Here is a 113,361-nt window from a genome sequence, read left to right as displayed (position 1 = left end):
ATGAAGGTCTCGGCCAAGCTGCGCCGTGACCCGGGACGTGAGCTGGGCGCCACCCTGCTGACCGCGGTGGCCGCCGAGGATCTGGCCGGTTCGGACGCGCAGCGGGTCGAGGTCACGGTCTTCCCGGGCGAGAGCACGGCCGAGGTGTCGGCCCGCATCCGCGCGGCCGGCGGCGTGGTGTTGTCGACCGCTGGGCGTACGGTCGTGGCCGAAGCCGGCCCGGCCGCGATCGCCGAGGTGGCCGGCACGCAGGGTGTGCAGGCCGTGCTGCCGTTCGCCTTCGCCGAACTGCACAACGACCGCGCGCTCACCGTCATGGGCGTGCCCACCGGGCACACGTTCGCCGGCCGTACGGTGACCGGCCGCGGCCAGCTCGTCGGGATCGCCGACTCCGGGCTGGACACCGGCGACCCCCAGCACATCCACCCCGACCTGCGGGGCCGGGTCCGCCGCATCACGAGCCTGCCGGCCGGCTCCCGGCTGGCGCCGTTCATCACCGACCCGCCGAACAGCGACGACGGCCCGGCCGACGAGGGATCGGGGCACGGCACCCACGTCACCGGTTCGGTGCTCGGCGACGGGGCCGCCGCCAAGGCGATCGGCTCGGCGTTCGTGCCGGCCGGGGCCGCGCCCGAGGCCGAGGTGTGGTTCCAGGCCATCGGCCAGCGCGTGAACTGGAAGACCGCCGCCCAGCTGGCCGCCGAGGGCGTCCACGTGAACCCGGCGGACTGGCCGACGGCCGCCGACGGCCTGTACGGCCTGCCGGAGGACCTGACCGATCTGTTCGGCCCGGCCCACGCGGACGGCGTGCGCATCCACACCAACTCGTGGGGCGCCGCGAACTCCGGGGTCTACAACGCCGCGGCCCGCACCGTCGACAAGTTCGTGTGGAACAACCCGGACATGCTGATCCTGTTCTCGGCCGGCAACGACGGCAAGGACGTCAACGGCAACGGCGTGGTCGACCCGGACTCGATCGGCACGCCCGCCACGGCCAAGAACTGCCTGACCGTAGGGGCCAGCGAGAACAACCACCCGCGCGGCTCGGTCCCGCCGCCCGGCCGGGACATCGACTGGAGTCAGACGGTCAAGTTCCCGCGGCTGACCGCGGCCGGCCACGTCTCCGACGACGTCGACGGCATGGCCGCGTTCTCGTCGCGTGGCCCGACCGACGACGGCCGGATCAAGCCGGACGTGGTCGCCCCCGGCACCAACGTGCTGTCGCTGCGGTCGTCGGCGCTCGCACCCGGCGGCGATCCGCTGTGGGGCGGCCTGCCGGCCGGGCACGAACTGCGCGACCTCTACTGCTGGAGCGGCGGGACGAGCATGTCGACCCCGCTCGTGGCGGGCGCGGCCGCGCTGGTCCGCGAACGCCTGATCGCCGACGGCGCTGTGCCCTCGGCCGCGCTGATCAAGGCGGTGCTGATCAACGGCGCGGCCACGATGCGCGGCCAGTTCGCCGGCGAGATCACCGCCGGGCCGAACAACGTCTGCGGCTTCGGCCGGGTCGACGTCACCGCCGCGCTCGCACCCGCGCCGGACGAACAGCTGCGCTACGAGGACGACCCGGGCTCGGCCGTCGGCACCGGCGAAATGCGGCGCTGGACCGTGCCCGCGGCCGGCCCGGAAACCCCGCTGAAGGTCACCCTGGTCTGGACCGATCCGCCGTCGCTGGAGGGGGTCGGCTCCCTGGTCAACCAGCTCTACCTGCAGCTGCAGGCGCCGGACGGCACCGTGCTGAACGGCGACACGACGCCGTTCCCGACCACCACCAACAACGTCCAGCAGGTCACGGTGCCGGCCCCGGCGGCCGGCGCCTGGACCGTGCGGGTGCGCGGCGTCTCGGTCACCGCCGGTCGCCGGCAGCCCTTCGCCCTCGTGATCTCCGGCGGGACCGGCCTCACGCCGCGGTAGAGCCCTCCGCGACCGCCGCGAGCTGCGTGGTGACGGCGCCCCAGCCGTCGAGGAAGCCCATCTTCTCGTGGCGGTCGCGGGCCGACGGATCGCCGTGGCGCACGAGGACGCGGTAGTCGGTGCCGTCCGGATGGTCGGCGAACGTGATCTCCGCGGTCAGCGCCACCGGATCGGGGTTCGTGGGCCGCCAGGCGCTGTCGACCGCGTTGGTGAAGACGATCCGCTCCTCGTCGTCGACCACGAGGAAGAGCGCGTCCATGTGTGGCGCGTAGGTGACGCCGTCGTCGCTCATGCGGGTGACGAGACCGCCGCCGGGGCGGGCCTCCAAGCGGTCGACGCGGCACTTCGTGGGGGCGGGGAGCCACCACTGGGCCAGGCGGGCCGGGTCGGTCCAGGCGCGCCAGACGGCAGCGCGCGGGGCCCGGATGACGCGGTTCAGGGCCAGATCGAGATCGGGATTCACGACGGGTTCTCCTCGGTGACGAAGTGTTCGAGACGGTCGGTGCGCTGCTGCCACAGGTCGCGCTGCTCGGCCAGCCAGTCCTCCACGACGGTGAGGCGCTCGCGGTTGAGCACACAGGTGCGTACCCGGCCGGCCTTCGTGGTGCGGATCAGCCCGGCCGATTCGAGGGTGCGCACGTGCTTCATGAAGGAGGGCAGGGTCATCGGGAAGGCGCCGGCCAGCTCGCCCACGCTGGCCGGACCCTGACCGAGCCGCCGCACGACACCGCGCCGGGTCGGGTCGGCCAGGGCCACGAACACGTCGTCGAGCTGCGCCGAATACTGTGCCACGCGGCTAAGTATTGACCGCCCCGATACTTAACGCAAGGGCTAAGTGTCGGGGGCGGATACTGGACGGGTGACTTCGATCAATCTGGGTGGAAAGACTGTCGAGCGGCTGGGCTACGGCGCGATGCGCATCACCGGCCCGGGCATCTGGGGGCCGCCCCGCGACCACGACGAGGCGATCCGGGTGCTGCGCCGGTCGGTCGAGCTCGGCGTGACGTTCATCGACACCGCCGACTCGTACGGCCCCGAGGTGTCGGAAGACCTGATCCGCGAGGCCCTGCACGACGGCCGGGGCTACGGCGACGTCGTCATCGCCACCAAGGGTGGCTTCACGCGCAGCGGGCCCAACCAGTGGGCGGCGGTGGGGCGTCCCGAATATCTGCGTCAGTGCATCCGCATGTCCCTGCGCCGCCTCGGCGTCGAGCGGATCGACCTGTGGCAGCTGCACCGCATCGACCCGCTGACTCCGCGCGCGGACCAGTTCGGCGTGCTGCGGGAGTTCCTGGACGAAGGCCTCGCCGCTCAGATCGGGCTGTCCGAGGTGACGGTGGCCGACGTGAAGGAGGCGCAGGCGGCCGGCGTGCCCGTGGCGTCCGTCCAGAACCGCTACAACCTGGGTGACCGCCGCGCCGAGGAGCTCGTCGACTACTGCGCCGAGGAGGGCATCGCGTTCATCCCGTGGGCGCCGGTCGACGCCGGGACGCTGGCTCGGCCGGGCGGCCCGCTGGACGCGGTGGCCCGCTCGCACCCGGGCACGACGACCGGTCAGCTCGCGCTGGCCTGGCTGCTGCGCCGCTCCCCGGTCATGGTGCCCATCCCGGGCACGTCGTCGGTGGCGCACCTCGAGGAGAACTGCGCGGCGGCCGGCGTCGAACTGGCCGACGAGGAGTACGAGGCCTTGACGAAGGCTGCCTGACGCGTGGCTGTCGTCTTCGGGTACGGATCGCTGGTCGCGCCGGCCACCATTGCGGCGCTGGGCGGCCGCGACCCGGCCCGGGCCCGGCTCATCGGGTGGTCACGCACCTGGAACGTGTGCACCGACAACACCGCGAACGGGCCGGTCGTCTACGAGGACGTGAACGACGGGAGCCGGCCGCCGATCCAGGTGCTGTTCCTGACGATCGAGCCGGGCGCCGCGGTCGAGGGCGTGCTCTTTCACCTGCCCGACGACGGGTTGCCCGCCCTGGACGCCCGGGAGGGCAACTACACCCGGATCGCCGTCGAGCTGGACGGCTCCGGGCCGGCGTGGACGTACGTCGCCCGGCCCGGCAGCGCCGAGCGGGCGCGCCGCGGCATCGCAGCCGGCACGGCCCGCATCCGCCGGGACTATCTGGAGACCGTCGTCGCGGCGTTCGCCGCCCACGAGGGCATTCCGCCCCTGGAACCGCTTCCAGCCCCCGTCGTTCCGCTTCGCCGTCTTCGTCGCTGACGGCGGGAGTTGTTCACACCGTGGAAGCATCATTGTAATGGGAGCGCTCCCATGCAACCATGACGGTCAATGTCTGATCGGCCTGAGGGACACGCTATGCGCTCACTGGGGACGGCCGCGCTTGTCGGAGCGCTCGGCCTTTCTGTCATCGCTGTGCCGCCCGCGCGGGCCGCTGCCGTCCTGCCCTATCAGGACCCGTCGCTACCGGTCGCCACGCGCGTAGCCGATCTGCTCGGGCGGATGAGCCTCGACGACAAGGCCGGGCAGATGACCCAGTCGGAGCGGGGGACGACCACTGCCGCCGACGTCACCGCGTACCGGGTGGGCTCGGTGCTCTCGGGCGGCGGATCGGCGCCCGCGAACAACACCCCGGCCGGCTGGGCCGACATGTACGACGGCTACCAGCGGGCCGCCCTGGCGACGCCGCTCCAGATCCCGATCCTGTACGGGATCGACGCGGTGCACGGCAACAACAACGTGCCCGGTTCGACGATCTTCCCGCACAACATCGGGCTCGGCGCGACCCGGGACGCCGCACTGGTGGAACGGATCGGAAAGGCCACCGCCGAGGAGGTCACGGGAGCGGGCCAGGACTGGACGTTCGCGCCCTGCCTGTGCGTCGCGCGCAACGACCGGTGGGGGCGCACCTACGAGTCGTACGGCGAGAAGCCGGAGCTCGCGACGGCCATGACCACCATCGTGGACGGCCTGCAGGACAACGGGGTGCTCGCCACGGCCAAGCACTACATCGGCGACGGCGGCACCACGGGCGGCGTCGACCAGGGCAACACCGAGATCAGCGAGGCCGAGCTGCGGAGCGTGCACCTGCCGCCGTTCACCGCGGCCGTCGAGCGCGGCGTCGGCTCGGTGATGCTCTCGTTCAGCAGCTTCAACGGGGCCAAGCTGCACGGCCACAAATACCTGATCACCGACCTGCTCAAGGGCGAGCTCGGGTTCACCGGCTTCGTCGTCTCGGACTGGGCGGCCATCGACCAGCTCGACGGGCAGCGCGGCTTCACCCAGGCCGAGGTGGTCACCGCCGTCAACGCCGGGCTCGACATGGCGATGGTGCCGGCCGACTGGAAGGTCTTCGTCGGCTACCTGAAGGCCGCGGTGCAGGCCGGCCAGATCCCGATGACCCGGATCGACGACGCCAACCGCCGCATCCTGACCAAGAAGTTCGAGCTGGGGCTCTTCGAGAAGCCGTACGCCGACCGCAGTCTCACCACGACGATCGGCAGCACCGAGCACCGCGCGCTGGCCCGGCAGGCCGTACGCCAGTCGCAGGTGCTGCTGAAGAGGGGGATCCTGCCGCTGGCCAAGACCGGCGGGAAGATCTTCGTGGCCGGCAAGAGCGCCGACGACCTGGGCAACCAGAGCGGCGGCTGGACGCTGAGCTGGCAGGGCGCGAGCGGCAACACGGTGACCGGCACGTCGATCCTGTCCGGCATCCGGGCCGCCGTCGGCGCCGGCACGACGGTGACCTACAACCGCGACGGCACGGGCATCGACAGCTCGTACCGGGCGGCGGTCGCGGTGGTGGGGGAGACGCCGTACGCCGAGGGTGAGGGCGACCGGCCCGGCTCGATGAGCCTGGACGCGACCGACCTGGCCACCCTGTCCCGGCTGCGGGCGGCCGGGGTGCCGGTGATCGTGGTGCTGGTCTCGGGCCGGCCGCTGGACATCGCCGCGGAGGTCGGCAACTGGAACGCACTGCTCGCGGCCTGGCTCCCGGGCACGGAGGGAGCCGGCGTGGCCGACGTGCTCTTCGGCGACTACGCCCCGACCGGCAAGCTGCCCGTGACGTGGATGCAGTCGGCCGCCCAGCAGCCCATCAACGACGGCGACGGCAAGACACCCCTCTACCCGTACGGCTTCGGGCTGACCTACTCGGACCCGCCGGCCGACACGACAGCGCCGAGCGTGCCGGCCGCCCCCACAGCCACCGGAGTGACGGGGACGGGCCTGACCCTCACCTGGCCGGCGTCGACCGACACCGGCGGCAGCGGACTGGCCGGCTACGACGTCTATCGGGACGGTGTGCTGATCGGCTCGCCCGCGGTCGCGACCTACACCGTCAGCGGTTTGAGCGCGGCTACCGGTTACGAGTTCACCGTGGCGGCGCGGGATGCGGCCGGCAACCGCTCGGCCCGCTCGGCGGCGCTCGCGGTGACCACGGCGTCCGGCACGCCGGGTGGTTCGTGCCGGGTGCGTTACACCACGAACGACTGGAGCACGGGCTTCACCGGGACGGTCGCGGTGACCAACACCGGGACCACCGCGGTCTCGCCGTGGACGCTGACCTGGACGTTCAGTGGCGGGCAGAGCATCACGCAGGCTTGGTCGGCCCGGGTGACCCAGACCGGGTCGGTGGTCACCGCGACCGGGGAGGCCTGGAGCGCCGCCCTCGCTCCCGGCGCGACCGTCAGTTTCGGCTTCAACGGCTCACACGGCGGGAGCAATCCGCGGCCCGCTTCGTACAGCTTGAACGGCGCCACCTGCGAGGCCTCGTGACCTTCCCCGCATCGTCCCTCGTCGTCCCTCTTGTCGTCCCCCTCGTCGTCGCCTCGTCGTCCCCCTCGTCGTCGTCCCCCTCGTCGTCGTCCCCCTTGTCGTCCCCCTCGTCGTCGTCCTAGGAGGAGTCCCCACGTGAAGAACAAGATTCGAGCCTTGATGATGGTGATCGGCATGGTGATCGGCGGGGTCGTCGCCCTGGCGGCTCCCGCCGCAGCTGCTCCGGCGCCATCCGATGTGGCCACCGGTTACGGGCACACCTGCACGATCCGCACCGACGGCAGTCTGTGGTGCTGGGGTGGCAACTACAGCGGCCAGCTGGGGGACGGCACGACCACGAGCCGGACCACGCCCGTACGGGTCGGGAGCGCGACGTCGTGGGCCGGCATCGACGGCGGCACCAGCTACAACTGCGCCGTCCGGACCGACGGGACGCTGTGGTGCTGGGGCAGCAACAACCGGGGCCAGCTGGGCGACGGCACCACCACCCGCCGGACCGCTCCCGTGCAGGTGGGCGCCGCGACCACCTGGGCCGGTGTGAGCGCCGGTGACAGCCACACGTGCGCCGTACGTACCGAAGGAACCTTGTGGTGCTGGGGTTTCAACCGCTTCGGGCAGCTCGGTGACGGCGCGGCGGTCTACACCGCGACCCGCCCGCTGCAGGTCGGCACCGCGACCAACTGGGCGAGCGTGACGGCCGGCTTCGCTCACACCTGCGCGACGCGCACCGACGGCAGCCTGTGGTGCTGGGGCGACAGCTCGACCGGGCAGCTCGGCACCGGCGCCCTCGGCTACAAGACCACTCCGACCCAGGTGGGCACCGGAACGTCCTGGTCCGAGGTGACCGCCGGCTACCTGTTCACCTGCGCGACGCGCACCGACGGCAGCCTGTGGTGCTGGGGCGAGAACGGCTACGGCCAGCTCGGCGTCACCGGCAACTACCAGACCGCCCCGATCCAGGTCGGCACGACCACCACCTGGAACGGCGTCAACGCCGGCTTCGACACGGCCTGCGCCACCCGCACCGACGGCAGCCTCTGGTGCTGGGGCAACAACGCCTACGGCCAGCTCGCCGACGGCACCACGACTCACCGCTACGCCCCGACCCGTATCGGCACCGCCACCACCTGGACCGCCGACGCGGCGGGGGGCTATCACAACTGCGCCTTCCGTACGGACGTCAGCCTGTGGTGCTGGGGCAACAACGACAACGCGCAGCTGGGCGACGGCACCACCACCCAGCGGCCGGCCCCGCAGCAGGTTTCTCTGCCGAGCTGAGGTTCTTGCGGGCACGCGCTTGCCGCTTCCGGAAGCGCGTGCCCGCTCCTTCGGCGGCGCGTGTCCCTCCTTCGGCCGGCGACTGACCGCTTGTTCGGCTGCGCGTATCTGCTCGTTTGGTGGCGCCTGCCCGGTCCTCCAGCGGGCGCGTGTTCGATCGTTTGGCTGCGCGTGTTCGCTTGGTCGGCTGCGCGTGCGCGCTCGTTTAGCTGGGCGTGCGCGCTCGTTTGGCTGCGCGTGCCCGTCGGCGGCGCCAACTATCATGAGTTCATGGCGATTCGCGTCGCTCGATTCGCGGCTGGTCGCAGATCCGCCTTGCGGTCGCTGATGTCCGCGGTGCTGGCCGTGATGACCACGGTGGCTCTTCCGGGCGCTGCGAGTGGCCCGGTGGCCTCGGCGATGGACGCGCTCGCCGGCCGCGCCGCAGCCGCCGACCTGCACGTGATGTCGCTCAACCTGCGCTACGCCGGCCCCGGCCTGCCGAACTCGTGGCCCCAGCGCCGCCCGGTGATGCGCAACCTGCTGACGACCGAGCAGCCCGACCTGATCGGCACCCAGGAGGGGCTCAACGACCAGCTGCGCGACCTCGAGGACGACCTGGGCGACCGCTACGACTACGTCGGCACGGGCCGGCTCGGCGGCCATCGCGGCGAGTTCATGGCCGTCTTCTACAACAAGGAGCGGCTGACCCGGCAGGCGTACGGTCATTTCTGGCTCTCCGACACCCCCCAGGCGCCCGGCTCGGAAACCTGGGGCGGCTGGTCGGTCCGCATGGTCACCTGGGCCCAGTTCCAGGACCGCAAGACCGGCAAGCGTTTCTACGCCGTCAACACCCACCTCGACAACGCCAGCGAACGCGCCCGCCGCATGTCCGCCGACCTGATCCGCGCCCGCCTGCAAGCGATGGACCCGCCGCTGCCCACCATCCTGACCGGCGACTTCAACACTCCGGCCCAGCCGGGCGGCTACGTTTACGACGTGCTGGTCACCCAGGCCGGCCTCCGCGACACCTGGCCCATGGCCGCCAGGCGCGGCCGCCTCTACGGCACGTTCCACGGCTACAGCCCCCTGGCACCCGACGGCCCGCGCATCGACTGGGTGCTCACCACGCCCGGCATCACGGCCTCGGCCGCACTGATCAACGCCTACCACCGGGACAGCCAGTACCCCAGCGACCACCTGCCCGTACAGGTTCGCCTTCGTCTGCCCTGAACGGCCGCCGTCCGGTCAGGACGTGGCTGGCCGGCTCATATAGGCGCGGCGTCGCGGTGATGCGCGCGGGACGGTACTGACGGCCGGCATCTGTCCCCGAGCCGAGCCGACCGGTCACGACGTGGCTGGCCGGCTCATATAGGCGTGACTTCGCGGTGATGCGCGCGGGAGGGCACTGACGGCCGGCATCTGTTCCCGAGCCGAACTGACCGGTCACGACGTGGCTGGCCGGCTCATATAGGCGTGACTTCGCGGTGATGCGCGCCGGAGGGCACTGACGGCCGGCATCTGTCCCCGAGCCGACCGGCGTGGTCTACGGCCGTTCGTCGGCGAAGGCGAGGCCGTGCTCGGCCAGCGCGGAGGCCAGGATGGCGACCGCCTTGGGCCCGACCCCGTGCAGCGCCAGCAGGTCGCGGCGGCGGTAGCCCGCGACCTGGACGAGCGTCGTGACGCCTGCCACGAGCAAGGCGCTGTTGGCCGGTCTCCCGATGGGCGGCAGGTCACCGATCTGCGCCGGCACATCGCGAGTGCTCACGAGTCCACGATAGTGCGGACCCCGCATCCGGACTCCCTCCCGACGCGGACCCAGCCATGGCCGGGAGCAGCCTGATCGGTGCATCCGCTTCCGGGCCGAGCGCGAAGGCCGCCTTCGAGGTCGCCCGTGAGCTCGGCGTCTCCGTCACCACGCACGCCGGCGTGGGGCAGCGAGCCGACTTACCGTGCGGCGTGGGTTCGGACTGGACGCGTCACCACCCAGTCGGCCTCCCAGGCGCCGCCGCAGCGGTCGGCCGACACCGACCGCCGGCGGCTTGACGATTTAGCCACCACCCACAGCCGCAGCGGCCGGGTAGCAGCGACGCCACCGCACCTGCTGGTCAGTAGCGTCGGCGGCCCTGGAGCTTGGTGAACAGCCCGCGCAGCCGGCGCTGGTTCTCGGGCTTGGCCAACTGCCGGCGACCCTGGTCGACCAGCTGCTGCCCCTTCGGGCTCTGCAGGAAGGCGCGGACACGTTGGGCAAAGCTTGCCATGCGGGTTCCTCCTCGGGTTACGTCCCCCTGACATACCCATTCACGCGGTGCCGCAAGCGCGCGCAGGCCAGCGGGGACTCGAATCCCCTGAAAGGGCGGTCTCGTCGTCGTTCCGGCGCCGTCGTGGCCTTGACCGCGAGCCGGCTGACGGAGCGCGCCGCCGGCGCCACGCCGCAGACCGGCCAGCCGGTTGCGCCGAGAGGATGCTGCTCGGGGTTCCGCACGTCCTTCGGTGCTCGAAACCGGGTTGTCCCGGCGAAGTCGCCCCGCGAGACTGGCCTGGCTCTTCGGTGGGCGCCCCGCTCGGGGAGCGCGGCGCCTGGCAGAAGCTCAGACCCCCGGCGTCGTGAGGAGCCTCCGCGTGGCAGGAAAGTCGGTGGTGGCGCACTTCGACGGCGTCGCCGATTCGTACGATCAGGTCCTGCCGTTCTTCGGCCGTTTCGCCGAGGATGCGGTGCGCCGTATCGTTCCGGCGCCCGGCATCCGAGCTCTGGATCTGGCCGCAGGCCGGGGAGCGTTCACGCGCCAGCTTCTGGATCGTGGCTGCGAGGTCGTTGCGGTCGACGGTTCGCCCCGCATGATCGAGCTTCTCGAGCGCGACTTCCCGGCCGTCGACGCCCGCGTTCTGGACGCCACGCGTCTCGATGTCGAGAGTGGCACGTTCGACCTGATCGTCTGCGGATTCGCCGTCCACATCGTCGACGACCCTGGCACCGCCCTGGCCGAGGCCGTCCGAGTGGCGAAGCCCGGCGCGCACCTGGCTTTCACCGTTCCCGGCCGGGCCGGCGGCGCGCCCGATCCGTGGCCGGACCCGCTCGTCGACCTCTATGCGGACTACCGCCGATTTCAGGCCGACGGATCCGGGCGGCACGGGAATGACGTCGGGGAGAGCGAACTCTTCGAGCAGTCCAGCCTGATCGATGTCACGGCGGTGACCCTAGAGGTGGCGCTGCCCGTTCCGGACGGCGAAACCTACTGGCGCTGGAGCCGATCACACGGTTCCGGCCGTTTCATCGACGGACTTCCCGCGGACAAGCGGGTCGAAATGCACGCTCGTCTGCTGGAGCGTGTGGCCACGATGCCGGACTTCGTCCTCCGCCGCTCGGCCACCCTCTGGACTGCCCGCAAGCCCGACAACAGCGTCTGATCACACGTCCGGCACGCACTGCGAGAGGATGGCGGGCCGAATTGACGCGCACGACCAGGCACCGACCGCTGCGGAGCACAGCAGGCGCGCTCCACCAACCAGCTCGCCCGGCTGGCCCGACACCGTCTGGCTCGAGAAGCCCTGCCCCTGCCGGAGAGGCGCGCCGAGTTCGCGCGCGACACGTGATTGACCGCAGCGGATTTCCGGCTGTTTCTAGGAGGCCCACAACGACTCGGCGGGCCAACCCATCTCCCGGTCGGACTCGGTCAACGGAAGGTAGTACGCGACAGATCGCGGTTCGCCCGCCCCGTCGAAGCCTCTGAACTCGGCGACATCGTCAGGCGACCGGACGAGGCCGGGCACCGTCACCAGCCCGCCGGGCGGTACGGGCACAGTGATTTCCTGACCCCCGTACCGAATCTCGACCGTGCTGACCGCCCGGCTGGCCACGACGGTCAGTTCGACCAGCCAGTTGCCGCCCACGTCGGCCATTTGTGCGCCCAGATTCATCAGGTCGCTCCCGTGTGAATCCGGTAGAGGGCTGTCATGACGACGGAGCACCCACTCGGGCAGGCCGGAACCCGAGCAACTGTCCGGCGCCGGTCACTGGCCGTCGAGGGACCGTTCGACCAGATAGACGTCGGACAAAAGCGCATCGCTGTCCTGCCCGTCACGGCGCAGGGCGACGACCGAGCCGTACCGTCCCCAGACGCCGGCCGCCGCAATCACCACCCCACGCGACGGCACAACCAGCGGCAGATCCGGAGCGCCGCGGTCCAGAGCACCGAACAGCTGGTCATCCTCCAGAAAAACTGGGTTCATACACGCTCTCACGCTAAGCCCCTGCTCAGGACTATCGCCCGTAACTCCGGCGGCCCTTCCGAGGGCTGGCCTGCTCGGGAGCCGCCAGTTACGGACGACACCTTCGGCTACATGCTTAGTTCCGGCGGCGGCGTCAGCGTGCAGACCGCCTTGGCCTTGCGCTGATCCCGACGGCGACGGGCCCCCGACTCCATGGAGCGAGATGGCCGCCGCCGTGCTTCCCGGTTACCGAGCGTCTTGTTCGGGGGCGATGCGGCTGAACTGGGGAAAGGCCCGGTCCGCGAAGCGTTCGCCCATCACGCGGTGGGTGGCGGCGTCCGGGTGGAGCTGGTCGGGCAGCGGGCGTACGGCGAAGTCGGCCTCGCCGTACAGCTCGCGTCCGTCCAGATAGGACAGGTTCGGGTCGGTCTTGGCGCGTTCGGTGACGATGCGGGCCAGTTCGTCGCGGATGACGGTCAGGGTCAGCTTGCCCGCGGCGCGTTCGGCCGGGTTGCCCGTGGCGATGAAGCCGAGCCGGCCCTCGGCCAGCGCCGCCTGATCGAAGGCTCCGGGGCCGGGTGTCTCCTCGTGGATCGGGCACAGGATCGGCGACACGACCAGCAACGGTGTGGACGGGTGCCCCTCGCGCAGCGTGTCCAGGAAGCCGTGCACGGCGGGGCCGAAGGCACGCAGGCGCATCAGATCGGCGTTGACGATGTTGATCCCGATCTTGACGCTGATCAGGTCGGCCGGCAGGTCGCGCATCGTACGGGCGGTGAACGGGTCGAGCAGGGCGCTGCCGCTCAGGCCCAGGTTGGTCAGATCGAAGCCGGCCCGGGCAGCCGCGACGGCGGGCCAGGTGGTGCTCGGGCTGTCGGCGTTCGAGCCGTGGCTGATGGAACTGCCGTGGTGCAGCCACTGCGGTCGGTCGGAGGCGGGTGCGGGCTCGATCGGCTCGTCCGTGCGGAGCTCGATCAGCTCGGTCTTCTCGTTGTGGGGCAACCAGATCTCGACCGTCTTGAGCGTGGGGGACAGGCCCTCGAACCGGGCGCGGCCCGGCTCACCGCGCTGGGCTTCCGCCGCCCCGGTGGCGAGGTCGATGGTGATGGTGGTGCCGCCGTTCACGCTCTGCCGGCCGGCGGAAACACCGTCGGCGTACAGGTCGTAGACGCCTTCGGGCCGGGGTGGAGCGCCGCGGTAGACGAGCTTCGTCGGTGCGGTGACGAGTTCGACGACTGCCGCTCTGGTGCGGAACACCAGCCGTACGCCGGAAGGTTGCACCTCGGCCGTAGCCAGTTGCGGGTCGTTGCCCTGGGCCCGCGCCCAGGCGGGCAGCCGGTGCGGCAACAGCCCGTGGGCGGTCCGCTCGAGCTCGACGGCGCCGCGGATCAGGTCGGCCGTAACAGGGGTGGTGATCATTGTCGTCCTTCGTGGGGCCAGTGGCGCAGCAGGGCGTCGAGCGCGTCGAGGATGCGCTCCCACGACTGCTGGGGGCCGGGTTTGCTGTGGTCGAAGCTGCCACCCAACTCCTGGGTGATGTAGCCGTGGAAGGCGCTGCCGATGAGCCGGACGGCGTGGGTCTGGTCGGGCTCCGCCAGCTCATAGCCACGCAGGATCGCCCGCGTCATGGCCGAGTGCCGGGGCCCGGCACTGGCCAGGGCGGTCTCGTGGTCGAGCCGCAACTGAGCCGCGGCGTACCGGCCGGGATGTTCACGCGCGTAGTTGCGGTAGGTGGTGCCGAGCGCAACCAGCGCGTCCTTCCCGGCGCGCCCGGCCAGCGCCTCAGCCCCCCGGTCGGCCATCTCTTCCAGCGCCAGCAGAGCAATGCGAACGCGCAGGTCTTCGGCGTTGCGAACGTGCGAGTACAGGCTCGCCACCCGCACCCCGAAGTGCCGTGCGACCACCGAGGGTGTCACCTGCTCGAAGCCCAACTCATCAGCCAGTTCGGCGCCGGCCCGGGTAACCCGCTCCGCCGTCAGTCCCGCTCGTGCCATGTGCGCTCCTTCCTAACACTATTATGTTCACGCCTAAAGCTCTTAGGCAACTCGATAGGTCGGACGACGAGCGGCTCGAGGCGGTTGAGGTCATCGGGGCTGCCGTGACCAGCGGCCACGGGTCGCGGCGGAGTTCAGAGCACGCTCGTACGCCGCCGAGATATGAGCCCACGGTCGTCAAACGGTGCTGTTGCTCCTGCTGCGGGTGATGGTTGACGATCCCTTGTTGCAGGACACGCGCCGGCTGTTCCGAGAGTCAGGAGCCTTCTCGGCGTCGTCCGGATTCACCGGCACATCCACCAATGGCTGTCGGCGCCGCCGCTACTTCTCGGCCCCCTGGCCAAGACCTTCGGCGCCACCGGCGTCACCATCGCGCAAATCCGGTTACGGCGGCGCATGTCGTTCCGCGGCGCCCTGTCACTTGTCTTCAGCGCCCGGGCTCGCCGCCGCCGCGCCCTTGATCACTCGCATCGCGTCGTAACAGGCCTTCGAGTACGACGTCGAGATAGCGGCGGGTGAGCGCCGGGCGCTCGGACGGCGCGGCGTGCACCGTGGCTGCGAACACCACGCCGCACATCAGCCGGATCACGTCGGCCCGCTGCACCTCTGGGCGAATCCGGCCCGCGGCGTGCACCCAGGCGAGCAGTTCGCCGGTCAGCGCGTTGAGGCGGGCCACCAGTTCGGCGGTTTCGGGCAGCTCGTGTGTGGCGGCGGCGACAACCGGCTGGACAGCGGGGTCAGCCAATTGCGCGTTGATGCCGGCGGTCAGGAAGCCGGCGAACGCGGCCCATTCGTCGTCGTCGCCGCGCAAGGAGGCCTCGGCATCGGCGACCAGCTTTTCCAGGCTGGGGCGGGCGAGCGTTTCGAGCAGCGCCTCGGCCGTGGGGAAGTGGCGGTAGACCGTGGCCACGCCGATCGACGCCTCGCGGGCGACCTCGTTGAGCCGCAGCGGACGGTCCTCGTCGAGGAATGCGCGGCCGGTGTCGACGATGTTCTGCCAATTGCGGGCGGCGTCTCTGCGGGTCACGGTGACCAGGATAACCGGATAGCCCATCCGGATGCTGCTACGCTGAAACGGATAGGTTATCCGCGAACGGCGAGGGGCTTGCCATGCAGATCGACGCGGCGGGGCGCACCCGCAGTTACACCCTGATCGAGCCGGACGGCGGACACGACCGCCTGCTGCTGGTCTTCCACGGCTCGACGCAGAACGCCGCCAAGTTCCGCTCCTTCACCGGTGGGGCGTTCGACGCCATCCCCGGAACGGCTGTGGCCTACCTCGACGGCTTCCGCGGCAACTGGAATGACGCGCGGGTCGCCAGCCGTTTTCCGGCCCGCCTGGCCGGCGTCGACGACGTGGCGTTCGCCGAGGCCGTCGTCAAACACCACGCCGACGGGCGCGAGGTCTACGCGGCCGGCTACTCCAACGGCGGCGGGTTGGTGGTACGGCTGCTGCACGAGCGCCCCGACCTGATCGCCGGCGCGACGATCATCGCGGCCCAGCAGCCCGCGCCCTCGAACTTTCTCGTTCCCGGCCTGCCGGTCGTACCGAAACCGGTCTTGCTCGTGCATGGCACGGCCGACCGGATCGTGCCCTACGAGGGCGGCGAAATGGCGGCCTGGGCCCGCGTCGCCTTCAAGGTCGGCGGCGAGATGCTGTCCACGCCCGAGACCGCCGCCTATTTCGCCGCCCGCAACGGCATCACGGCCCCGCCGACGACGGTGGACATCTCCGCCTCACTGACCCGCACCGACCACCACCAGGCCGGACACGCACCCGTCCGCCTCTTCACCGCCCGCGGCGCCGGCCACACGGTTCCGGGCCCCCACCCGGCGCCCAGGCTGGTCGGCCGCACCAACCACGACCTCCACACCACCACGGCAATGGCCGAGTTCCTCTGGTCGTGACACCCGATCCCTCCGCGATGAGAACCCCGAAGCCGGGCCCGATAGACCGTCACGGCGGCCGGTCCGGCCGCGTCGACCGGATCCGGCTGTCTCGAACCGGGACGGAGCAAACAGCTGACGGCCCGCACACCTCAAGGTGCTTCGGTCGCGCCGCGGCCACTGTGTCGGCTCGCGCGGCAACGCTTGGGCCGGTTCAGCTCGCGTTGCTCGCGGGGGCGGCTTGGTCCGGGATCGCGCGTGTTGGCGGCGACGGCAACGACATCGCGTCGGTTGCCGGTGCCTCCGAGGGTCATCTGTCGCGATTGCGCGCCGGAGGCGACCCCCGCGCGCCGGTTCGGTCCGGTGTTGCACGCGGGGTGGTCGGCTCGGCGTTGCATCTGCTGAGCGGTTGGGGTGGCGAGGCGAGAGAACGGCTGCCGGAAACTGGCGCCCTTCCCGGCGTGTTCAGCGGCTTGTGGAGCCGAGGCCGGCCGGGATGTCGACGCCTGCGGCGCCGAGCACGGCCTCCTCTTCGGCCTCCAGTGTGGAGATTGCCGCTGGTCGGCGGTGCGGCAGCCCCAGAGCGATGAGGGTTGCCGCTGCGGCGGCGAGTACCGCGCCTGTTACGAAGACGCCGACCAGCTGGCTCTCGTGGGGGAGGGAAGTGCCGGGCACCAGGTTGCGGGTCACCATCGTGACCACGAAGGCCGTGCCCAGGGACATGCCGACCGTGCGGGCGATCGAGTTCACGCTGTTGGCGATGCCGGTCTCGGCGGGTGGCACGTTTTCGATCAGCAGGGCCGGCAGTGCCGCGTAGCCGAACGTCACGCCCGTGTTGACCAGTAGCGCGCCGACGATCACTTCCCAAGTGGCGTCGTGCAGGGCGGCCAGCATCGCGAAGCCTGCTCCGGCTACGGCGGCGGCCGCGACCAGGGTGGCTTTCGCGCCGAAGCGGGACACCAGGCGGCCGCCCAGCGGGGCCGTGACGATGCCGCTGGCGTTGCCGGGCAGGAGGTAGACCAGGCTGGCGGCCAGGACCGTCGAGCCGAAGCCGTATCCGGCTGCTGACGGTGGGGTCTGGACCAGGCTCGAGACGGCCAGGAAGACCGCGAACATCGAGAAGCCGAGGAACATCCCGGCCAGGTTGGCCACCACGATCGGGCGGTGGGTCAGCATGCGGGTGCTGACCAGCGGCTGGCTGATGCGGCGTTCGATCAGCACGAACGCGGTCAGCACGACGACCGCCGCCACCAGCAGGCCGATCACCTGCGGTGAGCCCCAGCCCCAGCCGTTGCCCTCTTGGAGAGCGAGCAGGAGCAGTACGAGGCCGAGGCCGAGCAGTCCGGCGCCGATCAGGTCGAGGCGGCCGGTGGCGGCAGCGGCGCGGCGGGGGAGGGCGGCCACGCCGGCCAGGCCGATGACGCTGAGGGCCGTGGCCAGCCAGAACAGCTGGTGGTAGTCGCCGCCGTCCTGCATGAGCAGGCCGGTGATGGTGAGGCCGGCGCCCGCGCCGACCGCCAGCATGCCGCTGACCAGGGCCATCGCGCCGGTCAGGCGGGCCGGCGGCAGTTCCTCGCGCAGCACGCCGATGGAGAGCGGGAACAAGCCGAAGCTGGCGGCCTGGGCGACCCGGCCCAGCAGAAGCAGCGGCAGGCTGCTGGTGGTGGCCGCGAGCAGCGAGCCGGCCAGCACCACGACCAGGATGCCGATCATGACGGGGCGCCGGCCGTGCAGGTCGCCGAGCCGGCCGAGCACGGGTGTGAGCACCGCCGCGGCGAGCAGGTTGGCGGTCACCACCCAGCTGGCCGCGGTCGCCGAGACGCCGAGGTCGGCCCGGATGTTGGCGATGACCGGCACGACGAGGGTCTGGAGAGCCGAGACCAGCAGGACGGCGTAGCACGCGACCGGCAGCACGAGCCGGGACGGTGAATGGGACGGCATGGGCCGAACGCTAGACGCGTCGGCGACGATTCTCAACACAGTGTCGAAAAAGTGAGATGTGACGTCGATTTCCATCGACGACGGGGTTGTAGGATCGGGCCGTGCCTGCCATCGGAAGCCGCCGCGGACCCACCAAGGGCGACCAGCGTGAGCGCGCCCTGCTTGCCGCCGCCCGCCTTGTGTTCCGTGAGAAGCCGATCAGCCAGGTGACCATCGACGAGCTGGCCGGAGCGGCCGGCATCGCTCGTTCGGGCTTCTACTTCTACTTCGAGTCCAAGCAGGCTCTGCTGGCCGCGCTGGTCGACCAGGTGATCGGCGAGAATGATCTCGAGATGGCGGAATGGCTGGCCTCCGACGGCCTCGACCGCAAGGCCCTGCGGCTGGGCCTGAGCCGGGCACTGGTCCGCTGGAAGATCGACGGCCGCTGGCTCCGCGAGGCCTTCATCAACCCCGACCCCGGCCCCGACGTCATGCAGATCCGCGACCGCCTGGTGGCCGAGGGCTGCACGGCGTTCAGCCGCCGCATCGAACGCGACGCCCGCGCCGGTCTCACCGTCATGGGGCGCCCCGCGCTGCTGGCGACCATGGCTGTCAACCTGCGGAGCGTCACCTTCGCCGAGGCCTACGCCCATCCGGCCGCCTACCCGGACGACGAACTGCTCGACACCTTGACCGACGCGATCCTGCGCCTCGTCTACGGCGTGACGCCGGACCGGTCGTGACGCCGGACCCGGTCGTGACGCCGGACCGGTCGTGACGCCGGACCCGGTCGTGACGCCGGACCGGTCGTGACGCCGGACCCGTTCGTAACGCCCGCGCGGTCGAGAGGCCCCCGCAGCTCGTCACGCCGGACCCGGCGTAACACTGACGAAACGATCCACGGCGTCACGCCGGACCGTTCGTAACATTGACGAAACCCTCTGCGGTCGATAGCGTTCTGAAACCCAGAGAGCGCTCTCTCCCCGCTTAGCGCCCTCCGGAATCCCCCATCCCACGGAGGCCCATCCCCCATGGAATCCAGACGCCTCACCAGCTTGATCACCGCTGCTCTCGTCGCGATAGGAGCCGGCAGCGTCGCCGTCGTCGCCGGCGTGAGCAGCGCATCGGCGGCCCCGGTCGGCGCCGGCAGTTACACCGAGACCCTTCCGGCCGGCCGCAGCCTTCCCACGGGTTGCGGCTCCATCTCGACCAACCCCCGGCAGTACGTCACCAGCAACGCACCCGGCGGCGCCGTGCCCACCAACGACTGGTGGTCCTCGCTGCTCTACAAGCGGATCGACTGCCAGTTCTCGACCCCGCTGTTCGCCGGCCCCGCCGCCTACAAGCCCGGCGCCGGCGGGATGGGCTTGTCCTACCAGACCGATGCCGCGATCAGCGGTTCCGCGACCGGAACGGGCGAATACCACTACCCGTACGCGGAACACGTGCGCGTCGGGGTCGACGGCCTCAACGCCACCCAGGCCCTGGTCGACGGCTGGAGCGACTGGACTGTCAGCACGAGCCTCAGCGGCGGCGGGCGCACCCTGCGGGCCACCGTCGGCCGCGGCCTGCCGCTGTCGTACTACCAGGTGAGCGGCGGCGACGCGGTCATCACGACGACCGGCCCGGCCACTGCGTGGTCGAACAGCGGCAGCCGGATCGGCTTCTCGATCGGCGGTCACGACTACGTGGCGTGGGCTCCCACGGGCGCCACCTGGGCCCTGAACGGCACGACGATCCGGTCCAACCTGGCCGGGCGCGGCTATCTGTCGGTGGCGGTGCTGCCGACCACGGCGTCCACCAGCACGGCCGACAAGATCGCGCTGGCCGACCGGTACACGCCGTTCGCGCACAACCACGTGACCGGCAGCCGCCTGTCCTACAGCTACAACCAGGGCGCGGGCACGGTCAACACCACGTACGCGCTGACCACCACGGCCCGCGAGGGCAGCGGCACCGGCACGGTCATCGCGCTCTATCCGCACCAGTGGCGCTACCTGACCGGCTCGACGCCGCTCGCGCAGAGCTACGTCTCGCCCCGCGGCGCCATGCGGATCCTCACCGGCACCCAGTTCAGCACGTCGATGAAGTACACCGGCGTGCTGCCCGAGATCCCCGCGGTGGGCGACTCGTCGGGCGCCGACCTCGCCACGATCACGAACTATCTGAACGCGGAGCTGAACAACCCGGCCGACTTCCGCGGCGATGACACGTACTGGACCGGCAAGGGCCTGGGCCGTGCGGCCCGCGTCGCGGAGATCGCCGATCAACTGAACCTGACGGCCGTACGGGATTCCGCGCTCACCGTCATCCGGACCCGCCTGACCGACTGGTTCACGGCGTCGGCCGGCAAGACCTCGCGCGTCTTCTACTACGACCGCAACTGGGGCACGCTGATCGGCTACCCGGCGTCGTACGGCTCCGATCAGGAGCTGAACGACCACCACTTCCACTACGGCTACTTCATCGCGGCCGCGGCCACCCTGGCCAAGTTCGACCCCGACTGGGCCACCGCCGGACGGTACGGCGGCATGGTCGATCTGCTGATCCGCGACGCCAACAACTACGACCGCACCGACACGCGGTTCCCGTACCTGCGTGACTTCGACATCTACGAGGGCCACGACTGGGCCTCCGGGCACGGGTCGTTCGGCGCCGGCAACAACCAGGAGTCCTCTTCGGAGGGTCAGAACTTCGCCAACGCGCTGATCCAGTGGGGCCAGGCGACCGGCAACAACGCGGTGCGCGACGCCGGCATCTGGATCTACACGACCCAGTCGGCCGCCATCAACGAGTACTGGTTCGACGTACGCAACGAGAACTTCCCCGCCAGTTGGGGCCACAACTACTCGGCCATCGTGTGGGGCTCCGGCGGCGCGTACGCGACCTGGTTCTCGGGCGAGCACGAGATGATCGTCGGCATCAACATGCTCCCGATCACCGGCGGCCAGTTCTACCTGGGCGACTATCCGGCGGCAGTGCGCAACACGTACGCCGAGATGGTGCGCAACAAGGGCAGCGAACCCACGCTCTGGCGCGACATGCTGTGGCAGTACCTTGCGCTGGGTGACCCGGACGGGGCGATGTCCCGGCTGCGGGCGGCCGGCAACTACACCCCGGAGGAGGGCGAGAGCCGGGCCCACACGTTCCACTGGATCCGCAACCTGCAGGCGCTGGGCCAGGTCGACACCACCGTCACGGCCAACAACCCGCTGGCCAAGGTGTTCAGCAAGAACGGCGCCAAGACGTACGTCGCCTCGAACATCACCAACGCCGCGCAGACCGTGACGTTCTCCGACGGCCGCACCCTCGCGCTGCCGGCCGGCAAGACGGTGGCCAGTGGCGCGACGAACTGGACGGGCGGCAACGCCACCGGCGGTGGCACCACGCCGACCGACCCGCCGCCGACCGACCCGCCGCCCACCGGCTGCGGCGAAGGCGCCCTGGCCTCGCAGGGCCGCCCGGTCACCGTGTCGTCGACCGAGGCCGCCGGCTTCGAGGGCGGCCTGGCCGTCGACGGCAACACGGGCACCCGCTGGTCGTCGGCCTTCGCCGACCCGCAGTGGATCCAGGTCGACCTGGGCTCGTCGCGCACGCTGACCCGGGCCGAGCTGAACTGGGAGGCCGCGTACGGCCGCTCGTACCGGATCGAGACGTCGGCCAACGGCACCACCTGGACGCCGGCCGCCACGGTCACCGGCACCGGCGCCGCCGGCCAGGTGAGCCACACGCTCAGTGGCGACGCGCGCTATGTGCGCATGTACGGCACTGAGCGTGGGACCCCGTACGGCTACTCGCTCTGGGAGTTCCGGGTCTACGCCTGTGGTTGAGAGAAGGCGGCTGCACTCTCACCAGAGGGTGTAGCCGCCGTCGATCACCAGGATCTCGCCGGTCACGAACGTCGACGCGGCGCTGGCCAGGTAGAGCGCGGACGGCGCGATCTCGGCCGACTGGGCGTAGCGCTGCATGGGCACCTCGTCGATCCAGTAGTGCTTCCACTTCGGATCGTCGATGTCGGAGATCTCGGTCTTCGTGTAGCCCGGGGCGATCGCGTTGACCCGTACGCCGTGCGGGGCCCACTCGGCCGCCAGCGACCGGGTCAGGTGGTGCACGCCGGCCTTGGAGACGGCGTACGGCGCGTGCCACTGCGGCCGGTTGACGATCATGCCGGACATCGAGCCGACGTTGACGATCGCGCCCGAGCGGCGGGCCACCATCTGCTCGCCGATCACCTGACTCGCCTTCCACACGGCGTCCAGGTTGGTGGCCATCACCCGGTCCCAGCCCTCGTCGTCGACCTTCAGCGACTCGCCGTGGATGCCGACGCCGGCGTTGTTGATCAGCACGTCGATCGGGCCCAGCCGCTCGGTCACCGTGTCCCGCAGGTGCACCAGGTCGGTCCGGCTGGTCACGTCGGTGGTGACGGCGTGCGCGGCCGGACCGGCCTTCGAGATCTCGGCGACGGCCTGGTCGTTGCGCTCCGCGTCGCGGGCGGCCACCACCACGGTCGCGCCCGCCTCGGCCAGGGCGGTTGCGATGGCCTTGCCGATGCCGCGGTTGCCGCCGGTGACGACGGCGACCTTGCCGTCCATCCGGAACAGATCAAGGACGGTCATGCCAGCTCCTTCTCGGTGACGATCTGCACGATGCGGTCGGCCAGGGGCCGGGTCGAGGCGATCAGTTCGGCGTTGCGCTGATCGGAGCCGTGCGAGCGGGCGTACGCCTCCTGTTGGCTCCGCCCGAACCGGACGTGCCGGGCGATCAGCCGGTCCATCCGCACCTCCTCGCCCGGGTCGACGTACCAGACCTCGTCGATGAGGTCGGCCGTGGCACGCCACCGGTCGTCGTCGACCAGCAGGTAGTTCCCCTCGGTGACGACAAGCGGCGTCTCCCGGCGCACCGGGACGGCGCACGCGATCGACTCCTCGAGGCTGCGGTCGAACTCCGCGGCGTACACGATCTCGTCGGTCTGCGGGCGCAACCGGCGCAGCAGGCTCTGATACCCGGCGGCGTCGAACGTGTCCGCGGCGCCCTTGCGGGCGTGCCGGCCCAGGCGGTTCAGCTCGGCGTTGGACAGGTGGAAGCTGTCCAGCCCGACCAGGACGGCCCGGTCGCCCAGGGCCTCGGTCAACTGCTGGGCGAGGGTCGACTTGCCGGCTCCGGGCGCCCCGGTGATGCCGAGGATGCGGCGTTCGCCGCCGTCGGCCAGCTGCCGGGCCAGATCGACCAGTCCGGCCAGGGTGTAGCTGGTCACGCGAGGGCCTCCGGTTGCTTGGCTCCGGTCATCACCGCGACCGCCTCCTCCATGGTTGTGCTGCCCGGCTCGACCACGGCGATGCGCCGCCCGAGCCGGTGGATGTGGATCCGGTCGGCGACCTGCCACACGTTGGGCATGTTGTGGCTGATCAGCACGACCGGCAGGCCGTTCTCGCGGACCCGTTCGATCAGCTGCAGCACCTGGTTGGTCTCGCGTACGCCGAGGGCCGCGGTCGGCTCGTCCATGATGACGACGCTGGTGGCCCAGGCCGCGACCCGGGCCACGGCGACCGCCTGCCGCTGGCCGCCGGAGAGCGTGTCGACCTTCTGCCGGATCGACTGCACCCGGATGCCCAGGTCGGCCATCTGCCGGGCCGAGCCCTGCCGCATCGCCGGCTTGTCGAGCTTGCGGAACACCGTACCCAGAAGGCCTTTGCGGCGTTGTTCCCGGCCAAGATAGAGGTTCTGCGTGATGTCCAGCGCGGTCGCGACGCCGAGCTCCTGATAGACGGTCTCGATGCCGGCCCGGCGGGCGTCCAGCGGGCTGCGGAAATGCACCGGCTCGCCCTTGACCAGGATCTCGCCCGAATCCGGGATGACCGCGCCGGTCAGCGCCTTGATCAGGGTGGACTTGCCGGCGCCGTTGTCGCCGATCACGGCCAGGATCTCGCCCGCCCGCAGATCGAAGTCGCAGTTGTCCATGGCCACGACGTGGCCGTAGTGCTTGGTGAGCCCTCGGGCCTGAAGAATGAGGTCGGTCATCGGGTCTGCCTCGTTCGCACGAAATGGTCGACGGCGACGGCGATCACGACCAGGATGCCGGTCCCCACCTGCTGGTACAGCGAGTCGATGCCGGCCTGGGTGAGCCCGTTGGCCAGCACGGTGACGATGAGCGCGCCGATCAGGGTGCCCACCACGCCGCCGCGGCCGCCGAACAGGCTGGTGCCGCCGATCACGACGGCCGTGATGCTGTCCAGGTTGGCCGTCGAGTAGCCGCTCGGGTCGGCCGTGGGCGTACGGCCGAGGGCCTGCCAGGCGGCGAACGCGTACACCACCGCCGCCGTCAGATAGACGCTCAGCAGCACCCGCTTGACCTTGATGCCGGTCAGGGCGGCCGCGCGCGGATTGTCGCCTACCGCGTAAACCCGTACGCCCCAGGCGGTCTGCGTCAGCGCGTAGCCCAGGATCGCCGTCAGTCCGATCCACAACATCACTCCGTACGTGATGGTGACCCCGCCGAAGGCCGGGCCCCCGTTCAGCGCGGTGAGGAACTCCGAGGTGATGGGGTACGACTGCGAGTCGGTGTAGAGCCGGGCCGCCGCGGTCAGCACCGACAGCACGCCGAGCGTCACGATGAACGGCGGCAGCGAGAACTGCGCGACGAGTACGCCGTTCAGCAGTCCCAGCACGAGGCAGACCGCCAGCCCGGCCAGCAGCGCGCCGAGCACGTTGCCGTCGGTGGCCAGGTTCCCGATCACCACCGAGGCCAGCACCATGATCGCGCCGTTCGACAGATCGATGCCGGCGGTCAGGATGACCAGCGTCTGGCCCAGCGCGAGCGTGCCGACCACCACCGACTGCTGAGCGATCAGCGAGAGGTTGCCGGGGTTGAGGAACGAGTCGGTCGTCGCCGAGAAGATGACCACCGCCAGCACCAGGGCGGCCAGCGGACCGGCGATCTGGCTCGACAGGGCCGCCCGCAGGGGACCGGCGCGGTCCTCCTTGTCCAGGAGGACCGCATCGTCGAGCTTGGTCACTTCTCGCCCCAGCAGTTCTGCAGACCCCATTCCGACGTCTGTGACTCGAGGCCGTCCACCGGCTTGTCGGTGATCAGCACCGTGCCGGAGTCGTTGAGGCCGGACTGGGGCTTGGTGCCGTCGGCCAGGTACTTGCCGATGGCGTCGACGGCGAGCTCGCCCATCTTGCTCGGGAACTGCATGGCGGTCGCGCCGATGATGCCGTCCTTGACGTCCTGCACGCCGCTGCAGGCGCCGTCGACCGAGACCACGGTGGCCTTGTCGGCCAGGCCCTTGTTCTTGAGCGCCGTGTTGGCGCCGCGCGCCACCGGCTCGTTGATCGTGTAGACGACGTTGATGTCGGGGTGGGCCGAGAGGAGGTTCTCCATCGCGGACTGCCCGGTTTCGACGGTGCCCTTCGTGAGGGCGGAGCCGGCGATGCTCGGGTCGCCGTCCTTGATGCCGTAGCCCTCGAGGAAGCCGTTGTGACGGCCGCCGGCCGGACCGTCCGAGAGGTCGAAGTCGAGCATCGCGATGCGCGGGTTGGCCGGCGCGGAGGCCTTGGCCCACTGCCCGATCAGCTTGCCGGCAGCCGTGTTGTCGGTGGCGAAGGTGGCGTCCGCGCCCTCGATCGGGGTCAGCGTGGCGTTCACCGTGATGACCAGGATGCCTTGGTCGCGGGCCTTCTTGACCACGGGGTTGAGTGCGGTGGGGTTGGCCGGGTCGAGCACGATCGCCTTCACCTTGTTCGCGATCATGTTCTCGATCGCGGTCACCTGGGTCGCCGAGTCGCCGGGCACCTTGGCCTCGGCCTTCATCGTCTTCCAGCCCTTGGCCGTGGCCGCGGCCTCGGTCGCCTTCTGCAGTGTGCCGAAGAACGGGTTGGACAGGTTCAGCTCGACGATGCCGATGGTCACGTCGCTGGTGCCTTCGCCGCCGCTGCTGCCGCTGTCATCGGAGCCGCATGCGGTGGCAGTCAGGAATATGCCGGCCGCCAGCCCGGCGGCGGCGACTCGGTTGACCTTCATGAGTCCTCCTGTATGTGTTTGCTGCCGAATTAAGTCGGCGGTGTTACGGCTCATCGTGTTAGTGGTTACGTCGACTGTCAACCATAGAAATCGAACTTATGTCTTGTGATCGACAAAAGTGCTGTGGTTGACTGTGGCCCTGAAACCACGGGGAGATTCATGACCACCGTTCTCACGGCCGATGACGGCCCCGGCTGGATCCTCGGCCTGATCACCGCCGGAACGGCCCGCACCCGCACCGCGATCGCCCAGGTCACCGGTCTGGCTCGGTCGACCGTGGGGCAGCGGCTGGACACGTTGTTCGACGCCCAGCTCATCCGCGAGAGCACGGAGAGCCTGCCCTCGCGGGGCCGCCCGTCCCGGGTGCTCGAGCTCAACCCGCGGGCCGGCGTGATCATCTCGGTCGACGTCGGTGAGGACCGCACGCGCATGGCGATCCTCGACCTGAACATGGCGATCATCGGCGACCGGGTCGAGCGGCTCACCCTCGGCGACGGCCCCGAGGTGCTGCTCGACCGGATCACCGCGCTGGTCCGCGAGCTGATCGTGCAGCAGGGCCTGGAACAGACGCCGGTGGCCGGGTTCGGGCTGGGTCTGCCGGCGCCGGTCGACTACGAGGCGGGCCGGGTGATGGGCTGGTCGGTGATGTCCGGTTGGGAGAACTACGACATCCGCCGCCACCTGCGGCGCAGCTGGCCGGTCCCGGTGCTCATCGACAACGACGTCAACCTGCTGACCCTGGCCGAGCACCGCCGCTTCTGGCCCTCGTCGCGGCACCTGTTCTTCGTGAAGGCCGGCACCGGCGTCGGCAGCGGCATGGTGATCGACGGCGCCGTCAACCGCGGCGCCCAGGGCGCCGCCGGCGACATCGGGCACGCCCACGTGGCCGGCTTCGGCGACCCGCAGTGCCGCTGCGGCAACGTCGGCTGCCTCGAGTCCCTGGTCGGCGGCTGGGCCCTGGCCCGCGACCTCGGCGAGGGCCACGACGCCCGCGACATAGCCGAGCGTCTGCGCCGGGGCGACTCAGCTGCGGTGGCCGCGCTGCGCAACGCCGGCCGCATCATGGGCGAATCCGTGGCGTACGCGACCAGCCTGCTCAACCCCGACGTGATCGTCCTCGGCGGCCTGCTCGGCAGCACCGGCGACGACCTGATGGCCGGCATCCGCCAGGTCGTCTATCAACGCTCGCTGCCGCTGGCCACCCGCCGCCTGCAGATCGTCCCGACCCGCTTCAAGTCGAGGGCCGGCATCGCGGGCGCCGGCCACCTGGTCCGCGACCACGTGCTCGCTCCTGCCACCCTCGACGCCCGCCTGACCGTCGGCAAATCCCCCTTCGGGGAGTAGGGGCCGGCCTTGTTGCCGTCTTGCTGCCGCCTCGCTGCCGCCCGAACGGACTCAGATTTCTAACCTTCCGAGCTGTAGCTGAGACTCGTCATGTTTTCCCAGAATTGCGCCCGAAGCTTGTGCCGCACAGTTTCACTCAAATCGATTCCACCGCGGCGTTCAGACAGATCCGTCAGCAGTGCCTTGTCAATCTCGCGCGGGATCGACGGCTTTCCAGCCGTGAGTTCGGCCAGCGCCTCCAGGGAAGCTGACCGGCGGAGAGTGTCCAAGACGTTGTTGACCACCGAGTCGATCTGTTCGGCGAGCTCAGCGGGATCCTCATACGTCGTTGTGCCCTGGGGCTCGCGTTCGATGGTCGCGCCGAGCGCCGGCATCGATGCCGCGCGAAGCGTGCCTGTGTCTCCCTGCGTGGCCGGGCCGAGGGACGTAACCCACGCTCCCGGCCGGTCACCTCGCGGCGCCGACGCCGTTGGTGGCGTGATGGAGGGGACTTCGACCTTCGTCACCGTCTGGTCGATGGTTTCCGGAAATATGACTTTGAGTCCGTCGGCGGCGCGAATCAGGTGCCGACTGATGCCGTGCGGCTTGTCCTGCGAGTTCGGAACGGCGAGCAAAATGACCTGGACACCGTGAACTTGGGCCTCCTCCACCGCCTCGGTCAGATCATCGTCCCCCGAAACGAGAATGAAGACGTCCGCGGCTCCGTTTCGTGCGTGCGTCACCAGATCAAGTCCGATGCGCAGGTCGACGCCCTTCTGCTGGCCGTCGACGCCGAACCGGCCGAGCCGCAACTTGACGTTGGGCAGTTCGCCGATGAATTGCTGTTGATTGTCGGGCACGCCGTCTCGCGCCGAGTCGTACCAGTGCACCCGAAGCACCGGCAACTCCGACAGCGCCTCGGCCTGCTGGACGAGCGCGTCAATCAGCGCCTCATAGTCGACCCGAACCCCGTTGCGCAGCGACGTCCCCGTCACCCGCACAGCTGTGGCGCTGAGCAGGTAACCGACGTCCACGTAGAGGGAGCACCTTGGCTTCACGCTCCACAGGATGTCACCAGCTCCGCACCGGGCCGGGCGGTGGCCTCCAGGATGCGGAAGACGGCCATGGGCGCCCCTTCTACAAGGTGGCGCCGCTCCCTGGGCTCACACCATCAGACGGCGTAGCGTGCCGCTAGGAGGGCGGGCATGAAGGTCGGAAGGCTCGTCGCCGTCGTGCCCGACCGCGACCTCGTCGTGGTCGTCACCAACAATCCTGAGGGCCAGCCCGACCCGGGCAGCCTGCTCACCGGCACCATCCTCCCGGGAGTCACGTGACCAACCCCGCCATCATCGACTGCGACCCCGGGCACGACGACGCGCTGGCGCTGCTGCTGGCCGTGGCCGACCCCCGGCTCGACCTGCTCGGGGTCACCACCGTCGCCGGCAACCAGACGCTCGACAAGACCACCGCCAACGCCCAGAAGATCCTCGCTCTGGCCGGCGCGTCCGACATCCCGGTCGCTGCCGGGTGCGAGCGGCCGCTGGTCGGCGACCTGACCGTCGCCGACGACATCCACGGCGAGTCCGGGCTCGACGGTCCGGACCTCGACGGGCCGGTCGCCGGGACGGTGGGCGTGCACGCCGTCGAGCTGATGCGGAGGCTGGTGGCGGGGTCGCCCGAGCCGGTCACGCTGATCGCCACCGGGCCGCTGACCAACGTCGCGCTGTTCCTGCGACTGCACACCGAGGCAGCCCGGAACGTGCGCCGCGTCGTCTTCATGGGTGGCTCGACCGAGCGGGGCAACACCACGCCGTACGGGGAGTTCAACATCGTCACCGACCCCGAGGCGGCCGACATCGTGCTGCGGTCGGGCCTTCCGCTCACCATGATCGGGCTCAACGTCACGCACCGGGCACTGGCCACCACGCGGGTCATCAACGAGTTCCGCGGCCTGGACACCCGGGTCGGCACCGTCTGCGCCGAGCTCATGACGTTCTTCGCGGACGCCTACCGGCGCAACTTCGGCTTCGAGCACCCGCCCGTGCACGACCCGGTCGCCGTGGCCTGCGTGCTCGACCCGTCCGTCGTACGCACGGTGGCGGCCCCGGTCGTGGTCGAGCTCGGTGGCACGTACACCCGGGGCGCGACCGTCGCCGACCTGCACCACCGCAGCGGAAGGCCGGACAACTGCGAGGTCGCGGTGGCGCTCGACGTCGATGCCTTCTGGCGCCTGCTGATCGGCGCGGTCCACGATCTAGGCATACCTAGACCGCTCGTGACCAGCGAAGATAGGTAAACGCGCCCGATGTGACAGGCCTTCTGCCGGCCCAGGATTGAGCCATCGACCGGCACCGAGGAGGCCCGCCATGTTGATCCACCCGGAACTGATGCTGACCCTGGTCAACGACCGTCACCGCGAGCTGATCGCCGAGGCCGAGAAGAGCCACTTGCTGAAGCGCGCCCGCGAGTTCCGTGTCACGCGCCGGGCCCGGACGGCCCGCCCGCCCACCGGTAGGGTTGCCCCGTGCGAACCCTCCGCGGCGGTGCCGGCCCGGTGATGATCGGCCGGGAGGGCGAGCTGCGCCGGTTGGCGGGGCTCGCCTCCTCCGGCGAGCCGGCTGTCGCGATCATCGCGGGCGAACCCGGCATCGGTAAGACCCGGCTGGTGCACGAGCTGCTGGCCACGCTGCCCGCCTCGACCGTCGTTCTGGTCGGTCAGGCCGAGCCGGGGTCGCTCTCCCGGCCGTACGAGGTGTTGCTCGACGCCATCGACGGCCGGGCCGAGGTCAGCGACGAGCAGCTGGCCGCCCTGGCCGACGCCCGGCGCAGCCCGGTCGAGCGGCTGCACACCGGCGTCGCCATCCTGGCCGGCCTGATCGGCGACCGGCCGGCCGTCGTCGTCTTCGAAGACCTGCACTGGGCCGACTCCGAGAGCGCGGCCCTGTTCGAGCGGATCGCCGACCAGCGCGGGCCGCGCCTGCTCATCGGCACCTACCGGCCCGACGAGGTGACCCGCCGCCAGCCGGTGGCCGGTCTGCTGGGCCGCCTGGAGCGGCGGCACGCCGTCACCCACGTGCGGCTCGATCGCCTGACCCCGGCCCAGACGGCGGCCCTGCTCGCCGCGGCCACCGGCGCTCCGGCCCCGCTGCGGGCCGCGACCGCGCTGCACCACCGCACCGGTGGCAACCCGTTCTTCCTCGAAGAGTTGCTGCGCGCGCTGCCCGGCCACGACGTCGAGGCGCTGGTCGAGCAGCCGCTGCCGTGGAGCCTGGCCGACGTCCTGCGCCGCCAGGTCGACGACCTCGAGCCGGTCAGCGTGCGCATCGTCGAGGCGGCCTCCGTGCTCGGCCAGCGCATCCCGTTCGACCTGCTGGCCGGCGTCTCCGGCACCGGCGAGGACGACCTGATCGCCGTCCTGCGTGACCTGGTGACCCGGGGTGTGCTGATCGAGTCGGGTGAGGACGAGTTCGCGTTCCGCCACGCCCTGGTGCGCGAGGCGATCGCCGGCCAGATGCTCGGCCGCCAGCGCCGCCGGTTGCACGAGGCGGCCCTCGAGGTCCTGCTGGCCGGCGGCTCCTCCGATCCGGCCATGGTGGCGCACCACGCCCGCGGCGCCGGCCGCTACGACGACATGGTCGCGGCTGCCCGCGGTGGCGCCGCCCTCTACCTCTCGATCGGCTCGGCCTACCAGGCCCTGCAACTGGCCGAGATGGGCCTCGACGAGCTGCCCGACGACACCGGCCTGCTGGGCGCCGCCGCCCGGGCGGCCTGGCTGGCCGGCCTGCTCGACGACGCGCTGCGCTACGGCCGGCGCTGGCGCGACCTCGCCGGGGCCGCGGCCGATCGGGCCGAGGCGCTCTACCTGCTCGTCCGCATCGCCTGGGAGTCCCGCGAGTACGACGAGATGGGCGTCCTGACCCACGACATCGAGACCCTGATCGCCCAGCTCTCGCCGGGCGCCGGGCAGGCCCGGGCGATGACCGCGGTCGCCCAGTCGTGCTACCTGCGTGACGACCTCGAGGGGGCGCTGGTCTGGGCCGACCGCGCGCTGGAACTGGCCGCCGAGTTCGACCTGCCCGTGATCCGCCTGACCGCGCTGCTCGAGAAGGGTTCGGCCCTCAGCGAGCGCCCGCAGTCGGCCGCCGAGGGCCGCGAGATCCTGTCCGGCCTGGTCGACGAGGCCGAGAAGGCGGGGGAGTGGGTGCTGGCCGCCCGCGCCCTCAACACCCTCGTGCAGGAGGTCCCCCCGGCCTCGCCCGACGAGCACGCCGAGGCCCTGGAACGGATGCGGGTCGACGCCGAGCGGGCCGGCTTCGAGTCGCTGGCGGTGGCCACCTACTTCCACGGCCGGGCCCGCCTGGCTCAGCGCACCGGCGACCTGCGGGTCGCGATAGCCGCGCTGGAGGAGGGCCGCGAGCACGACAGCGGCTACCGGCGCCGCGGCCGCTGGGCCGACTACCACGGTGTTTTCCTGGCTGGACTGCTGCTCGAAGCGGGCGACAACGACCGGGTCGAGCAGATCGTGGCCGACCTGGCCGCGCTGACCGACAACCCACCGGTCACCGTTCCCGGCCTGACCTTCCACCTGGCCTGCCGCCGCGGCGACCTGCCGCGCGCCGAGGCCGCCCTGGGCGACCTGCTGGCCGGCCTGAAGCGGCAGGAATGGCGCAGCGGGGAGCAGGCCCACGACCTGATCTCGGCCGCGCTCGACCTGGGCCTGCCCGCGCCCCACCTCGGCCGCCTGGTCGACGAGCTGCTCGACGCCGACGTGGCGCCGGCCTACCTGACGCTCGTCGACGCGCAGCTGACGGAGGCCCGCGGCCGGCCCGCCGAGGCGCTGCCCGGCTATCTCTCGATCACCGAGGTGCCGTTCTTCAACCCGGCGATCCGAGGCACCGTACGGGTGGGGGCCGCCCGCTGCCTGCTCGCCGCCGACCAGCGGGCCGAGGCGGCCGCCCACGCCGAGGCAGCCGCGACGTTGCTGGCCGGGTGGGCCGGTTGGCGCGTGGCCCAGCTCGACCAGGTGCGCGCCCAACTGGGCCTCGCCCCGGCCGACGCGCCGCCCGCGGTGTCCGGGCCGGCCTCGCTGACCCCGCGCGAACGCGAGGTGGCCGTCCTGATCAGCGACGGCCTCACCAATACCGAACTGGCCCGCCGCCTCTACATCTCACCGAAGACCGCCGCCGTCCACGTCTCCAACATCCTGCGCAAGCTGGGCGTCAGCTCCCGCACCGAGGTGGGCGCGCTGGTCGGCCGTCGCTGACGGCGTCACCCCTGACCTCGGCGATGAGGCCCCTCGGCATCCAGCACGTGCTGCACGGCGCCGCCGAAGAGGTGCGCACCGGCCGCCTCCGCGAAGGCGAGGTTCCCGGCATCGTGACCCGCACCGTGCTGTCGATCCTCACCGGCGGCTGACGAACGCCGTCATCTCGTGGCGAGGTAGTCCCGGGCGGTGGAGCGCAGGCGGGCGTGGATGCCCTCGTACGCGGGAGGGTTGTTCAGGAAGGTCTTGGCCACCTTGGCCAGCATCGTGTAGTTAGGGTCGCAGACGTTGCCGACCGGGGCCTCGCCGGCCTGGCTGATCAGCTGGTAGGCGTCGAGCACGTCGAGGCCGGTCAGGCCGGCTGTCCAGGTCACCAGGTCGTGCTGGCTCATCCGGTACGCGTCCTCGAGCGGCCGGGCCGAGCCGGCCGACATGAGCGCGGTGTCCGTCTCGAACCGCGGCGTCGGCGTGTCCACGCCCTTGATCAGGTCGAGGATCACCACCGTGTTCATGGCCGATTCGACGCCGGTGCCGCAGACCTCGCCGTCGCCCTGGCGGCAGTGGCCGTCGCCGAGGGCGAACAGCGCGCCCGGCACGTTGACGCCGAAGTAGGCGGTCACGCCGGCCCGCAGTTCCGGGGTGTCCAGGTTGCCGCCGTGCGCGTCGGGGACGATCGTCATGCGGCTCTCGAACGCGGCCGGGGCGACTCCCGCCGTACCGTGCATGGGGTCCAGCGGCAGTTCGACGCTGAAGTCGCTGCGCCGGGCGTGGTAGCGGACGACCCCGGCCGCCACGTCGACGTCGTAGCGCCACACCAGTTCGTCCAGCGGCGCGTGCAGCATCGCCGTGGTGTGCGTGGTGGTGAGCGCCCCGAAGTGCGGGAAGGTCGACGACACGGCCCACTCGCGGGCCGGCACGATCTCGGCGAAGTGCACGGCCAGGGTGTCGCCGGGCTCGGCGCCCTCGACGTGGATCGGGCCGGTGACCGGGTTGAGGTACGGGAACTCGCAGACCACGGAGGGCAGATCACCGACGTCGCGCACCCGGCCGCCGAAGCAGTCCTCGGTGTAGAGCTCGACGATCGTGCCCGGCTCGACCCGGCGTACCGGCTCACGCCCGCCGAAGGTGTACGACAACTCCTCCGGGGCCGGCCGGTAGCTCACGACGTCGGTCATCGGCTGTCCTCCTGCGCTGAGAGGCCGGCCCGCGCGGGGCGGCGGCCGGTCACGGAGAACACGATAGGCACGATCGCCCCGACGCCGAGCCAGGCGAAGCCGAGTGTCCGCGCGGCGATGTCCGCGATGATGACGAATTTGCACCGTCGCACCGACCGCAGTTCGGCACAGGTGGCCGATCATCCAATAGCCAGCGGCGGGAAAAGTCCTAGCCTGACGGCATGGAGCGACCGGACTGGAAAGGGCCGCTCGGCGCGGCCTTCGACCATGCGACGACATATCTCGGCGGGCTGCCGGATCGCCCGGTGCGGCCGTCGGCCTCGCTGGAGGAGTTGCGGGCGGCCCTCGGCGGGCCACTGCCGGACGGCCCGCTGCCGCCGGAGCGGGTGGTGGCCGAGCTCATCGCTGCCGCCGAGCCCGGCATCATGGCCTCGTCCAGCGGCCGCTTCTTCGGCTTCGTGGTCGGCGGGGCCACGCCGGCCGCGCTCGCCGCCGACTGGCTGACGTCGGCCTGGGACCAGAATGCGGGCCTGTACGTGCTCGGCCCGGCCGCGAGCGTGGTCGAGGAGACGGCCGCGACCTGGCTCCTGGACGTGCTCGGACTGCCCGCGCGGGCCTCGGTCGGCTACGTCACGGGCGGGCAGATGGCCAACTTCACGGCGCTGGCCATCGCCGTCCGTGAGGTGCTGCGCCCCCACGGCTGGGATGTCGACGCCGATGGGCTGTGGGGCGCGCCGCGGGTGCGGGTGATCGTGGGGCAGGGGCGGCACGGCACGATCGACCGGGCCCTGCGCCACCTCGGGACGGGCACGAACTGCGTGGTCCCGGTGGCGATGGACGCGCAGGGCCGGATGGTCCCGGAGGCGCTGGCCGAGGCCCTCGACGGGGAGCGGGCGATCGTCTGCGCCCAGGCCGGCAACGTCAACACCGGGGCGATCGACCCGCTGGACCAGATCGCTGACCTGTGCACGGCGGCCGGGGCCTGGCTGCACGTCGACGGAGCGTTCGGGCTGTGGGCGGCGGCCAGTCCGCGTCTGCGGCCGCTGCTGGCCGGCGTCGAGCGGGCCGACTCGTGGTCCACCGACGCCCACAAGTGGCTCAACGTCCCGTACGACTCGGGTCTCGTCATCTGCGCGCACCCGGCCGCTCACCGCGCCGCCATGGGGGTGCGGGCGAGCTATCTGCAGCACGCCGAGGGCGGCGAGCGCGATCAGATCGACTACAACCCCGAGCACTCCCGGCGGGCCCGCGGGTTCGCGGTCTACGCGGCGATGCGTCAGCTCGGCCGCGACGGCATCGCCGCTCTGGTCGACCGCTCGTGCGAGCTGGCCCACCGGTTCGCGCAACGCCTGAGCGCGGGCGGCGCCGAGATCCTCAACGAGGTGGTGCTCAACCAGGTTCTCGTACGGCTGGGAAGCGACGACGAGACGCAGCGGGCCCTGCGCGCCCTGCAGCGCGAGGGAACCACCTGGATGAGCGGAACCACCTGGAACGGCTCCGCGGCCATCCGCATCTCGGTGTCGAACTTCTCGACCGACGAGGACGACGTGGACCGAACAGTCGCGGCGATCGAAGCATGTCGATCAATGGGCGTGGGCAACGACGGCGGATGACGTCGTCGCCGCGGCGGGCCATCGTGCGCAGGTCGGCGGGCCCGCGGCCGGTGAGGAAGGCCTCGGCGTCGGGCGCGTTGCGGAACCCGCCGCCGTCGCGTGCGAGCAGACCGGCGTCGGCCAGCAGATCGGCCGTCGCCCGCGCGCTGCGTTCCGGGATGCCGCAGCGTTCGGCCAGCTCGGCCGGGGTGGCGGGCTCGGGCCCGGCCGCTTCGAACAGGCCGAGCTCGACGGCCGCGAACACCGTCTTCGAGATCATGAAGCCGCGGTACAGCTCGATGAAACGCGCCGGGCCGGGTGGCCCGTCCGGCGACTCGAACACTCGGGCCGTCTGACACCCCCGCGTCGGCTGTCCGTCCATTGTGCCGCGTCGCGCGCTTCAATCAACCGCCGTGCCGAGACCAAGAAGGCGGCCCTCAACCAAGGCTGAGGGCCGCCGGTGACCGAGCCGTCGAAAGTCCCGAGCGTACGAACGGCCGGTGCGGTCAGCCGACCGTGACCGTGTCGCTCAGGTTGCGGTCGGTGCACGAGAACTCGCCGTTCTCGTCGTCGCCGCACCACCCGAACTGGCTGGTGACGCTGACCGTCCCGGCCCGGAACGACGGCTCGCTCACCGTTCCGGTGAAGACCACCTCGGTCGTCTCCCACTGGCCGGTGCACTGGTATTCGAAGCCGCCGTGGCCGTACGCGACGCGGCCGTCGACCGCCTGCGCCACCGTGATCCCGGTGCTCGTGGCCGGGCTGGAGTCGCAATTCCAGACCGCGTTCAGGGTCATCTTGTCGGCGGCCGGGTCGACCGAGGCGCCGTAGAAGAACATCGTCGGCACACCCGGCGCGCTGATCACGTTGCGCGGGGCCCGGTCCCGCAAGGTGACGGCTCCCGCTTGCTTCTGCTGCTGGTTGTTGCCACCGGCGAGCAGGAACGCCGCGGTCAGCTCGTGGGTCGCCGGGCCGGGCTGCGCCGCGAGGCGGAACGAGTACCACGCGCGCAGGGACACGTCCTGCGGGCGGCCGGTGCAGTCGAGATAGAGCGTGCCGGACGCGCCGGTCGACTCGTCGCCGACCTCTTGTGAGACGTACTGGTTGAGCCCGAAGCGGCCTTGACCGCCGCAGTTGACGGTGTAGCGGAAGTCGACCCCGGCTCCGCCGGCCACCACGGTGGCCGAGACCAGCCGCACGGTCGGCGCCGCCGCCGCGGCCGCGCTCGCCGGCGCCGCGAAGGCCAGGCCGGACAGCACCAGCGTGATCGACAGGAATATCCGTCGCATGTGGAATCCTCCCCGCGGACCGGGAACCGCGCCCCGTGTCGCGAATGGCATCCCCGTGCCGCGGCAGCATCCTGCCAAAGATCGTCGACGCCGTGGGGGCGCGGGGTCAGGCGCGGCGGACGGCGACGGTGGCGCGCTGGGCGGTGGCGTAGATGGTGCCGGCCCAGCCCTCGGCGTCGCGGAAGGAGAGGCTCGTGGCGCCGGCCTCGGCCCGGTCGGCGACGATCGTGAACGAGGACCGCTGCAACTCGCTGCGGTAGAACGAGAGGACCGCCTCGGGACCGGGCGCGGTGAGCGTGAACGACGCGCCGGCCTCGCTGTCGGCCAGCGCGGTCACCCGACTGCCGGGCGGCAGGCGGAAGGTCGCGGGCACGTTCAGGACGCCGGTGGTCGCGGCCGCGGCGGCCTGAACCTCACGTGCGGGAGCGCGCACCTCGGCCACGGGTGCCGGGGCGATGGCGGCCTGCTCGTGGCGGCGCTGGTCGGCGGGGGCCGCGTTTCCGCATGCCCCGGCGCCGGCCACAGCCAGCAGGGTGGCGACCAGGGTGCCGATCCGCCTCGCGATCATGCGAACCATTCTCCGTCATCGGGTCAAGGTGGTGACCGGCGGTGTGACGCCGGCCACCACCATTGTCCCTAACTCAGCCAATCACCGTGACTGTTCCGGTCGGCCGCCGCCGCCGTCCGGGCCGCCGAGGCCGCCGCGGCGCGCGGCGGGATCGACGACGTGTCCTTGGCGAACGTGGCCACCGCGGTGGCGACCGCGTCGGCGTTCGTGTCGAGCGCGAACGTGTTGACGTTGCCGAACAGCTTGTTCTTGTAGGCCCGCCGGAGCTGGGCGTACAACGCCTTGTCGGCGCCGTCCCGCTCGGGCGTCAGGCTGTCGCAGGCCTGGTGGTAGCAGGGGTCGTAGGCCGCCCCGGCGACGCCGCCCCACTTGGTCACGTCGTCCGCGGTCTTCTCGACCTCGGCCCCGGTGAACAGGCCGCCGGCCGGGATGCCGGTGCCGATGAAGGGCCCGTAGTCGGAGCGGCCGGTGAAGTCCGAGGCCGCCGTGAACTGCCGGCGGTCGGCGAAGAACTTCTGGAAGACGGCTTCGATCTGGGCCGAGCCGGCCGGCCCGGGCCCGGCGCCGGTGTTGTCGGAGTTGTCACCGTCGTACACGCCGAACGTGTAGTTGGGCGACCCGATCATGTCGAAGTTGAGGTAGAGCGCGATCTTGGCGTGCTCCTCCTCGCTCAGGCTGTTCACATAGAACGTCGAGCCGACCAGGTTGGCCTCCTCGGCGCCCCACCAGGCGAACCGCAGCTTGTTCTTGGTCTTCTGGTTGCGCATCTGGAGCGCCGTCTCGAGGATGCCGGCGCTGCCGGTGCCGTTGTCGTTGATGCCCGGCCCCGCGGGCACCGAGTCGAGGTGGGCGCCGGACATGACGACCTCGTCCGGGTTGCCGTGGCGCGACTCCGCGATCACGTTCTCGGTCTGCCGCACGTCGGCCACGGTGTCGGTCGTGATCGACAGGGTGAGTCCGGCGGCGCCGGCGAACGCGACACCCTGCGGGTACGACACCCCGATGGCCGGAATGCCGACCGGGGCGCCCAGGGTGCCGAAGAAGAGGTCCTGGCGGTCCGCCCCGGTGGTGTCACCCTGGTTCATGATGATGACCCCGATCGCGCCCGCCGCCTCGGCGTTGGCCGCCTTCTGGCCGAACGGGCATCCGCCCCGCTGCACGAGCGCGATCCGCCCGGTCACGCCCACGAAGTCGGCCGCCTCGCAGCCCGAGGTGCTGGTGTTGGGTGCCGTCAGCTGCAGGTCGACGGGGACGATCGGGCCGGTCGCCGTGCCGGCGCCGGAACAGTCCATGACGTCGTAGTCGACCTGGTCGGTGTAGGTGGCCGGCGCCGGCGCGGTCTGCGCGAACGACGACCCGTTCTCCGAACAGAAATTGAACTCGAACGGCTGCCGGGTGACCCGGTAGCCGGCCGCCCGCATCAGCGTCGAGACATAGTCGGCGCTGCGCTTGTATCCGGGCGTTCCGGACGCCCGCGTGTCCCCGCTGATCTTGGCGATCGCCTGGAACGCCACGAGGTGCCGCAGCACCCCGGCCAACGTGACCGCCTTGGTCACATCCTTGACTGAGCTCCCGGACGAAGCCTGCGCGGGCCCGGCGGCGACAAAACCGCCCAGCAGCACGGCTGCGGCGGCCACGCCGCCTACCCGTCTCCATGTCGATCGAGACACCACGATGTGTTCTCCCCTGGTCGAACGGTGGACCTGAATATCCAGCAACCTAAATCCGTCACCGTCCGCACGGAACCCGTCACTCAGCCATCCGTTGCCACCTTCCGGCCACCGTCCGGATCGAGCATCCATTGACGTCGATGGTGAAGCATGCGAAGAATCGGGGGAAGCCGTACGGGGGTCCGGCTGGGGAAGACCGGCCGTGGGCCCCGTGCATCCATCGCTCACGGGGGACCCTGGTGAAACGACGATCCGTCCTGAGAAACACACTCGCGCTCGGCCTCGCGGCCGCGACCGGAAGCACCGCGGCCGTGCTGGCGAGTTCCGGCCCGGCCGGGGCGATTCCCGCCGGTACCGACCACGTGATCCTGTGGAACGAAGCTCTGCGATACGCCTTCAGCCGCACCGATTTCGCTCCGGGCCCGCTCACCCGTTGGGCGGCCGTGCTGAACGCGGCGATCTACGACACGGTCGTCTCGCTGCAGGGCAACGCCACCCCCTACCTGGGGCGGGTGTCACGGGAACCGAACTACAACTACGACGTCGTGTCCAACATCGATGCCGCCGCGCGGACCGTACTGCCGCGCATCTTTCCGACCGTCGACTTCACCGCCTTCTACACCGAGGCGGCCAAGTACAGGCCGGTCGGCAACCCGGGTCCGGAGGGCTGGAGCACGTCCGTCGGGGTCACCGCGGCCCAGCGCATCCTGGCCGCCCGGGCGAACGACAACTCGAACGACGACACCCCCTACGCCGATGGCACCGAGCCCGGCCAGTGGCGTCAGACCGGTTCCGGCCCGGCGGCGACGCCCAACTGGGGCGGGGTCACGCCGTTCACCCTGGGCTCGGGAACCCAGTTCCGGCCGCCGCCGCCCGGCGGATTCAGCTCATTGCCCGCGTTGCTGGCCAGTCTGGAATACGCCGCACAGCTGAACGAGGTGAAGTCGCTCGGCGCGGTCAACTCCACCACGCGCACCGCCGAGCAGACGAAGATCGCCTTCTTCTGGGCCAACGACGTCGCTGGCACCTACAAGCCGCCGGGCCAGTTGCTGCGCCACACGTCGATCCTGGCCCTGGAACGGAACCTCGACTCCTTCCAGGCCGCCCGGCTCTACACCCTGGTCACCCTGGCGATGGCCGACGCCGCCATCGTGTCGTGGGACGCCAAGTTCCGTACCCCCATCGACCTGTGGCGTCCGGAGTCGGCGATCCGCCTGGCCGACACCGACGGCAACCCGGCCACAGTGGCCGACCCGGACTGGCAGCCGCTCTCGGTCAACCGCAGCGGCGTACGGTTCTCGCCGCCCTTCCCGGCCTACACCTCCGGGCACGCCACGCTGGCCGGCGCGTGGGCCGGGGTCATGAAGCGGTACTTCGGCACCGACAACGTCACCTTCCGGGTCGACAGCGTCGACCCGAACGAGCAGCAGTACCGGACGTACACGTCGTTCTCGTCCGCCGCCGCCGAGAACGCCCGGAGCCGCGTCTACCTGGGCGTGCATTACCAGTGGGACGCCGACTTAGGGATGTCCTCGGGTGACGCGGTCGCGGGGCAGGCGTTCGCCCGCCTCAGCTGACCGATCCGTCCGGCCGGCCGCCCGCTACCAGTCCGGGCGGCCGGCGCGGAACCTCACGACGTCGTTGCGAGGGGTTGTTCCGGGCCGTACGCCCGGAGGAACTGCCAGTCGAGATACCTCGCCGACGAGGCGATTGGGCAGGATGACACCTTGTCGACGGATCGGCGTTCATCGCAGGCCGTAGCGGCCGGCGCAGAATGACCGTAGCCGTTCGGCGATCGACTTGAGGGTGGCGGCGCCGTGGTGGTGCGGTTCCCAGGCGGCGTAGAGGCTGATCCGTACGCCCTGGATCGCCACCGGCCGCAGGTCGAAGCGGGGATCGTCGGAGACGACCGCCACCCCGCGGCCCGAGGCGGCGACGGCCTGGGCCACCTCGGCCGCGGCGAACTCGTGGAATTTGCCGTACGCCAGTCCGGCCGCCGCCAGCGCCTGGTCGAGGGCGCGCCGCGGGTGGAAGTCGCGGGTCTGCAGCAGCAGCGTGCGGGTCACCAGCTCGTCGACCGCGACGGTCTCGCGGCCGGCCCACCGGTCGGCCGGGGGCACGTACGCCCAGACCGGCAGCTCGGCCAGCGGCATGCCTTCGAGGTCGGACGGCCAGGGGGTCGTCCCGATGGCCAGGTCGGCTCCGCGGCCCAGCGTCGCGTACACCGATGCCGGCACCTCCTCCCATACCGCGGGCATAGGGTCGTCGGCGGTCAGCGTGGCCAGGAACGGCGCCACCACGTCGGTCAGCGTGGTGCCGGGGGCCGAGATGGTCAGCCGTCGCAGGCGGCCGGCGGCTATCGCGCGAGCCGTCTCCCACGCCGCCTCGGCCTGGGCCAGCAGCCGGCGGGCGACGGGCAGGAACTCGCTGCCGGCCGCGCTCAGCCGGAACGGGCCACGGTCGCGGACGAACAGCTCGATTCCCAGCTGCCTTTCCAGCTGGTGCACCTGCCGGGACATCGAGGGCTGGGTGAGGTGGAGCGCCGCCGCGGCCGCGGTGACCGATCCGGCGTCGGCGATCGCCACGAAGTAGCGCACCGGTCGAAGCTCCACGCCCATGCCTCCCGAGCATCGTTCCGCGGCCTTTCAAGTATTGGACAGCATGGCATCCGGCTGCCGAGGCTGAAAGCATGACGCACACGGGACTCTTCATCGGCGGCGCCTGGCGCGATTCGGGCGACGGCGCGACCGTCGACGTCGAGAACCCGGCCACCGGAGAGGTGCTGGCTTCGGTGGCCGACGCGACACCGGCCGACGGGCTGGCCGCGCTGACCGCCGCGCACCAGGCGCAGCGGCAGTGGGCAGCCACCCCGGCGCGGACCCGCGGCGAGATCCTGCGCGCCGCGTTCGAGCTGCTCACCGAGCGGCGCGAGCAGTTCGCGGCGTTGATGACGGCCGAGATGGGCAAGCCGCCGGCCGAGGCGCGCGGCGAGGTCGCGTACGGCGCCGAGTTCTTCCGCTGGTTCGCCGGGGAGGCGGTGCGGGCCCGTGGCGCCTGGTCGACCGCCCCGGACGGCGCCACCCGGCTGCTGACCGTGCGGCAGCCGGTCGGCCCGGCCCTGCTGATCACGCCGTGGAACTTTCCGCTGGCCATGGGCACCCGCAAGATCGGCGCCGCGGTGGCGGCCGGCTGCGCCATGGTGGTCAAGCCGGCCACCCAGACCCCGCTGACCATGCTGGCCCTGGCCGACCTGCTGCGCGAGGCGGGGTTGCCGGCCGGCGTTCTCAATGTCGTGCCCACCACGCGTACGGCCGAGGTCGTGGAACCGCTCGTGCGGGACCCCCGCACCCGCAAGCTCAGCTTCACCGGCTCCACCCCGGTCGGGCGCCTGCTGATGGAGCAGTCGGCCGAGCAGTTGCTGCGCCTCTCGCTGGAACTCGGCGGCAACGCGCCGTTCCTGGTCTTCGCCGACGCCGACCTCGACGCCGCGGTGGACGGCGCGCTGGCGGCGAAGATGCGCAATATGGGTCAGGCCTGCACGGCGGCCAACCGTTTTCTGGTGCACGAGTCGGTGGCGGCCGAGTTCACCGCGCGGTTCGCCGACCGCATGGCCGCCCTGCGGGTGGGGGAGGAGGTCGGCCCGCTCATCGACGCCGGCGCCCGGTCCAAGGTGGCCGCGCTGGTCGACGACGCGGTCCGGCTCGGCGCGAAGGTGCTGTGCGGCGGCTCACCGACCGGCGGCGCGGGCTACTACTACCCGCCGACCGTGCTCACCGGCGTGCCGGCGGAGGCGGAGCTGAACCGGCAGGAGATCTTCGGCCCGGTCGCGCCGATCGCCACGTTCACCGACGAGGACGAGGCGGTGGCGCGGGCCAACGACACCGAGTACGGCCTGGTGGCGTACGTCTTCACGCGCGACCTGTCGAGGGCCGTGCGGGTCAGCGAGGCCCTCGAGGCCGGCATGGTCGGCGTCAACCAGGGCATCGTGTCGCACCCGGCGGCGCCGTTCGGCGGCGTCAAGGCCTCCGGCTTCGGCCGCGAGGGCGGCGCCGAGGGCATCGACGAGTACCTGGAGACCAAGTATGTCGGTCTGGCCATCTGACGGCTTCTACGCGGGGACCGCGTCCTCGACCCGCTGGGCGGTGGCCTGGGCCCGGCGCCCGGTCGTGACCACACCCAGGGTCAGCACGGCGAGGCCGCAGCCGACGATGATCCACCAGCCGGCGTGACTGGCCGCGGCGAATCCCGTGGCCATCGAGCCGTCGAAGCCGGACACGACCGCGGCGCCGATGACCGCCACGCCGAGCGATCCGCCGACCTGCCGCGACGTCGACGCGACGGCGGCCGCCACCCCGGCCTGGGCCCGCGGCATGCCGGCGACCGCGGTGTTCGTGATGGGGGCGTTGACCAGCCCGAACCCGATGCCGAAGAGCAGATAGCAGCCGATCAGCACGGCGTCCGGGGTCGTGGTGGTGAGGCGGGTCAGCGGCAGGATGGCCAGGGTCATCGCGGTCCCGGCCAGGATCAGCGGCAGCCGGGCGCCGCGGGCGGCGACCAGCCGGCCCGACAGCGGCGCGAACACCGCGGTCATGGCGGCCATGGGCAGCGTGTAGAGCCCGGCGTGCAGGGCCGACAGCCCGCGGGCATCCTGCAGGTAGAGGGTGTTGAGGAACAGGAAACCGGCCAGCGCGGCGAAGGCCGAGACGGCGATGAGGGTGGCCCCGCTGAACGGGACGCTGCGGAAGAAGCGCAGGTCGAGCAGCGGATCGGCGCGCCTGGGCTCGTACAGCAGCAGGCCGGCCAGCGCGGCCGCGCCCAGCACGAAACAGCCGACGATCTCGGCCGAGCCCCAGCCCGTGCCGGGCCCCTCGATGATTCCGTACGTGATGGAGGCCAGCAGGATCAGCACCAGAGCCTGCCCCACCAGATCGATGCGGCGGGGCCGCGGCGCCCGCGACTCGGGCACGAACAACGCGGTCAGCACGACGGCGGCGATCCCGACCGGCACGTTGATCCAGAAGATCGAGCGCCATCCCAGCGTCTCGACCAGAACGCCCCCCAGCACCGGCCCGAGCGCCATGCTGAGCCCGACCACACCGCCCCACACCCCGATGGCCCGGGCCCGCTCGCGCGGTTCGGTGAACGTGTTGGTGATGATCGACATGGCCACCGGATTGAGCATCGACCCGCCGACCGCCTGCATCATCCGGAAGACGATCAGCCACCCCAGCCCCGGCGCCACACTGCACAGCAGAGAGCCGACGGTGAACAGGGCCAGACCCGTCTGAAAGGTACGCCGCCGTCCCACCCGGTCGGCCGTGCTGCCGGCCAGAATGAGGAGGCTGGCCAGCACCAGCGTGTAGGCGTCGAGCACCCACTGCAGCCCGGACACCGACGTGTCCAGGTCAGTCCGCAGAGCCGGCAGCGCGATGTTGACGATGGTGTTGTCCAGCCCCACGATGAACAGGCTGAGACAACAGATGGCCAGCACGAGCGCACGCCGGCGGGGACTGAGATCAGGCACTCACGCTTTCTACCCCCGGAACGGGCAGGACGCCCATCGCGGCTACACCAATGTGACGACCTCGTGCAGCGAGGTCACCGCGACGTCGGCTTGGGCGCGAAGCCGGGCGTGTGGGCGGTTGTCTGCTTCGCCGTTCGGGCGAGCTATCGGCGGCGAGGACTCACCTGGCCGCCGGCGCGGGCGCCGCATGACCACCCGGCGCGTGGTCATGCGGCTCGAGCTCGGCTGACCGTCCGGGCCACGCGCAACGTCTCCTCGGGGTCGGTGGCGGGGTCGTCACGGACGACGGCCACGTCCAGGCCCGCGTCGGCCAGGCGGTTCAGGGCACGGGCGGCGCCCGGTACGTCGCCGGCCACGACCACCTCGTCGAGCAGGTCGTCGGTGACCAGGTCGGTGCGCGGGGCGCCGGTCAGCCAGCCGGACCGCAGCTCGGCCGCCAGCGCCGGATCGACCCCGGCCTCGCGGGTGATCAGGTGATCGCCGTGCACGCCGAGGTACCGGGCGGCCATCGGGCGCAGGCGGTCCCGGGCTTTCGCCGGGTCGTCGTCGACGGCGATCCCCACGTACGCGGAAAGCTCTTTGCCCGCGCCGACCCGCTCCCGCACCCACCGGACGTAGCCGGGCCCGGCCAGGATCGACAGCAGCAGACCGTCGGCCAGCGCGCCGCCGCGGGTGATCGCGCGGGGGCCCTTCACACCGAGCACGATCGGCGGGTCGGGGCGCACCGGCGGGAAGGACAGACCGGTGTCGACCGTGAAGAACTCGCCGGCGGCGGTCACGTGGGCGCCGGTCAGCAGGCGCCGGATCAGGGCGGTGGCCTCCAGCGTGCGGGCCAGCGGGCGGTCGAACGGGATGCCCATGCGGTCGGTCATCCAGTGCGCGTTGCTGGCGCCCAGGCCCAGCACCGCGCGGCCGCCGCTGAGCTCGTCGAGGGTGGCGAACTCCATGGCCGTCAGCGCCGGGTGCCGGGTCCACGGGTTCACCACGCCGATGCCGATCCGGACCTTCGCCGTACGCGCGGCAACCGCCCCGGCCAGGGCGAAGGCCCCGCGTTCGAAGTAGTCCTCGGTGAGCCACACGTCGTCGAAGCCGGCCGCCTCGGCCGCCACCGCGGCCCGCACCGCCCCGGCCGAGTCGCGGCGCCCGGAGATCGAGAACGCCAGCCTCATCGCAGCACCTTGTCGAGGGCCACGATCGTCGGCTCGATCACCGGCACCTCGCTCAGCCGGGCCGCTGTCGCCCCGACGTCCTTGAGGCCGGTGGACGTGCCGATGATGACCGCGGTGGCGTCCGGCCCGATCAGCCCGCTGGCCGCCGCCTTGCGCAGCGCGACGGCCGCGGTGACGCTGGAGGCCTCCAGATAGACCCCGGACGTGGCCGCGAGCGACAACTGCTCGGCCATGATCTCGTCGTTGTCGGGGGTCGCGACGGCCGCGCCGCCGCTGCCGCGCAACGCCGCCAGGCTCTGCCGCGTGCCGAACGGCGACGCGGTCGAGAACGCCACCGACGGCTGCACCGGCACCGGCCCGGCCGTGTCCGAGCCGGTGGCCAGGGCCTCGGCCAGCGGCCCGAACGGCTCGGCGGCGATCAGCCGGGGCACCCGGGAGATCACGCCGAGCGCGGCCAGGTCGGCGAACCCGCGGGCGATGCCGGACAGCCCGTCGCCGTACGCCACCGGCACCACCACCACGTCGGGCGCGGCCGGGAGCTGCTCGATGAGCTCGTACGCGATGGTCTTGTACCCGTCGACGCCGTACGGGTGCGAGCCGGCCGGCGGATCGGCGAACCCGGACATCGCCATCCAGCCGCGCGCAGCCACCAGCTCCCGCATCAGGCGCCAGCGGTCGGCCGGCTTCGGCAGGGCGACCACCTCGGCCCCGTACGCCTGCATCAACGTCTTCATCGTCGTCGGCACCGACGCGAGTGTCAGCACCACACAGCGCAGACCGGCCCGGGCCGCGTACGCCGCCACGGCCGCCCCGTGATTGCCGGTGCTGGCCACCACAACCGTTTCCGCGCCGACCTCGACCGCCGTGGTCGTCGCCACGGCGGCCAGGCGGTCCTTGTACGACCAGGTCGGGTTGCGGCTCTCGTCCTTGACCCAGACCTGCCGCAGCCCGGTGCTCCGGGCGAGCCGCGGCAGCTCGACCACCGGCGTGCCACCCTCACCGAGGCTGACCGGGGCCACACCGGGCGAGAGTGGCAGCAGCGCCCGATACCGGAAGATCCCCGGCTGATCGGAGGTTACCGGCACGGCGCTGAGACCCGTCAGGTCATAGACCGGCAGCACATTGGCGGCCGTGCAGGCCGGACAGCCCGCGCCGACCAGCTCGAGCGCCGCCCCCGCATATTCGGCGCCGCACCGGACACAGGCCAACTTCCCGGCGTACGCGGTCCCGCCGCCGACCGTCACGCCGGCACCACCAGCAGGTCGCGCTCGCCCGAGCAGAGCATCTCGTAACCGTCCTCGGTGATCACCACGGTGTCCTCGATCATCATGCCGCCCCAGCCCAGCTCGTAGTACGGCGTCTCGAAGCAGAACGTCATCCCGGCCCGCAGCGGGGTCTCGCCGCCCGGCGCGATGATGGGCGGCTCGTAGATGGACAGCCCGATTCCGTGCCCGCAGTGCTGCCGCCGATAGGCCGGAACGCCGGCGCCGGTGCCCTGCAGGCCGAGACGGAACAACTCCTCGGCGGTGATGCCGGGCCGGGCAGCTTCGAGCTGCGCCTGCTCGCCCGCGTACACGGCGGCGTAGACGCGGCGCTGTCGGTCATCCGGCTCGCCGAGCACGGCGGTGCGGCCGATGTCCGACCAGTAGCCGTCGACCACGCAGCCCACGTCGAACCGCGCCGTCTCGCCCGGCTGCCAGGGCCGATCGGTGGGCACCACGTCGGCCAGCGCGCTGTGTTCGCCGGTGGTGGCCACCACGAATCGCGGGTCGGCTCCGCCCGCGGCCATGGTGGCGGCGATGACCGAGGCCAGCTCGCGTTCGGTCGTGCCCGGGCCGGCCTGCGCGAGGGCTGCGGCGACCGCCGCCTCCGACAAGCGCGCCGCGTACCGCAGAAGGGCGACCTCGGCCGCCAGCTTGACCGAGCGGGCCGCGACGGCGAGATCCGTCTCGGCCTCCCGAGCCACCCGGGTGCCGGGCGGCAGTGCGCTCAGCGCGGTCTGGAGGGCCGATTCCAGGTCCGGATGGCGGTCCGCCATCCGCGTCAGCGCCGGGGGTGGGGCGTCCGCTCCACGCCATGGCCTTGCGGCGTCACCGGCCGCGGCGGCGTCACCGGCCGCGGCGGCGTCACCGGCCACGGCGGCGTCACCGGCCGCGGCTGCGGCGGCGGCCGCGGCTGCGGCGGCGGCTTCCACGTAGAAGCGGCCGAACGGCACGAGCCGGTCCACCGGGATGCCGGACGCGGCGGCGGCCGGGGCGTCGGCGGCCGTGCAGACCAGCCACAGGTCGTCGCCGGTGACGACCGCGGCCATGCGGTGGGTGCGGAACACCTGTCCCGGCATGCTGCGGTAGCCGGTCGCGTAGAGGACGCTTTCGGGCTCGGTGAGCACGATCGCGTCGTAGGGCGCGGCGGCCAGCTCTTTCCGTACCCGGGCGAGCCGTTCGGCGCCGAGTGCGTCCATGTCGATGACGGGCCGCTTCATCGGGCGATCACCTCCGCGCCGAACTGCGCCATCATGTCGATCGTCTCGTCCACCGAGTCGGCCGCGAACAGCAGCGCGGCCATCGTGTTCACGCCCGATTCCTCGTACTGGGCAACCTGTCCGGCGATGTCCTGCGGGGTGCCGATCAGGTTGCGCGAGATGAGGTCGTCCACGCCCTGGTCCTTGAGCGTCGTCCTGGAGAGCGACACCAGATGGTGGAACAGCTGCGACGACTCGAACCGGCGCCACGCCTGCTCGCGCGTCGGCGCCACGCTCACGCACACCTGCAGGGCCACCTCGAACGCGCCGGGTAGCTCCCGCCCGTGCTGCTGGGCCTCGTCCTTGATGTTCCGCAGGCCCGACGCGGCCTCGGCCGGCGAGAGACAGGCCGGCAGCCAGCCGTCGGCCAGCCGGGCCGCGCGCGAACGGCTGCCCGGCGAGTTGCCGCCGGAAAGAATCGGCAGCGGTTCCTGTACGGGCTTCGGATGACTCTCGACGTCGTCGAAGTTCACCCACTTCCCCTCGTACGACGCCCGCCGCTCGGTGAACAGCCGCCGCAAGCCCTCGATCGCCTCCTCGGCGTGCTCGCCGCGGTGCAGCGGCGTCCCGGGCGACATCGCCTGGAACTCCTCCCGGTACGCGCCGATCCCCACGCCCAGCACGGCCCGCCCGTGCGACAGGTGGTCGAGCGTCGCCACCTGCTTGGCCGCCACCACCGGGTTCCGGAACGGCAGCACCATGATGGCGGTGGCCAGCCGCACCCGCTCGGTCACCGCAGCGACGTAGCTGAAGTAGGCGAACGGGTCGTAGTAGCGCGGCGGGACGTCGAAGCTGTCCCGCACGTAGCGCTGCGTGGTGACGTGATCGTTGCCCCACACCGACTCGAAGCCGGACTGCTCGGCCTTGACCGCCAGCTCGACGGCCTGGTCGATGTCGGCGTACGGGACGGCGTACATCAGTCCCTCGGTGCCGGTCGGCACGCCGAGTCCGTACCTCATGCTTTCACCTTCTTGAGGGCCAGACCCGCGATCGTGTAGAGGACGAACCCGGCGACCAGCCCCTCGATCGCGTTCACCAGCAGGAAGTCGCCGTAGTAGGCGAGCAGCGCGGCGGCGATCCAGCAGACCACCGCCTCCCAGCGCACGGCCGGCAGGTTGCGCAGGGCGTCCTCGGTACGGCGCTGGACCACCCAGAAGTGGGCGATGAGCAGGCCCGCGAACGGCGGCACGACGACGCCGATCACGGTCAGGAACTTGCCGAACTGGTCGGCCACGCCCAGGAAGGCGATGCCGACCGCGATCGCCACCGCGACGACCGTCCAGACCGGCTTGGAGATCTTGACCTTGAGCAGGTTGGAGACCGAGGTGAACGCGAGCGAGGCCGAGTAGATGTTGTTGTCGGCCGTGTTCCACAGGGCCAGGAAGAGCAGCACGGCGGCCGGCGCGAGCAGGCCCAGGCCCTGCATGACGACCACGAAGTTGCTGTTGCCGACCTTCATGGCCGAGACGGTCGCGATGACCTCGAAGATGCCGACGCCGACGACGAAGCTCAGCACGCACGAGATGACCACGTCGCGCGCCTTCAACGCGTACCGCTGCACGTCGGAGACGAGCGCCGCGCCGGTGACCCAGGTGGCGATGACCGAGCTGACCGCGGCCGAGAACCCGATCGCCGCGGCCGGGGTCGACGAGAAGACCTCGCTGAAGCCGCCGTCGAGGGTGCCGATCCGGTACAGCGCGAACAGGCCGATCGCCACCTGCACGGGCACCGCGACCATCGAGAACGTGTGCAGGCCCTTGAAGCCGAAGATGGCCGTGGTCAGGATGGCCAGCGCGAATGCGATCACGAAGACCGCCGACGGGATAGCCGGGATCAGCTTGTTGACCGCGCCGCCCCAGGTGTCCATGAGGACGCCGATGAAGCCCATCGCGACGATGCCGAGCACCAGCGAGACGACCACCGAACCGGAGCGGCCGAACACCGCCCGCGAGGCCAGATAGCTGGTGAGGCCGGTGCGGAAGCCGATCAGGCCGATCAGCGAGGCCACCACGGCCAGCACCACGTTGCCCAGGCCGATCGCCAGCATGCCCTCGCCGAACGAGGTGCCCGCGCCGACGACGCCCCCGACCAGGAAGCTGCTGACGCTGATGTTCCAGCCGACCTGCACCACGATCAGCTGGATCAGCGGCTTGCGCTTCGAGGCCGGCACGGCCTCGAGCGCGTGATCGTCCATGGTCTCCGCGAGGTCACCCTCCGGAGTCACCGCCCGTTCATCGGTCGTCATGCGGCTCTCCTTGTTAGCGATTGAGCACATACTCTGGGAGTCGCCGGGCCGAGACTACCCAGGCCGGGCGGAAGAAGGGCGGAGACTTATTGTGGATGTGCCACAACGAGCACAACTTCTTCTCGGCCGCGTTTCCGATCTGGCACGGGTCCTGGTCTCGGATGTGTGGCGGCAGTTGCCGGGATATGACGAGGACCGCATGGACCTCGAAGACCTCGCCGGCGCCATCACCCCGAACATCCGCACGCTGCTGCACTGCGTCGCCCAGCGGCGCCTGCCGGCCGCGGCCGAACTGACGACGGCGGCCGACCTGGGGGAGCGGCGGGCCATCCAGGGGGTGCCGATCGAGGCGGTGGTGACGTCCTGGCACCGGGCCGAGCGCGAGGTCTTCACGTGGCTGGCCACGGTCGACGTGCCGCTGACCCCCGACGAGCACCGCCAGTCCGGGCGCGACCTGGCCGCCGCGGTCGATCTGCTGACGGCCACCTCGACCGAGGCCTACCGCCGAGCCCGCACCGAGGTCGCGGCCCACCTGGAACAGATCGCCACCGACCTGGTCTCCCGGCTGACCGGCGCCGAACGCCTCGACCCCCAGGTGATCGAGGAACGCGCCCGACTGGTCGGCGTGGCCGTCCAGGAACCGCATCGCGCGCTCGCCGTCCGCGGCTCCCACCTGCTGCCGAGGGCGCAGCGCCTGGTCCTCGACGCGCTGCGCCCGATGCTGCACAGCCGTACGGTGGTCGGCGCCCGCGACGACGTGGCCGTGATCGTCACCCCCGAGGCCCCCGGCCTGGTCGCCGCCCTGACCCGGGTCGCCCGCAGCGCGGGCCGCGACGCCATGGTGATCGGCGTCGGCCTGCCCCGCCCCCGTTTCGGCGAGGTGGCCGGCTCCTGCCGCGAGGCGATGTCAGCCCTGGAAGCGGGCCGCCGCGCGGGCAACCTGGGCGTCGTCGAGTTCGCCACGGTCGCCGCCGACGTGCTGCTGCTCGAGAACCCGCTGGACGCCCGCCAGGTCGTCGACAGCACGCTGGGCCCCCTCCTCGGCAAGCCCGCTCTGGTCGAGACGCTGCGGGTCTACCTGCACACCGGCCTCTCGACCCGGGCGACCGCGGCAGCCCTGCGCCTGCACGAGAACACGGTCACCTACCGCGTCAGGCAGATAACCGACGCCCTGCACGTCGACTCGGCCACCGCCCTGGTCCGGGCCGACATCCTGATGGCGCTGCGCTTCCACCAGCTGGACGGCGCCGTTCGACGCGCGGGGTCGTAGCTTCGTCCGCGCACGGCACCATCACGTGGCGATAGGCCCCAGGTGACATGTATCGACATCCGTCTATTTACGGCTACCGTGTGGCCGGGCTACCCGCCCGTCGTCATCCCGCTCCCGGTCAGACAGGACGAACCCTCATGCGCCTCCTCGCCCGGACTCTGCTCACCGCCACCGCTGTGCTCGCCGCGGGCCTGCTCTCGCCGGCCGGCGCCGCGGTTGCCGCGCCCACCGGCGACCCCGGCACCAACGTCGTCGGCGGCCGGCAGGCAACCGAGAACTACCCGTTCATGGTCTACACCTCCGGCTGCACCGGCTCGCTGATCAAGGCGAACTGGGTGGTCACCGCGAAACACTGCCCGACCCCTTCGTCCGTACGGGTGGGAAGCATCAACCGCAGCAGCGGCGGCACCGTGGTCTCGGTGCGGCGCGCGGTCAGCCACCCGCGCATCGACGTGAAGCTGTTCGAGCTGGCCTCGTCGGTCAGCTACGCGCCCGCGCCGATCCCGTCCACGTCGGGCGCGGTCGGCACCGCCACCCGCATCATCGGCTGGGGCCAGACCTGCGCCCCGCGCGGCTGCGGTTCCGCGCCGACCGTGGCCCACCAGCTCGACACGTCGATCGTGACCGACAGCCGCTGCGCCGGCATCGACGCCGCGTACGAGATCTGCACCAACAACACCGGCGGCGTGGCCGGCGCCTGCTACGGCGACTCGGGCGGCCCGCAGGTCCGTACGGTGAGCGGCCGCTGGAACCTGATCGGCGTCACCAGCCGGGCCGGCAACAACAGCTCCACCTGCGCCACCGCCCCGTCCATCTACGGCGACCTGCCGTCGATCCGCGCCTGGGTCAACACCCAGGTCGGCGGCCTCCCGGCCTGACCGGCGCCACAACCAGGCCCGGCGCGTCCACCGCGCCGGGCCTGGTCAGTCTGGCTGTCGAAGTCGGTCAGGCGGTTGGACAGCTTGGCTGTCGAAGTCGGCCAGGCGGTTGGACAGCTTGGCTGTCGAAGGTGCGTCAGGCGGTTGGGCAGCTTGGCTGTCGAAGGTGCGTCAGGCCGTTGGACAGCCTGACTGTGGCTGGTCGTCTCGTCCGACCCGTCCGCGTTGATGTGCTCGGGCAGCGGACTCCGACAGCGTGGCTGTCCATTAGGGTCGGGGAATGGAGCCGACCAGTGCCTTCGACTCGTTGCAGCTCGACGCCGTGTCCGACCAGGGGGCGCTGCGCCGGGTCTACGACCTGCCCGGCGACCGGGCCGTGCGCAAGCAGATGGCGGAACTCACCGAGCTGACGCGGCGGTTGATCGACTGCTCGTCGCTGGTCTTCGTGGCCAGCGCGGACGCCGAGGGCAACGCCGACGTCTCGCCGCGCGGCGGCCCGGCCGGATTCGTCACCGTGCTGGACTCCCGGACGGTGGCAGTGCCGGACGCCACCGGCAACAAGCGCCTGGACACCCTGCAGAACGTCATCGCGACCGGGCGGGCGGCGCTGATGTTCGTCATTCCGGGGCGCACCACCACTTTGCGGGTCAACGGCCGGGCCTGCGTCTCCACCCGTCCCGAGCTGCTGGCGCGGCTGACCGCCGTGGGCAAGCCGCCGGCCAGCGCGCTGGTGCTGGGGATCGACGAGGTCTACCCGCACTGTCCCAAGGCCTTCCTGCGCGGCGCGGCCTGGAAGCCGGATCAGTGGCTGACGGCCGACGCCCAGCCGACCTCGGCCGAGGTGACGCTGGCCCAGCTGCGGATGCCGGAGCTCACGATCGCTGACATCGAGCAGACCGAGGCGGACGCGCTGAAGTACCGGTACGAATGACCGGCCGCACGGCTTCTCGGGTGGGTGAGCGCGGCCTGCCGAGGACGGTGAGGGGCGCAGTCGGCGTTATGGCGTCTGCGTCTTCGGCGCCGGCGGCTCGAGGCGGATCCGTGCCGGTTCCCGGGCGATGCCGGGAACCGGCCGATGGTGGTCAGGAGTCGTGCAGCCACTCGTCCCGGAGGGCCTGCGCGTACTGGATCAGTTCGCTCCACCAGGCACCCCGTTGGGTGGCGCCCGTCAACTCTCCGAGCCACTGGGACCGGATCGCCGGGGCCTCGACCGTGAGCGGAGCCCACAGCGGGCTTTTCCGGTCGGCGGCCGTGTACGAGATGCGGAGCCAGTCGTCGGCCCGGGGCCGGACGAACCGCTCGCGCTCGGCCCAGCCGGACGGCTGGCGGGCGAACCGCACGAACACCTCGTCCCACGCCCGCATCGCGGCATAGGGATCCGCGGTGCCTTCCCGCGCCGCCCGGTCGAGGCTCACGGCCCGGGGAACCCGGTACCTCGCCTCGCGCCACCGGTCCCATTCGTCGGCGACGTACTGCGCACGGAAGGTGTCCACGTCGATCCGGGCCGCGCTGAGCCAGCCGTGGCGCAGGAACTCGGCCACGTCGGCATCGGTTCGCACCACGGCCGATCGTTCAAGCACCGTCGGGCCCGTGTCGATGTGGCGGATGCTCCGCACGAGGTCGAATTCCTCGGGACTGACCAGCGCCGCACCGTCGTCGTAGGGGACGTGGGCGTCGTCGTCGGCCAGCGCCGCGGCGTATCCGGTGGCGCGGAAGGCCGCCAGCTCGGCGTCGGTGCCGTTCGCCGCGCGCCTGGCCGCTGCGTTCACCCACGGGTACGACTGTGCCGGATGCTCGATCGCCGTCCGGTTCGCGAAGTCGAGGTCGTACGCCCGGGTCTCTGCCGCCTGACTCAGCGCGGACGCGTACCCCGTGGCCACGAACGCCGCGGCGCCGCCGGTCACCGCTGCCTCGGCCGCGGCCCGGACAGCCGCCCGCGGGTCGTGGACCGACAGCCACCGGACAAAATCACCGTCGGCCGCGGCCGGGTCGGCCACCAGCGTCGGTGGGCGCGGGGCGGCCAGGGCCCGGGACGGCACGGCCAGCGCGCCCGCCACGACCCCGGCGGCGGCCACTAGGACTTGTCTACGCTTCACAATCGTCTCCCCGTGGATTCGTGTCACGCCGCTCATCGCTGTCGATGGGCGGCCCGCCATTGAATCACGAGGGCTGTCTATCTCCGCGCGATCACGACCATGCGGTTGTGGTCGGCTCGCAGCGGTTCGCCGTCCTCCCCGTACGCGGTGACGGCGGTGAAGCCCGCGGCCGTGCACCCGTCCCGCAGCTCGGGAAAGCCGAACAGCCGCTTGAGAAAGCACAGTGTGCGGGCCCGCCCGTCGCGCACCACGGTCCGTTCCACCTCGAAGCGCCCGGCCCCCACACGAGGTCGGCCGCCACCGCCGCGCCCGGGTACGCCGTACCCACAACCGGCCCGTGCGACGGCGCCCCGTCACCGTCCGCTCCCGCGAAGAAGTGCAGATTCTCCTCGTCGTACATCGACGCCGCATCGAACAGATCCCCGGTCACGCAGCCACCGTATGCCTCACGGCGCGCTACCGTGGCCCATGCTCGACCCGCAGGCGCCGATCCCCGCCGAACTCGTCCACGAGGCATTCGTGCTCACGCCGCTGACGGTGGACAACGCCGCCCTGGACCACGCGGCCTACATGGCGAGTCCCGACGTGATCCGGAAGCACAGCGACGGCCGGTGGCCCGTCGACGGCTTCACTGTGGACGACGACCGAGCCCAGGTCGCCCGCCATCAGGCCGACCACGAGGCACGCCGGGCGTTCACGTTCGCCCTGCTGAGCCCGGCCCGCGACAAGTCCCTCGGCTGCCTGTACCTGAACCCGCTCTGCGCGTACCTGCACCGGGCCGGCGCCGACACCGCCACGTTGACCCGCTTTCCGGCCGGCTCGGCGATGGTCACGTTCTGGCTCCGCCAGGATCAGCAGGACACGGGACTGGCCGATGTGGTGATCCGGGCCGTCGGCACCTGGCTGGTGGCCGAGTGGCCGCTGAGCGCCCATCTCTTCCGCTGTCTGCCGACGGAGCGCTGCACCCGCGACGCCCTCGAGAAGTCGAGCCTGCGGCCGGTGGCTCTGAGGCTCACCGCGGAGAAGCGGCCATACCTCTGGTATCAGGCGGACCACCGTTCGACGAGGTGTTCGCGGCCCGGGGGCGGTTCGTAGGGCTCGGGCCAGTGGTCGGTGATCCGGCTGATGAGGCCGTGCTCGTCGACGTCGAGCCAGACACACGCCTCGAGCGCGTCGGCGCCGACCACCACGTCGAGCCAGAGGGCGGCGGCCCGGCCGTCGGCGAGCAGCCGGCGTACGCGCAGATGCCAGTCGCCCGGGTAGTCGGTGTTGAACCGGAGGAACGCGGGCCGGCCGCGGATGCGCTCGCGGGTCTGCGGCATCTCGTAGACCACGTCGTCAGCGAGCAGGGTGGTGAGCCGCGGCCAGTCGCGGTTCTCGAGGCTTTCGACGTACGCGAGTGCCGCCTGCCGGGTCTCGGAGGTCTCATCCATGGCGCGGAGGCTACCCGGGGGCACCGACATCAACGGCCGGGCCGGTGTCAGACCCGGAACCGGTTGAGCATTGTTCAGCCCACAAGGAGGCAGAAGGGGTGGCCCGCCGGGTCGGCCAGGACGTACAGCGGCTCACCCTTGTCGTCGGTGCGGTCGTACAGGAGGGTCGCGCCCAGCTCCTCCGCCCGGCGGCGGTGCCGTTCCAGTTCGCCGGCCGTCGGCACCCGGAAGTCGAGGTGCATCTGCTTGGGCACGTCGTGGCTGGGCCAGGTCGGCCGGTCGAGCACCGGTACGCGCTGGAACGCGAGCACCCGGCGCCCGTGCTCGTCGACCAGCACGAGCCAGTCCTCGCCGTCCTCGGGAGTCTCGTCGCCCGGCCGGTACTCGGCGCCCAGCAGCTCGCGGTAGAACTCGGCCAGCCCGCGGACGTCGGTGGCGTCGAGCGCGGTGTGCATCAGTTCGGGATAGTCGGACACCGGTCCATCTCACCACGGACAGCAGGCGCGGGCCCGCCGGTCATCGACCGCTGTCAGGTTCGCCCGGGTCACTCCAAACCAGACTTAATGCGCCGGATAACACTTTTCCGGGAAGCGCTTTCTCCTATTTGCCTTTTGGTTGAGCACGTGGTTATGACGGGCGACGGCACAGAAGGGCACGCTTGCCGACCAGTTGTTGCCGAGTTCTTGACTCGCCGTTACGGCGAAGTAACAATCGCCGAGAAAGCGCTTCCTCAGCGCTGCACGGTCATCCCCGTTTCGCTGTGCGTCCGTCCCCAACGGACGCGCGGCAACCGCCCGACAAAGGCAGGCACATGACATCCCCGACACTGACATCTCCACCGCCGCAGACACGCCGACGCCACGGACTGGTCGCGCTGAGCGCGGTCCTCGCCACAGCTCTCGGCATCACTGTCGCCTCGGTCGCCACCAATGCCAGCGCCGCGGAACTCCCGGTGTCGCAGGGCAAGCCGGCCACCGCGTCGTCCGTCGAGAGCGCCGCCTTCAGCGCGTCCGCTGCGGTCGACGGTAACGCCGGGACCCGCTGGTCCAGCGCCTTCGCCGATCCGCAGTGGTTGCAGGTCGACCTCGGCAGCACCCAGGCGATCAGCCAGATCGTGCTGAACTGGGAGGCCGCGTACGCCTCGGCGTTCACCATCCAGACCTCGGCCAACGGCACCTCCTGGACGAACATCACGCCGGTCACGGCGGGTCAGGCCGGCGTGCAGACCCTGAACGCCACCGGCAGCGGCCGGTACGTGCGGATGAACGGCACCACGCGGGCCACTCCGTACGGCTACTCGCTCTGGGAGTTCCAGGTCTTCGCCAACGGCTCCGGGCCTACGACTCCCACGCCGACCCCGACCGGCCCGGCCCTGCCGACCTCCGACACCCCGGACCTGGGCCCCAACGTGCGGATCTTCGAGCCGTCGACGCCGGCGTCGACCATCCAGTCCGCCGTGGACTCGGCGTTCAACGCGCAGCTGCGCAGCCCGACCGCGCAGTTCGGAAGCCAGCGCCACGTGTTCCTCTTCAAGCCCGGCTCGTACGGGCGGGTGTGGGCCAACATCGGCTTCTACACCACCGTGGCCGGTCTCGGCCTCAACCCCGACGACGTGACGATCAACGGCGCGGTCAACGTCGACTCCGGGTGGAACTACGGCGACGAGAGCAACGCGACCCAGAACTTCTGGCGCAGCATGGAGAACCTGTCGATCGTGCCCGAGGGCGGGACCAACCGGTGGGCCGTCTCCCAGGCCGCGCCGATGCGCCGGGTGCACATCAAGGGCAACCTGACCCTGGCGCCGTCGAACCAGGACAACGGGCAGGGCTACTCCAGCGGCGGCTACCTGGCCGACTCCGTGGTCGACGGCGTCGTGTCCTCCGGCTCCCAGCAGCAGTGGTACACCCGTGACAGCCGGATCGCGCGCTGGGACGGCGGCGTCTGGAACATGGTCTACTCGGGCGTCCAGGGCGCCCCGGCCAACGCGTTCCCGAACCCGCCCCACACCACCCTGGCCACCACCCCGGTCACCCGGGAGAAGCCGTACCTGTACGTCGACAGCACCGGCAAGTACCGCGTCTTCGTGCCCGCCCTGCGACGCAATTCCGCCGGCGCCAACTGGCCGAACACCGCCGGCACGTCGATCCCGATGCGCGAGTTCTACGTCGCCAAGCCCGGCGACAGCGCCGCCCGGATCAACTCCGCCCTGGCGCAGGGCCTGAATCTGTTCTTCACCCCCGGCACGTACTCGGTCAACGAGACCATCCGGGTCACCCGGGCCAACACCGTGGTCACCGGCATCGGGTTCCCGACCCTGATCCCGACGGGCGGGGTCGAGGCCCTGAACGTCGCCGACGTCGACGGCGTCAAGGTCAGTGGCTTGACCTTCGATGCCGGCACGACCAACAGCCCGACGCTGATGAGCGTCGGCCGGGCCGGCGTCCACACCGACCACGCCGCCAACCCGATCAGCCTGCAGGACGTCTTCTTCCGCATCGGCAGCAGCGTCCAGGGCAAGGCCACCACCACCCTCGCCGTGCACAGCGACGACACGATCATCGACCACATGTGGGCCTGGCGGGCCGACCACGGCGGCGCGCCCACCGGCTGGACGGTCAACACCGGCGACACCGGCCTCGTCGTGAACGGCGACGACGTCCTCGCCACCGGCCTGTTCGTCGAGCACTACCAGAAGTACGAAGTGATCTGGAACGGCAACCGCGGCAAGACGATCTTCTTCCAGAACGAGAAGCCGTACGACGTACCGAACCAGGCAGCCTGGATCGGGCCCCGCGGCAACGGCTACGCCGCCTACAAGGTGGCCGACAGCGTCACCGACCACGAACTCTGGGGCGGCGGCTCGTACGCCTACTTCAACGTGAACCCCAGCGTCCGCGTGGACCGGGCCTTCGAGGTGCCCAACCGCTCCGGCGTCCGGCTCCGCAGTGTCCTGACCGTCTCCCTCGGCGACGTCGGCACCATCGCCAACGTCGTCAACGACACCGGTGGCTCCGTCCCCAACCCGGCGGGCAACACCACTCCGCGCAACGTCGTCGCCTACCCCTGGCCCATGATCTGACCGCAATACCGAAGTGAGTTCGGCGGCCATCGGTGCGACCCGCACCGGTGGCCGCTGTCTGTCGTGCCGGTGGGCCGGATCGGGACAGCCCGGCCGCCGATGCATCGGTTGACGTTACATATCGGCTGACGTACGGTCACTCGTCATGCAGACGCCGACGTTTCTCATTCTCGCCGGACTTGCGGAACAACCCCGCCACGGTTACGGAATCGTGCAAGTGGTGACCGACCTCTCCGCCGGCGAGGTGAAGTTGCGGCCGGGCACCCTCTACGGCGCGCTCGAGCGGCTCACCGAGCAGGGTCTCATCGAGGTGGACCACGAGGAGTCGGTGGAGGGGCGCTTGCGCCGCTATTACCGGCTCACCGCGGCCGGCGCCACCGCACTCGGCACTGAGATCGATCGGCTCCAGCGCCACGCGGATGCGGCTCGGGAGCAGCTGCGCCGTCGGCCCGGCATCGTCCCGGGCCTCTCCCGTCTCGTCGCACCCGCGGGCGGCGCGGCGTGAGCGCCGGAGACTGGCCGGCCGCCGACGAGCGGCTGGTACGCCACTACCGTCGTCTGCTGCTGGCCTACTCGGGACGCTACCGACGGCTGCACGGCACCGAGATGATCACCACGATGCTGGAGATGGCTGATCCGGCCCGCTCCCGGCCATCCGCCGGCGAGGCATGGCATCTGATCCGTAGCGGGATACGCCAACGGTTCCGGCTCCCGTCGGGCCGTCCGTCCACGGTGATCGGCGCGGTGCTGGTGACCATGGTGCTGGGCATGTTCGGTGCCGCGGCCGGCAGCCGGCTCGGCGAGAGCACGTCCGCCGGCCTGCCGTCCCAGCCCGATGCGCGGAAACTGGTGAACGCCACAGTCACCGACCCCATGGCGAGCTTCGTGTACCGGGCCGGTGAGCCGGGCCGAGCCGATTCCTTGAGCTTCAGCGTGTCACCGGGGGCGCAGCAGCCGAACTGGACCGTCGAAGACGCCCGCACCGGTCTCACCGCGGCCGGCTGGACCATCACCGAGTTCACGGTTCACCCGAGCCGAGCGTTGATCACCTGCAGCAAGAACGTGGACGCCGGCGAAACCTGCACGTTCGAGTCACCCACCGCGACCCTGACCGCTGAGCGCGACGGCCTCGTCCTGCGCGGCACCGCGACCGACTACCTCGCCAACAAGTCCGGCGGCGCCTGGGCCGGCGGCGTCAGCGGCACATTGTTCGCCGCACGCGGTGCCGCCTACCTGCCGCTGACCCTCGCCGGCGGACTGCTCGGCGCGCTGACCGGATGGCTGCTGACCGCCGCGCTCGCCTACCGGATCCGGTCCCTGTCGTCCGGCGCCGGACGGCTGGCCGCGGCATTCACCGGCGTGGCCTTGACCGTCGCCGTGCCCCCGGTATGGGCCATCGTGGTCAACGCCGTCATGCTCGGCGAGCATCTCACCGACAACGGGCCGGTCTACACCCTGCATGCGGCGCTACGGCCCGGCGCGCACCTCGACGGTGCGGCGGCTTGGGTCATTCCCGCCTGCGCCATCGCGGCCGCGGCGGCAGCGGCAATCGCCGTAGGAATCCTCGTCCTGGGCGCCGACCGGGAGGAGTCACCGAGCGCCACCCAGCCGACGTGATCCCATGCCTTGGCTGAAGCCGGCCGCCGACGGGTCACGACAGTCGGAGGGTGTGGGCCTCGGTCAGGTCCGGGGACTCCCATTTGCCGATCAGGCGATCGATGACCGCCTCCGGCACCGGCGCCGGGCGGATGGTGTTCTGGCGTCGCAGGGTGGCCGGTGCGACTTCCAGCGCCACGATCTGCACCCGGGCGTGGTAGGCCGCGGCCAGGTTGATGCACAGATCGCGGTGCTGCCGCGAGATGTTGGTGGCGTTCCAGATGAAGTCGCGCCGGGCTCGCAGGTGTTCGCGGGCCTCTTCGTGGGCGGCTGCGGCTACCGCGCGCTGGCCGTCGGTCGGCTTGATGCCGAGGCGGGTCCGGATCGCGTCCAGGCTGATCACCGGTTGGGTGCCGGCGTGGGCCGCGGCCCAGGTGTCCTTGCCGGCGCCGGGCAGGCCGGAGAGGACGGTCATGGTGAGGCGCGTGTCGTCGTAGGCGGCGTAGCGCGGATCGCGGCCCTCGGTGCGGAAGTACTGGAAGCGGGCGTGGTCGGAGGGGAACGGCCACGGCTCGTCGAGCACGCCGAGGTCGGCGCAGTACTCGCGGAACAGGCCGATGTTCTCGAGCACCTCGTCCCGGTCGCCGCAGATCCGGCCGGTGATGTCGGCGTCGGCGAGCATGGCCAGGTCGCGGTTGCGGGCCAGCAGGCTCACCCGCAGCACGATCTGTTCCAGGTCCGGCCGTTCCAGGGCCCAGAACGGCACCTGGTGGTGGCGGACCAGCGCGGCCACGTGCTCGCGCCACGGGCGCGGGGCGTCCAGCTCCCACAGGATCCGGCGTACGGCCAGGTCGCCGCGCCGCGAGTGGCCGTACGCGGTGATCCGGCCGTCGTCATCGGTGCGGGTGCAGTCCGGTTTGGCCACGTCGTGCAGCAGCACCGCTGCGAACAGCCGTACCCGCTCGGCCGGTGGCAACTCGCGCCAGGCGGGCTGCGCGGCCAAGGCCTCGGCCGCCATCCGGGTGTGGGTGGCCACGTCGCCCTCGCCGTGATGCACCGCGTCCTGCGGCACGTCACGCAGGCGCCGGATCCAGTCGAACTCCTGCTCGATCCGGGACCACGGCACGGTCCAGGACGGAGCGGCCGGGCACAGGTCGGCGAAGATGTTCCAGTCAGATCGCATACATCACCGCCGGGTCCGCGAGCCCGTTGGGCACGATCGGCCGGTCCGCCCAGTGCGAGCCCGAGTCCAGGATGGCCTGCGAGAACCCGGCCCGTACCCATTTGTAGCGACCGGCCACGCGTCCGTCGGCCTCGTCCTTGACGTACAGGCCCTCCATGTCGTCCGCGGTGTCGGTCTCGGCGACGGCCCGGTCCGGGTCGGCACCCGCTTTGGCCGCCGCCTCGCGCAGCGCGTCGCGCCAGGCCGGGGTCCGTACGGTCGACGCCGCGACCAGACCGGTCAGCTCCCCGACGGTGGCGAAGGTTCCGGTGCGCAGCACGGGAACGCTGACCACGGGCGTGCCCGCCAGCATCGCGTGCCGGGCCGGGGTGTCCAGGAACGCGCCTGTCTCCCGGTCGAGAATGTCGAATTCGCAGAAGTAGTGGGGCAGCGCGTCGTAGAAGACGGTGTGCTTGGCGTACAACCATTCGCCGTAGAGGACGAACCGCGCCCCGAGAACCGGCCGGAGGATCGGCGCGACCAGGTTCGCCCACGACTTGAACGGCGAGAACTGACGCTCACGGGGACCGCCGGCCAGGTAGTGCGCCCGGGATTGCAGGCGCAGCTCACCCTCGCCGGTGAAGCTGATGGCCGCGTTGGCGCCGTCCAGCTTCTCCTCGACGACCAGGCGCCGGCCCGCCAGCGCGGCGAACGAGGTCTGCGAGGTCCTCGTCGCCCGGCTGCAGGCGTGAGCCGGCCAGGTGGGGCGTCCGGGGATACTTGCTGACCATGACGTCTTTGTACCGGGGCCCGGCTGCCGGGGCGACCGAATACCTGGCGGGGCACGTGAACACGCTGGTGGATTTCTGTGCGTTGCGCGATGTCGAGGTTGCGCGCGCCGGGGTGGCCGATGTCGCCGTGCTCTTCGGGGGCAGCATCCTGGCCGGTGGGGATGTCTTCGCGCGGGCGCTGGCGGACGGGGCGGCGCCGCGGGCGATGATCGTGGGTGGGCAGGGGCACTCCACCGATGCGCTGCGGGCGGCCATGCGCCGGCAGATGGGGTGGCCGGACGTCGACGGGCTGAGCGAGGCGTCGCTCTTCGCGCGGTATCTGCGGGAGCGGTACGACCTGAGCATCGACCTGCTGGGGCACGAGTCGACCAACTGCGGCAGCAACGTACGGGAAGCCTTGGACCTGCTGCGGGCCGTGCCGCACGAGCGGATCCTGATCATTCAGGACGCGTCCATGCAGCGGCGCATGGACGCCGGGTTCCGGTTGCTGGCCCCGGGAACCCGCGTCGTCAACTTCGCCGCTCACCGGACCCACGTCGACGACGAACTCCGCTACGACGACGCGCCGGCCGGGATGTGGGCCCCGGAGCGGTATCTGTCGCTGCTCATGGGGGAGATCCCGCGGCTCACCGACGGCCCGCAGGGGTACGGGCCGTCGGGGCGCGGGTTCATCGCCCGGGTCGACGTGCCGGACGAGGTGACGCGGGCCTACTCGGCGCTGAGGGCCACCGGCGTCGGCGTACCCAGACCGGCCGACCCCAGGTGGGCCGACGCGGGCGCCTGAGGCTGAGCGCGGCGCCAGCGGGTCGAGACGGCGGGGGCCTTCTTCTCCACCGGGCGGCGGACGGCGGCCTCGCCCCGGTTGGGCAGCGAGAGGCGGAAGACCTTGTACCAGGCCGACGCGACCTGTTTCGGCAGCGGGCCGCTGGTGTACGAGAGCCCGTACCGCTGGAAAAGGTCTTGGATCTTGGGCGCGATCTCCTTGTAGCGGTTGCTCGGCATGTCCGGGAACAGGTGGTGCTCGATCTGGTGGGACAGGTTGCCGGTCATCAGGTGCATGGCCGGGCTGCCGCTGATGTTGGCCGACCCGAGCATCTGGCGCAGGTACCACTCGCCGCGCGTCTCGCCCTCGATGGAGGTCTTCTCGAACGTCTCGACGCCGTTCGGGAAGTGGCCGCACATGATGACCGAGTGGCTCCACAGGTTGCGGATCACGTTGGCCGTCGCGTTGGCCGCGATCGTGTGGAGGAACGACGGGCCGGACAGCGCCGGGTGCACGATGTAGTCCTTGAGCACCTGCTTGCCGATCTTGCGGCGGACGGCCTTGAGGGCGGCGCGGAACTTCGGGTCCCGGCGACGCTCCTTGGTCTTCAGGTTCTTGCCCAGTTCCAGGTCGTACGCGGCGATGCCGTACTCGAAGAGCAGGGCGTTGACGAAGTTGTAGAACGGCTGACCCAGGTGCATCGGGTGCCACTTCTGGTCCTCGTCGACGCGCATGATGCCGTAGCCGAGGTCGTTGTCGCGGCCGATCACGTTCGTGTACGTGTGGTGCAGCTCGTTGTGCGAGTGCTTCCACTGCTCGGCGGGGGAGGCGTGGTCCCACTCCCACTTCGTCGAGTGGATCTTCGGGTCGCGCATCCAGTCCCACTGGCCGTGCAGGATGTTGTGGCCGATCTCCATGTTCTCGAGGATCTTGGCCACCGACAGGCCGGCCGTGCCGACCAGCCAGGCCGGCGGGAAGATCGAGAACAGCAGCACCCCGCGGCTGCCGAGTTCGAGCCCGCGCTGCCACGCGATCACCCGCCGGATGTACGCGGCGTCCTTCTCGCCCCGGCTGCCCATGACTTCGTCGCGGATGGCGTCGAGCTCGATGCCGATCTGCTCGATGTCCTGGGGCGTCAGGTGGGCGATCGGGCTGGACTTCTTGCGCTGGATCGTGGTCATGCAGGTTCCTCTTTACGCGTCGATCGTGCAGGGGCCGGCGGCGGCCGAGATGCAGGTCTGTACGGGGATGTTGTCGCCCGGTTCGGCGACGGTGAGCTGGCCGTCGCGCAGGTCGCGCACGGCGCCCTCCCGCAGCGGCAGCACGCAGCTGAAGCAGATGCCCATCCGGCAGCCGGACGGCATGAGCACGCCGGCCGCCTCACCGGAGTCGAGCAGCGGCTCGGAGCCGTCGGTCTCGACGACCGTGCCCGAGCCGGTGAACGTGACCGTGCCGCCCCCGCCGCTGTTGATCAGCGTGGGCCGGAAACGCTCGGTGCTCAGCCGGTCGGCGGCCTCGGCGTCGGCCCAGTGCGTCTCGAGGTCGTCGAGCATGTCGTTGGGGCCGCAGGCCCAGGTCTTCCGCTCGAACAGGTCGGGCACCAGCTCGTCGAGGTCGGCCGGTTTGAGCCGGCCGTCGGCCCGGGTGTGCCGCTCGATCAGCCGGATCCGGCCCGCGGCGGCCAGGGCGCGCAGCTCGTCGCCGAAGACGACGGCCTCGCGGGTGCCCGCCGAGTGCACGACGACGACGTCGGACAGCTCGTGCAGCGCGCTGCGGAGCATGCCCATGACCGGAGTGATGCCGCTGCCCGCGGTGACGAACAGGGCCTTGGCCGGCCGCGGCTCGCACAGCAGGAATTCGCCCGTCGGCACGTCGAGGTGCACGATCATGCCGCGCCGGGCCTTGCGGACCAGGTGGGTGCTGACCACGCCGTCGGGCACCGCGTTGACGGTGACGGTGAATCGGCCGTCGCGGCGGGAGGGCGGACTGGTCACGGAGTACGAGCGCCACAGCCGGACGCCGTCGACGTCCACGCCGACACGCACGTACTGGCCGGGCCGGTGCGTACGCCAGCCGCGACCCGGGCGGAGCACCAGCGTGACGCTGTTCTCCGTCTCCGGGCGGACCGCGTCGATCTTGGCGCGGAGCACCTGGGCATTGCGCAGCGGAGCGATCACGTCGAGGTAGTCGGTAGGCACCACCGGCGTCGTGATCAGCTCGACGACACGCCAGGCGCCGGACCGAAGGTTGCGTATAACAGCCACGTAACAAGAGTCCTACGTCGTCGGAGTAGATTCCTGACCAACCGAAGTGAAAGTGACCGTATTATTTGTTCACGGGGTACAAGACGCGGCGTCTAAACGGGAGAATTCGGTGTGACGGAGCCCCTGCCCGATGTAAGAAACTTTCGGCTCTCGCCCGAGGTGGTCGCGCCCCTGCGGAAAAGGCTGCAATACGTCGCATTGCAGACCATCGATGCCATCACGGCCGAGGTGCCCGCGTACGCCGACCCGTTCGCCGGCGAGCTGGGCCCGAAGATCGAGCGCGCCGTCATGGCCGCGCTGGGCACCTTCCTCCAGCTGGTCTCGCGTGCGGCCGGCCCCGATCCGCAGTCTCCGCTCGGGCCGGCGCTCGAGGGCGCGTACGCCCTGGGCCGCGGCGAGGCGCGCAACGGCCGCAGCCTCGACGCGCTGCTGGCGGCGTACCGGGTCGGGGCGCGCGTCTCGTGGCACGAGCTCGCCTCGATCAGCCTCAGCACCGGTCAGCCCGCCGCCACCATCGCGCACTTCGCCGAGCTGGTCTTCGCCTACATCGACCAGCTCTCGGCAGCCAGTGTGGCCGGGCACGCCGACGAGCTGGCCTCCTCCGGCCGGGCCCGCCTGCGCCACCTGGAGCAGCTGACCCAGGCGCTGCTCGCGGGCGAACCCGAGCACACGATCGTGGCGGCCGCCCGCCGCGCCGACTGGTCGCCCCCGCGCACCCTGACCGCCGTGCTCGTCCCCGAACACACCGCCCGTACGGTCGTGGACCTGCTGGACCGCCGCACGCTCGAGCTGTACGAGGCCGGCCCGGGCGCACCCGATTTCGCCGTGCTGCTGGTGCCCGACGCCTCGCGGGAGGCCCTGCTCGGTCTGCTGCGCGGCCAGCCCGCCGTGGTCGGGCCGGCTCGGCCGTGGCTGCTGGTCAAGGCCTCGTACGACCGGGCCGTACGCACCTTGCGGATGCCCGGGGTCACCGTGCGCACCGTCGTCGACACCGAGGACCACCTGGCCGCGCTGGTGCTGACCGCCGACGCGCCGGCCTTGGCCGACCTGCGGGCCCGGGTGCTGGCGCCGCTGTCGGACGCCCCCGAGGAGTCGGCCGCCAAGCTGGTCGAGACGCTACGCAGCTGGCTGCGCCACCAGGGCCGCCGCGAGGAGGTGGCAGCCGAGCTGTTCGTCCACCCGCAGACCGTCCGCTACCGGATGACCCGGCTGCGCGAGCTGTACGGCGATCGCCTGACCGACCCGGAATGGACCACAGCGTTGATCATCGCCCTGGCCGTGCGGGACCCCCGATAGCCGGTCGTAGGCGCTGACGTCACACAGTTTTCTGTGTGCTGGGCGGTCGGCAGAGCCTGGACCACGCACGCCTCACAGAGTTCTTTAAGAAGCTCTGCGGAAGCGGCCAGCGACCGCGGCCAGCATCGGCCGCATGAGCACGATTGACGTACGGGGACTGACCAAGCGGTACGGGCCGGAGACGGTGGTGGACGACCTGTCCTTCACCGTCGAGGCCGGGCAGGTGACCGGCTTCCTGGGGCCGAACGGGGCCGGCAAGTCGACCACCATGCGCATGATCATCGGGTTGGCCGTGCCGGACCGGGGGTCGGTGACGATCGGCGGGCGCCGGTACCGGGACCTGCCGGTGCCGCTGGCCGAGGTGGGGGCGCTGCTCGACGCCGGGGCGGTGCACGGCGGGCGTACGGCCTACGACCACCTGCTCGCGCTGGCGGTCAGCAACGGGCTGCCGAGGCGGCGGGTGGGCGAGGTGCTGGCCCGCACCGGGCTCGAAGGGGTGGCGCGCCGGCGAGCCGGGGGCTTCTCGCTCGGCATGCGCCAGCGGCTCGGCATCGCGGCCACGCTGCTCGGCGACCCCCGGGTGCTGATCTTCGACGAGCCGGTCAACGGGCTCGACCCGGAAGGCATCCGGTGGGTACGCGATCTGATGCGCTCGCTGGCCGCCGAGGGCCGCGCGGTGCTGGTCTCCAGCCACCTGATGAGCGAGATGGCGCAGACGGCCGACCACCTGATCGTCATCGGGCGCGGCCGGCTGATCGCCGACACGGCGGTGAGCGAATTGACGCGTACGAGTGGTGAAGGCACCGTGCTCGTGCGGGCGCCCGAAGCCTTCGCGCCCCAGCTCGTAGCGGCCGGGGCGGCGGTGCGGGAAGGGGTCGAATCCTCGCTCGTGGTGTCCGGGATGAGCGCGGCCGACATCGGGAAGCTGGCGGCCTACCACGGGGTCGCGCTCAGCGAACTGACGCCGCAGCGGGTCTCGCTCGAGGACGCGTTCATGGAACTGACCCGCGACAGCGTCGAGTTCCAGGGGGTGGCGGCATGACCGCGACCGTTACCGCAGGGCAGGCCGGCTTGGGCCGCAACCTGTCCGTTTCGTTCCAGGGGGTGGCGGCATGAGCACGACTGTTACCGCGAGCCGGGTCGGCTTCGGCCGGACGTTGCACGCTGAGTGGATCAAGCTGCGCAGTCTGCGGTCGACCTGGTACACGCTCGCCTGCCTGTTCGCGGTCGGGCTCGGCATCACAGCGCTGTCCTCCAACTCGGCGGGCCAGGCGTGGGAGACCGCCACCGAGGCGGACCGGCTGGCCTGGGACCCGACCGGCCGCAGCCTCACCGCGTACATCGTCGCTCAGCTGATCGTCGGGGTGCTCGGCATTCTCGTTGTCACCTCGGAGTACGCGACCGGCCTGATGGGCACGACGCTGACCGCCATGCCGCGCCGGACCCGCGTGCTGGCGGCCAAGGTGGCGCTGGCGACGGTGATCGCGGTGGTCGCCGGCGAAATCCTGATGTTCGGATCGTTCCTCATCGGCCAGCCGTTGATGGCCCGGCAGGGGGTGCCGACCGCCGAACTCGGCGATCCCGGGGTGCTCTCGGCGGTCGTGGCCGGCGGGCTCTATCTCGGCGCGATCGCGCTGCTGGCTATCGGGCTCGGCGTCATCATGCGGGCCACCGCGGGTGCGCTGGCCACTCTGGTCGGCATCGTCTTCCTGGTGCCGGCGGTGGCGGGGATCTTCCCGTCGTGGCTCGAGGGCCTCTTCAACTTCTGGCCGACGCTGGGCGGGTCGGCCGCTCTGTCGACCGTCCCCGATCCGGACTTCCCGCACCCCTGGCTCAACCTGGGCGGTATGTGCGTGGGCGTGGCCGCCGTGCTGGTCGCCGCGTTCGTAGCCTTCCGCCGTCGTGACATCTGATGACTTCTCGACTGTCGGTAGCGGGGCTACTTCCGATGACGGAGCGGTTCTTGGTCACTCAGCAGCTTTCAGTGTCGCTGCGGTTATGGGCGGTGGCGCAGGGTCCGGTTTCTCCTCGACTGTCGTCAGCCGAGTGATGTCGATGGTTGAGCGACTGTCGATGGCGTGGCGGCGTGTGGCGTCACGGGGCGATCGGGCAGAACAGGGCGGTCGGGCGTTACCGAGCGGTCGGGCGGCGCCGAGCGGTCCAGCGGCGCCGAGCGATCCGGCGGCGCCGAGCGATCCGGCGGCGCCGAGCGATCCGGCGGCGCCGAGCGGTCCGGCGGCGCCGAGGGTTGGGGCGAAACCGAGGAATCGGTTCGGCTGGGGGCGTCTGTCCAGCGCGGGGAATGTGGTCGAGGGCGCGTTGACGGGCGTCGCGGCCGTGCTGGCGATGGCCGGAAGTGCGGTTGCCGCCCTGCTCTTGCTCGACGGCGGGCAGGTGGGGCGGCTCGAACGGCTGACAGCGGCGATTGTCGCGATGGCGGCGGGCGCACCGGCTCAGCTCGCCGCGACGCCGTCGGGCGGACTGCCGATCGCTGTGCACGGCCGGGTCGACCTGATGCCGCTGGGCGTCAGCGTGATCGGCGCGGTGGTGCTGGGGACGCTGGTGCTGCGTCGCGGTTGCAGCGGGCTGCTTGTGCGTGGCGCATCGGCGTCGGCGGTCTTCACCGCGGGCGTCGGCGTGGTCGCTGCTGCGGCGCGGGGAACGTTGACTCTGCCGACCGGCAGCGCGTCGGCGGCCTCGGGGGCACCGGCCTGTCCCGGCGGTAGCGGATTGCCTGGTGGCCTAATGGGTGGTCTCGGTGGTGGCGGTCTGCCCGGTGGTCTCGGTGGTGGCGGGTTGCCAGGTGGTCTCGGTGGTGGCGGTCTGCCCGGCGGCCTCGGCGGCGGCGGGTTGCCAGGTGGTCTCGGTGGTGGCGGACTGCCCGGCGGTCTCGGAGAGGGCCGGTTGTTCGGTTTGTTCGGTGGTTCCGGCGGTGGCGGTCTGCTGGGCGGCCTTGCCGGTGGTGGGGTGCCCGGCGGGACCGCGCTCGATGCCGGGTTTGTGGTCGGCGTCGGCCCGGCGGTGTGGGGTGCGGCGGTGGGGGCGGTCGTTGTTGTCGCGCTTTGTTGGCTTGCCGCGCGGGTCCCGGCCGTCGCGGGTGGGCTGAGGGGTCTGCGGTGGCCGGTCGTCGGGCTCACGGTCCTGTGCCTGGTTGCCGCGTGGGTGATCGGCGGTCCTGCGGCCGCCGGCGTCGGTGTGCTGGGCCTGCCCTTTGTAGTGCTGGGCGGGCTGCCGTGGGCGGTGCATACCGACGGCATGCTCTCCTGCGTCCTGAGCGCTGGCGCCGGACTGCCGGGCGGGGGCCCGCCTGCGGCGCTGATCGATGGTGACCTTGGTGTTGCGACTGCTCTGTCCGCTGTTGTGATGCTTGGCTTCGGTGTCGCGGCCACGGCGGGAGCTCGACATGTTGAGTTGACTGACATGTTGATGCAGTCAACATGTCAGTCAACACGTCGGGCGATAGGTGGCAGCACCGCTGTCGCGCCGCGAGCTCGACGCGGGGCGTGGCGACGGGCTTCGGTGCGCGCGGCCTGGGTCGCGCTGGCCGGCGGCGTGCTGCTGACTGCCCTGGCATTGTTGTCGCGGGTATCGGCCGGGCTCACGGCACAGGCGTTCATTCTGACAGTGCCGTTGCTCGACGTACGGCTGGCGGTCGACCCGTGGGTGGCAGCGGGCGCCGGGGTGGTCGCGGCGGCGACGGGCAGTCTGCTCGCGAGCGCGTTCGTAAGCTGGCGCCATGACGCCTCGCGATGAACGCCTGCTCGTGGTGGACGACGAGGCCACCGTACGGGAACTGTTGTCGGCGACCCTGCGGTTCGCGGGCTTCCGGGTGGTCTCGGCCGGCACCGCGGCCGAGGCCCTCGCCGCCGCCACGGCCGAGCCGCCCGACCTGGTGCTGCTCGACGTCATGCTGCCCGACATGGACGGCTTCGAGGTGGTCCGGCGGCTGCGGGAGCAACGCACGCAAGGACGCAGCGGCCCCGTCCCGGTTCTCTTTCTCACCGCGCGGGACCGGCAGGCCGACAAGGTGACCGGGCTGTCGCTGGGCGCCGACGACTACGTGACCAAGCCGTTCGACCTCGAGGAGCTGATCGCCCGGATCCACGCGATCCTGCGCCGCACCAACGGATCCCACGCGGACGTGCTGAGCGTCGGCGCGCTCGCGCTCGACGCCGAGGGGCACCAGGTGACCCGGCACGGCCGGCCGGTCCGGGTCTCGCCGACCGAGTTCCGGCTGCTGCGCTACCTGATGGAGAACGCCGGCCGGGTCGTGACCAAGGCGCAGATCCTGGAACGGGTGTGGCACTACGACTTCGGCGGCGACGCCAGCATCGTCGACACGTACATCTCCTACTTGCGGCGCAAGGTCGACGCCGAGGAGCCCAAGCTGATCCAGACCGTCCACGGCGTCGGTTACGTGCTGCGGGAGCCCCGGTCGTGAGCCTGCGCGTGCGCCTGCTGCTGATCACCGCGGCCCTCCTGCTGGCCGGGCTGGGCCTGGTCGGCACGGTCGTCTCCGACCGGCTGGAGCACTACCAGCTCGACCGGCTCGACACCCAGCTGACCTCCCTCACCTCGCTGATCTCGCGCCTGCCGGCCGACGGGCCGCGGCCGGCGAGCACGGCCGTCAACGCCGGCCTGCTCGACCCCGCCCTCGACCTGATCGGCGCCCCGTACCTGGTGTATCTCGACGCGGACGGCACGGTTGCCGAGGGCGTTCTCTCGTCCCGGCTCGACCGGTCGAGCCTGCCCACGGCGGCTGAGTTGCGGACGATCCCCACCGATGGGACGGGCGTCTTCCTGCCCGCGGCCGACGATTCCGACCGCTGGCGCGCCGTCGCCGAACAGACAGTGGGCTGGAACGGCACGGTCATCGCGGCGGCGCCGATGGCCGAGGCCGACGCCACCGTGGCCCAGCTGCGTACGACCAGCCTGGCCAGTGGGGGAGTGCTGCTCGTGGTGCTGACCGGGCTCGGCTGGTTCGCCCTGGGCCGGGGGCTGCGGCCGTTGCGCCGCATCGAGCACACCGCGGCCGCGATCGCCGCCGGTGACCTGACTCGGCGCGTGCCCGGCCTGGCCGGGCCGGGCACCGAGATCGGGCACCTGGCGGACTCGCTCAACACGATGCTGGGGCAGCTCGAACGGGCCTTCGCCGACCGGGCCGCCTCGGAGGCGCGGATGCGGACCTTCGTCTCGGACGTGAGCCATGAGCTGCGTACGCCGTTGTTCGTCATCAAGGGGTCGACCGACCTGCACCGGATGGGCGCGCTGGCCGACCGGTCCGATGTGGACGCGGCCCTGAGCCGGATCGGGCGCGAGGCCAGCCGGCTGACCGCGCTCACCGAGGACCTGCTACTGCTGGCCCAGCTTGACGACGCGCCCGAGGGTCAGCTCGACCGCGCCCCGATGGACCTGCGTACGCTGGCCACTGACGCCCGGCACGACCTGCGCGCCCTCGACCAGTCCCGCCCGGTCGAGCTGACCGGACCTGGCGGCGACGGCTCGCCCGGCCCGGCCCCGGTCGACGCCGACGAGGCCCGCCTGCGCCAGGTGGTCACGAACCTGGTCGGCAACGCCGTCGCGCACACCCCAGCCGGAACAGCGGTGCGCATCGGCGCGGGCACAGTGGACGGACGGGCCGTTCTCGAGGTGGCCGACAACGGCCCCGGCATGACGGCCGAGCAGGCGGCCCGGGTCTTCGACCGCTTCTACCGTACGGACCGGTCCCGCACCCGCGCGGGCGGCGCCAACGCCGGGCTGGGCCTCTCGATCGCCCGCTCCCTGGCCCGGGCCCACGGCGGCGACGTCGAACTGGTAACGGCCGTCGGGCACGGCTCCTGCTTCCGGCTCGTCCTGCCGGCGACGCCGTAGTCACGGTGTGGCCGTCGGCGCGGCAGTCCGGCTCCTCGAAGACTCCGAAGTTTCGAGCCGTGAGCGGCGATAGCACGGTTGACGTTATATCTCGTCAGCCGTACTGTCGTCGCCGTGCCCGAACCGACCCTCCTCATCCTGACCGCGCTGTCGGCCCAGCCGCTGCACGGTTACGGGATCGTCCAATCCGTCCTGCTCCTGTCCGGTGGGGAGGTGAAGCTGCGGCCGGGCCTGCTGTTCGGCGCACTCGACCGGCTCGACCAGCAGGGGCTTATCGCCGTCGACCGGGAGGACGAGGTCGGCGGGCGCGTCCGCCGCTACTACCGGCTCAGCGACCGGGGCGCGGCCGTTCTCGCCGCGCAGCCCCGTCCCCGGGCCACCGTGGCTGTGCGGCCCAGCCTCGCCGGGGGTGCCGCATGAACCGGTTGCTGGTGGCTTTCCCGGCCCGGCTCCGCCGCAAGCACGGGGCCGAACTCATCGAGACGATGGTCGAGATGGCCGGTCCCGGCGGCCGCCCGACGCCCGCCGACCGGGCGCGGCTCGTGCTCGACGGGCTGCGCGAGCGGTTCCGTCCGCCGACCCGCCGCCCGCTCGCGGTCGTGGCGGCCGTGCTGGCACTGCTCGTCGGGGGCGCGCTCGGCGCCGCGGCCGGCTCCTGGCTCGGCACCTTCGGCTATGCCGCCCTGCCCGACGTCAAGGCGCTCGGCGAGCGAGTGCTGCCGCAGGTCGAGCACGCCTCCGGTGCGGGCAATTACATGTACGCCCAGGGGCCGCTCGTCGCGGGAGCCGACGCCCGGCAGGCCGCCGAGCAGATCCGTCAGCGACTCGCCGCCGACGGCTGGCGGACCGGGCCGGTGCAGGACGGCGCCGACGTGCACTTCCCGGCCCACGGTGAGGGCGTGCAGCTCGACGTCCACATCTATCCCGAGGTGAGCCTCGTCGACCTCGCCGGCTGGCCGTCGCGTCCGGGCTCGTACGTTCCGCTGACCGTGACCGGGCTGCTGCTGGGCCTGGCTGGCGGGTGGCTGGCCGGGGTGGCCCTGGCCCACCGGGTACAGGCGGCACGCCGGCCGTGGCGCAGCGCCGCCCTCGCTGCGACCGGGCTGCTGCTGGTCGTCCCGTCGGCGGTCGGGTTCGTGGCCTCGCTGGTGCGCTACCTGACCGTGTCCGAGCCGCTCGGCACGGGTGAGCTGGTGCACCCCTTCGGGTTTGCCTTCGGGCCCACGATCGACCTGCTGCGGGCGTACGACCTGGGGGAGGGGTGGTACCTCACGCCGAGCGACTTCCAGCAGCTGCCGCTCTACGGGTTCGCGCTGATCGTCGTGGCCGCGATCCTGGCCCGGCCGCGCCGCGAGTTCGAGGCGGTCGCGTGACAGCGCCGGCGCGGGATTCGTAAGCTGTCGCGCACTGTGTCGCCGCAACGGAGGTGGAGCGTGAGGTTTTCGGCTCGAGGGCTGATCCTGGCCGTCCTCATTTCGCTCGCCGGGGCGTACGTGGGCGCCTTCGCCGCCGGGCGGATCGCGTTGGAGTACGCGCCGCCCCTGCCGTCCGGGACCGAAGCGGAGCAACTGTCGGCCGCCGCGTTCCCGGGCCTGCGGGTCTTCGGCGGCGGCGAGGCCGAGGCGATCGAGCCGTTCGGTGACGGTGAGGGCGTGAGGTACGGCTCGGTGGCCTACTGGGTCAAGCACACCGAGGCCACCCGCGACGTGGCGACCTACAGTGCCGGCGTCCGCGACCGGTTGGCGGCCGCCGGCTGGCGGATTCACGACTTCGCCGTGTCCGCGCCCGAACCCATGGTCGACGGCGGCGCCGAGTACCAGGCCGGGTTCTGGGCCACCCGGCCCGGCCTGATCCTCAACTTCAGCGACTACTACTGGACGGAACGCCCGTCCTACGACTCACCGGGTGCGGCCGCCTTCGATCTGTGGCGCGTGCCGCCCTCGTGGTCGACCGGCCTGAGCTGGGCCGGGGCGGTGGCCGGGGGTCTGGTGGCGCTGCTGCTCACCTGGTGGGTCGCTCGCACCGCCGGTCGGGCCCGGCCGTTCGTCGCCGGCGCCGCGGTTGTCGCGATCGTCTTCCTGCTGCCGAGCACGTTGCGGCCGGGTGGGGAGTCGCCCGGCGACAGCCCGTGGTGGGGCGGCTTCTACTACCTCGGCTACGGACCCGCCCTGCTGTCAGCCTGGATCGCCGGCCTGATCCTGGTGGTCACGATCGCCCAGACCCGTCCGGTCCGCGCCGCCCTGAGCTTCGGCGCCACGCAGGTACGCCGGTGGCCGAAGACCGCGGTGGCCGCCGTGGTGCTCGTCGCGCTTGCGTTCACCCTGCCCGGCCTGCTGCGGCAGAACGGCGTCAGTGGGGGCGCCGCCGACTGCCGCCCCACCGGTCTGCCGGCCGAGGCGCCCGCGGCCGAGACCCGTACGAGCAAGCACGTGAAGATCTTCGTCAACAACGCCGCCACGGAACAGGAGCGCGCCCTGATCGACGCGGCCATCTTCCGCAGCCGCTCGGGCAGCCTGGGCGAACTGATCTGGCAGCCCGACTCGGCCGGCTTCCGCGAAACCTACTGCGCGGGCGCCCCGATCCCGGAGGACGCCGTGGCCGCGCTGCCGTACTACTTCGACGTCGAGCTGGGCAATCCGGCCTACCTGCCCGCCCTCACCGAGGAGGTCACCGGTCTGGCCGGCGTGCTCGCCGTCCACCGCGCGCCGTGAGTTCGCCGGCGCTCCCTAGCAAAAATGCGGGAGGCGCGCCGGTCAACGGCACGTTTTCAGCCGAACCGCCGCCCGTTCCGCGCCGCAGGGCCGGGCCGGGATGAGCCTTCGGCGTCCAAGATCAAGACCTTTGGAGCTGTGTGAAATGTCCAGAATGATGCATTCTCTACATAGCTCCGGATGACGGCGTCGCACCCTTTCGGACGAAGGAAAAAAGCCGGGAAACCGGGTGCGCTGTGCGAAGCGCGCCGGGGCGCCCCGGTCCGACGCCGGCATCCGGAGCCAGTGTGACCGTCCTGCGGCTCCGCGTCCGCAACGCCGCTCCTGTGCGGGCTGTCGCGCGGGTGCGGGGCGGCGGCCACGGCGTCGCCGGGATGCGGGAGCGGGCGGCCGCCCTCGGTGGCACGCTCACGGCCGGGCCGGTCACGGGCGGCGGCTTCGAGATCTGCGCGGCGCTGCCGCTCGGCGCGGCCTCCGAGGTGGGGCGGCCGGCGGCCGTCAGCCGTGCCCAGTGACATTGACGACAGAGTGGATTCCCGGGGTCGGCCGCCGAACGTCTGGTAAACAACGGGTATGGCGTTCGAGTGGTCGACGGTGGGCACTGTCGTGGTCAACGGTGTCCGTCTCGGCTACCGCGAGTGCGGCGATGCGGACGGCGTGCCCGCGGTGCTGTTGCACGGCACCGGCAGCAGCGCCGGCACCTGGGACAAGCTGGCGCCCGGGCTGGTCGCCACCGGGCATCGCGTCATCGCCATCGACCTGCGCGGCCACGCCGGCAGCGAGCGCACCGCCGACTATCTGCTCGGCAGCCTGCGCGACGACGTGCTCGGCCTGCTCAACCAGTTGGAGCTGCGGGATGCCGTCCTCATCGGGCATTCCGTCGGGGCGTACGCGGCCCTGGCCGCCGCCCTGCACTCGCCGCACCTGATCGCCCGCCTGGTCCTGGAAGATCTGGCGGCGCCGCCGCGACGCGGGGGGCTGCTCCGCCTCGTGGCCGCCGCCGGTTCCGCCCTGCCCACGCGTTCCGGACGCGCGCTGGCCGTCATGAGTGCCATCGTCCTGCAGTTGGTGCGGCCCGACCCCGAGTGGTGGGCCCGGCTGAGCGGCCTGCGGCAGCCGACGCTGGTCTTCTCCGGCGGCCCGACCAGCTGCATCCCGCCCCGCCGGCTGGCCGAGATGACGGCCGCCATCCCCGGGGCCCGGCTGGCCACGATCCCGGTCGGCCACCGTGTGCACAGCCTGGCCCCGGAGGCGTTCCACGCCGAGGTCATGACCTTCCTGAGCGCCGGCGAGCCGGCACGGATGTAGGCGTCGCGGCAGCGATCGGGTACCGGCCGGACCGCAGAAGGGCCGAGGCGGGTCACGGTGGGGTGAGCGTGCCGCTACGATTTCGGGCCGGCGGAGACGGCCGAATCGGCGCTACGCCGCGTGGGGGCCGGACTTGGCCAGTTCGGCGAAGTAGGCGTCCGTCAGTTGTCCCAGCACGGACGGGGTGCCGGGCGGGCGGGCGATGCCCAGGTGCAGCTCGCGCAGCTCATCCATGAAGTCGTCCCACAACGGCTGGCCGCCGCGTTCCAGCAGTTCGGCCCGGATCGACAGCTCGCGGCTGACCGGCAGGTGGCGGCGGCCCCAGGAGCCGAGATGGGCCAGCACGGGGACCAGCTGGATGGCGGGCTCGGTGAGGCTGAGCAGGATGCGCTGCTTGTGCGAGGGATCGGGGGCCGACGTGATCATGCCGAGGCCGGTGAGCCGGGACAGCCGATCGGCCAGGATGTTGGAGGCGATGCCCTCTTCCGACTCGGTGAGCAGGGCCCGGAAGTGACGCCGGTTGCCGAACATCATGTCGCGGATGATGAGCAGCGACCACTTGTCGCCGAGCACCTCGAGAGAGAGGTTGATCGGGCACCCTGAGCGGTGTTCGACGGCCATGCGCAGACATCCTCTCCCTGAACCGCTTGCATCCTACAATCGGTTCCCCCTACGGTGCTAACCAGTTGCAGATAGCAATCGGTTAGGGGAGTAGCCATGCCGTACATCACCGCCGACATCGCCATCTCGGCCGACGGCTTCGCCACCGGCGTCAACCAGAGGCTGGAGAGGCCCTTCGGCGACGGTCCGGTCGACGAACTGCACAGGTGGATGTTCGAGACCCCCGACGAGAACGCCGCCGAACTGACCGCGATCACCGCGGCCGACGCCTTCGTCATGGGCCGCAACATGTTCAGCCCCGGCCGCGGCGCCTGGGACCTCGAATGGCGCGGTTGGTGGGGCGAAGACCCTCCGTACCACAAACCGGTCTTCGTCCTGACCCACCACGAGCGCGAAGACGTGCCCATGCAGGGCGGCACCACGTTCCACTTCGTCACCGGTGGGGTCGAGGCGGCCCTCAAGCGCGCGGTCGAGGCCAGTGACGACGGCACCATCGCGATCGCCGGCGGCGCGACCACCATGAACCAGTTCCTGGCGGCCGGCCTCATCGACGAACTGCGCCTGCACATCGCCCCGGTGATTGTCGGCGCCGGCGAGCGCCTCTTCGACGGCGTCCCGCCCCAGAAGCTGCGGCAGGTCTCGTCGCGCAGCGCGTCCCTGGTCACTCACATCACGTACAGAATCGAGCGTTGAGCGATGAAGGCACTGCTCACCTCGTCCGGGACGCTGAACCGGACGATCGAGGACGCGCTGATCGGCCTGCTGGGCAAGCCGGTCGGCGAATCGAACGCGCTGATCATTCCCACCGCCATCTATCCGTTCCCGGGCGGGCCGGGCCTGGCCTACCAGGCGGTCAGCGACGCGGCCCCGTCCCGGCTCAGCGGTCTGGGCTGGAAGTCGCTGGGCCTGCTCGAACTGTCGGTGCTGCCGAGCATCGACGAGGAGGCCTGGGTGCCGGCCGTTCGCGCGGCGGACGCCCTGCTGTTCTGGGGCGGCGACCCGCTGTTCCTGGCCGGCTGGATGCGCCGCTCCGGCCTGACCGAGCTGCTGCCGACGCTGAGTTCCGAGGCCGTGTACGTGGGGGTGAGCGCCGGAGCCATCGCGGCGGCCGCCACGTTCGTCGAGACCTACACCGAACCCCCGCGCGGAGCCGACAGCCCCCTGAAGTCGGAGGCGACCGTCTTCACCACCCCGCAGGGCGACGTCGACCGGCTGCTGGTCACGGCCGAGGGCGCCGGCCTCGTCGACTTCGGCGTGATCCCGCACCTGGAACACCCGGACCATCCCGACGCCTCCCTGCCCAACGCGGAGAAGTGGGCATCCCACATCCCGGGGCCGGTGTACGCGATCGACGATGATTCAGCGGTCGTCGTGGTCGATGGCACGGCGCGGGTTGTGTCCGAGGGGCAGTGGCGGTTGTTCGGGTCCTGACCACACGTTCCCGCTGAGCGGCCGTCGCGGGGCTGGGCTGTTGTGCCCGGCAACCCCGCGACGGCTGACGATCAGAGTGCCTGGTCGGCGGCGCCCGGCGAATCGGTGCCCGAGCCCGGGCCCGCCGAGCCGTCCTTCTCCGGGCAATCCCACTGCGTCGCCGACCCGGAGCCGGTGTCACTGCCCGTCGTCGCCGACCCGGAGCCGGTGTCACTGCCCGGCGTGGCGGCCCCACCGGTGCCGACTGTCACCTGAACGGCGGGTTCGGCCCGCTCCGGCCCGGCCGCCAGGGCACTCCCGCCGAGTCCCACTGCCACAGCGGCGGCGCCACCCGCGATCGCAAGCCCCACGATGGTTCTGGTTCGCATGCTGAACTCCCGACTCTGGTTGGTTGTCCCGTGGGTGCCAGACAACCAATCAGCCCCGAAAATCGACCGAAGCCGCCGCCCCCGTGTCACACGAGCCCGAACGTGGCACCCGCGGCCCTATGTGCAGGCGGCGCCGTTGAGGGCGAAGGACGTCGGGCGGGGGTTGGCTCCGGTGTGGGTGGCGTTGAAGCCGAAACTGACTGTCGCGCCGGGGGCCAGGCCGCCATTCCAGGACACGTTGGTTGCTGTCACCTGGGTGCCGGACTGGGTCACCGCTGCCGACCAGGACTGGCTGACGCGCTGGCCCGCCGTGTAGGGGAACGTCAGGGTCCAGCCGGTGAGCGCGGTCGGGCCGTTCGTGATGGATACCGTCGCGGTGAAGCCGTTGCTCCAGTCGGTGGTCGTGTAGGCCACCCGGCATCCCGCAGGCTGGGTCGGGGTCGGGGTCGGGGTCGGGGTGGGCGTGGGCGACGGCGAGGTGGAGGGCGTCGGTGTGGGGGACTGGGTCGCCGGGCCGGGCTCCACGCCCCACACGCGGGTGGCGCCGTCGTACAAGGGCACGGCGGGGTTCGGGCCCGCGGCGGCCTGGTAGGACGGGTCGTTGGCCGGGTTCCAGGCGCCGCCCTCGACGACGCCGATCTTGAGTTGGACCTCCATGCGGTGGGCCGACTGGCCGGCCGGGGCGATCGTGTAGCCCGTACAGTCGACCTCGACGTACCAGATGGCGCCGGAATGCTGCCTGGCCGTCGTCGGGCCCGGGCAGCCCTGGGTGTAGGGCGACGACACCGTCAGCGCCGCGTCCCCGTCGCGCGTGAAGTAGTAGCGGAACTTTCCGGCCGTCAGCGCCCGGGCCGGGAACGCCGACTTGTTGTAGACCACCGCCTTGATGCCGGTCGACCGCGTCTCGTTCTGCGTCACCGTCGTCTCGACCGACAGTTCGGGGATGTCCGGGGTCTCCGCCACCGGGAAGCCCGCGGCCGGGGTACCTCCGTACTCGCCGTACAGCCGCGCCACCGCCGACGTGAACCCGGCGTTGTAGTCCGTGGCCACCTCGTTCATCACGTAGTCGCCCCGGCTGTCGGTGTATTTGTCGTCCGGCGCCGACGGGCCGCCCACCAGCGCTCCATACAGGACATGGCGGGTCTCCGACGGCACCTGCTGGCTGTCCCACCACGACCCGTGCGCCGTCCGATGATGCGGGTTCTGCGGCGGATTGTTGCCGAACCCGATCACGTAGCTGGCGTTCCGCGGATTCGCTCCCAGCGCGTAGTCGATCTGCTTGACCGCGAAGTCGTGATACCGCTGCTTCCGGGCCGCGTCGGTGAGCGCATCGCTGTGGACCAGCGCCACGAACGCCGTGTTGGCCGCGTAGCGCAGCGCTCCCCACGTGTCCACGACGACCATTCCGCCCGGGGACGTGCGTACCTTCTCGCCGTTGACCCCCACCGTGAACCAGTCGAGCCACCGGTTCGCGTCGTCCAGGTACTTCTGCTTGCCGGTCAGCCGGGCCAGCAGCACGTAGTTGCCGTACTGCTTGTTGTCCCACGAGATTGTCCACTTGTACATCTTGGTGTTCGTCTGGTTCTCGTTGCCCTGCGCGTCGTAGCCCGCCTCGGCCTTGGCCAGATACGTCGCGTCGCCCGTCGCCCGGTGCAGCCAGATCGCGCCCCACACCAGCTCGTCGGCATAGCCGCTCCACGACCGGTAGAAGGCCGTCGCGTCGGTGATGCACTCGTGATAGCTCTTCCGCACGGTGTCGGCGAACGTGTAGAGCTGCTTGGCATGGGTCAGAAGCGTTTCCGCGTACGCCGGGTCGGTCGGCCGGAAGACCAGTGAACTCGCGGCCATCGCGGCTGCCGTCTCCGCTGCCAGTTCGGTTCCGCCGCACGAGGCGTCGATCTTGTACGCCGGACGCGCCATCGGCAGCACCTCGGCCGGCCCCCACCACTTGTGGTCGTCGTCGCCCTTGCCCACCTGTCCGTAGAGCACGCCGGCCGACGGGTGCGCCTTGATGAAGTAGTCGTTGGGCACCCGCAGGTTGTTCAGCAGGTGGGTCAACTGCCCCGAATCCGCGTACGCGGCCCGGTTCTCGACCGCGCCCCAGGCCAGCATCGTCGTCGTGAACGCCATCGGCAGCCCGAACTTGACGTGGTCGCCGGCGTCGAACCAGCCGCCGGACAGGTCGAGCCCCACGTCCGAGCCGTCGCGCAGCGCCGAGTCGCCCCGCCACGAGACCCGGTTCCAGGCCGGCTTCTTGCCCGACACCTGTGCTTCGTAGAAGAACAGCGACTTCTGGAGCGCTTCCCCGTAGCTGTAGGCGGGCGCGGCGGCCGCACCGGCGGGCGCCGCGAGCCAGACGAGACCGAGGACGAGGACGGCCAACAGGGCGCGCAGTTTCATGGGCACCTCCGGTATTGACCCTCATCGTTACATGGGAGCGCTCCCAGCGTCCAGCTCGGCCAACCGATCCCGTACGGCAGCGGCTTCCGCCGGGTCGAACTCGGCGTACAGGGCCAGGGCATGCTCATAGTGAGCCCGCGCCGGTGAAGGGGCGTCCAGGGCCTGATGCGCCCGGCCGAGCCCGGCCGAGGCCTCCGCCTGCTGACTCCGTACCCCCAATTTGTCGGCCAGTTCGCGGGCCGCAGTGAAATGAACCAGAGCGTCCGCCGGCCGGGAGGCAGCGAGCATGGCCGCCCCCAGCCCGTTGCGCACGTGGGTCTCGCCGTCCTGGTCGCCGATCTCGCGCACGATGACCAGCGCCTGATCGTGATAGTCGACGGCCTGCCCGGGCTGATTCATCCGGGTGTGCAGCAGGCCGAGACTGTCCAGAACGGTCGCCTCGCCGGCCCGGCTGCCGAGCTGCCGGAAGATCGCGAGCGCCTCGCGCAGGTGCTCGCCCGCCGACTCGTGATGGCCCGACGTCAGCTCGACCGAGCCCAGCGTGTTCAGCACGAACGCCGTCCCGTGCTCGTTGCCGCTCTGGCGGGCCAGTGTCAGCGCCGCCCGGCAGTAGTCGATGGCTTCGACGAACCGGCTCGTCCGCTCCATGGCGGTGCCGAGAACGTTCAGGCTCTGCGCCTCGCCCGACCGGTCGCCGGCCTGCCGGAAGAACGCCAGCGCCCGTTCCCAGTGGTCGATCGCGGTCTCGTACTCGCCCGAGCGGTCGGCCAGCATGCCCAGGTTGTGCAGGGCCACGGCCTGCCCGACCGGGTCGCCGACCTGGCGGAACAGGTCGTTGGCGTCGCGCATCAGGCCGGCGCCGCGCCCGGTCTCGCCCATCCGCAGGTGGACGACGGCCATGCCGACCATCGCGTGCCCCTGCCCGGCCAGGTCGCCGCTGTCCCGGCCGGCGTCGAGGGCGTGGCCGTGCACGGTCAGCGCGTCGTTGTTGTCGCTGCCCTGCAGGTAGCGGTAGAGGATCCGGGCCAGCCGGGTGGTGTGCCCGGGCCAGCCGTTCCCGGCCGTGTGGGCGGCCACGGCGACCAGGGTCGGGCGCTCGGTGTCGAGCCAGGCTGCGGCATGCGCGGGGTCCGACAGGTCGGGGGTGGGAGTGTCCGCGGGCTCGACGGACGGCCGGCGGCGCGCCTCGGCCGGGTGCAGCGTGTTCATGGCCGCCGCGGCCGCCCCGAGGTAGTAGTCGAAGAGCCGGGTCAGGGCTTCCCTCCGTACGGGCGGGGGGTCTTGATCCTGGGCCCGGGTGGCCGCATAGGCGCGGACGAGGTCGTGGAACGTGTAGCGACCCGGACCGGCCGGCTGCAGCAAGTGGTCCTGACCGAGCCGGTCGAGCAGAGCCCGCGTGGCAGCCTGCCCGGCGCCGGCCAGCGCGGCCGCGGCGTACACGTCGAAATCCTGCCCGGGATGCAGCGCGGCCAGCCGGAAGAGCCGCTGCTGGTCGTGGGGCAGGCCCTGGTACGACAGGTCGAGGGCCAGCTCGACGCCCGAGTCGAGCCGCCGGTCGCGGTGCCGCTCGTCGAGCCGGTCGGCGTGGTCGGTCAGCGTCCAGCCCGGGGTGCCGAGGATGTGCCCGGCGATCAGGCTCAGCGCCAGCGGCAGGTGCCCCGCGCGCCGGGCGATCCGGCCCGCCGCGTCCGGATCGGCGCCGGTGGGCAGGCCGGCCAGCGTGCTCGTCAGGAACGCCAGCGCCTCGTCGGGAGTGAAGGCGTCGACCGCGAGCTGGGTGGCCGGCTTCAGGTCGGCGAGGTTGCGGCGGCTCGTGACCAGGGTGAGACAGCCCGCCACGGCCGGCAGCAGCGGGCGTACCTGATCGGCCGTGGCCGCGTTGTCGAGCACCACCAGTGTCCGGGTGCCGGCGAGCCGGTCGCGGTAGGCGGCGGCGCGGGCCTCGAGACCGTGCGGGATCTGCTGTCCCGGCACGCCGAGCAGGCGCAGGAACCCGTCCAGCACGGCGCCCGGGTCGGCCGGCGGCTGCGAACTGTCCGGATGGAAGCCGCGCAGGTTGACGAACAGCACCCGGTCGGCCGCCTTCTCGCGCACCAGACGGTGCCCGGCGTGCACGGCCAGCTGGGTCTTGCCGACGCCGGCCATGCCCTCGATCGCCGAGATCACCACCGCGTCCCCGGCCCGCATGGCCGAGCGCAACTCGTCGAGCTCGCCGGCCCGGCCGGTGAACGAGTCGAGGTCCGGCGGCAGCGAGTCCTGCACCCGCACCTGGGCCACCGGCTCGGCCTCGCCGCCGACCACGCGCAGCGCCTGGGCCCACTGGTTCACGTAGCCGATCTCGGGGTGCAGCGCCTCGACCACGGCGATGACCAGATCGGTGTTGAACCGGCGGCGCCCCGGCGTGAAGATGCTGGCCACGGTCGAGCGCCGGGCCAGCTCGCTCGCCGGCCGCCCCGCCGCGGTCCAGGCGGCATTCACCCGGTCCTTGATCATTTCGTACGAGGGATCGCCCGCCCACACCTTGAGCAGGCGCAACCGCTCCACGAGGTCGCCCGACGAGCCGGCCTGGGCCGGATCGGGCAACTCGGCGAAGGCCCCCGCGGGCGCCTGTTCCTGCGACGGCATCGCTCACTCCCCAGTCAGCGCTCGACGATCGAAGATCCTCGACGCTAGGCCACCGCCGATCGCCGTCCAAATTCGTCCAGACTTCGGACGCGCCGCCGCCGGAGGCCGGAGACTCATCCGCAGAGCTTGCTCAACGACGAGCGGCACTGGCCACGGGGGTCGGGGAACTCAGAGTCCCCGGCAGGCCAGTCACAGACGATCGGCCCCGGCGGCCTCCCAAGCACAGGCCGGGGCCGATCGCTCCGTTTCCGGCCAAAGTTGCGTCGGTTCTTGCGTCGAAAAGGAGCGCACCGCCCGGTGCCGGGTATCCACCGGCGGCGTGCTGCGGTCGCCGATCCGACGACGACGTCGTCCCATCTTCACTGGCGTCGATGCACTACCCTGACCTCGGCGTTCGGAGCGGGGGAGGCGGGTTGATGGCGACGGCGACCGTGATCTTTCTGGTGATCGGCGCTGTCGGTGTCGCGGTGCTCGCGCTCGCTCTGCTCGGTGGCGAGCTGATGAGTTTCCTGCACTTCGGTGACGGGCCGGTCTCGCTCGAGGTCGTCGCCGGATTCCTCGGCGCTTTCGGCTTCGCCGGGGCCATCGCGGCCGAACTGCTGGGCGCCGGCACGTCCGGGGCGATCGCCGCGGCCTCCGCCATCGGGCTGGTCGCCGCCGTGCCCACGGCCTGGTTCGCCCTGCGGCTGTCGCGGGCCGCGCGCACCATGCACACCGATGCCACCCCGCGCCGCCAGGATCTGGTCGGCAGCCTCGGCGTGATCGTCACTTCCGTACCGGCCGGAACGGGTTACGGCGAAGTGCGCATCATGCTCGGCGGGCAGCCGATCAAGCTGTACGCGCGCTCGGACCACGCCATCGCGGCCGGCGCGCATGTCTTCGTGGTCGAGGCGCCGTCCGACACCAGTGTCGTCGTCGAGGAAACGCTCCGGGTCGACGAGACCCCTCACCCTGGAAAGGTATAGATGTCCCCTCTGCTCATCGCTGTCGGCGGTGCCGTTCTTCTTGTCATCCTGATCATCCTGTTCGTGCTGTCCCGCATCAAGGTGGCCGGTCCGAACGAGGCCTTCATCATCACCGGTCGCAAGGGCCGCACGACCCAGTCGGCCGACGGCACCAGCAGCACCGACATGTCCGGCCAGAAGGTGGTCATGGGCGCGTCGGTGTTCGTCCTGCCGGTCGTTCAGAAGCTGCAGTCGCTCGACCTGTCCAGCCGCCGCATCGACGTCAGCATCCGGGGCGCGGTGTCGAAGCAGGGCATCCGGGCCGAGCTGCACGGCGTGGCGATCGTCAAGGTCGGCGGCAACGAGGGCGCGATCCGAGCCGCCGCCCAGCGTTTCCTGCACCAGCAGGCCGAGATCGAGGAGTTCACCCGCGAGGTGCTGGCGGGCGCGCTGCGCTCGATCGTCGGCCGGCTCACGATCGAGGAGATAATCCGCGACCGGGCCGCCTTCGCCAGCGCGGTGGCCGAGGAGGCCGAGCACTCGATGACCAACCAGGGTCTGGTGCTCGACGCGTTCCAGCTGCAGGACATCGTGGCCGAGGGCTCGTACCTGCAGGACCTGGGTCGTCCCGAGGCGGCCCGCGTGCTCAAGGACGCGGCCATCGCCGAGGCCCGGGCCCGGCAGCAGGCCGAGCAGGAGCGCCTGCTGGCCGAGGAGGCCATCGCCGAGGCGCAGCGCAACCTGTCGCTCAAGCAGGCCGGCATCCAGGCCGAGATCGACGCGGCCAAGGCGCGGTCGGCCGCGGCCGGCCCGCTGGCCCAGGCCGAGCGCGACCAGGCCATCCTGGCCGAGCAGCAGAAGGTGGCCGAGCAGAACGCCGAGCTCAAGCAGCGTCAGCTCGACACCGAGGTACGCAAGCCGGCCGACGCCCAGCGCTACAAGGTCGAGCAGGAGGCGGAAGCGTCCCGCGCCGCCGCGGTGCTCGGCGCCGACGCGCAGCGACAGGCCACCATCGCGGCCGCGCAGGCGCAGGCCGAGCAGTCCCGCCTGACCGGTGAGGGCGAGCGGGCCCGCCGGGCCGCGCTGGCCGAGGCCAACGCGATCGAGGGCGCCAAGGAGGGCGAGGCCGAGCAGCGGCGTCGTACCGCGATCGCCGAGGCGATCGAGCGTGAGGGCGCGGCCGAGGCCGCGGCCATCCTGGCCAAGGGTGGCGCCGAGGCCGAGGCGATGGCCCGCAAGGCCGAGGCGTTCGCCGCCTACGGCGAGGCCGCCGTGCTCGACCTGCTGGTCCGCGTGCTGCCGCAGGTCGTCGAGGCCGCCGCGGCCCCGATGGGCTCGATCGACAAGATGACGGTCATCTCCACCGACGGCGCCTCGTCGCTGACCAAGTCGGTCGCCAACAACGTGGCCCAGGGCCTGCAGCTGGGCACCGACCTGACCGGCATCGACCTGTCCGCCCTGCTCGGCAAGCTGGGCGCGGCCAAGGCCGTGAACGGCACGACGCCCGAGATCGAAAAGGAACACTGATCCGCGGTCAGGCCGGCGGCGCCAGCACCCGTACCGGCGCGCCGGCCTGCCACGCGGCGATGTCCTCGACGACCTGCTGATACATGCCGCGCAGGCTGGCTTCGGTGACGTAGCCGAGGTGCGGCAACAGCACCGTCCGGGGCGCGCCGCGCAGCGGGTTGCCCGGCGGCAGCGGCTCGACGTTGTAGACGTCCAGCCCGGCGCCCGCGATCGAGCCCGCGATCAGCGCCGCGACCAGCGCCGCCTCGTCGACGATCGGCCCGCGGGACGTGTTGACCAGCACCGCGGACGGCTTCATGGCGGCGAACTCGGCCGCGCCGATCAGGCCGGTGGTCCGTTCGCTGAGCTTGAGGTGGACGGTCAGCACGTCGCTGCCGGCGAACAGCTCGTCCCGCGACACCAGCGTCGCACCCGCCTCGGCCGCCCGCTCCGCGGTGAGGTTCTCGCTCCAGGCGATCACCCGCATGTCGAAGGCCTGCCCGATCCGCGCCACCTGCGTACCCATCCGTCCCAGCCCCAGCACGCCCAGGGTGCTGCCGGCGAGGTCGGTGCCGACGGTGATCTGCCAGCGCCCGTCGCGCAGGGCCCTGTCCTCGGTCACCACGTGCCGCCGGCAGGCCAGGATCAACGCCCAGGTGAGCTCGGCCGTGTTCGAGCTCTTCGTGTTGCCGTACATGGTCGTTCCGCTGATCGTGACCCCGTGCGCGGCGGCCGCCGCGAAGTCGACGGCCGCGTTGGCCATGCCCGTGGTGACCAGCAGCCGCAGCTGGGGCAGCCGCTCGAACACCTCGGCCGGAAACGCCGTGCGCTCCCGCATCGCCACCACAACCTCGGCATCCCGCAGCGCCGCGACCAGCGCGTCCCGGTCGGCGATGTGCTCGTGCACCACCTCGACGTCGGCCTCCGGCAGCGAGTCGAAGTCTCCGTACGCCCGGGCCACCCGCTGATAGTCGTCCAGCACCACGATCTTCATGCCCCCACCGTAGTGGCCCTCGCGGCGCCTGCCTCCCGGCGTCAGCCGGCTGAGACACCGAACTGCCACACCGTCGTCGAACGGTAGGTCTCGCCGGGCCGCAGCACGGTCGACGGGAAGGCGGCCTGGTTGGGTGAGTCGGGGAAATGCTGCGTCTCCAGCGCCAAGCCGTCGCCTTGGCGGTAGAGGCGCCCGCTCGTGCCGATCATCGTGCCGTCGAGGAAGTTGCCCGAGTAGAACTGCAGACCGGGCTCGGTGGTGGAGACGGTCAGCGTCCGGCCGCTGACCGGGTCGCTCACCTCGGCCGCCGTGGTCAGAGCGCCGTCCGAAGAGTCGAGGACCCAGTTGTGGTCGTAGCCGCCGGCATGGCTCAGCTGCTCGTCGCCGGTGCGGATGCGCTCGCCGACGGCCACCGGCTCGCGGAAGTCCATCGGCGTGCCCGCCACCGGGCGTAGCTCGCCGGTCGGGATGAGGTCGGCGCCCACCGGGGTGAAATGGCCGGCGTGGAGCCGTACCCGGTGGCCGTAGATGTCGCCGCTGCCCTCGCCGCCGAGGTTGAAGTAGCTGTGGTTGGTCAGGTTGACCACGGTCGGCGCGTCGGTAGTGGCCTCGTAGTCGATCCTGAGGGCGTTGCCGCCGGTGAGGGTGTAGCGCACCGTGACCGTCAGGGTGCCGGGGTAGCCCTGATCTCCGTCGGGACTGATCAGCCGCAGCTCGACTGTGTCCTCCGTCCGGGTGGCCGACCAGATCCGCTTGTCGAAGCCGGCGGCCCCGCCGTGCAGGCTGTTCGGGCCGTTGTTGATCGGCAGCTCGTAGCCGGCGCCGTCGAGCGTGAAGCGGCCCCGGGCTATACGGTTGCCGTACCGGCCGATGAGAGCGCCGAAATACGGGCCGGGGTTGTCGACATAGCCCCGCAGCCGGTCGAAGCCGAGAACGACGTTGGCCGTCGCGCCCGTCCGGTCAGGCGCCTCGACACTCTGGACGATCCCCCCGTACGTGAGGATGCCGACCCGCATGCCCTCGCCGTTGGCGAGGACGTAGCGGTCGACGGCGCCTTCGGACGTCGCTCCCCAGCGCTCGGGGCGATCTTGCGGTGCGGGCATCCCCTCACCCTAGAGGGGCGACTTAGTGGCGGTGGCGGTGGTGATGGCGGTAGCCGGCCGTCAGCGACAGCGCCGCCATCGAGATCAGGGCGCTGACCACCAGCAAGGTGCCGAGCAGGATGTCGAGAAGCATGGCTCACCTCCTCTCCATTCACGATGCGACGGGGGAGGGCTGGCGTCAACCGGTTCGCGTGATTCGCAACGGGGAGACTTGGCCGTCTCCAAGATCGTGAGCTACTGTGCGCGGCGAGGGGAGTACCTCGCAAAGAGCGTTGCGGTCATCACGGGCATCTCAGCATGCCCCCGTGCGCTCGCCTGCCACGCCGGCAGGTGAGGGAGACCTCGGACGATGGCGCACATCTCCGAGGAGGCTCCCCGATGTCGCATAGTGTCACCCTTGCCGCCCCGCTCGAAACTGTTGCCTCGCCGCAGTTGTGGATCATCAGCATCGTGGTTCTGCTGGGGTTGCTGGCCGCCGATTTCTTCGTCACCCGCCGGCCGCACGACGTGCCGATGCGCGAGGCCGTCGGCTGGTCGGTCTTCTACCTGACCCTGCCGGCCGTGTTCGGCCTGGTGCTGTGGTGGGCGTACGGCAGCACGCCGGCAGTGGAGTTCTACACCGGGTTCGTGGTCGAGAAATCGCTGTCGGTCGACAACCTGTTCGTCTTCATGCTGCTGCTCAGCGCCTTCGCCGTGCCCTCGGCCCTGGCCCAGCGGGTTCTGCTGTACGGCATCGCCGGCGCCCTGGTGCTGCGAGGCATCTTCATCGCGCTCGGCGCGGCCGTGCTGCAGGCCGGCACCTGGGCGTTCCTGCTGTTCGGGGCCGTGCTGCTGGTGACCGCGATCAAGGTCATGCGGGACGCCCGGAAGGGCGAGGAGCACGCGGTCGACATCGACAACATGCGCAGCGTCAAGCTCCTGCGCCGGTTCTTCGGAGTCACGAAGGAGTACCACGGCAGCAAGATGGTCATCCGCCAGGCCGGCCGCCGGGTGCTGACGCCCCTGGCCGTCGTGGTGGTCGCCGTCTTCATGACCGACGTCGTGTTCGCCGTCGACTCGGTGCCGGCCGTGTACGGCGTGACCGAGGATCCGTACCTGGTCTTCGCGACCAACGCCTTCGCCCTGATGGGTCTGCGCGCCCTCTACTTCGTGCTCCGCAACGTGCTCGACAAGCTGCGCCACCTCGACTACGGCCTGGCCGTCATCCTGGCCTTCATCGGGGTCAAGCTGGTGCTGCACTGGGCGCACGGCATCTGGACCTGGCTGCCCGAGGTGCCGACCCTGGCCTCGCTGGGCGTCATCGCGGTCACCCTGATCACGGTGACGGTCACCAGCGTGCTGGCCAACCGCCGCGACGAGGCGGCCGCCCGGATCGCCGCCGATGAGGATCCGGTCCCGGCCGGGAGCGCGCGCCCGGATCAGTGACCGCGGGGAACCGGATCGGCCGGCCCGGATTCTGATGCCCATGAGACTTGGCCGGGGATGCTCGTCGCGGCGGCGTCGTGCGGATTCTCGGCCTGTGGCCGGCAGCCCCGCCGGTGATCGAGGCGGCCGTGCCGGAAGGTTGGCAGCAGGTGACCGGCGGGCCGCTGAGCCCGCGCGAGCAGGCGCTGGGGCTGTGGACGGGCACCGAGGTGCTGCTGCTGGGCGGCAGCGACTCCTTGCCGTGCCCGCCCAACTACGTCCTCGACCCGGCGACGATGCGCTGGAACGCCCTGCCGGACGACCCGCTGGGCGCCGCGTTCAGCCGCACCCTGGAGTGGAGCGGCCGGGAGCTGCTGCTGTTCGACCACGAGCTGGTGCCTGACCCGAACGGGAAGAAGCCGTCGCTCACGCGGGTGGCCGCGCTGAATCTCGGCACTTGGCGCAGGCTTCCGGACGCGCCGATGCTGTTCACCGGGCCGTGGCTGCGGACCGACGGCGGCCTGGCAACCCCACGCCCGGCGGCGGCGACGGCGGGCAGGTCAACAACTGGGGCCGTACGTATCTCAACGGCGGCCTGCTCGACCCGGCCACCGGCCGGTGGTCGGCCCTGCCGGATCCACCGGGCGGCGAAGGGCTCGGCGCCGGGGCCCGCACGGCCACCTCCGCCCGCTATCCCGTGGTTGCCGAGGCGGTGCTCAACACGGAATCCGGTACGTGGGAGAAGGTGCCGGCATCCCCGGCGGCGACGCGTCCGGGCGGACGGTCGTGGCCGCCGGGATCCGCATGGTGGTCTTCGGCGGCGCGACCGCGAGGCCGCGGCCTGCCGTGCCGATGGGTCAACCGGCGGTCGGCTGCAGCTCACGTGGCGCGTACTCGACGCGCTCGAAGGGCCAGACGGCATTGATCCACTCGTTCACCAGGCGGTACAACTCGATGTCGAGTCCTGCATGGTCCTGAATGACCCACGAGCGCACGGCCGCCTGACCCGGACGGCCGTTCAGAGGATAGATGTAGACACATCCGGCGATCACGCCATCAATCATCGCCGTATATGTGAAACCGGTTCGTCGTTTGAAATCTTCGGCGTGCTGCTTGAGGTCCTTCTCGTTGTCTTCAGGCGTCATGACATACGGCCACGGGTACTCCGTGAAACCGGGCGTTTTCTTGATGTGGTCGAAGCTGCCCATCCATGCCTGGAAATCACGCTCATTGTGTTCCGGCCCCAGCGGAACGAGTTCGAATCGGCCGGCTCTCAATCCGGTCGGTGCCTCGAAGTCTCCAGGGACGAAAGCGTCGTCGGTTGCAACCCTCATTGCGGAGATCCTAGTCTGTGGTCTTGGCGGAACAGGAAGTACATGCCGAGACTCGCCGTTCAGGTGAGCGGCGACATTCTTGTACACCTCATCGAGATTTGCCAGTCTCGACTCCGAGGTGTACCAAGCTATGCCCGGCGTCATGACAACATTGTCCAACGCCCGGATGCGGTCCTCGGATACTTCCGAAAGATGATCGAGGCCGGCTCCGGCCAGTCGTCCGCTCGTCAGTGCTTGGATGAGCTGTTCTTGATCAATGAGCTCGCCACGGCTTGTGTTGATCACAATCGCGCCATCCTTGAGTAAGCCGAGGCGGCGCCCATCGAGGATGTGACGGGTGGTTTCGTCAAGCGGCGCGTGAAGGGAGAGGAAGTCGCTTCGGGCCACGACGTCGTCCAGGGGGAGGAGCTCGATACCCGGCGCCTCCCGGCCGTGGCGATTCGCACCGACGACCGTCATGCCGAACGCCGACGCGATCCGTGCTGCCGCACGGGCCACATCTCCTGTACCTATCAGGCCCAACGTCCGTCCGGCCAGTTGAACGCCGAGGAACGGCGCGTGCGTGATCGGGCCACCGCTGCGTACGGCGGCATCGCCGGCGAAGATTCGGCGGGCGACTGCGAGAAGGAGCGCGAACACGTGTTCGGCGACGGCCTGACTCGAATAGCCCGGACAGTAGGCGACCGTGATGCCGTTCTTGGCAGCGGCGCTGATGTCGACGGAGTCGTAGCTGGTGGTCACCAGCGATATGTGTCGCACCCGGCTCGTGGCCCGAAGGATCTCTGCCGTCAATCTGGTCCACTCGACGATGGCGATGTCACAGTTTTTCAGCCGTGCGACAGTCGTCTCCGGGTCCGGCCGATCGTGAAACACCTCGAAATCGCCAAGGGTCTTCATGTCCGCCACGAACTGGTCGGAAATATACGTCGGCTCATCCAAGTAGATTATTCTCGTCATGCGACCACGGGACCTTCCTCTGAATTCTGGATCAGACTGAGCACACCCTCCAGTCGCTCGCAGGCCTGCGCGAAATTGGCCGGGTCCCGGGCGAGCGCGAAACGGACGAACTTTCGCCCAGGATCAGGATCGAACCAGAAGAAATGGTCGCCGGGAAGAATGCCTATCCCCGAGTCGGCGGCCCAAGTCACGACGTCCGACGACTGCAGGACGGGTGAATTGATTCGTACCCATTCCACGCTTACCGGCGCCCGGCCGGTCACCGGCGCCAGAATCGTTCCTCGAAGGGTGGCGCGGAGGCGGTTCCTATTGATGAGGACCGGCTGTCGCACGGTGGCGTCCAGTCCTCGGTCACCGCTATCGCGGAGGTATTCCACAAGGAGCATCAGCACGAATGGGCTCACGTTGAGTAGCACGTCGTTGTGAACATCCAGAAGCTTGAGGTAGATGTCCGCACTTGTGGCCAGGATGCTGCACTTCAGGTCGACCGAGGGCCACGTCTTGCCCGTGTCCTCCACGCACACGTAGCTGACGCCGCATTCTTCTAGTACGGCGTACTGGTCCCAGGTGCTCAAGGTGCTGAAGAACCGGAACGTCCAGTCGAGAATCAGGACTGTCCCCGTGTCTCGGCAATGTAGGGCCAGCCTCCGGAACTGGCTGGGGTCCAGCAGGAAACCGGTCGGGTTGTTGGGCAGGGTCAGCAGGAGCGCATCGGCCGGGGGAAGGTGGAGTGTCGTTGCGGTCAGGTCCTCTTCTCGCACCGGGACCATCGCGACTCGACGCCTGGCCATGATCGCCGCCAGATTGTCGAAGCAGGGTTGTACGAGGGCAACTGACCATCCGTGGTATCCCGCGCATGTGGCGATCAGGTCGGTCGACATCGACGCCGACGGGCTCAGCAGGGTTCGCTCATGGGTCATCGCCGTGTCCTGCCCGGCCAGAGCGAAGAAAATCCGCTGGAATTCGCGTTCCAAGGCGGGAAGCGCGACGGACTCGCTCGCTCGGTACAACTCGGGCAGCCGATCAGAGATCTCGATCTGCCCTTGATCCTGGTATTGGCGCGCGTGCCCGTCGGCGAGGTTGAACGGCAGGCCCAGGCTGACCCGCTCGTAACGGGTCAGATTGGTGAACTGCTCCATGGCAAATCAGTCCGCTCGCTGCCAAATGACCTTGACCGACATCTGTGCGCCGGCCGTCGTGCTGGCAATGATCGCGGACGTCTGGCCGGTGAGGCAGACGCCGATCTGGATCTCGATAGTGGACGGCGAGGACGCCATCTCACGCAGGCATTGGATCGCCTCGTCGGCGGCGGCGCGAATGGGTTCCAAGGCCTTGCCCAATGATCCGGCGGCGTCGGACACGGCTTGTGTCACACGAGAGCTCGTGGGTATCACCCCGTCCTCGTCCGGCACGGCGACGACGACGGACGTGCCGTCGGACATGGAATATCTTTCGAGTGTGCCCATTGGTGCCCCTTCGGCAGTCGGCCCACATCGGATGATAGGGCGACGGTGCCCGACGACCCCGTATCGTATAGCCGACACGGATTGCTCTTGTCAGACCCGAGGAAAGCTCTTGAAGATCCGGAGACACAATGAGGCCGTCGTCCGTCAAACCTACGGTGGTTCGTGTCATGGGTGCTGGTGGCGAGACTCTGGGCACGGGCTTTGTGGCATTCGACGGCGGCTACGTCGTCACCTGCTGGCACGTGATCGATGAAGTCGCCGAGGTCTTCGTCCAACTCGAAGGAGATCAGCGCCGAGCGCCGGCCGAGGTGCGGAGGGATCTTTCTCATCCGGAGGCGGACATCGCTGTTCTTCGTGTTCCGCACTGCGCGCATCAGCAGCCGGTGGCCCTGGCCCTCACCTGGTCGGCGAAGGAGGAGACTTGGTCCTACGGGTACCAGTACCAGGCCCACGTCAGTAGTGGCTATCCCGTGACGGGCCGGATATCGGGCGACACCGTCCGCGACGGCCACCAGTTCATCGTGATCGCGGACACCGATGTGCAGCGCGGCATGAGCGGAGCGCCACTGCTCGACATGGCATCCGGGCGAGTCGTCGGCGTTGTGCATGCACGCCTGGGGAACAGAGGCGTCGCGCTGGCGGTGCCGATCAAGGCCGTGTCTGCTCACTGGCCGGAACTGCGGAACAGGCTCGCCCGTTCCGCCGATCAAGTGCACGGGCGGGTGTCCGCGTTGTTTGAGGCGATGGGCTACGGCGTGAGATCCAACCCGCCGGAGTTGTCGGGCGGATTTCCCAGCTTCGCCGCCGAGATCGCTGTCGGTCCGGTGCGAGTATGCGCGATCGCCCTGATCCTCGGAAGCGATCATGAGGACACCGACGTGCAACGTGCTCTGTACGTGACGGGTTCGTTGCTGGCCGAGCGGCGATACGACAAGGGCTTTGTCGTCACCGACAGCGGCGAGTACGGCAGCCTCCAGGCGTTGGCCTCGGCCCAGCAGATCACCCTGCTCACGGTCCCGGAACTCGAACGAACCCTCATCGACTTCGGACGGTATCTCGATGCCGTGGTCCACGACTTCGAGAACTTCGGACAGCAGGACGGCGGAGGGCTCCATCCGGTGATCGACCACTTCCGTTGGTGCGACCTCCACCGGTACTACATCGATCTGCGAGCGGTCGATCTACTAACGGGACGGCACCTTGCCAGCTCGACGGAAGCCCTCCACGAATTCCTGACAAAGCCGGAGATGAGCCTGCTTTCGGTGCTCGGCGACTACGGCACGGGCAAGACGTCGCTCTGTCTGCAGATCACCTACGAGCTGGCTGACATGTGCCTGCGGGGTGAGGCCGGCGGCCGCGTGCCCATCTTCGTGCCGCTGCGGAACTTCGACAAGAGGCAGGGGATCCGGCGGCTGATCATGGATGCGCTCGCTGACTACGGCGTCCACGCGTCGGACTATCGGGCGTTCGACCTGATGCTACGAGCCGGGCGCATACTGGTCATCCTCGATGGGTTCGACGAGGCTGCGGACGGATTGGACCGCCGAGAGGTGGCACAGTTATTCGGGCAGGTCAGCCAGCTCGTCGTGGGAAATGCCAAGATCGTACTGACGTGCCGCTCGCACTATTTCCGCTCAGAGGATCAGAGCATCGAAACCCTCACCACCGAGGCCATGACGCCGCTGATGCGGGAGATTCGTGAGCACCGCGGATTCGGTGTCATGGAGCTCCTGAAGCTCGACGAGGCACAGGTTCTCGAGCTTATGTCTCGGCGCAGCTCCGATTACATGCAGCGCTGGGTGCACATGAACACTGTCTACAACCTCGCGGATCTGGCGCGCACACCTATCCTGCTCAATATTATCCTCAGCTCCTACGAAAAATTGATTTCCCAGGTGTCCACGGCGCCCATCGACTCTGCGCGACTATATGAGATGTACACGAAATTCTGGCTCGAGCGCGACGATGAGAGGTCCGACATCACATCGCTCGAAAGACTCAAATTCGCACAGTCTCTGGCGTGGCGAATGTACACGACCGACCGGCTCATGATTCCCTACGAGGAATTGACGGCTGCGGTCGACGAGTTCTTCTCCGGATCGTATGCCCGCGATATCCAGCGTTTCAACCGACTCGACACGAATGTGCGCACCTGCTCGTTCCTGGCGCGCGACCGGTTCGGCAATCTGATGTTTGCGCACAAGTCGTTCATGGAGTTCTTCGTGGCGAAACTGCTGGCTTCCAATATTGGCGACTGGCCGGGGCTCGACTTCGGATCGCGTGTCGTTCCCTACGAGATCGGGGATTTCGTCAAACAGCTGGTGTCGGCGAACGACGTCGTGTCCATCAAGGAGTTGGCACTGGATCGGGGGAACACCGACATCGTGCGAGGCCTTTGCATGGACGTGCTCATCGGGCTGGGCGACACGGTGCGGGATGAACCCCTCGTCTTCGCCATCGTTGTTACCGAGGGCGGAGCCCTCGTGACTGCGAACGCGGACGGCACCGCTACGGTCCTTTCCGGCGATCTGACCATCGAGGGGACCTTGAGCGGCCACGACGACTGGGTGCGGCAGGTAGCTGTCAGCCCTGACGGCCGGAGTGTGGTTACCTGTGGCTGGGACGGCCGCGTCGTCTTGTGGGCTCTGCCCGGCTTCGCGCGCCGGGGAGAATATCGACTGCCCGAGCGTGTCAATTCAGTCTGTTTCGATCGTCACTCAGAGTTGTTGGTATGCGCCGGCTACGACAGCGCCATCTCGGTGCTGAGCACAGCGACTATGGCGCCGCTGTTCGAGCTGACGGGACATGGCGGCGGCGTCAACGCCGTCATCGCCAGCCCGGTGGATGACCTCATCATCAGCGCCGGTCTCGACAAGACTCTCCGGGTATGGTCGCCGGAAAACCCTTCGGCCAAGCCCGCCGTCGTCCATCTCGACGAGCCGGTCACTCGACTCGCTTTCGCTAGGGACGGACGATTTTTCGCCTCGGGCAGTTGGGCGGGCGAGGTAACCGTGTGGGATGCCCGGACCCTGAGGTCGCTGTGGTCGAGTCGCAAGCACGCCAACCAGATCGGCGCCGTGGGGTTCTCGCCCGACAGCGAGGTCTTGGCCAGTTCCTCGGACGACCGGACGGTCAAGATATGGCGGGTCGCCGACGGTGCGCTGATCAATTCGATGGACCACAGCGACTTCGTCACAGCCGTTTGTTTCGGTCGTGGGGCTGACGTCTTCTACTGCGGTGGGTACGACTCGCAAGTACACCTGTACGACGTAGCCACCTGGACCAGTACGAAGGTCGTGTCGCTGAAGTAACGCGTGACGATTCCGTCAGGGCGTCATACGTCAGCCTGGGGGAAAGGCGTAGCCGTGCAGAGGGCGTCGGCCCGGTCGACCACCAGGTCTTCCGCGGTCGGGCAGCGGCGGTGCAGGGCGGCTAGCGCGTGTTCGTACGCGGGGCGGCTGAAGGGCATCTCCCGCATCCGGGTGACCGAGGCGCGGACGACTGCCGCGAAGTCCTCGGGCCACTGGACGCGGTGCAGGGCCTTGACGATGTTGGTGTCCCGGTCGACCAGCACGATCTGCACCGTGCCGTCGGTGTCCACGCCGGGCAGGCCGTCCTCGGGGGCGAACAGGTGGGGGTTGTACGGGGCCTGGGACCAGGTCAGGACGGGGCCCAGACGGTAGGCGAGGATGCCGGCGTGTTCGCTGTCGACCCAGGCGAACCTGGTCGGAGCGGCCGTGACGGCTTGGACCTCCAGCTCGTGCGGGCAGCTCAGGAACATCATGAGCTGCACGGGCTCGCCGGCGAACATCGTCAGGGCAGCTCCCTCGGGCCAGCTGACGTCCGGCTCCAGCCGACTGCCCACCTCCACAATCAGGTGCACGGACCCAGCGTAGCGGCGCGAACGCCCTCAGGTGCGAGGTTGGTCGGACCGGCGCCCGATGGCGCGTCCATGCCAGTGCCCCCTGTGGCGCCAGCCGGTTGGCCGGGCCGGGAAGTAATCGGTCGGTAACAGGCCCTCATCGGGCGCCGGGCGGGGTGATCAGCTCGACCTCGCCGGCCTCGAGGGCGTCGCGCAGCTCGGGCCCGGGCATGGCGTCGGTGATCAGGTAGTCGGCGCTGGCCAGCTCGGAGACCTGCGCGAACAGGCGGCGGTCGAACTTCGAGGAGTCGGCCAGGATCGCCACCCGGGCCGCCCGCGAGATCATCTCTTGCATCATGGCCGCCTCGGCCAGGTTGCTGGTCGTGTAGCCGGCGCCGGCCGCGACCGCGCCCACACCGATCAGCGCCAGGTCGCAGCTGATGTCGAGGTCGGCGCCGCCGTTGGCCCGGAAGCTGACCGGTCCGATGGTGGCCAGGGTCAGCGAGCGTACGGCGCCCCCGAACACGTAGATGTCGCGCACCGCCGAGGCGGGCAGCGCGGCCGGCACCAGCAGGTTGTTGGTGGCCACGGTGAGGTCGCGGTGCTGGCCCAGCAGGCGCGCGAGCGCCAGCGTGGTCGTGCCGCCGTTGATCATGATCGTGGAGCCGTCCTCGACCAGCGACGCCGCGAGCGCCGCGATTTTCTCCTTCTCCTGCTCCTGGATCGAGAGGCGCTGGTCGACCGCGCGGTCGGTGCGGGTGATGGTCGAACGGCTGACCGCCCCGCCGTACGTGCGCACGAGCACCCCGTCCGCGCTGAGCTGGTCGAGGTCGCGCCGGACGGTGTCGATCGAGACCCCGAAGCGCTCGGCCAGGGCACTGACGGTGACCTGCCCGGCCTCGGTCACGTACGCCGCCAGCTGGGCCTTGCGGCCCGCAGGCAGGTGGCGTTGCCGATCGTCCTTCTCGACGTTCGTCACTGCGTCCCCCCTCATTGTGTGCGGCAGTATGCCACACCTGTGCAGCTCCTTGCTTAGAGTGGCGAAGAGCCGCATAGTTGGGCAACTGCCCGGTCGGACAGCCTTGAGCAGCAGTTCTCCAAGGTGGACGACCGATCGTTGCGACGGCAAGTGTGCACCATCCCGCAGCTCCTTGCCGAACTTCGCAAGATTCTGCGGTTCTTGCTCTTGTTAACTCCCGTAACACGTTGCTAACGTGACGACAATCTCGCAGAGAACAGAGGAACCTCTCTATAGAAGGAGTCCGCGATGGCGGCACGTTCCACCCGGTTGAGGCGTTGGACAGCAATAGCGACGGCGGTCGGCCTGGCCGCGGTCATGGGGGCCTGCGGGGGCGGCTCGGACGATGCGAGCTCGGACGGAACGGTGACGCTGGAGTTCGCCCAGTGGTGGGCTCCCGAGCTTCCGGACGGCTCGTTCGACAAGATCATCAACGAGTTCCAGACGGCCAACCCGACCATCAAGGTCAAGCTGCTGAGCGCGCCCTACGCGTCGACCAAGCAGCAGCTGGTCACCGGCGCCGCGTCCAAGACGCTGCCCGACGTCGTCGGCCTCGACGGCGCCTGGGTCAACGACTTCGCCAAGCAGGGCGCGATCGCCGACATGTCGAAGCTGATGACCGACGCCGGCTACGACGCCTCCCAGCTGGCGAGTCAGATCCAGCTCGACGGCAAGACCTACATGGTCCCGGTCGTCAACTTCGTCTACCCGCTCTTCGTCAACCAGGACTTGCTGGCCAAGGCCGGCGTCGACAAGGTGCCGAGCACCCGCACCGAGTTCCTCGACGCGGCCAAGAAGATCACCGCCACCGGTGGCAACGTGAAGGGCTGGGCCCTCCCGCTCGACACCGCGGTTCCCAACGGCATCCAGAACGACGTCATGTCCTGGCTGTGGGCCTCCGGCGGCAGCATGCTGGCCGACGGCAAGCCGGCTCTGCAGACTCCGCAGGTCAAGAGCGTGGTCGAGTACGTGAAGAGCCTGAACGACGCCGGCGTCATCGCGCCCGGGTCGCTCACCATGAAGGAACAGGACAAGGTCGAGAAGTTCACCACCGGCCAGGTCGGCATGGTGGTCGACTCGCTCGCCCACATCAACCTGGTCAAGAAGAACAACCCGGACCTCAAGTTCACGGTCGCGCCCATCCCGGCCGAGGACGGCTACACCGGCAAGCGCGGTATCCCGTACGCCTCCTGGGGCATCGGCATCGCGAACTCCTCCGAGCACAAGGCCGAGGCCTTCAAACTGGTGCAGTTCCTGATGGACGCCAAGGCCAACGCCGAGCTGGCGACGCTGGCCAACGGGTTCCCCGGCAACAAGAACGCCGAGCCCGACTTCACCGACGCCGACCCGCTGTTCAAGCAGGCCTTCGACATCTACTCCGAAGGCACGCCGGCCAACGAGTTCGTCGGACTGCCCAAGTCCGAGGACCTCATGCGCAGCTTCGACGAGCAGCTCCAGCTGGTGCTGACCGGTAAGGGCACGGTCGACGACGCCCTCGCGAAGTCCCAGGAGAACTGGTCCTCGGTGATCGAATAGTCCGCCCGGGCGTCGCGCCGGTCCGCCGGCGCGGCGCCCGATCAAGGAGACAGCGAATGACAACCGCGCCCGCCGACCCCATCGTCAAACCGGAAAGCGCTCCGCCGGCCGAGCCGGCCGCGCCGGGACCGAAGCGCTCGTCCGTGGCCCGGCGCCTGGTCCCGTTCGGCTATCTGTCCCCGACGATCGTGCTGATCGTGGTCCTGATGATCGTCCCGATCGTCATGGTGATCAGCTACTCGTTCCGGGACAACGTGATCGTCCAGGAGAACTCGGTCTTCGCCGGGCTGGCCAACTACACCGACGTGTTGACCGACCCCGACTTCCTGGCAGCGATCAAGAACACCGGCATCTTCATCACGGTCAGCATGGTGGCCCACCTGCTCCTCGGGCTGGGCTTCGCCATGATGCTGAACAGCCCGCTGCTCGGCGGCGTCGCCAAGTCCCTGTTCCGGGTCGTCTACGTGCTGCCGTGGCTGTTCACCATCGCGGTGATCGCGGTCATCTGGCGCCTGCTGCTCGACCCGTCCGGCGTGGTCAACTACGTGCTGAACGCCCTGGGCCTGATCGACCAGGGGGTGGACTGGCTCGGCAGCCCGAGCACGGCGCTCTGGGTCGTCACGTTCGCCAACATCTGGTCCGGCTACCCGTTCTTCATGATCAGCCTGCTGGCCGGCCTGCAGGGCATCCCCGGCGAGCTGTACGAGGCGGCGTCCGTGGACGGCGCCAGCCCATGGCGCAAGTTCCTGCACGTGACGCTCCCGCAGCTGCGACCGGTGATCATCAGCATGGCCGTGCTCGACCTGATCTGGACGTCCCAGCAGTTCGCCCTCATCTGGATGATGACCGGCGGCGGGCCGCTGAACTCGACCGAGATGCTCAGCACCTTCACCTACAAGCTGGCCTTCAGCGAGTACGAGTTCGCGACCGCCTCGGCCAGCGCCGTGGTCGTGCTGCTGCTGACGATGATCCTGGCCTTCTTCTACGTCCGTCAGCAAAGGGAGCGGTGAGATGGCGACTGTGCTGCCCGACAGGACCGCGCCCGGGATGACCCCGAAGACGCGGCGCACGCTCATGAAGACCCTGCTCTTCCTGGGCCTGGTGCTCGGCGCTGTCTTCGCCGGCGCGCCGGTGCTGTGGATGCTGTCGACCTCGTTCAAGAGCAACGGCGAGGTGTTCCAGAACCCGCCCAAGCTGATCACCGAGAACTTCTCGCTCGACGCGTACACCGAGATCCTGACCAACGGCGCTCAGCTCCGGTTCTTCGTCAACAGCTACATCGTGGCCATCGCGGTGACGGCGCTGACGCTGTTCGTGGCGATCCTGGCCGCGTACGCGTTCAGCCGCTTCACCTTCCCGATGTCGAAGACCATCAACGCGGTCATCGTCAGCGTGCAGGCAGTGCCGCCGATCACGCTGGTCATTCCCTACTTCGGGCTCGTCGTCGGGCTCGGGCTCTACAACACGTACCCCGGCCTGATCCTGACCCACATGGTGTTCACCCTGCCGTACGCGATCATCATGCTGACCGCGTACTTCAACACCCTGCCGAAGGAGCTGGACGAGTCCGTCAAGGTCGACGGCGGCAACAGCTGGACCGCGCTGTGGCGCATCCTCGTCCCCATCTCGGTGCCCGGCATGATCGCGGTCGGGGTTTACACGTTCATGATCTCGTGGAACGAGTACCTGTTCGCGCTCTCGCTGACGCGCACCGACGACATGCGCACGGTCCCGATCGGCATCCAGCTGCTCATGGGCCAGCACTCGTACGAGTGGAACCAGATGATGGCGATGAGCATTCTCGGGTCCATCCCGGTCCTCATCCTCTTCCTGGCCTTCCAGCGGCGCTTCATCGGAGGCCTCACCTCCGGCGCCGTAAAAGCCTGACCCCATCCACCCGAAACCGACGGAACACCACCCCTGTTACGCGGAGACCCCGCAGCAAGAAGGAGAAACTCGGAATGCTGACGACCGGCAAGGCGATCCTCGACGTCGCGAACCAGCACAGCTTCGCCGTGCCCGCCTTCAACATCAGCGACTGGGCGATGTTCAAGGGCATCGTGGAGATCAGCGAACAGACCAACGCCCCCCTCATCGTGGCGATCCACCCCGACGAGGTGGCCCACATCGGCCGCGAGATGCTCCCGGGCATCATCGCCCGCGCGCACACCTCGACCGTCCCGATCGCGATCCACTGGGACCACGGCGCCACCTACGAGCAGGCGCTCCAGGCGGTCCAGTACGGCTTCACGTCCGTGATGATCGACGCCTCGATGAAGCCGTTCGACGAGAACCTGGCGATCACCCGGAAGGTCGTCGACTCCGCACACGTGCTCGGCGTCTCGGTCGAGGGCGAGCTGGGCACCATCGGCGGCAACGACACGTACGCCGAGGGCGGCTCGGACACCATCATCTACACCGACCCGGACGACGCCGTCACCTACGTCGAGCAGACCGGGGTGGACAGCCTGGCCATCGCGATCGGCACCTTCCACGGCTTCTACCCGGCGCACCTCAAGCCGGAGCTGAAGCTGGGCCTGCTCAAGGAGATCAAGAGCCGGGTCGGCATCCCGCTGGTGCTGCACGGCGGCTCCGGCAACCCGGACGACGAGATCCGCGAGGCCGCGCGGATCGGGATCAACAAGATCAACATCTCGACCGACATCAAGGTCGCGTACCACAACAAGATGCGCGAGGTCCTGGGCAACGACCCCAAGACCCGCGAGCCCAACGCGATCCAGCCCGCCTGCGTCGCGGCCATGAACGAGGTCGCCGCTCAGAAGATCGAGCTGTTCGGCGCCGCCGGCAAGGCCTCGCTCTACTGACATGGCCGACGCGTCCCGTGTACTCCTGGGCCTCGGCGGTTGCGTCGACTTCGAGTTGAAGCTGACTGCCGGCGTCCTGGAACAGCTTGTCGCCGAGTACGGCATCCGTTTGTCGGAGCTGGATTCGCCGGGACCGGTGACAAACGAACGGGACCTGGTCGTGTCGATCCTCGGGTACGTGGCCCGGGGCGGAGGCGGCGAGCACTTCGTCGCCTCCGCCCCGGCACTCGAGACCTTCGCCGGCCGGTTCCCGCACCGTCAGACCCTGGGCGGCACCTCGGTGCGGGCCGGGATCCTCCTGGACCGGCTCGGCATCCCGTCGACGCTGCACCTGGTGAGCGTCAACGACACCGTACGGCGGCTGGCGCCCGCTTCGGCCGAGTACATATCGTCCGGCACCGAGGACACGCTCTACCCGCACCTGATCGTGCAGTACGACAAGGGCCTGCGCGTATCGGTGGGCGAGGTGGTGCTGGAGGCGCCGTTCCCGAATCGCCTGATCTACGTCAACGACCCGGCCAACGACACCATGGCGCTCACCGGCGACCTCGGCGAGCGGCTCAGTCAGGCCTCGGTCTTCCTCATCTCGGGCTTCAACGCCATGCGCGACAAGGGTCTGCTCGACGAGCGCATGACGGCGCTGCGGGAGCACATGCGGCAGCTGCCGGCCGAGGCGGTGACGTACTTCGAGGACGCCGCTTATCACGAGCCGGCCTTCAGCCGGACCGTTCGCGAGGCGCTGATCGACCGCATCGACATCTACGGGCTCAACGAGGACGAGCTGCAGGCCTATCTGGGGCGGTCGGTCGACCTCCTTTCCGTACGCGAGATCGCGGCCGCCCTGGCCGACATCCGGGTGCTCATCGCGGCGCCGACTCTGGTGCTGCACACCAAGTACTGGGCCCTGGCCGTCGGCGACCGGGCGCCCTCGTACGCGGAGGCGCTCGACACCGGCACGGTCATGGCCGCCACCCGTTACGTGCGCGGCGACGACTACACCGACGAGGACGTGGCCGCCCTGCGCGCCCGCCCCCGCCGGCCGGAGTCGGTGGGCTTCGCCGCCGCGATCGAGGAACGTCTCGGCGACGGTGTCCGCTGCGTGCCCGGCTTCGAACTCGACGTCGCCGACCCGACGACGGTCGGCCTGGGTGACACTTTCGTCGGTGGTTTTCTCTCCGCGCTCGCTCTTGAGGTTTGCTGATGACCGTCGTACCTCTGCCCGCCAACCAGCCCGAGACGTTCTACCGCGGCGACGGCCGGATCGCCGATTTCCGCAACGTGCCGGCGCGGCACGACTACCCCGAGGACTGGGTGGGCTCGGTCTCGACCCGGTTCGGCCTGGCCCCGTCCGGGCTGTCCAGCCTGCCCGACGGCCGCCTGCTGATCGACGCGATCACCGCCGAGCCGCACTACTGGCTGGGCCCGGACCGCGCCGACACAGGGGTGCTGGTGAAGCTGCTCGACGCCGGTCAGCGGCTGCCCCTGCACGTCCACCCCGACCGCACCTTCGCGAACGCGCATCTGGCGTCCCCGTACGGCAAGACGGAAGCCTGGGTCATCGTGTCGGCCCGCCCCGGCGCGTACGTGCACCTGGGTTTCAGCCGTGACGTGGAACCGGAGGAACTGGCCGGCTGGGTGGCCGCGCAGAAGACCGACGAGATGCTGGCGGCGACAAACCGCATCCCGATCGCGCCCGGCGACGCGATCCTGTGCCCCGCCGGCGTCCCGCACGCCATCGGCGACGGCGTCCTGTTGGTCGAGATCCAGGAGCCGACCGACTTCTCGGTGCTGCTCGAATACGAGGGCTTCGGCCTGTCCGACGGTCACCTCGGCCTGGGTTACGACCAGGCTTTGCAGTGCGTGGACCGCAGCGCCTGGAGCCCGGCTCGCCTGGAAGCCCTGCGTGGCACCCCCGATCGCCTGCTGCCGGCCTCGGCCGACGAGTTCTTCCGGGCCGAGCGCCTGTACGGCGGTGACCTGCTGGCCCGGGGCTTCAGTGTCGTGGTCGTGGTCGCTGGTCAGGGCACACTGAACGGAGACCACGACAACCACCCGGTCCGCCGCGGCGACACCCTGCTGGTCCCGCACGCCTCCGGCCCGCTCCGCCTGACCGGCGCCGTCGAGATCATCCGCCTGACCGGCAACTGACGCACGCGTCCCGATCGTGTCTGCGCGACCGGAACCGGCATTCGCCGTCGCCGTCGCGTGTGATCACGGAAGATGCGGGTCTAGATGCGGGTCTGGTCGCCGCCGTCGACCAGGAGGGCGCCGGTCTCGCGGACCAGGGAATCCAGAGTGTTGTCGCCGGCGGCCGAGGCGGGCGCCGCAGCGACGCCCAGCCCGATGCCGGCGGCGACCAGGGCGCCGATTGTGCGCAGAACGAGAGACCGCACTGTCTGCTCCTTCGAGGAAGCGAACGGCGGCCCGGACGGACCGCCGAGAACAGCAACGCGGCAGTGGGGCGCAAGGTCACCGCAGCCACCTCGATAGCGCTACGTTCGCTCCACCATGGACCTGCCGATACCGGCCAGCGTGAGCTCTCAGACCGCTGGGCTCGGTGCATATTGATCGACGAGCATCGCATCGCTGCCGAGCTCGAGCCCATCATCCGAGAGCTCCGCCACCGTCCGGGTTGATCCCACGGCAGCGGGCTCGGAGATGAGGCCGGGGCAGTTGTGAGCGCTGTTAGTGTTTCGCGTCGTGCGGCGATTGATGGTCTTGGTTCTTGTGGTGGGGGCCCTCGGGTGGGGTGGATATCGGGTGTTTGCGCCCGATGAGCCGGAGCAGGGGCCCAGCATTGTTGTGGTCACGGCGGCTTCCGCTACGGCGAAGCAGTTGAACGTGATCGGGCCCCGGATCCAGGGGGCGGCCGGGGTCGTCGAAGTGGAGTATCTGAGCATTCACACCGAGTTCCAGGACCAGGTTTGGGATGACACCGAGTTCTACCTGGAGAGCTTCGGGACGCCGTTTCCGAGCTGGTACTCGGTGACTGTCAAAGATGATGCTGCCCATGAAGCGCTGGAGAACGGCGGCTTTGCCGAAGGGCTGCTTGATTTGCCCGGGGTCGCGAAGGTGTACTTCGGCTGTCCGGATCTGGCCGCTTGCGCCTACCGGGAACTCTCGCCCAGTGATAGTCCCACCAGGACTGTTCCTGGCTCAACGCCGATTTAGGGGTCTGCGCCCGGCCCCGTGGCTGGGGACCCTCCGCAGGGATCGGCTGCGGCACGGTCCCGGGAGGGTTGTCACCCGGACCGGCGTTGGCCGATCGCCTGCGAAGGGGCCGAGCTAGGCGCTCACCTGCACGTAGTCGATCAGCATGCGGCTCTCCTCGGGGAGGCCGGCGGGGTTGCCCTGGCCGAAGTTGCCGCCCACGGCCAGGTTGAGATGACGAAGACGGTCAGCGGTCTGCCGGCGGGCGGTAGAGGTCGCACTGACGGCCGCGTTCGGCCTGGCGCAGGGTCCAGCCGCTGCAGAGTCGTACCGGGGGCTGGACGGCGCGGAACATGTAGTTCGCCTGGACGCGGAACTTGGTCCGGCCCGGTCCGCAGTGGCGGCCGAACGTCTGCCACTCGAGGCCGTCGGCGGGGCCGCTGCGGCCGACCTGGATGACGGCGCATCGGGAGTAGCCGCGGCCGGCCAGTGTCCCGGTGACGCGGATGGGTGGCACCGGTTGCTCGGGGATGCTCATCATGTGGTCATACGTGCCGGACGCGACCACGCCGCCGCTGACCAGCCGGAATGCGGTGTCGCCGGCGGCTGAGGCGGGTGCCACGGCAACACCGGCCCCGATGCCGGCGGCGGCGAGGACGCCGAGCGTACGCAGAACTGGAGACCGCACTGGTGTCTGCCCCTTCGATGAAGGTACGGCGACCTGGACGGGCCACCACTAGCAGAACGCGCCAGACCGCCTCGTGGTCTCGGCAAGCGACCAGGAAACCATGGGCTGACCAGCTCAGACAGTGATCGTCATGCGCGTCCGGCGGCGACTTCGGCTTCGCTGCGCAGGATGCAGAACTCGTTGCCCTCGGGGTCGGCCAGCACCACCCAGCCGGTCCCGTCGGCGTTGCGCAGGTCGGAGACGACAGTTGCGCCGAGGCCGGTCAGCCGGCCCAGTTCCTCGTCGCGCGTGCCCTCGGCCGGCCGCAGATCGAGGTGGATCCGGTTCTTGACCTGTTTCACGTCCGGCACCTCGATGAACAGCAACCGGTGCCGCCCGTCGGCCGACATGATCAGGCATTCCTCGTGCCCGGGCTCGTTCGGATCGTCGGCGTCCTCCCGATAGTCGAGAACGGACTGCCACCACCGCGACAGTGTGAACGCGTCGGCGCAATCGATGGTGGTGTGGGAAACGTAAGCGGTCATCGCCCGATGATGTCAGTCCGGGTCTTCCTTGACCCGCGCCACCAGCTGGGTGGGGTTGACGAAGCGCAGGGCGATCACCAGCAGCACCAGCATGGAGGACGTGTAGAGGACGGCCATGGCGTCGACGGATTGCTGGGCTCGGATGCCGGCCGCCGACATCGAGTAGTAGAGGGCGACCACCAGGGTCTGCGAGTCGGGGCCGGCGGTCAGGAACGTCAGCTCGAACATGCCCACCGTGCGGACCAGGACCAGGATCGAGGCGGCCAGGATGCCGGGGACCAGCAGCGGGGCCAGGATTCTCAGGAAGATCTGCCAGGTCTTGGCTCCGCACATGCGGGCGGCACGTTCGATGGCGGGATCTATCTGTTCGATGAACGGGGTCATCGTCAGGATCACGAACGGGATGGACGGGACCAGGTTGGCCAGCACGACGCCGGTCAGGTGGCCGGCGAAACCGTACTTGTAGAGGACCGTGGCCAGCGGGATGCCGTAGGTGATGGGAGGCATCAGGATCGGGAGCAGGAACAGCAGATAGACGAGGCGGCGGCCGGGGAAGGAGCGGCGGGCCAGGACGTACGAGGCGGGGACGCCGACCAGCACCGAGATGCCGACCACGAGGATGGCGACCTCCAGGGTCACTGTCATCACCTGAAACAGGCCGAATTCGGTCCACGCGGTGGCGTACCACTTGGTCGTCCAGCCCGACGGTAGCCACGTGTCGAACCAGCGGTTGCCGAACGAGTTGACCACCACCGAGGCGATGACGCCGGCCAGGTTGATCAGGAAGAACGCCACCGCGCCCCAGATGAGCCACGAACTGGGGGAGGCGACCAGACGACGGCGCCGGGTCTTCTCCGCCAACAGGGTCATCCCTTGCCTCCCGTCGAGCCGGTGTAGAGCAGGGAACGCAGCCCCAGCACCACGGCCACCACCAGCAGCTCGACGACGCCCATGACGACGGCGATGGCGCTGCCCAGCGGATAGTCGTAGACCTCGTACGCCGCGTGGTAGGCCGCGATCGAGATGACGCGGGTGGTGCCGGCCGGGTCGCCCACCAGCACCGCCGACGGGAACACGCTGAACGCCAGCACGAACGTGAGGCAGAACGTGGTGGCCAGGCCGGGCGCCAGCAGCGGCAGGGTGATGCGCTGGAAGCGCTGGCGGCGGCCGGCCCCGAGCGTGGCGGCCGCGCGCTCCAGCGTCGGGTCGATGCCGGACAGGTACGACAGGATCAGCAGGAACGCGAACGGGAACCCGGTGATGACGAGCGAGAAGAAGACGCCCCAGTAGTTGTTCGTGAGGCGTACCGGCTCGTCGATGACATGCAGTGCCATCAGCGTGCGGTTGAACCAGCCGGCCGGGCCCAGATAGTTGAGCAGACCCTCGGCCGTGAGCACGGTGCCCAGGGTGATCGGCACGACCAGGATCGTGGTCAGCAGGCGTTTGCCGCGGAACCGGCCGCGCATCCGGTAGGCGATCGGCACCGACGCGGCCACGTTGAGGATCGCCGCGGGCAGCGACAGGCCGAGCGTGGTGGCGATCGTGTCGCGCTGGTAGGCGTCGGCGAAGAACGTGCGGTACGCGCCGAAGACCCCGCCCTCGGCGGGTTGGAAGGACAGACCGATTCCGTACGCGAAGGGATAGACGAACAGAGCCAGCACGCACGCCAATCCCGGTATGAGCAACCACAGTTGCCGGTCGACGCCGCGTTCAGCCAGGCGGTGCCGCAACGCCACCCGGGTCATGCCGGAAACACCAGCACTCGCGAGGGCGCCGCCGTCACGGTGATCTGGTCGCCCGGCGCCGGCCGCGTGGCCGCCCGCAGGTGCACCGCGACACCGGAGAGTGTGCGGGCTTCGACGGCCAGTTCCCGGCCCTGATATTCGACCACCTCGACGGTGACCGGCACCCCGTCGCCGCCCTGGTGCAGGTCTTCGGGGCGGATGCCGGCCACCACGTCGTCGCCGGGGGAGACGTCCCTCACCGGCGTGCCCTCGAGGGTCAGGCCCGACCCTTCGACGGCCACGACCGGGCCGTGCACCGCCTTCACCTTCATCGGCAGCAGGTTCCGATAGCCCATGAAGTCGGCCACGTGCCGGTTGGCCGGCCGCTCGTGCAGGTCCTCGGGGGTGCCGATCTGCTCGACCCGGCCGTCGCGCAGCACCACCAGGCGGTCGGCCAGCGACAGCGCCTCCTCCTGGTCGTGGGTCACGTAGACCGTGGTGAGCCCGAGGGTCTGGTGCAGGCGGCGGATCTCGGTCCGCATCTCGAGGCGCAACTTGGCGTCCAGATTGGACAGCGGCTCGTCCATCAGCACCAGCGACGGTTCGAGCACCACCGCCCGGGCGATGGCCACCCGTTGCTGCTGCCCGCCGGAGAGCTGGCCCGGCAGCTTCTTGGCGTGCTCCTCCAGCCGTACGAGGGAAATGGCGTCCTCGGTGCGGCGGCGCACCTCGTCGCGGGGGAGCCGCCGCATCTGGAGCCCGAACGCGATGTTCTTGCGCACCGACAGATGGGGGAAGAGCGCGTAGCTCTGGAAAACCATGCCGAAGCCGCGCCGCTCCGGTGGCAGCGTGTCGAGCCGCGCCCCGTCCTGCCAGATGCTGCCCTCGGATAGCGGCAGCAGCCCGGCCAGGCAGTTCAGCGCGGTCGACTTGCCGCAGCCGGACGGGCCGAGCAGCGCGATGAACTCGCCGCGCCGGATCGTCAGGCTCAGTCCGGCCAGGGCGTCCCGCGCGCCGAAGCGACGCCGGACGCCGTCGAGGCGCAACTCGTCGAAGCCGGTCACTTCTTCACCTTGGCGCCGCCGATCTCCCTGTCCCAGCGGTCGAACGCGGCCACCAGCGCCTTGGCGTCCAGCGGCACCTCGACCGGGTTGCTCGCGATGAGCTGGTCGTACTCGGGCCGGCCGTATTCGCCGAGCGCCTGCCGGCTCTCGGCCGGGGCCATGCTGAGCGTCACGTCCTTGACGGCCGGTCCGGGGTAGAAGTAGCCCTTGTCGTACGCCTTCGCCTGTTGCTGCGGGGTCAGCATGTCCTGCAGCAGGTTGAGGACGGCGGCCTGCTTGGCGACCGGGACCCCGCGCGGGATGACCGCGTAGTGCGCGTCGGTGACCCAGTGGAAGCCCTCGAGCGTGCCCACCTTCGCCTCCTTGGGCACGGTGCCGAGCACGCGCGGGTTGATGTCCCAGCCGGTGGTGGTGACGATGACCTTCGCCGAGCCGTTGGCCAGGTTCTTCATCGTCTCCGACGTGCTGGACGGGTAGAGCGTGACGTACTTGTTCAGTTCGGCCAGGTAGGCCCACGTCTTGGACCAGCCGTTGACCGGGTCCTTCGGGTCGCTGTCGCCGAGCAGGTAGGGCAGGCCCATGAGGAAGGTGCGCCCGGGCCCGGAGTTGGACGGGCGGGCGTACTGCACGGCGCCGGGGTTGGCTTTCGCGTACGCCAGCAGCTCCTCGGCCGTCTTCGGCGGGTTCTGCAGGGCGGGCAGATACTCGATGAGCGGCCCGGACGGGTAGTACGTGACGGTGACGCCGTGGTCGCCGGCCAGCTTCTGCATGGCCGCCGCCCCGGCCAGGTAGTCCTTCATGCCGGGCAGCCGCGCGGCGTGGGTGGGCAGCAGTGGCGTCCACAGCCCCTGGTCGATGCCCGCGGCCAGGCCGTCGACGCCGGTCAGCACGAGGTCGATGTCGACCCGGTCGGCCGCCTGCTGCGCCTTGACCTTGCCGACCAGTTCCGGGGCGGTGGCCTTGGAGTAGGTGACCTTGCCGATCTGGTCCTTGTTCCTCGATGCGAAGTCGTCGATCATGCCCTGGGTCAGCTGGAGGTTGCCGGCCACGTCGAGGATGTTGAGGGTGACGGCGCTGTCCGGCTTGTCGGGCACCGGCCCGTCGGTGGCGCCGCTGCTGCCGTTCGGACTGTCGGGAGCGCCGCAGGCGGCGAGGAGCAGGGTGGCGGCGGCCAGGACCATTCGCTTGTGTGCCATGGGGGTGCCCTTCGTCAGCGGGCGGGACCGGTGGAGCCCCGCACCATGAGTTGGGTCGGTAGTTCGCGCCGGACCTCCTGGTGGCCGTCCAGCAAGCGCAGCAGGAGGTCCACACCGGCCTGGCCGGCCTCCTCCTTCGGTAGGGCAACGGTGGTGAGCGCGGGATGCACCATCTCGGCCAGGGGGATGTCGTCGAAGCCGAGCACGCTGACGTCGCCGGGAACCGCGACACCGCGGGCCGCGAACCGGTGCAGCAGTCCGAGGGCGACCAGGTCGTTGTAAGCGATGACAGCGGTCACCTTCGCGGCCAGCACGCGATCGGCCACGGAGACGCCGCCGTGGAACTGGGGAGCCACGTTGCCCATCTCGGCGAGCTCCACCCCGGCCTTCCGGGTGACCGCGCGCAGCGACCGGACCCGCTCCCGGTTGGCCCACGAGCTGCGCGGCCCGGCCACGTACGCGATCTCCTTGTGGCCCAGGGCGACCAGGTGATTGACGGCCTGGCGCATGCCGTCGAGGAACTCGGCCGTCACGGACGGAACCCCGGGGATGCGCCGGTAGACCAGCACCGTGGGAACCTCGGCGGCGAGCTTGCGCAATTCCGGCTCGGCCATCCGGGGCGAGCACAGCACCATGCCGTCGACCTGCTTGGCCAGCTTGCGCACGAGCCCGGCCTCGGCCGCCACGTCCTCGTCGGTGTCGGCCAGGAAGACGGCGTGGTCGGCCTCGTGCGCGCGGGCCTGCACGCCCTTGACGATGCTGGGGAAGAACGGGTTGGCCAGATCGGGCACGAGCAGGCCGAGGTTGCCGGTGCGCCCGGTGATCAGCCCACGGGCGGCCCGGTTGGGGTGGTAGCCGAGGCTGGCCGCCACCTCACGGACCCGCTCCCGGGTGTCCGGCCGGACGACCTCCGGTGTGGACAGCGCCCGGGTCACCGTGGCCGTCGAAACGCCGGCCACGCGTGCGACCTCCTTGATGGTCACTGCCACGTGGCCCAGCTTGAAATCTGTTACCGGCAGATGTCAAGGCATCGAGCATGATCAGTGTAAACCTTTTCATGGAGCGACAAGAATCGCCCGGCCCGGCAGGACGCGGTGTCACGAAACCATGGGGACGCTGGTGCAAACTGGTTTGCTGTGGAAACCTATTGGCATGACCGCTAACTCGATACCCGCCGCCGACGATCCGCGCCGGTTGCTGTCGGAACTGCGCGCGCTGGCTCACCGGGTGCGGCTCGACCAACGGATGACCTGGGTCGCGCTGCTGGTGCTGTCGGCGGCGACGTTCGCCGCCATCCCGGTCGACTGGTTCGGCATGAAGGTGAACTGCCTGCCCGACGGCGGCTGCCAGTTCGCGCGCAACGGCATGCTCTGGTACTGGATTCCGGCCACGCCACTGGCGTACGCGGCCATTGCCTTCTTCTACCTGCGGGCCGCCCGGGCACGGGGGCTGGGCGGCCGGGTGCTGCCGTACGCGATCACCGGCGCCGTGACGACCATCGTGTTCCCGGCCGCGTGGCTGGCCGTGACCACGTACTTCGAGAGTCACCCGATTCCCGGCCAGCCGCTTCCGTACTGGTGGTTCGTGCTCGACCGGCTGGTCATGCCGTGGGGCATGATCGGGGTGACGCTGTTGGTGCTGGCCTGGCTGGAACGCAACGTCGCGCTGCTGCTGTTCACGCTCGGCTTTCTCGCCCTGGTTCTGCTCGTGCTGCCGATGAACTTCGGCTTCGACTCGCTGCATTTCAGGTCGCCGGACTTCGGCATCCGGGCCGGAATGGCGGTGCCCCAGCTCATCGTCGGCGTGGTGCTGCTCCTGGCCGCGCTCGGCT

At 70.4% G+C, this 113,361-nt stretch carries 107 protein-coding genes and 1 pseudogene (2 of these 108 only partly in view); 52 read left to right on the top strand and 56 right to left on the bottom strand.

The window, feature by feature from the left end; translation table 11 throughout:
* Positions 1-1,914: the 3' portion of a S8 family serine peptidase gene (locus LXN57_RS03145; protein WP_251796459.1), read on the top strand. The gene continues 450 nt to the left of window position 1, outside the view; only the last 1,914 of its 2,364 coding nucleotides appear in the window; its start codon lies beyond the left edge, outside the window; its stop codon occupies positions 1,912-1,914.
* Here the strand turns inward: LXN57_RS03145 and LXN57_RS03140 are convergent.
* Both LXN57_RS03140 and LXN57_RS03135 read right to left on the bottom strand, forming a co-directional pair.
* Entirely contained in the window at positions 1,901-2,377 is a 477-nt protein-coding gene (locus LXN57_RS03140; RefSeq protein ID WP_251796458.1) for an SRPBCC domain-containing protein, read from the bottom strand. The two genes, LXN57_RS03145 and LXN57_RS03140, sit on opposite strands and share 14 nt — an antisense overlap.
* Positions 2,374-2,706, bottom strand: coding sequence for an ArsR/SmtB family transcription factor (locus LXN57_RS03135; RefSeq protein ID WP_251796457.1), 333 nt, complete (start codon positions 2,704-2,706; stop codon positions 2,374-2,376). Before LXN57_RS03135 ends, LXN57_RS03140 begins: the two co-directional genes overlap by 4 nt.
* A gap of 67 nt (positions 2,707-2,773) precedes the next feature.
* Here LXN57_RS03135 and LXN57_RS03130 point away from each other — a divergent pair, with 67 nt between their 5' ends.
* The 5 genes from LXN57_RS03130 (at position 2,774) to LXN57_RS03110 (ending at position 9,136) form a co-directional block, all read left to right on the top strand.
* Positions 2,774-3,619: an aldo/keto reductase gene (locus tag LXN57_RS03130; RefSeq protein WP_438872820.1), complete on the top strand. Its 846-nt coding sequence runs from the start codon at positions 2,774-2,776 to the stop codon at positions 3,617-3,619.
* Positions 3,620-3,622: 3 nt separating this feature from the next.
* Positions 3,623-4,132: a gamma-glutamylcyclotransferase family protein gene (locus LXN57_RS03125; RefSeq protein WP_251796456.1), complete on the top strand. Its 510-nt coding sequence runs from the start codon at positions 3,623-3,625 to the stop codon at positions 4,130-4,132.
* Positions 4,133-4,228: 96 nt separating this feature from the next.
* Positions 4,229-6,646, top strand: coding sequence for a glycoside hydrolase family 3 N-terminal domain-containing protein (locus LXN57_RS03120; protein WP_251796455.1), 2,418 nt, complete (start codon positions 4,229-4,231; stop codon positions 6,644-6,646).
* A gap of 159 nt (positions 6,647-6,805) precedes the next feature.
* The gene (locus LXN57_RS03115; RefSeq protein ID WP_251796554.1) at positions 6,806-7,924 is read left to right on the top strand and encodes an RCC1 domain-containing protein; all 1,119 of its coding nucleotides are present in this window, start codon (positions 6,806-6,808) and stop codon (positions 7,922-7,924) included.
* A 270-nt stretch (positions 7,925-8,194) separates the two neighbouring features.
* On the top strand, positions 8,195-9,136 hold the full coding sequence (locus LXN57_RS03110; protein WP_251796454.1) for an endonuclease/exonuclease/phosphatase family protein: 942 nt from the start codon (positions 8,195-8,197) through the stop codon (positions 9,134-9,136).
* A gap of 313 nt (positions 9,137-9,449) precedes the next feature.
* Here LXN57_RS03110 and LXN57_RS03105 read toward each other — a convergent pair whose 3' ends face one another.
* Both LXN57_RS03105 and LXN57_RS03100 read right to left on the bottom strand, forming a co-directional pair.
* Positions 9,450-9,671: a helix-hairpin-helix domain-containing protein gene (locus tag LXN57_RS03105; RefSeq protein ID WP_251796453.1), complete on the bottom strand. Its 222-nt coding sequence runs from the start codon at positions 9,669-9,671 to the stop codon at positions 9,450-9,452.
* 340 nt (positions 9,672-10,011) lie between these two features.
* Positions 10,012-10,164 carry a hypothetical protein gene (locus LXN57_RS03100; RefSeq protein WP_251796452.1) on the bottom strand — a complete coding sequence of 51 codons (153 nt, stop codon included), beginning with the start codon at positions 10,162-10,164 and terminating at the stop codon, positions 10,012-10,014.
* A 379-nt stretch (positions 10,165-10,543) separates the two neighbouring features.
* Between LXN57_RS03100 and LXN57_RS03095 the strand changes: the two genes are divergently transcribed.
* Positions 10,544-11,311: a class I SAM-dependent methyltransferase gene (locus LXN57_RS03095; RefSeq protein WP_251796451.1), complete on the top strand. Its 768-nt coding sequence runs from the start codon at positions 10,544-10,546 to the stop codon at positions 11,309-11,311.
* A gap of 213 nt (positions 11,312-11,524) precedes the next feature.
* Here the strand turns inward: LXN57_RS03095 and LXN57_RS03090 are convergent, their stop codons facing one another.
* The 5 genes from LXN57_RS03090 to LXN57_RS03070 form a co-directional block, all read right to left on the bottom strand.
* Complete coding sequence (locus tag LXN57_RS03090; protein ID WP_251796450.1) at positions 11,525-11,821, bottom strand: hypothetical protein; 297 nt, start codon at positions 11,819-11,821, stop codon at positions 11,525-11,527.
* Positions 11,822-11,914: 93 nt separating this feature from the next.
* The gene (locus LXN57_RS03085) at positions 11,915-12,133 is read right to left on the bottom strand and encodes a hypothetical protein (RefSeq protein WP_251796449.1); all 219 of its coding nucleotides are present in this window, start codon (positions 12,131-12,133) and stop codon (positions 11,915-11,917) included.
* 225 nt (positions 12,134-12,358) lie between these two features.
* Positions 12,359-13,531, bottom strand: coding sequence for a GDSL-type esterase/lipase family protein (locus tag LXN57_RS03080; protein ID WP_251796448.1), 1,173 nt, complete (start codon positions 13,529-13,531; stop codon positions 12,359-12,361).
* Complete coding sequence (locus tag LXN57_RS03075) at positions 13,528-14,106, bottom strand: TetR/AcrR family transcriptional regulator (protein ID WP_251796447.1); 579 nt, start codon at positions 14,104-14,106, stop codon at positions 13,528-13,530. Before LXN57_RS03075 ends, LXN57_RS03080 begins: the two co-directional genes overlap by 4 nt.
* Positions 14,107-14,533: 427 nt before the next feature.
* The gene (locus LXN57_RS03070; protein ID WP_251796446.1) at positions 14,534-15,133 is read right to left on the bottom strand and encodes a TetR/AcrR family transcriptional regulator; all 600 of its coding nucleotides are present in this window, start codon (positions 15,131-15,133) and stop codon (positions 14,534-14,536) included.
* Between the two features lie 83 nt (positions 15,134-15,216).
* Here LXN57_RS03070 and LXN57_RS03065 point away from each other — a divergent pair, with 83 nt between their 5' ends.
* Positions 15,217-16,014: a CE1 family esterase gene (locus tag LXN57_RS03065; RefSeq protein WP_251796445.1), complete on the top strand. Its 798-nt coding sequence runs from the start codon at positions 15,217-15,219 to the stop codon at positions 16,012-16,014.
* Positions 16,015-16,458: 444 nt separating this feature from the next.
* On the opposite strand, the gene LXN57_RS03060 is transcribed toward LXN57_RS03065, so the two are convergent.
* Positions 16,459-17,934 (bottom strand): MFS transporter, encoded by a 1,476-nt coding sequence (locus LXN57_RS03060; protein WP_251796444.1) that lies wholly within the window; start codon positions 17,932-17,934, stop codon positions 16,459-16,461.
* Between the two features lie 101 nt (positions 17,935-18,035).
* On the opposite strand from LXN57_RS03060, the gene LXN57_RS03055 reads away from it, so the two are divergent.
* Together LXN57_RS03055 and LXN57_RS03050 are read left to right on the top strand one after the other, a co-directional pair.
* Complete coding sequence (locus LXN57_RS03055; RefSeq protein WP_221375225.1) at positions 18,036-18,656, top strand: TetR/AcrR family transcriptional regulator; 621 nt, start codon at positions 18,036-18,038, stop codon at positions 18,654-18,656.
* A gap of 288 nt (positions 18,657-18,944) precedes the next feature.
* Positions 18,945-21,743 (top strand): glycosyl hydrolase, encoded by a 2,799-nt coding sequence (locus LXN57_RS03050; RefSeq protein ID WP_251796443.1) that lies wholly within the window; start codon positions 18,945-18,947, stop codon positions 21,741-21,743.
* An 18-nt stretch (positions 21,744-21,761) separates the two neighbouring features.
* Here the strand turns inward: LXN57_RS03050 and LXN57_RS03045 are convergent, their stop codons facing one another.
* From LXN57_RS03045 to LXN57_RS03025, 5 genes are read right to left on the bottom strand one after another with little or no spacing between them, the layout of a single operon-like run.
* On the bottom strand, positions 21,762-22,529 hold the full coding sequence (locus LXN57_RS03045) for an SDR family NAD(P)-dependent oxidoreductase (RefSeq protein ID WP_251796442.1): 768 nt from the start codon (positions 22,527-22,529) through the stop codon (positions 21,762-21,764).
* The gene (locus LXN57_RS03040) at positions 22,526-23,167 is read right to left on the bottom strand and encodes a nucleoside/nucleotide kinase family protein (RefSeq protein ID WP_251796441.1); all 642 of its coding nucleotides are present in this window, start codon (positions 23,165-23,167) and stop codon (positions 22,526-22,528) included. Before LXN57_RS03040 ends, LXN57_RS03045 begins: the two co-directional genes overlap by 4 nt.
* A complete protein-coding gene (locus tag LXN57_RS03035; protein ID WP_251796440.1) occupies positions 23,164-23,931 on the bottom strand; it encodes an ATP-binding cassette domain-containing protein in 768 nt (255 codons plus the stop codon). The genes LXN57_RS03040 and LXN57_RS03035 overlap by 4 nt, the downstream gene beginning before the upstream one ends.
* Positions 23,928-24,956: an ABC transporter permease gene (locus LXN57_RS03030; protein WP_251796439.1), complete on the bottom strand. Its 1,029-nt coding sequence runs from the start codon at positions 24,954-24,956 to the stop codon at positions 23,928-23,930. Before LXN57_RS03030 ends, LXN57_RS03035 begins: the two co-directional genes overlap by 4 nt.
* Positions 24,923-25,933 carry a substrate-binding domain-containing protein gene (locus LXN57_RS03025; protein ID WP_251796438.1) on the bottom strand — a complete coding sequence of 337 codons (1,011 nt, stop codon included), beginning with the start codon at positions 25,931-25,933 and terminating at the stop codon, positions 24,923-24,925. The genes LXN57_RS03030 and LXN57_RS03025 overlap by 34 nt, the downstream gene beginning before the upstream one ends.
* 159 nt (positions 25,934-26,092) lie before the next feature.
* On the opposite strand from LXN57_RS03025, the gene LXN57_RS03020 reads away from it, so the two are divergent.
* A complete protein-coding gene (locus LXN57_RS03020) occupies positions 26,093-27,277 on the top strand; it encodes an ROK family transcriptional regulator (protein WP_251796437.1) in 1,185 nt (394 codons plus the stop codon).
* Between the two features lie 59 nt (positions 27,278-27,336).
* On the opposite strand, the gene LXN57_RS03015 is transcribed toward LXN57_RS03020, so the two are convergent.
* A complete protein-coding gene (locus tag LXN57_RS03015; RefSeq protein WP_251796436.1) occupies positions 27,337-28,290 on the bottom strand; it encodes an NYN domain-containing protein in 954 nt (317 codons plus the stop codon).
* 171 nt (positions 28,291-28,461) lie between these two features.
* On the opposite strand from LXN57_RS03015, the gene LXN57_RS47825 reads away from it, so the two are divergent.
* The 5 genes from LXN57_RS47825 to LXN57_RS47820 all read left to right on the top strand — a co-directional run bounded on the left by LXN57_RS47825 (position 28,462) and on the right by LXN57_RS47820 (position 32,671).
* Positions 28,462-28,590, top strand: coding sequence for a hypothetical protein (locus tag LXN57_RS47825; RefSeq protein ID WP_285904586.1), 129 nt, complete (start codon positions 28,462-28,464; stop codon positions 28,588-28,590).
* Complete coding sequence (locus LXN57_RS03010) at positions 28,587-29,552, top strand: nucleoside hydrolase (protein ID WP_251796435.1); 966 nt, start codon at positions 28,587-28,589, stop codon at positions 29,550-29,552. Before LXN57_RS47825 ends, LXN57_RS03010 begins: the two co-directional genes overlap by 4 nt.
* Before the next feature lie 70 nt (positions 29,553-29,622).
* Entirely contained in the window at positions 29,623-29,814 is a 192-nt protein-coding gene (locus LXN57_RS03005) for a hypothetical protein (RefSeq protein ID WP_251796434.1), read from the top strand.
* Positions 29,781-32,519 (top strand): ATP-binding protein, encoded by a 2,739-nt coding sequence (locus LXN57_RS03000; RefSeq protein ID WP_251796433.1) that lies wholly within the window; start codon positions 29,781-29,783, stop codon positions 32,517-32,519. Before LXN57_RS03005 ends, LXN57_RS03000 begins: the two co-directional genes overlap by 34 nt.
* Before the next feature lie 23 nt (positions 32,520-32,542).
* Entirely contained in the window at positions 32,543-32,671 is a 129-nt protein-coding gene (locus LXN57_RS47820; RefSeq protein ID WP_285904585.1) for a hypothetical protein, read from the top strand.
* A 9-nt stretch (positions 32,672-32,680) separates the two neighbouring features.
* On the opposite strand, the gene LXN57_RS02995 is transcribed toward LXN57_RS47820, so the two are convergent.
* A complete protein-coding gene (locus LXN57_RS02995; protein ID WP_251796432.1) occupies positions 32,681-33,694 on the bottom strand; it encodes an acetamidase/formamidase family protein in 1,014 nt (337 codons plus the stop codon).
* A gap of 221 nt (positions 33,695-33,915) precedes the next feature.
* Between LXN57_RS02995 and LXN57_RS02990 the strand changes: the two genes are divergently transcribed.
* The gene (locus LXN57_RS02990; protein WP_251796431.1) at positions 33,916-35,307 is read left to right on the top strand and encodes a pyridoxal phosphate-dependent decarboxylase family protein; all 1,392 of its coding nucleotides are present in this window, start codon (positions 33,916-33,918) and stop codon (positions 35,305-35,307) included.
* A 61-nt stretch (positions 35,308-35,368) separates the two neighbouring features.
* Here LXN57_RS02990 and LXN57_RS48280 read toward each other — a convergent pair.
* From LXN57_RS48280 to LXN57_RS02975, 4 genes and pseudogenes are all read right to left on the bottom strand, one after another.
* Positions 35,369-35,668 (bottom strand): annotated as a pseudogene (locus LXN57_RS48280) (methyltransferase family protein); the annotation flags it as partial.
* Between the two features lie 124 nt (positions 35,669-35,792).
* Complete coding sequence (locus LXN57_RS02985) at positions 35,793-36,575, bottom strand: hypothetical protein (protein ID WP_251796430.1); 783 nt, start codon at positions 36,573-36,575, stop codon at positions 35,793-35,795.
* Positions 36,576-36,681: 106 nt separating this feature from the next.
* Positions 36,682-37,143 (bottom strand): hypothetical protein, encoded by a 462-nt coding sequence (locus LXN57_RS02980; protein WP_251796429.1) that lies wholly within the window; start codon positions 37,141-37,143, stop codon positions 36,682-36,684.
* 68 nt (positions 37,144-37,211) lie between these two features.
* Positions 37,212-38,780: a M28 family peptidase gene (locus LXN57_RS02975; protein ID WP_251796428.1), complete on the bottom strand. Its 1,569-nt coding sequence runs from the start codon at positions 38,778-38,780 to the stop codon at positions 37,212-37,214.
* A gap of 272 nt (positions 38,781-39,052) precedes the next feature.
* On the opposite strand from LXN57_RS02975, the gene LXN57_RS02970 reads away from it, so the two are divergent.
* Entirely contained in the window at positions 39,053-40,390 is a 1,338-nt protein-coding gene (locus tag LXN57_RS02970; RefSeq protein WP_251796427.1) for a vanadium-dependent haloperoxidase, read from the top strand.
* 168 nt (positions 40,391-40,558) lie between these two features.
* Here the strand turns inward: LXN57_RS02970 and LXN57_RS02965 are convergent, their stop codons facing one another.
* Positions 40,559-41,425: a LysR family transcriptional regulator gene (locus tag LXN57_RS02965; protein ID WP_251796426.1), complete on the bottom strand. Its 867-nt coding sequence runs from the start codon at positions 41,423-41,425 to the stop codon at positions 40,559-40,561.
* Between the two features lie 77 nt (positions 41,426-41,502).
* Here LXN57_RS02965 and LXN57_RS02960 point away from each other — a divergent pair, with 77 nt between their 5' ends.
* A complete protein-coding gene (locus tag LXN57_RS02960) occupies positions 41,503-42,915 on the top strand; it encodes an NAD-dependent succinate-semialdehyde dehydrogenase (RefSeq protein WP_251796425.1) in 1,413 nt (470 codons plus the stop codon).
* Positions 42,916-42,921: 6 nt separating this feature from the next.
* Here the strand turns inward: LXN57_RS02960 and LXN57_RS02955 are convergent, their stop codons facing one another.
* The 6 genes from LXN57_RS02955 to LXN57_RS02930 form a co-directional block, all read right to left on the bottom strand.
* Complete coding sequence (locus LXN57_RS02955) at positions 42,922-44,337, bottom strand: MFS transporter (RefSeq protein ID WP_251796424.1); 1,416 nt, start codon at positions 44,335-44,337, stop codon at positions 42,922-42,924.
* A 206-nt stretch (positions 44,338-44,543) separates the two neighbouring features.
* Positions 44,544-45,506 carry an LLM class flavin-dependent oxidoreductase gene (locus LXN57_RS02950; protein ID WP_251796423.1) on the bottom strand — a complete coding sequence of 321 codons (963 nt, stop codon included), beginning with the start codon at positions 45,504-45,506 and terminating at the stop codon, positions 44,544-44,546.
* Positions 45,503-46,750 carry a threonine synthase gene (locus LXN57_RS02945; RefSeq protein WP_251796422.1) on the bottom strand — a complete coding sequence of 416 codons (1,248 nt, stop codon included), beginning with the start codon at positions 46,748-46,750 and terminating at the stop codon, positions 45,503-45,505. Before LXN57_RS02945 ends, LXN57_RS02950 begins: the two co-directional genes overlap by 4 nt.
* Positions 46,747-47,988 carry a M24 family metallopeptidase gene (locus LXN57_RS02940; RefSeq protein WP_251796421.1) on the bottom strand — a complete coding sequence of 414 codons (1,242 nt, stop codon included), beginning with the start codon at positions 47,986-47,988 and terminating at the stop codon, positions 46,747-46,749. The genes LXN57_RS02945 and LXN57_RS02940 overlap by 4 nt, the downstream gene beginning before the upstream one ends.
* The gene (locus LXN57_RS02935) at positions 47,985-48,986 is read right to left on the bottom strand and encodes a TIGR03619 family F420-dependent LLM class oxidoreductase (protein WP_251796420.1); all 1,002 of its coding nucleotides are present in this window, start codon (positions 48,984-48,986) and stop codon (positions 47,985-47,987) included. The genes LXN57_RS02940 and LXN57_RS02935 overlap by 4 nt, the downstream gene beginning before the upstream one ends.
* Complete coding sequence (locus tag LXN57_RS02930; protein ID WP_251796419.1) at positions 48,983-50,272, bottom strand: purine-cytosine permease family protein; 1,290 nt, start codon at positions 50,270-50,272, stop codon at positions 48,983-48,985. Before LXN57_RS02930 ends, LXN57_RS02935 begins: the two co-directional genes overlap by 4 nt.
* Between LXN57_RS02930 and LXN57_RS02925 the strand changes: the two genes are divergently transcribed.
* The 3 genes from LXN57_RS02925 (at position 50,220) to LXN57_RS02915 (ending at position 53,351) form a co-directional block, all read left to right on the top strand.
* Positions 50,220-51,542: a PucR family transcriptional regulator gene (locus LXN57_RS02925; protein ID WP_507185021.1), complete on the top strand. Its 1,323-nt coding sequence runs from the start codon at positions 50,220-50,222 to the stop codon at positions 51,540-51,542. The genes LXN57_RS02930 and LXN57_RS02925 overlap by 53 nt on opposite strands.
* A 137-nt stretch (positions 51,543-51,679) precedes the next feature.
* On the top strand, positions 51,680-52,420 hold the full coding sequence (locus tag LXN57_RS02920) for a S1 family peptidase (protein ID WP_251796417.1): 741 nt from the start codon (positions 51,680-51,682) through the stop codon (positions 52,418-52,420).
* A 280-nt stretch (positions 52,421-52,700) separates the two neighbouring features.
* Positions 52,701-53,351 (top strand): MSMEG_1061 family FMN-dependent PPOX-type flavoprotein, encoded by a 651-nt coding sequence (locus LXN57_RS02915; protein ID WP_251796416.1) that lies wholly within the window; start codon positions 52,701-52,703, stop codon positions 53,349-53,351.
* Between the two features lie 151 nt (positions 53,352-53,502).
* On the opposite strand, the gene LXN57_RS02910 is transcribed toward LXN57_RS02915, so the two are convergent.
* Together LXN57_RS02910 and LXN57_RS02905 are read right to left on the bottom strand one after the other, a co-directional pair.
* The gene (locus LXN57_RS02910; RefSeq protein ID WP_251796415.1) at positions 53,503-54,516 is read right to left on the bottom strand and encodes a hypothetical protein; all 1,014 of its coding nucleotides are present in this window, start codon (positions 54,514-54,516) and stop codon (positions 53,503-53,505) included.
* A gap of 77 nt (positions 54,517-54,593) precedes the next feature.
* Positions 54,594-54,779 carry a hypothetical protein gene (locus tag LXN57_RS02905; RefSeq protein ID WP_251796414.1) on the bottom strand — a complete coding sequence of 62 codons (186 nt, stop codon included), beginning with the start codon at positions 54,777-54,779 and terminating at the stop codon, positions 54,594-54,596.
* A 205-nt stretch (positions 54,780-54,984) separates the two neighbouring features.
* On the opposite strand from LXN57_RS02905, the gene LXN57_RS02900 reads away from it, so the two are divergent.
* Entirely contained in the window at positions 54,985-55,611 is a 627-nt protein-coding gene (locus LXN57_RS02900; RefSeq protein ID WP_251796413.1) for a GNAT family N-acetyltransferase, read from the top strand.
* On the opposite strand, the gene LXN57_RS02895 is transcribed toward LXN57_RS02900, so the two are convergent.
* Both LXN57_RS02895 and LXN57_RS02890 read right to left on the bottom strand, forming a co-directional pair.
* Complete coding sequence (locus tag LXN57_RS02895) at positions 55,560-55,949, bottom strand: nuclear transport factor 2 family protein (protein WP_251796412.1); 390 nt, start codon at positions 55,947-55,949, stop codon at positions 55,560-55,562. The two genes, LXN57_RS02900 and LXN57_RS02895, sit on opposite strands and share 52 nt — an antisense overlap.
* A gap of 74 nt (positions 55,950-56,023) precedes the next feature.
* On the bottom strand, positions 56,024-56,425 hold the full coding sequence (locus LXN57_RS02890; RefSeq protein ID WP_251796411.1) for a VOC family protein: 402 nt from the start codon (positions 56,423-56,425) through the stop codon (positions 56,024-56,026).
* A 335-nt stretch (positions 56,426-56,760) separates the two neighbouring features.
* On the opposite strand from LXN57_RS02890, the gene LXN57_RS02885 reads away from it, so the two are divergent.
* The 3 genes from LXN57_RS02885 (at position 56,761) to LXN57_RS02875 (ending at position 60,645) form a co-directional block, all read left to right on the top strand.
* A complete protein-coding gene (locus tag LXN57_RS02885; RefSeq protein ID WP_251796410.1) occupies positions 56,761-59,028 on the top strand; it encodes a discoidin domain-containing protein in 2,268 nt (755 codons plus the stop codon).
* Between the two features lie 145 nt (positions 59,029-59,173).
* A complete protein-coding gene (locus LXN57_RS02880) occupies positions 59,174-59,533 on the top strand; it encodes a PadR family transcriptional regulator (RefSeq protein ID WP_251796409.1) in 360 nt (119 codons plus the stop codon).
* Positions 59,530-60,645: a hypothetical protein gene (locus tag LXN57_RS02875; RefSeq protein WP_251796408.1), complete on the top strand. Its 1,116-nt coding sequence runs from the start codon at positions 59,530-59,532 to the stop codon at positions 60,643-60,645. The genes LXN57_RS02880 and LXN57_RS02875 overlap by 4 nt, the downstream gene beginning before the upstream one ends.
* 34 nt (positions 60,646-60,679) lie before the next feature.
* Here LXN57_RS02875 and LXN57_RS02870 read toward each other — a convergent pair whose 3' ends face one another.
* Together LXN57_RS02870 and LXN57_RS02865 are read right to left on the bottom strand one after the other, a co-directional pair.
* The gene (locus LXN57_RS02870) at positions 60,680-61,807 is read right to left on the bottom strand and encodes an AAA family ATPase (RefSeq protein WP_251796407.1); all 1,128 of its coding nucleotides are present in this window, start codon (positions 61,805-61,807) and stop codon (positions 60,680-60,682) included.
* Entirely contained in the window at positions 61,797-62,435 is a 639-nt protein-coding gene (locus LXN57_RS02865; protein WP_251796553.1) for an RNA ligase family protein, read from the bottom strand. The genes LXN57_RS02870 and LXN57_RS02865 overlap by 11 nt, the downstream gene beginning before the upstream one ends.
* Positions 62,436-62,575: 140 nt before the next feature.
* On the opposite strand from LXN57_RS02865, the gene LXN57_RS02860 reads away from it, so the two are divergent.
* Entirely contained in the window at positions 62,576-63,361 is a 786-nt protein-coding gene (locus LXN57_RS02860; RefSeq protein ID WP_251796406.1) for a YdcF family protein, read from the top strand.
* Here the strand turns inward: LXN57_RS02860 and LXN57_RS02855 are convergent.
* Both LXN57_RS02855 and LXN57_RS02850 read right to left on the bottom strand, forming a co-directional pair.
* The gene (locus LXN57_RS02855; protein ID WP_251796405.1) at positions 63,286-64,521 is read right to left on the bottom strand and encodes a fatty acid desaturase family protein; all 1,236 of its coding nucleotides are present in this window, start codon (positions 64,519-64,521) and stop codon (positions 63,286-63,288) included. The two genes, LXN57_RS02860 and LXN57_RS02855, sit on opposite strands and share 76 nt — an antisense overlap.
* A gap of 12 nt (positions 64,522-64,533) precedes the next feature.
* Positions 64,534-65,604, bottom strand: coding sequence for a ferredoxin reductase (locus tag LXN57_RS02850; RefSeq protein ID WP_251796404.1), 1,071 nt, complete (start codon positions 65,602-65,604; stop codon positions 64,534-64,536).
* Positions 65,605-65,715: 111 nt separating this feature from the next.
* Here LXN57_RS02850 and LXN57_RS02845 point away from each other — a divergent pair, with 111 nt between their 5' ends.
* The 11 genes from LXN57_RS02845 (at position 65,716) to LXN57_RS02795 (ending at position 76,790) form a co-directional block, all read left to right on the top strand.
* Positions 65,716-66,900 (top strand): PucR family transcriptional regulator, encoded by a 1,185-nt coding sequence (locus LXN57_RS02845; RefSeq protein ID WP_251796403.1) that lies wholly within the window; start codon positions 65,716-65,718, stop codon positions 66,898-66,900.
* 133 nt (positions 66,901-67,033) lie between these two features.
* Complete coding sequence (locus LXN57_RS02840) at positions 67,034-67,942, top strand: ABC transporter ATP-binding protein (protein ID WP_251796402.1); 909 nt, start codon at positions 67,034-67,036, stop codon at positions 67,940-67,942.
* A 70-nt stretch (positions 67,943-68,012) separates the two neighbouring features.
* Positions 68,013-68,813: an ABC transporter permease gene (locus LXN57_RS02835; protein WP_251796401.1), complete on the top strand. Its 801-nt coding sequence runs from the start codon at positions 68,013-68,015 to the stop codon at positions 68,811-68,813.
* A gap of 391 nt (positions 68,814-69,204) precedes the next feature.
* The gene (locus LXN57_RS02830; RefSeq protein WP_251796400.1) at positions 69,205-70,653 is read left to right on the top strand and encodes a hypothetical protein; all 1,449 of its coding nucleotides are present in this window, start codon (positions 69,205-69,207) and stop codon (positions 70,651-70,653) included.
* A complete protein-coding gene (locus tag LXN57_RS02825; RefSeq protein ID WP_221375147.1) occupies positions 70,637-71,341 on the top strand; it encodes a response regulator transcription factor in 705 nt (234 codons plus the stop codon). The genes LXN57_RS02830 and LXN57_RS02825 overlap by 17 nt, the downstream gene beginning before the upstream one ends.
* Complete coding sequence (locus LXN57_RS02820; protein WP_251796399.1) at positions 71,338-72,771, top strand: sensor histidine kinase; 1,434 nt, start codon at positions 71,338-71,340, stop codon at positions 72,769-72,771. The genes LXN57_RS02825 and LXN57_RS02820 overlap by 4 nt, the downstream gene beginning before the upstream one ends.
* Before the next feature lie 114 nt (positions 72,772-72,885).
* On the top strand, positions 72,886-73,191 hold the full coding sequence (locus tag LXN57_RS02815) for a PadR family transcriptional regulator (RefSeq protein ID WP_251796398.1): 306 nt from the start codon (positions 72,886-72,888) through the stop codon (positions 73,189-73,191).
* On the top strand, positions 73,188-74,144 hold the full coding sequence (locus tag LXN57_RS02810; protein WP_251796397.1) for a hypothetical protein: 957 nt from the start codon (positions 73,188-73,190) through the stop codon (positions 74,142-74,144). Before LXN57_RS02815 ends, LXN57_RS02810 begins: the two co-directional genes overlap by 4 nt.
* A 60-nt stretch (positions 74,145-74,204) precedes the next feature.
* Positions 74,205-75,482, top strand: coding sequence for a hypothetical protein (locus tag LXN57_RS02805; RefSeq protein ID WP_251796396.1), 1,278 nt, complete (start codon positions 74,205-74,207; stop codon positions 75,480-75,482).
* Positions 75,483-75,769: 287 nt separating this feature from the next.
* Positions 75,770-75,997: an ATP-binding protein gene (locus LXN57_RS02800; protein WP_251796395.1), complete on the top strand. Its 228-nt coding sequence runs from the start codon at positions 75,770-75,772 to the stop codon at positions 75,995-75,997.
* Positions 75,998-76,055: 58 nt separating this feature from the next.
* Positions 76,056-76,790, top strand: coding sequence for an alpha/beta fold hydrolase (locus tag LXN57_RS02795; protein ID WP_251796394.1), 735 nt, complete (start codon positions 76,056-76,058; stop codon positions 76,788-76,790).
* A gap of 111 nt (positions 76,791-76,901) precedes the next feature.
* On the opposite strand, the gene LXN57_RS02790 is transcribed toward LXN57_RS02795, so the two are convergent.
* The gene (locus LXN57_RS02790) at positions 76,902-77,411 is read right to left on the bottom strand and encodes a winged helix-turn-helix transcriptional regulator (RefSeq protein WP_251796393.1); all 510 of its coding nucleotides are present in this window, start codon (positions 77,409-77,411) and stop codon (positions 76,902-76,904) included.
* A gap of 96 nt (positions 77,412-77,507) precedes the next feature.
* Here LXN57_RS02790 and LXN57_RS02785 point away from each other — a divergent pair, with 96 nt between their 5' ends.
* A complete protein-coding gene (locus LXN57_RS02785; RefSeq protein WP_251796392.1) occupies positions 77,508-78,104 on the top strand; it encodes a dihydrofolate reductase family protein in 597 nt (198 codons plus the stop codon).
* Between the two features lie 3 nt (positions 78,105-78,107).
* Positions 78,108-78,842 (top strand): Type 1 glutamine amidotransferase-like domain-containing protein, encoded by a 735-nt coding sequence (locus tag LXN57_RS02780; protein WP_251796391.1) that lies wholly within the window; start codon positions 78,108-78,110, stop codon positions 78,840-78,842.
* A 71-nt stretch (positions 78,843-78,913) separates the two neighbouring features.
* On the opposite strand, the gene LXN57_RS02775 is transcribed toward LXN57_RS02780, so the two are convergent.
* The 3 genes from LXN57_RS02775 to LXN57_RS02765 form a co-directional block, all read right to left on the bottom strand.
* Entirely contained in the window at positions 78,914-79,210 is a 297-nt protein-coding gene (locus LXN57_RS02775; protein ID WP_251796390.1) for a hypothetical protein, read from the bottom strand.
* 117 nt (positions 79,211-79,327) lie between these two features.
* Positions 79,328-81,610, bottom strand: a complete 2,283-nt coding sequence (locus LXN57_RS02770; RefSeq protein ID WP_251796389.1) for a glycoside hydrolase family 9 protein — start codon at positions 81,608-81,610, stop codon at positions 79,328-79,330.
* Between the two features lie 27 nt (positions 81,611-81,637).
* Positions 81,638-84,235 carry a tetratricopeptide repeat protein gene (locus LXN57_RS02765; RefSeq protein ID WP_251796388.1) on the bottom strand — a complete coding sequence of 866 codons (2,598 nt, stop codon included), beginning with the start codon at positions 84,233-84,235 and terminating at the stop codon, positions 81,638-81,640.
* A 416-nt stretch (positions 84,236-84,651) separates the two neighbouring features.
* Here LXN57_RS02765 and LXN57_RS02760 point away from each other — a divergent pair, with 416 nt between their 5' ends.
* Complete coding sequence (locus tag LXN57_RS02760) at positions 84,652-85,200, top strand: NfeD C-terminal domain-containing protein (RefSeq protein ID WP_251796387.1); 549 nt, start codon at positions 84,652-84,654, stop codon at positions 85,198-85,200.
* Positions 85,201-86,706 (top strand): flotillin family protein, encoded by a 1,506-nt coding sequence (locus tag LXN57_RS02755; RefSeq protein ID WP_251796386.1) that lies wholly within the window; start codon positions 85,201-85,203, stop codon positions 86,704-86,706.
* 7 nt (positions 86,707-86,713) lie between these two features.
* Here LXN57_RS02755 and LXN57_RS02750 read toward each other — a convergent pair whose 3' ends face one another.
* Both LXN57_RS02750 and LXN57_RS02745 read right to left on the bottom strand, forming a co-directional pair.
* Complete coding sequence (locus LXN57_RS02750) at positions 86,714-87,679, bottom strand: D-2-hydroxyacid dehydrogenase family protein (protein WP_251796385.1); 966 nt, start codon at positions 87,677-87,679, stop codon at positions 86,714-86,716.
* Between the two features lie 41 nt (positions 87,680-87,720).
* On the bottom strand, positions 87,721-88,782 hold the full coding sequence (locus LXN57_RS02745) for an aldose epimerase family protein (RefSeq protein ID WP_251796384.1): 1,062 nt from the start codon (positions 88,780-88,782) through the stop codon (positions 87,721-87,723).
* A 378-nt stretch (positions 88,783-89,160) separates the two neighbouring features.
* On the opposite strand from LXN57_RS02745, the gene LXN57_RS02740 reads away from it, so the two are divergent.
* Positions 89,161-90,207: a TerC family protein gene (locus tag LXN57_RS02740; protein WP_251796383.1), complete on the top strand. Its 1,047-nt coding sequence runs from the start codon at positions 89,161-89,163 to the stop codon at positions 90,205-90,207.
* Between the two features lie 253 nt (positions 90,208-90,460).
* Here the strand turns inward: LXN57_RS02740 and LXN57_RS02735 are convergent, their stop codons facing one another.
* From LXN57_RS02735 to LXN57_RS02720, 4 genes are all read right to left on the bottom strand, one after another.
* The gene (locus tag LXN57_RS02735) at positions 90,461-90,643 is read right to left on the bottom strand and encodes a hypothetical protein (RefSeq protein WP_251796382.1); all 183 of its coding nucleotides are present in this window, start codon (positions 90,641-90,643) and stop codon (positions 90,461-90,463) included.
* Between the two features lie 400 nt (positions 90,644-91,043).
* The gene (locus tag LXN57_RS02730; RefSeq protein ID WP_251796381.1) at positions 91,044-92,459 is read right to left on the bottom strand and encodes a 2-hydroxyacid dehydrogenase; all 1,416 of its coding nucleotides are present in this window, start codon (positions 92,457-92,459) and stop codon (positions 91,044-91,046) included.
* A 14-nt stretch (positions 92,460-92,473) separates the two neighbouring features.
* Positions 92,474-93,616 carry a pyridoxal phosphate-dependent aminotransferase gene (locus LXN57_RS02725; protein ID WP_251796380.1) on the bottom strand — a complete coding sequence of 381 codons (1,143 nt, stop codon included), beginning with the start codon at positions 93,614-93,616 and terminating at the stop codon, positions 92,474-92,476.
* A 6-nt stretch (positions 93,617-93,622) separates the two neighbouring features.
* A complete protein-coding gene (locus tag LXN57_RS02720) occupies positions 93,623-93,919 on the bottom strand; it encodes a CU044_2847 family protein (protein WP_251796379.1) in 297 nt (98 codons plus the stop codon).
* 191 nt (positions 93,920-94,110) lie between these two features.
* Between LXN57_RS02720 and LXN57_RS02715 the strand changes: the two genes are divergently transcribed.
* The gene (locus LXN57_RS02715; RefSeq protein ID WP_251796378.1) at positions 94,111-97,254 is read left to right on the top strand and encodes a trypsin-like peptidase domain-containing protein; all 3,144 of its coding nucleotides are present in this window, start codon (positions 94,111-94,113) and stop codon (positions 97,252-97,254) included.
* Positions 97,255-97,277: 23 nt separating this feature from the next.
* Here the strand turns inward: LXN57_RS02715 and LXN57_RS02710 are convergent, their stop codons facing one another.
* Together LXN57_RS02710 and LXN57_RS02705 are read right to left on the bottom strand one after the other, a co-directional pair.
* Positions 97,278-97,826 carry a hypothetical protein gene (locus LXN57_RS02710; protein WP_251796377.1) on the bottom strand — a complete coding sequence of 183 codons (549 nt, stop codon included), beginning with the start codon at positions 97,824-97,826 and terminating at the stop codon, positions 97,278-97,280.
* 136 nt (positions 97,827-97,962) lie between these two features.
* The gene (locus LXN57_RS02705) at positions 97,963-98,784 is read right to left on the bottom strand and encodes a DeoR/GlpR family DNA-binding transcription regulator (RefSeq protein WP_251796376.1); all 822 of its coding nucleotides are present in this window, start codon (positions 98,782-98,784) and stop codon (positions 97,963-97,965) included.
* A gap of 288 nt (positions 98,785-99,072) precedes the next feature.
* Here LXN57_RS02705 and LXN57_RS02700 point away from each other — a divergent pair, with 288 nt between their 5' ends.
* The 6 genes from LXN57_RS02700 to LXN57_RS02675 all read left to right on the top strand — a co-directional run bounded on the left by LXN57_RS02700 (position 99,073) and on the right by LXN57_RS02675 (position 105,332).
* On the top strand, positions 99,073-100,359 hold the full coding sequence (locus LXN57_RS02700; RefSeq protein WP_251796375.1) for an ABC transporter substrate-binding protein: 1,287 nt from the start codon (positions 99,073-99,075) through the stop codon (positions 100,357-100,359).
* A 56-nt stretch (positions 100,360-100,415) separates the two neighbouring features.
* Positions 100,416-101,369, top strand: a complete 954-nt coding sequence (locus LXN57_RS02695; protein WP_251796374.1) for a carbohydrate ABC transporter permease — start codon at positions 100,416-100,418, stop codon at positions 101,367-101,369.
* 1 nt (position 101,370) lies between these two features.
* Entirely contained in the window at positions 101,371-102,246 is an 876-nt protein-coding gene (locus LXN57_RS02690; RefSeq protein WP_251796373.1) for a carbohydrate ABC transporter permease, read from the top strand.
* A 74-nt stretch (positions 102,247-102,320) separates the two neighbouring features.
* Positions 102,321-103,184: a ketose-bisphosphate aldolase gene (locus tag LXN57_RS02685; protein WP_251796372.1), complete on the top strand. Its 864-nt coding sequence runs from the start codon at positions 102,321-102,323 to the stop codon at positions 103,182-103,184.
* 1 nt (position 103,185) lies between these two features.
* Entirely contained in the window at positions 103,186-104,385 is a 1,200-nt protein-coding gene (locus LXN57_RS02680; RefSeq protein WP_251796371.1) for an ADP-dependent glucokinase/phosphofructokinase, read from the top strand.
* Positions 104,385-105,332 (top strand): class I mannose-6-phosphate isomerase, encoded by a 948-nt coding sequence (locus LXN57_RS02675; RefSeq protein ID WP_251796370.1) that lies wholly within the window; start codon positions 104,385-104,387, stop codon positions 105,330-105,332. Before LXN57_RS02680 ends, LXN57_RS02675 begins: the two co-directional genes overlap by 1 nt.
* A gap of 80 nt (positions 105,333-105,412) precedes the next feature.
* On the opposite strand, the gene LXN57_RS02670 is transcribed toward LXN57_RS02675, so the two are convergent.
* On the bottom strand, positions 105,413-105,577 hold the full coding sequence (locus LXN57_RS02670) for a hypothetical protein (protein WP_251796369.1): 165 nt from the start codon (positions 105,575-105,577) through the stop codon (positions 105,413-105,415).
* A gap of 307 nt (positions 105,578-105,884) precedes the next feature.
* Between LXN57_RS02670 and LXN57_RS02665 the strand changes: the two genes are divergently transcribed.
* Entirely contained in the window at positions 105,885-106,355 is a 471-nt protein-coding gene (locus LXN57_RS02665; protein WP_251796368.1) for a hypothetical protein, read from the top strand.
* A gap of 226 nt (positions 106,356-106,581) precedes the next feature.
* Here the strand turns inward: LXN57_RS02665 and LXN57_RS02660 are convergent, their stop codons facing one another.
* The 7 genes from LXN57_RS02660 to LXN57_RS02630 form a co-directional block, all read right to left on the bottom strand.
* Complete coding sequence (locus tag LXN57_RS02660) at positions 106,582-107,022, bottom strand: hypothetical protein (protein WP_251796367.1); 441 nt, start codon at positions 107,020-107,022, stop codon at positions 106,582-106,584.
* A 128-nt stretch (positions 107,023-107,150) separates the two neighbouring features.
* Positions 107,151-107,546 (bottom strand): VOC family protein, encoded by a 396-nt coding sequence (locus tag LXN57_RS02655; RefSeq protein WP_251796366.1) that lies wholly within the window; start codon positions 107,544-107,546, stop codon positions 107,151-107,153.
* Positions 107,547-107,558: 12 nt separating this feature from the next.
* Positions 107,559-108,416, bottom strand: coding sequence for an ABC transporter permease (locus tag LXN57_RS02650; RefSeq protein WP_251796365.1), 858 nt, complete (start codon positions 108,414-108,416; stop codon positions 107,559-107,561).
* Complete coding sequence (locus tag LXN57_RS02645; RefSeq protein ID WP_251796364.1) at positions 108,413-109,291, bottom strand: ABC transporter permease; 879 nt, start codon at positions 109,289-109,291, stop codon at positions 108,413-108,415. Before LXN57_RS02645 ends, LXN57_RS02650 begins: the two co-directional genes overlap by 4 nt.
* Positions 109,288-110,334, bottom strand: coding sequence for an ABC transporter ATP-binding protein (locus LXN57_RS02640; protein WP_251796363.1), 1,047 nt, complete (start codon positions 110,332-110,334; stop codon positions 109,288-109,290). Before LXN57_RS02640 ends, LXN57_RS02645 begins: the two co-directional genes overlap by 4 nt.
* A complete protein-coding gene (locus tag LXN57_RS02635) occupies positions 110,331-111,530 on the bottom strand; it encodes an extracellular solute-binding protein (RefSeq protein WP_251796362.1) in 1,200 nt (399 codons plus the stop codon). The genes LXN57_RS02640 and LXN57_RS02635 overlap by 4 nt, the downstream gene beginning before the upstream one ends.
* A gap of 14 nt (positions 111,531-111,544) precedes the next feature.
* Positions 111,545-112,519: a LacI family DNA-binding transcriptional regulator gene (locus tag LXN57_RS02630; RefSeq protein WP_251796361.1), complete on the bottom strand. Its 975-nt coding sequence runs from the start codon at positions 112,517-112,519 to the stop codon at positions 111,545-111,547.
* A 163-nt stretch (positions 112,520-112,682) separates the two neighbouring features.
* Here LXN57_RS02630 and LXN57_RS02625 point away from each other — a divergent pair, with 163 nt between their 5' ends.
* A protein-coding gene (locus LXN57_RS02625) for a hypothetical protein (RefSeq protein ID WP_251796360.1) crosses the window boundary here: on the top strand, positions 112,683-113,361 show its 5' portion. 29 nt of this gene lie beyond the right edge of the window; only the first 679 of its 708 coding nucleotides appear in the window; it begins with the start codon at positions 112,683-112,685; the stop codon falls past the right edge of the window.

This window comes from Paractinoplanes hotanensis (genome assembly GCF_023717965.1).
GTDB lineage: Bacteria > Actinomycetota > Actinomycetes > Mycobacteriales > Micromonosporaceae > Actinoplanes > Actinoplanes polyasparticus.
This window is presented reverse-complemented; position numbering and strand designations above follow the sequence as displayed.

Excerpts from the sequence above, each read along its gene's own strand:
- LXN57_RS03120 (WP_251796455.1), top strand. The coding sequence starts at position 4,229 with ATGCGCTCACTGGGGACGGCCGCGCTTGTCGGAGCGCTCGGCCTTTCT.
- LXN57_RS03115 (WP_251796554.1), top strand. The coding sequence starts at position 6,806 with ATGATGGTGATCGGCATGGTGATCGGCGGGGTCGTCGCCCTGGCGGCT.
- LXN57_RS03110 (WP_251796454.1), top strand. The coding sequence starts at position 8,195 with ATGGCGATTCGCGTCGCTCGATTCGCGGCTGGTCGCAGATCCGCCTTG.
- LXN57_RS03100 (WP_251796452.1), bottom strand. The coding sequence starts at position 10,164 with ATGGCAAGCTTTGCCCAACGTGTCCGCGCCTTCCTGCAGAGCCCGAAG.
- LXN57_RS03090 (WP_251796450.1), bottom strand. The coding sequence starts at position 11,821 with ATGAATCTGGGCGCACAAATGGCCGACGTGGGCGGCAACTGGCTGGTC.
- LXN57_RS03085 (WP_251796449.1), bottom strand. The coding sequence starts at position 12,133 with ATGAACCCAGTTTTTCTGGAGGATGACCAGCTGTTCGGTGCTCTGGAC.
- LXN57_RS03080 (WP_251796448.1), bottom strand. The coding sequence starts at position 13,531 with ATGATCACCACCCCTGTTACGGCCGACCTGATCCGCGGCGCCGTCGAG.
- LXN57_RS03075 (WP_251796447.1), bottom strand. The coding sequence starts at position 14,106 with ATGGCACGAGCGGGACTGACGGCGGAGCGGGTTACCCGGGCCGGCGCC.
- LXN57_RS03065 (WP_251796445.1), top strand. The coding sequence starts at position 15,217 with ATGCAGATCGACGCGGCGGGGCGCACCCGCAGTTACACCCTGATCGAG.
- LXN57_RS03060 (WP_251796444.1), bottom strand. The coding sequence starts at position 17,934 with ATGCCGTCCCATTCACCGTCCCGGCTCGTGCTGCCGGTCGCGTGCTAC.
- LXN57_RS03050 (WP_251796443.1), top strand. The coding sequence starts at position 18,945 with ATGGAATCCAGACGCCTCACCAGCTTGATCACCGCTGCTCTCGTCGCG.
- LXN57_RS03045 (WP_251796442.1), bottom strand. The coding sequence starts at position 22,529 with ATGACCGTCCTTGATCTGTTCCGGATGGACGGCAAGGTCGCCGTCGTC.
- LXN57_RS03035 (WP_251796440.1), bottom strand. The coding sequence starts at position 23,931 with ATGACCGACCTCATTCTTCAGGCCCGAGGGCTCACCAAGCACTACGGC.
- LXN57_RS03030 (WP_251796439.1), bottom strand. The coding sequence starts at position 24,956 with ATGGGGTCTGCAGAACTGCTGGGGCGAGAAGTGACCAAGCTCGACGAT.
- LXN57_RS03025 (WP_251796438.1), bottom strand. The coding sequence starts at position 25,933 with ATGAAGGTCAACCGAGTCGCCGCCGCCGGGCTGGCGGCCGGCATATTC.
- LXN57_RS03020 (WP_251796437.1), top strand. The coding sequence starts at position 26,093 with ATGACCACCGTTCTCACGGCCGATGACGGCCCCGGCTGGATCCTCGGC.
- LXN57_RS47825 (WP_285904586.1), top strand. The coding sequence starts at position 28,462 with ATGAAGGTCGGAAGGCTCGTCGCCGTCGTGCCCGACCGCGACCTCGTC.
- LXN57_RS03005 (WP_251796434.1), top strand. The coding sequence starts at position 29,623 with ATGTTGATCCACCCGGAACTGATGCTGACCCTGGTCAACGACCGTCAC.
- LXN57_RS47820 (WP_285904585.1), top strand. The coding sequence starts at position 32,543 with ATGAGGCCCCTCGGCATCCAGCACGTGCTGCACGGCGCCGCCGAAGAG.
- LXN57_RS02995 (WP_251796432.1), bottom strand. The coding sequence starts at position 33,694 with ATGACCGACGTCGTGAGCTACCGGCCGGCCCCGGAGGAGTTGTCGTAC.
- LXN57_RS02990 (WP_251796431.1), top strand. The coding sequence starts at position 33,916 with ATGGAGCGACCGGACTGGAAAGGGCCGCTCGGCGCGGCCTTCGACCAT.
- LXN57_RS02985 (WP_251796430.1), bottom strand. The coding sequence starts at position 36,575 with ATGCGACGGATATTCCTGTCGATCACGCTGGTGCTGTCCGGCCTGGCC.
- LXN57_RS02980 (WP_251796429.1), bottom strand. The coding sequence starts at position 37,143 with ATGATCGCGAGGCGGATCGGCACCCTGGTCGCCACCCTGCTGGCTGTG.
- LXN57_RS02960 (WP_251796425.1), top strand. The coding sequence starts at position 41,503 with ATGACGCACACGGGACTCTTCATCGGCGGCGCCTGGCGCGATTCGGGC.
- LXN57_RS02950 (WP_251796423.1), bottom strand. The coding sequence starts at position 45,506 with ATGAGGCTGGCGTTCTCGATCTCCGGGCGCCGCGACTCGGCCGGGGCG.
- LXN57_RS02940 (WP_251796421.1), bottom strand. The coding sequence starts at position 47,988 with ATGAAGCGGCCCGTCATCGACATGGACGCACTCGGCGCCGAACGGCTC.
- LXN57_RS02935 (WP_251796420.1), bottom strand. The coding sequence starts at position 48,986 with ATGAGGTACGGACTCGGCGTGCCGACCGGCACCGAGGGACTGATGTAC.
- LXN57_RS02925 (WP_507185021.1), top strand. The coding sequence starts at position 50,220 with ATGGTCTCCGCGAGGTCACCCTCCGGAGTCACCGCCCGTTCATCGGTC.
- LXN57_RS02930 (WP_251796419.1), bottom strand. The coding sequence starts at position 50,272 with ATGACGACCGATGAACGGGCGGTGACTCCGGAGGGTGACCTCGCGGAG.
- LXN57_RS02920 (WP_251796417.1), top strand. The coding sequence starts at position 51,680 with ATGCGCCTCCTCGCCCGGACTCTGCTCACCGCCACCGCTGTGCTCGCC.
- LXN57_RS02915 (WP_251796416.1), top strand. The coding sequence starts at position 52,701 with ATGGAGCCGACCAGTGCCTTCGACTCGTTGCAGCTCGACGCCGTGTCC.
- LXN57_RS02900 (WP_251796413.1), top strand. The coding sequence starts at position 54,985 with ATGCTCGACCCGCAGGCGCCGATCCCCGCCGAACTCGTCCACGAGGCA.
- LXN57_RS02895 (WP_251796412.1), bottom strand. The coding sequence starts at position 55,949 with ATGGATGAGACCTCCGAGACCCGGCAGGCGGCACTCGCGTACGTCGAA.
- LXN57_RS02885 (WP_251796410.1), top strand. The coding sequence starts at position 56,761 with ATGACATCCCCGACACTGACATCTCCACCGCCGCAGACACGCCGACGC.
- LXN57_RS02880 (WP_251796409.1), top strand. The coding sequence starts at position 59,174 with ATGCAGACGCCGACGTTTCTCATTCTCGCCGGACTTGCGGAACAACCC.
- LXN57_RS02870 (WP_251796407.1), bottom strand. The coding sequence starts at position 61,807 with ATGCGATCTGACTGGAACATCTTCGCCGACCTGTGCCCGGCCGCTCCG.
- LXN57_RS02860 (WP_251796406.1), top strand. The coding sequence starts at position 62,576 with ATGACGTCTTTGTACCGGGGCCCGGCTGCCGGGGCGACCGAATACCTG.
- LXN57_RS02855 (WP_251796405.1), bottom strand. The coding sequence starts at position 64,521 with ATGACCACGATCCAGCGCAAGAAGTCCAGCCCGATCGCCCACCTGACG.
- LXN57_RS02840 (WP_251796402.1), top strand. The coding sequence starts at position 67,034 with ATGAGCACGATTGACGTACGGGGACTGACCAAGCGGTACGGGCCGGAG.
- LXN57_RS02835 (WP_251796401.1), top strand. The coding sequence starts at position 68,013 with ATGAGCACGACTGTTACCGCGAGCCGGGTCGGCTTCGGCCGGACGTTG.
- LXN57_RS02825 (WP_221375147.1), top strand. The coding sequence starts at position 70,637 with ATGACGCCTCGCGATGAACGCCTGCTCGTGGTGGACGACGAGGCCACC.
- LXN57_RS02810 (WP_251796397.1), top strand. The coding sequence starts at position 73,188 with ATGAACCGGTTGCTGGTGGCTTTCCCGGCCCGGCTCCGCCGCAAGCAC.
- LXN57_RS02795 (WP_251796394.1), top strand. The coding sequence starts at position 76,056 with ATGGCGTTCGAGTGGTCGACGGTGGGCACTGTCGTGGTCAACGGTGTC.
- LXN57_RS02790 (WP_251796393.1), bottom strand. The coding sequence starts at position 77,411 with ATGGCCGTCGAACACCGCTCAGGGTGCCCGATCAACCTCTCTCTCGAG.
- LXN57_RS02785 (WP_251796392.1), top strand. The coding sequence starts at position 77,508 with ATGCCGTACATCACCGCCGACATCGCCATCTCGGCCGACGGCTTCGCC.
- LXN57_RS02780 (WP_251796391.1), top strand. The coding sequence starts at position 78,108 with ATGAAGGCACTGCTCACCTCGTCCGGGACGCTGAACCGGACGATCGAG.
- LXN57_RS02775 (WP_251796390.1), bottom strand. The coding sequence starts at position 79,210 with ATGCGAACCAGAACCATCGTGGGGCTTGCGATCGCGGGTGGCGCCGCC.
- LXN57_RS02770 (WP_251796389.1), bottom strand. The coding sequence starts at position 81,610 with ATGAAACTGCGCGCCCTGTTGGCCGTCCTCGTCCTCGGTCTCGTCTGG.
- LXN57_RS02765 (WP_251796388.1), bottom strand. The coding sequence starts at position 84,235 with ATGCCGTCGCAGGAACAGGCGCCCGCGGGGGCCTTCGCCGAGTTGCCC.
- LXN57_RS02760 (WP_251796387.1), top strand. The coding sequence starts at position 84,652 with ATGGCGACGGCGACCGTGATCTTTCTGGTGATCGGCGCTGTCGGTGTC.
- LXN57_RS02755 (WP_251796386.1), top strand. The coding sequence starts at position 85,201 with ATGTCCCCTCTGCTCATCGCTGTCGGCGGTGCCGTTCTTCTTGTCATC.
- LXN57_RS02750 (WP_251796385.1), bottom strand. The coding sequence starts at position 87,679 with ATGAAGATCGTGGTGCTGGACGACTATCAGCGGGTGGCCCGGGCGTAC.
- LXN57_RS02745 (WP_251796384.1), bottom strand. The coding sequence starts at position 88,782 with ATGCCCGCACCGCAAGATCGCCCCGAGCGCTGGGGAGCGACGTCCGAA.
- LXN57_RS02740 (WP_251796383.1), top strand. The coding sequence starts at position 89,161 with ATGTCGCATAGTGTCACCCTTGCCGCCCCGCTCGAAACTGTTGCCTCG.
- LXN57_RS02725 (WP_251796380.1), bottom strand. The coding sequence starts at position 93,616 with ATGGAGCAGTTCACCAATCTGACCCGTTACGAGCGGGTCAGCCTGGGC.
- LXN57_RS02720 (WP_251796379.1), bottom strand. The coding sequence starts at position 93,919 with ATGTCCGACGGCACGTCCGTCGTCGTCGCCGTGCCGGACGAGGACGGG.
- LXN57_RS02715 (WP_251796378.1), top strand. The coding sequence starts at position 94,111 with ATGGGTGCTGGTGGCGAGACTCTGGGCACGGGCTTTGTGGCATTCGAC.
- LXN57_RS02700 (WP_251796375.1), top strand. The coding sequence starts at position 99,073 with ATGGCGGCACGTTCCACCCGGTTGAGGCGTTGGACAGCAATAGCGACG.
- LXN57_RS02695 (WP_251796374.1), top strand. The coding sequence starts at position 100,416 with ATGACAACCGCGCCCGCCGACCCCATCGTCAAACCGGAAAGCGCTCCG.
- LXN57_RS02690 (WP_251796373.1), top strand. The coding sequence starts at position 101,371 with ATGGCGACTGTGCTGCCCGACAGGACCGCGCCCGGGATGACCCCGAAG.
- LXN57_RS02685 (WP_251796372.1), top strand. The coding sequence starts at position 102,321 with ATGCTGACGACCGGCAAGGCGATCCTCGACGTCGCGAACCAGCACAGC.
- LXN57_RS02680 (WP_251796371.1), top strand. The coding sequence starts at position 103,186 with ATGGCCGACGCGTCCCGTGTACTCCTGGGCCTCGGCGGTTGCGTCGAC.
- LXN57_RS02675 (WP_251796370.1), top strand. The coding sequence starts at position 104,385 with ATGACCGTCGTACCTCTGCCCGCCAACCAGCCCGAGACGTTCTACCGC.
- LXN57_RS02655 (WP_251796366.1), bottom strand. The coding sequence starts at position 107,546 with ATGACCGCTTACGTTTCCCACACCACCATCGATTGCGCCGACGCGTTC.
- LXN57_RS02650 (WP_251796365.1), bottom strand. The coding sequence starts at position 108,416 with ATGACCCTGTTGGCGGAGAAGACCCGGCGCCGTCGTCTGGTCGCCTCC.
- LXN57_RS02645 (WP_251796364.1), bottom strand. The coding sequence starts at position 109,291 with ATGACCCGGGTGGCGTTGCGGCACCGCCTGGCTGAACGCGGCGTCGAC.
- LXN57_RS02635 (WP_251796362.1), bottom strand. The coding sequence starts at position 111,530 with ATGGCACACAAGCGAATGGTCCTGGCCGCCGCCACCCTGCTCCTCGCC.